92 protein-coding genes and 2 tRNA genes (1 of these 94 running past the window's edge) are annotated in these 115,343 nt (G+C 69.6%); 49 read left to right on the top strand and 45 right to left on the bottom strand.

Annotated elements, in window-relative coordinates; translation table 11 throughout:
• Positions 1-69: the beginning of an MxcI gene (locus tag D7X30_RS35125; protein ID WP_233591982.1), read on the bottom strand. It extends 1,140 nt beyond the left edge of the window; the window shows 69 of its 1,209 coding nt (coding positions 1-69); its start codon is at positions 67-69; its stop codon lies beyond the left edge, outside the window.
• Positions 70-570: 501 nt separating this feature from the next.
• Here D7X30_RS35125 and D7X30_RS35120 point away from each other — a divergent pair.
• From D7X30_RS35120 to D7X30_RS35105, 4 genes are all read left to right on the top strand, one after another.
• Complete coding sequence (locus D7X30_RS35120) at positions 571-1,125, top strand: peroxiredoxin (RefSeq protein WP_014394422.1); 555 nt, start codon at positions 571-573, stop codon at positions 1,123-1,125.
• Between the two features lie 6 nt (positions 1,126-1,131).
• The gene (locus D7X30_RS35115; RefSeq protein WP_120550488.1) at positions 1,132-1,659 is read left to right on the top strand and encodes a carboxymuconolactone decarboxylase family protein; all 528 of its coding nucleotides are present in this window, start codon (positions 1,132-1,134) and stop codon (positions 1,657-1,659) included.
• A 113-nt stretch (positions 1,660-1,772) separates the two neighbouring features.
• Positions 1,773-2,255: a DNA starvation/stationary phase protection protein Dps gene (gene dps / locus D7X30_RS35110; protein WP_120567329.1), complete on the top strand. Its 483-nt coding sequence runs from the start codon at positions 1,773-1,775 to the stop codon at positions 2,253-2,255.
• Between the two features lie 51 nt (positions 2,256-2,306).
• Positions 2,307-3,581: a pyridoxal phosphate-dependent aminotransferase gene (locus tag D7X30_RS35105; protein ID WP_120567367.1), complete on the top strand. Its 1,275-nt coding sequence runs from the start codon at positions 2,307-2,309 to the stop codon at positions 3,579-3,581.
• Positions 3,582-3,603: 22 nt separating this feature from the next.
• On the opposite strand, the gene D7X30_RS35100 is transcribed toward D7X30_RS35105, so the two are convergent.
• Positions 3,604-4,305 (bottom strand): SIMPL domain-containing protein, encoded by a 702-nt coding sequence (locus D7X30_RS35100; protein WP_120567328.1) that lies wholly within the window; start codon positions 4,303-4,305, stop codon positions 3,604-3,606.
• Positions 4,306-4,390: 85 nt separating this feature from the next.
• Here D7X30_RS35100 and D7X30_RS35095 point away from each other — a divergent pair, with 85 nt between their 5' ends.
• The 3 genes from D7X30_RS35095 (at position 4,391) to D7X30_RS35085 (ending at position 7,048) form a co-directional block, all read left to right on the top strand.
• Positions 4,391-5,641, top strand: a complete 1,251-nt coding sequence (locus D7X30_RS35095) for an MFS transporter (RefSeq protein WP_120567327.1) — start codon at positions 4,391-4,393, stop codon at positions 5,639-5,641.
• 146 nt (positions 5,642-5,787) lie between these two features.
• A complete protein-coding gene (locus tag D7X30_RS35090; RefSeq protein ID WP_120567326.1) occupies positions 5,788-6,540 on the top strand; it encodes a hypothetical protein in 753 nt (250 codons plus the stop codon).
• Positions 6,541-6,688: 148 nt separating this feature from the next.
• Entirely contained in the window at positions 6,689-7,048 is a 360-nt protein-coding gene (locus D7X30_RS35085) for a GFA family protein (RefSeq protein WP_120567325.1), read from the top strand.
• Between the two features lie 74 nt (positions 7,049-7,122).
• On the opposite strand, the gene D7X30_RS35080 is transcribed toward D7X30_RS35085, so the two are convergent.
• The 3 genes from D7X30_RS35080 to D7X30_RS35070 all read right to left on the bottom strand — a co-directional run bounded on the left by D7X30_RS35080 (position 7,123) and on the right by D7X30_RS35070 (position 9,956).
• Positions 7,123-7,809 carry a DNA-3-methyladenine glycosylase gene (locus D7X30_RS35080; protein ID WP_120567366.1) on the bottom strand — a complete coding sequence of 229 codons (687 nt, stop codon included), beginning with the start codon at positions 7,807-7,809 and terminating at the stop codon, positions 7,123-7,125.
• A 62-nt stretch (positions 7,810-7,871) separates the two neighbouring features.
• The gene (locus tag D7X30_RS35075; RefSeq protein ID WP_120567324.1) at positions 7,872-8,360 is read right to left on the bottom strand and encodes a hemerythrin domain-containing protein; all 489 of its coding nucleotides are present in this window, start codon (positions 8,358-8,360) and stop codon (positions 7,872-7,874) included.
• Between the two features lie 81 nt (positions 8,361-8,441).
• The gene (locus tag D7X30_RS35070) at positions 8,442-9,956 is read right to left on the bottom strand and encodes an FAD-dependent oxidoreductase (protein ID WP_120567323.1); all 1,515 of its coding nucleotides are present in this window, start codon (positions 9,954-9,956) and stop codon (positions 8,442-8,444) included.
• A 449-nt stretch (positions 9,957-10,405) separates the two neighbouring features.
• On the opposite strand from D7X30_RS35070, the gene D7X30_RS35060 reads away from it, so the two are divergent.
• Genes D7X30_RS35060 through D7X30_RS35050 form a run of 3 tightly spaced genes read left to right on the top strand, consistent with a single transcriptional unit; the run spans position 10,406 to position 13,729 of the window.
• Positions 10,406-12,535 (top strand): ATP-binding protein, encoded by a 2,130-nt coding sequence (locus D7X30_RS35060; RefSeq protein WP_120567321.1) that lies wholly within the window; start codon positions 10,406-10,408, stop codon positions 12,533-12,535.
• Positions 12,532-12,942: a response regulator gene (locus D7X30_RS35055; protein WP_120567320.1), complete on the top strand. Its 411-nt coding sequence runs from the start codon at positions 12,532-12,534 to the stop codon at positions 12,940-12,942. The genes D7X30_RS35060 and D7X30_RS35055 overlap by 4 nt, the downstream gene beginning before the upstream one ends.
• Before the next feature lie 28 nt (positions 12,943-12,970).
• A complete protein-coding gene (locus D7X30_RS35050) occupies positions 12,971-13,729 on the top strand; it encodes a GvpL/GvpF family gas vesicle protein (protein WP_120567319.1) in 759 nt (252 codons plus the stop codon).
• Positions 13,730-13,732: 3 nt separating this feature from the next.
• On the opposite strand, the gene D7X30_RS35045 is transcribed toward D7X30_RS35050, so the two are convergent.
• The 5 genes from D7X30_RS35045 to D7X30_RS35025 all read right to left on the bottom strand — a co-directional run bounded on the left by D7X30_RS35045 (position 13,733) and on the right by D7X30_RS35025 (position 19,985).
• Entirely contained in the window at positions 13,733-14,989 is a 1,257-nt protein-coding gene (locus tag D7X30_RS35045) for a hypothetical protein (protein WP_120567318.1), read from the bottom strand.
• On the bottom strand, positions 14,986-16,857 hold the full coding sequence (locus D7X30_RS35040) for a Gldg family protein (protein WP_120567365.1): 1,872 nt from the start codon (positions 16,855-16,857) through the stop codon (positions 14,986-14,988). Before D7X30_RS35040 ends, D7X30_RS35045 begins: the two co-directional genes overlap by 4 nt.
• Positions 16,854-17,576, bottom strand: a complete 723-nt coding sequence (locus tag D7X30_RS35035; protein ID WP_120567317.1) for an ABC transporter permease — start codon at positions 17,574-17,576, stop codon at positions 16,854-16,856. Before D7X30_RS35035 ends, D7X30_RS35040 begins: the two co-directional genes overlap by 4 nt.
• Positions 17,573-18,499, bottom strand: coding sequence for an ABC transporter ATP-binding protein (locus D7X30_RS35030; RefSeq protein WP_120567316.1), 927 nt, complete (start codon positions 18,497-18,499; stop codon positions 17,573-17,575). The genes D7X30_RS35035 and D7X30_RS35030 overlap by 4 nt, the downstream gene beginning before the upstream one ends.
• A gap of 70 nt (positions 18,500-18,569) precedes the next feature.
• On the bottom strand, positions 18,570-19,985 hold the full coding sequence (locus D7X30_RS35025; protein ID WP_120567315.1) for a TIGR01777 family oxidoreductase: 1,416 nt from the start codon (positions 19,983-19,985) through the stop codon (positions 18,570-18,572).
• Between the two features lie 32 nt (positions 19,986-20,017).
• Between D7X30_RS35025 and D7X30_RS35020 the strand changes: the two genes are divergently transcribed.
• The 3 genes from D7X30_RS35020 (at position 20,018) to D7X30_RS35010 (ending at position 23,087) form a co-directional block, all read left to right on the top strand.
• Complete coding sequence (locus tag D7X30_RS35020; RefSeq protein WP_120567314.1) at positions 20,018-20,983, top strand: L-threonylcarbamoyladenylate synthase; 966 nt, start codon at positions 20,018-20,020, stop codon at positions 20,981-20,983.
• A gap of 104 nt (positions 20,984-21,087) precedes the next feature.
• Positions 21,088-22,794: a DUF6119 family protein gene (locus D7X30_RS35015; protein ID WP_120567313.1), complete on the top strand. Its 1,707-nt coding sequence runs from the start codon at positions 21,088-21,090 to the stop codon at positions 22,792-22,794.
• A gap of 53 nt (positions 22,795-22,847) precedes the next feature.
• Positions 22,848-23,087 (top strand): Sua5 family C-terminal domain-containing protein, encoded by a 240-nt coding sequence (locus tag D7X30_RS35010; RefSeq protein WP_304984745.1) that lies wholly within the window; start codon positions 22,848-22,850, stop codon positions 23,085-23,087.
• Here the strand turns inward: D7X30_RS35010 and D7X30_RS35005 are convergent, their stop codons facing one another.
• Positions 23,088-23,795 (bottom strand): hypothetical protein, encoded by a 708-nt coding sequence (locus D7X30_RS35005; RefSeq protein WP_147443398.1) that lies wholly within the window; start codon positions 23,793-23,795, stop codon positions 23,088-23,090.
• Positions 23,796-23,986: 191 nt separating this feature from the next.
• Here D7X30_RS35005 and D7X30_RS35000 point away from each other — a divergent pair, with 191 nt between their 5' ends.
• Together D7X30_RS35000 and D7X30_RS34995 are read left to right on the top strand one after the other, a co-directional pair.
• Positions 23,987-26,068, top strand: coding sequence for a hypothetical protein (locus D7X30_RS35000; RefSeq protein WP_147443397.1), 2,082 nt, complete (start codon positions 23,987-23,989; stop codon positions 26,066-26,068).
• 94 nt (positions 26,069-26,162) lie between these two features.
• The gene (locus D7X30_RS34995) at positions 26,163-27,251 is read left to right on the top strand and encodes a hypothetical protein (RefSeq protein ID WP_120567310.1); all 1,089 of its coding nucleotides are present in this window, start codon (positions 26,163-26,165) and stop codon (positions 27,249-27,251) included.
• On the opposite strand, the gene hemH is transcribed toward D7X30_RS34995, so the two are convergent.
• The 6 genes from hemH to D7X30_RS34965 form a co-directional block, all read right to left on the bottom strand.
• The gene (hemH, locus tag D7X30_RS34990) at positions 27,226-28,293 is read right to left on the bottom strand and encodes a ferrochelatase (protein WP_120567309.1); all 1,068 of its coding nucleotides are present in this window, start codon (positions 28,291-28,293) and stop codon (positions 27,226-27,228) included. The genes D7X30_RS34995 and hemH overlap by 26 nt on opposite strands.
• Before the next feature lie 24 nt (positions 28,294-28,317).
• Entirely contained in the window at positions 28,318-28,701 is a 384-nt protein-coding gene (apaG, locus tag D7X30_RS34985; RefSeq protein ID WP_120567308.1) for a Co2+/Mg2+ efflux protein ApaG, read from the bottom strand.
• An 85-nt stretch (positions 28,702-28,786) separates the two neighbouring features.
• A complete protein-coding gene (locus D7X30_RS34980) occupies positions 28,787-29,779 on the bottom strand; it encodes a TerC family protein (RefSeq protein WP_120567307.1) in 993 nt (330 codons plus the stop codon).
• 36 nt (positions 29,780-29,815) lie between these two features.
• Complete coding sequence (gene glgX / locus D7X30_RS34975; RefSeq protein WP_120567306.1) at positions 29,816-31,960, bottom strand: glycogen debranching protein GlgX; 2,145 nt, start codon at positions 31,958-31,960, stop codon at positions 29,816-29,818.
• Positions 31,957-35,064 carry a malto-oligosyltrehalose synthase gene (gene treY / locus D7X30_RS34970; protein ID WP_199724631.1) on the bottom strand — a complete coding sequence of 1,036 codons (3,108 nt, stop codon included), beginning with the start codon at positions 35,062-35,064 and terminating at the stop codon, positions 31,957-31,959. The genes glgX and treY overlap by 4 nt, the downstream gene beginning before the upstream one ends.
• A gap of 187 nt (positions 35,065-35,251) precedes the next feature.
• The gene (locus tag D7X30_RS34965) at positions 35,252-35,584 is read right to left on the bottom strand and encodes an SWIB/MDM2 domain-containing protein (RefSeq protein WP_014394388.1); all 333 of its coding nucleotides are present in this window, start codon (positions 35,582-35,584) and stop codon (positions 35,252-35,254) included.
• 380 nt (positions 35,585-35,964) lie between these two features.
• On the opposite strand from D7X30_RS34965, the gene D7X30_RS34960 reads away from it, so the two are divergent.
• From D7X30_RS34960 to D7X30_RS34940, 5 genes are all read left to right on the top strand, one after another.
• Entirely contained in the window at positions 35,965-36,957 is a 993-nt protein-coding gene (locus D7X30_RS34960) for an NAD(P)-dependent oxidoreductase (protein WP_120567305.1), read from the top strand.
• Between the two features lie 102 nt (positions 36,958-37,059).
• Positions 37,060-37,725, top strand: a complete 666-nt coding sequence (locus D7X30_RS34955; protein ID WP_120567363.1) for an HAD family phosphatase — start codon at positions 37,060-37,062, stop codon at positions 37,723-37,725.
• A 32-nt stretch (positions 37,726-37,757) separates the two neighbouring features.
• Entirely contained in the window at positions 37,758-39,368 is a 1,611-nt protein-coding gene (locus D7X30_RS34950) for a lactate racemase domain-containing protein (protein ID WP_120567304.1), read from the top strand.
• Positions 39,369-39,385: 17 nt separating this feature from the next.
• The gene (locus tag D7X30_RS34945; RefSeq protein ID WP_120567303.1) at positions 39,386-43,795 is read left to right on the top strand and encodes an AMP-binding protein; all 4,410 of its coding nucleotides are present in this window, start codon (positions 39,386-39,388) and stop codon (positions 43,793-43,795) included.
• On the top strand, positions 43,792-44,820 hold the full coding sequence (locus D7X30_RS34940; protein WP_120567302.1) for an NAD-dependent epimerase/dehydratase family protein: 1,029 nt from the start codon (positions 43,792-43,794) through the stop codon (positions 44,818-44,820). The genes D7X30_RS34945 and D7X30_RS34940 overlap by 4 nt, the downstream gene beginning before the upstream one ends.
• A 28-nt stretch (positions 44,821-44,848) precedes the next feature.
• On the opposite strand, the gene D7X30_RS34935 is transcribed toward D7X30_RS34940, so the two are convergent.
• Together D7X30_RS34935 and D7X30_RS34930 are read right to left on the bottom strand one after the other, a co-directional pair.
• Entirely contained in the window at positions 44,849-45,025 is a 177-nt protein-coding gene (locus D7X30_RS34935) for a hypothetical protein (RefSeq protein ID WP_233591981.1), read from the bottom strand.
• Between the two features lie 5 nt (positions 45,026-45,030).
• Positions 45,031-45,912: a GGDEF domain-containing protein gene (locus D7X30_RS34930; protein ID WP_120567301.1), complete on the bottom strand. Its 882-nt coding sequence runs from the start codon at positions 45,910-45,912 to the stop codon at positions 45,031-45,033.
• Between the two features lie 207 nt (positions 45,913-46,119).
• Between D7X30_RS34930 and glgC the strand changes: the two genes are divergently transcribed.
• Positions 46,120-47,349, top strand: a complete 1,230-nt coding sequence (glgC, locus tag D7X30_RS34925; protein ID WP_120567300.1) for a glucose-1-phosphate adenylyltransferase — start codon at positions 46,120-46,122, stop codon at positions 47,347-47,349.
• A gap of 74 nt (positions 47,350-47,423) precedes the next feature.
• Here the strand turns inward: glgC and D7X30_RS34920 are convergent, their stop codons facing one another.
• Together D7X30_RS34920 and add are read right to left on the bottom strand one after the other, a co-directional pair.
• The gene (locus D7X30_RS34920) at positions 47,424-47,879 is read right to left on the bottom strand and encodes a hypothetical protein (protein ID WP_120567299.1); all 456 of its coding nucleotides are present in this window, start codon (positions 47,877-47,879) and stop codon (positions 47,424-47,426) included.
• 10 nt (positions 47,880-47,889) lie between these two features.
• Positions 47,890-49,053 (bottom strand): adenosine deaminase, encoded by a 1,164-nt coding sequence (gene add / locus D7X30_RS34915; protein ID WP_120567298.1) that lies wholly within the window; start codon positions 49,051-49,053, stop codon positions 47,890-47,892.
• Positions 49,054-49,136: 83 nt separating this feature from the next.
• Here add and D7X30_RS34910 point away from each other — a divergent pair, with 83 nt between their 5' ends.
• The gene (locus D7X30_RS34910; RefSeq protein ID WP_233591980.1) at positions 49,137-50,201 is read left to right on the top strand and encodes a PQQ-binding-like beta-propeller repeat protein; all 1,065 of its coding nucleotides are present in this window, start codon (positions 49,137-49,139) and stop codon (positions 50,199-50,201) included.
• Between the two features lie 4 nt (positions 50,202-50,205).
• On the opposite strand, the gene D7X30_RS34905 is transcribed toward D7X30_RS34910, so the two are convergent.
• Complete coding sequence (locus tag D7X30_RS34905) at positions 50,206-51,468, bottom strand: MFS transporter (RefSeq protein WP_120567361.1); 1,263 nt, start codon at positions 51,466-51,468, stop codon at positions 50,206-50,208.
• A gap of 231 nt (positions 51,469-51,699) precedes the next feature.
• Here D7X30_RS34905 and D7X30_RS43720 point away from each other — a divergent pair, with 231 nt between their 5' ends.
• The 4 genes from D7X30_RS43720 (at position 51,700) to D7X30_RS34885 (ending at position 55,763) form a co-directional block, all read left to right on the top strand.
• Positions 51,700-52,785, top strand: coding sequence for a hypothetical protein (locus D7X30_RS43720; protein ID WP_120567296.1), 1,086 nt, complete (start codon positions 51,700-51,702; stop codon positions 52,783-52,785).
• Positions 52,786-52,886: 101 nt separating this feature from the next.
• A complete protein-coding gene (locus D7X30_RS34895) occupies positions 52,887-53,420 on the top strand; it encodes an RNA polymerase sigma factor (RefSeq protein ID WP_120567360.1) in 534 nt (177 codons plus the stop codon).
• Positions 53,417-54,217, top strand: a complete 801-nt coding sequence (locus D7X30_RS34890; protein ID WP_120567295.1) for a tol-pal system YbgF family protein — start codon at positions 53,417-53,419, stop codon at positions 54,215-54,217. The genes D7X30_RS34895 and D7X30_RS34890 overlap by 4 nt, the downstream gene beginning before the upstream one ends.
• A gap of 358 nt (positions 54,218-54,575) precedes the next feature.
• Positions 54,576-55,763 carry a hypothetical protein gene (locus D7X30_RS34885; protein ID WP_120567359.1) on the top strand — a complete coding sequence of 396 codons (1,188 nt, stop codon included), beginning with the start codon at positions 54,576-54,578 and terminating at the stop codon, positions 55,761-55,763.
• A gap of 1 nt (position 55,764) precedes the next feature.
• Here D7X30_RS34885 and purU read toward each other — a convergent pair whose 3' ends face one another.
• Entirely contained in the window at positions 55,765-56,628 is an 864-nt protein-coding gene (gene purU, locus D7X30_RS34880; RefSeq protein ID WP_120567294.1) for a formyltetrahydrofolate deformylase, read from the bottom strand.
• Positions 56,629-56,746: 118 nt separating this feature from the next.
• Here purU and D7X30_RS34875 point away from each other — a divergent pair, with 118 nt between their 5' ends.
• From D7X30_RS34875 to D7X30_RS34850, 6 genes are all read left to right on the top strand, one after another.
• Complete coding sequence (locus tag D7X30_RS34875) at positions 56,747-57,619, top strand: TIGR02587 family membrane protein (RefSeq protein ID WP_120567293.1); 873 nt, start codon at positions 56,747-56,749, stop codon at positions 57,617-57,619.
• Positions 57,616-58,002: a CARDB domain-containing protein gene (locus D7X30_RS34870; RefSeq protein ID WP_120567292.1), complete on the top strand. Its 387-nt coding sequence runs from the start codon at positions 57,616-57,618 to the stop codon at positions 58,000-58,002. The genes D7X30_RS34875 and D7X30_RS34870 overlap by 4 nt, the downstream gene beginning before the upstream one ends.
• Positions 58,003-58,059: 57 nt before the next feature.
• Positions 58,060-60,729, top strand: coding sequence for a carboxypeptidase-like regulatory domain-containing protein (locus D7X30_RS34865; RefSeq protein ID WP_233591979.1), 2,670 nt, complete (start codon positions 58,060-58,062; stop codon positions 60,727-60,729).
• A 433-nt stretch (positions 60,730-61,162) separates the two neighbouring features.
• Positions 61,163-63,481 carry a carboxypeptidase-like regulatory domain-containing protein gene (locus D7X30_RS34860; RefSeq protein ID WP_233591978.1) on the top strand — a complete coding sequence of 773 codons (2,319 nt, stop codon included), beginning with the start codon at positions 61,163-61,165 and terminating at the stop codon, positions 63,479-63,481.
• Between the two features lie 80 nt (positions 63,482-63,561).
• Complete coding sequence (locus tag D7X30_RS34855; RefSeq protein ID WP_158619442.1) at positions 63,562-66,774, top strand: carboxypeptidase-like regulatory domain-containing protein; 3,213 nt, start codon at positions 63,562-63,564, stop codon at positions 66,772-66,774.
• A gap of 156 nt (positions 66,775-66,930) precedes the next feature.
• Positions 66,931-69,774 (top strand): carboxypeptidase-like regulatory domain-containing protein, encoded by a 2,844-nt coding sequence (locus tag D7X30_RS34850; protein WP_147443396.1) that lies wholly within the window; start codon positions 66,931-66,933, stop codon positions 69,772-69,774.
• Positions 69,775-69,837: 63 nt separating this feature from the next.
• Here the strand turns inward: D7X30_RS34850 and D7X30_RS34845 are convergent, their stop codons facing one another.
• The 6 genes from D7X30_RS34845 to D7X30_RS34820 form a co-directional block, all read right to left on the bottom strand.
• On the bottom strand, positions 69,838-71,655 hold the full coding sequence (locus D7X30_RS34845) for a hypothetical protein (RefSeq protein WP_120567287.1): 1,818 nt from the start codon (positions 71,653-71,655) through the stop codon (positions 69,838-69,840).
• An 18-nt stretch (positions 71,656-71,673) separates the two neighbouring features.
• Positions 71,674-75,759 carry a M4 family metallopeptidase gene (locus D7X30_RS34840; protein ID WP_158619441.1) on the bottom strand — a complete coding sequence of 1,362 codons (4,086 nt, stop codon included), beginning with the start codon at positions 75,757-75,759 and terminating at the stop codon, positions 71,674-71,676.
• A gap of 430 nt (positions 75,760-76,189) precedes the next feature.
• Complete coding sequence (locus tag D7X30_RS34835) at positions 76,190-77,344, bottom strand: lytic polysaccharide monooxygenase (protein ID WP_120567285.1); 1,155 nt, start codon at positions 77,342-77,344, stop codon at positions 76,190-76,192.
• A gap of 62 nt (positions 77,345-77,406) precedes the next feature.
• A complete protein-coding gene (locus D7X30_RS34830; RefSeq protein ID WP_120567284.1) occupies positions 77,407-78,834 on the bottom strand; it encodes a DUF1552 domain-containing protein in 1,428 nt (475 codons plus the stop codon).
• Positions 78,831-80,468, bottom strand: coding sequence for a DUF1592 domain-containing protein (locus D7X30_RS34825; protein ID WP_233591977.1), 1,638 nt, complete (start codon positions 80,466-80,468; stop codon positions 78,831-78,833). Before D7X30_RS34825 ends, D7X30_RS34830 begins: the two co-directional genes overlap by 4 nt.
• A 191-nt stretch (positions 80,469-80,659) precedes the next feature.
• A complete protein-coding gene (locus D7X30_RS34820) occupies positions 80,660-82,984 on the bottom strand; it encodes an ATP-dependent helicase (RefSeq protein ID WP_370039198.1) in 2,325 nt (774 codons plus the stop codon).
• Between the two features lie 142 nt (positions 82,985-83,126).
• On the opposite strand from D7X30_RS34820, the gene D7X30_RS34815 reads away from it, so the two are divergent.
• The 4 genes from D7X30_RS34815 to D7X30_RS34800 all read left to right on the top strand — a co-directional run bounded on the left by D7X30_RS34815 (position 83,127) and on the right by D7X30_RS34800 (position 86,172).
• Positions 83,127-83,597, top strand: coding sequence for a PaaI family thioesterase (locus D7X30_RS34815; protein ID WP_120567282.1), 471 nt, complete (start codon positions 83,127-83,129; stop codon positions 83,595-83,597).
• A 126-nt stretch (positions 83,598-83,723) separates the two neighbouring features.
• The gene (locus tag D7X30_RS34810; RefSeq protein ID WP_120567281.1) at positions 83,724-84,362 is read left to right on the top strand and encodes an RNA polymerase sigma factor; all 639 of its coding nucleotides are present in this window, start codon (positions 83,724-83,726) and stop codon (positions 84,360-84,362) included.
• Entirely contained in the window at positions 84,359-84,904 is a 546-nt protein-coding gene (locus D7X30_RS34805) for a zf-HC2 domain-containing protein (protein WP_120567280.1), read from the top strand. The genes D7X30_RS34810 and D7X30_RS34805 overlap by 4 nt, the downstream gene beginning before the upstream one ends.
• Before the next feature lie 11 nt (positions 84,905-84,915).
• On the top strand, positions 84,916-86,172 hold the full coding sequence (locus D7X30_RS34800) for an AraC family transcriptional regulator (protein ID WP_120567279.1): 1,257 nt from the start codon (positions 84,916-84,918) through the stop codon (positions 86,170-86,172).
• A 49-nt stretch (positions 86,173-86,221) separates the two neighbouring features.
• On the opposite strand, the gene D7X30_RS34795 is transcribed toward D7X30_RS34800, so the two are convergent.
• Both D7X30_RS34795 and D7X30_RS34790 read right to left on the bottom strand, forming a co-directional pair.
• A complete protein-coding gene (locus tag D7X30_RS34795) occupies positions 86,222-87,412 on the bottom strand; it encodes an anti-sigma factor (RefSeq protein ID WP_120567278.1) in 1,191 nt (396 codons plus the stop codon).
• A 46-nt stretch (positions 87,413-87,458) separates the two neighbouring features.
• Positions 87,459-88,130, bottom strand: coding sequence for an RNA polymerase sigma factor (locus D7X30_RS34790; RefSeq protein WP_120567277.1), 672 nt, complete (start codon positions 88,128-88,130; stop codon positions 87,459-87,461).
• 486 nt (positions 88,131-88,616) lie between these two features.
• On the opposite strand from D7X30_RS34790, the gene D7X30_RS34785 reads away from it, so the two are divergent.
• From D7X30_RS34785 to D7X30_RS34775, 3 genes are all read left to right on the top strand, one after another.
• Positions 88,617-90,383, top strand: coding sequence for a VWA domain-containing protein (locus tag D7X30_RS34785; protein WP_120567276.1), 1,767 nt, complete (start codon positions 88,617-88,619; stop codon positions 90,381-90,383).
• Between the two features lie 16 nt (positions 90,384-90,399).
• Positions 90,400-91,530: a hypothetical protein gene (locus tag D7X30_RS34780; protein ID WP_120567275.1), complete on the top strand. Its 1,131-nt coding sequence runs from the start codon at positions 90,400-90,402 to the stop codon at positions 91,528-91,530.
• A gap of 64 nt (positions 91,531-91,594) precedes the next feature.
• A complete protein-coding gene (locus D7X30_RS34775; RefSeq protein ID WP_120567274.1) occupies positions 91,595-92,023 on the top strand; it encodes a Mov34/MPN/PAD-1 family protein in 429 nt (142 codons plus the stop codon).
• An 8-nt stretch (positions 92,024-92,031) separates the two neighbouring features.
• Here D7X30_RS34775 and D7X30_RS34770 read toward each other — a convergent pair whose 3' ends face one another.
• The 6 genes from D7X30_RS34770 to nfi all read right to left on the bottom strand — a co-directional run bounded on the left by D7X30_RS34770 (position 92,032) and on the right by nfi (position 97,792).
• Entirely contained in the window at positions 92,032-93,201 is a 1,170-nt protein-coding gene (locus D7X30_RS34770; protein WP_120567273.1) for a metallophosphoesterase, read from the bottom strand.
• A 12-nt stretch (positions 93,202-93,213) separates the two neighbouring features.
• Positions 93,214-93,471, bottom strand: coding sequence for an acyl-CoA-binding protein (locus D7X30_RS34765; RefSeq protein WP_014394349.1), 258 nt, complete (start codon positions 93,469-93,471; stop codon positions 93,214-93,216).
• A gap of 45 nt (positions 93,472-93,516) precedes the next feature.
• Positions 93,517-94,032 carry a DUF2267 domain-containing protein gene (locus D7X30_RS34760; RefSeq protein ID WP_120567272.1) on the bottom strand — a complete coding sequence of 172 codons (516 nt, stop codon included), beginning with the start codon at positions 94,030-94,032 and terminating at the stop codon, positions 93,517-93,519.
• Positions 94,033-94,134: 102 nt separating this feature from the next.
• Entirely contained in the window at positions 94,135-96,483 is a 2,349-nt protein-coding gene (locus D7X30_RS34755) for a GMC family oxidoreductase N-terminal domain-containing protein (RefSeq protein WP_120567271.1), read from the bottom strand.
• 383 nt (positions 96,484-96,866) lie between these two features.
• Positions 96,867-97,082: a DUF2905 domain-containing protein gene (locus D7X30_RS34750; RefSeq protein ID WP_120567270.1), complete on the bottom strand. Its 216-nt coding sequence runs from the start codon at positions 97,080-97,082 to the stop codon at positions 96,867-96,869.
• On the bottom strand, positions 97,079-97,792 hold the full coding sequence (nfi, locus tag D7X30_RS34745) for a deoxyribonuclease V (protein ID WP_120567269.1): 714 nt from the start codon (positions 97,790-97,792) through the stop codon (positions 97,079-97,081). The genes D7X30_RS34750 and nfi overlap by 4 nt, the downstream gene beginning before the upstream one ends.
• A 181-nt stretch (positions 97,793-97,973) precedes the next feature.
• Here nfi and D7X30_RS34740 point away from each other — a divergent pair, with 181 nt between their 5' ends.
• Entirely contained in the window at positions 97,974-98,222 is a 249-nt protein-coding gene (locus tag D7X30_RS34740) for a hypothetical protein (RefSeq protein ID WP_014394344.1), read from the top strand.
• Between the two features lie 11 nt (positions 98,223-98,233).
• Positions 98,234-98,818, top strand: coding sequence for a ThiF family adenylyltransferase (locus tag D7X30_RS34735; RefSeq protein ID WP_120567268.1), 585 nt, complete (start codon positions 98,234-98,236; stop codon positions 98,816-98,818).
• A gap of 10 nt (positions 98,819-98,828) precedes the next feature.
• On the opposite strand, the gene D7X30_RS34730 is transcribed toward D7X30_RS34735, so the two are convergent.
• Together D7X30_RS34730 and D7X30_RS34725 are read right to left on the bottom strand one after the other, a co-directional pair.
• Positions 98,829-99,980, bottom strand: coding sequence for an LOG family protein (locus D7X30_RS34730; RefSeq protein WP_120567267.1), 1,152 nt, complete (start codon positions 99,978-99,980; stop codon positions 98,829-98,831).
• A gap of 18 nt (positions 99,981-99,998) precedes the next feature.
• Positions 99,999-100,844 (bottom strand): hypothetical protein, encoded by an 846-nt coding sequence (locus D7X30_RS34725; RefSeq protein ID WP_120567266.1) that lies wholly within the window; start codon positions 100,842-100,844, stop codon positions 99,999-100,001.
• Between the two features lie 361 nt (positions 100,845-101,205).
• Here D7X30_RS34725 and D7X30_RS34720 point away from each other — a divergent pair.
• The 4 genes from D7X30_RS34720 (at position 101,206) to D7X30_RS34705 (ending at position 105,957) form a co-directional block, all read left to right on the top strand.
• Positions 101,206-101,281: transfer RNA gene (locus tag D7X30_RS34720), tRNA-Pro, on the top strand.
• Positions 101,282-101,308: 27 nt separating this feature from the next.
• A tRNA-Leu gene (locus tag D7X30_RS34715) sits at positions 101,309-101,383 on the top strand.
• 425 nt (positions 101,384-101,808) lie between these two features.
• Complete coding sequence (locus D7X30_RS34710; protein ID WP_147443395.1) at positions 101,809-103,554, top strand: PKD domain-containing protein; 1,746 nt, start codon at positions 101,809-101,811, stop codon at positions 103,552-103,554.
• A gap of 264 nt (positions 103,555-103,818) precedes the next feature.
• Positions 103,819-105,957 carry a kelch repeat-containing protein gene (locus D7X30_RS34705; RefSeq protein ID WP_233591976.1) on the top strand — a complete coding sequence of 713 codons (2,139 nt, stop codon included), beginning with the start codon at positions 103,819-103,821 and terminating at the stop codon, positions 105,955-105,957.
• A gap of 100 nt (positions 105,958-106,057) precedes the next feature.
• Here D7X30_RS34705 and D7X30_RS34700 read toward each other — a convergent pair whose 3' ends face one another.
• The 3 genes from D7X30_RS34700 to D7X30_RS34690 all read right to left on the bottom strand — a co-directional run bounded on the left by D7X30_RS34700 (position 106,058) and on the right by D7X30_RS34690 (position 109,029).
• Positions 106,058-106,741 (bottom strand): SdpI family protein, encoded by a 684-nt coding sequence (locus D7X30_RS34700; RefSeq protein WP_120567264.1) that lies wholly within the window; start codon positions 106,739-106,741, stop codon positions 106,058-106,060.
• Complete coding sequence (locus D7X30_RS34695) at positions 106,738-107,025, bottom strand: autorepressor SdpR family transcription factor (protein WP_120567263.1); 288 nt, start codon at positions 107,023-107,025, stop codon at positions 106,738-106,740. Before D7X30_RS34695 ends, D7X30_RS34700 begins: the two co-directional genes overlap by 4 nt.
• 258 nt (positions 107,026-107,283) lie before the next feature.
• Positions 107,284-109,029: a DUF4215 domain-containing protein gene (locus tag D7X30_RS34690; protein WP_120567262.1), complete on the bottom strand. Its 1,746-nt coding sequence runs from the start codon at positions 109,027-109,029 to the stop codon at positions 107,284-107,286.
• A gap of 166 nt (positions 109,030-109,195) precedes the next feature.
• Between D7X30_RS34690 and D7X30_RS34685 the strand changes: the two genes are divergently transcribed.
• Positions 109,196-109,462 (top strand): hypothetical protein, encoded by a 267-nt coding sequence (locus tag D7X30_RS34685; RefSeq protein ID WP_120567261.1) that lies wholly within the window; start codon positions 109,196-109,198, stop codon positions 109,460-109,462.
• A gap of 281 nt (positions 109,463-109,743) precedes the next feature.
• Positions 109,744-110,370 carry a hypothetical protein gene (locus D7X30_RS34680; RefSeq protein ID WP_120567260.1) on the top strand — a complete coding sequence of 209 codons (627 nt, stop codon included), beginning with the start codon at positions 109,744-109,746 and terminating at the stop codon, positions 110,368-110,370.
• 97 nt (positions 110,371-110,467) lie between these two features.
• On the opposite strand, the gene D7X30_RS34675 is transcribed toward D7X30_RS34680, so the two are convergent.
• The 3 genes from D7X30_RS34675 to D7X30_RS34665 all read right to left on the bottom strand — a co-directional run bounded on the left by D7X30_RS34675 (position 110,468) and on the right by D7X30_RS34665 (position 113,379).
• A complete protein-coding gene (locus D7X30_RS34675; protein ID WP_120567259.1) occupies positions 110,468-111,502 on the bottom strand; it encodes an outer membrane protein assembly factor BamE in 1,035 nt (344 codons plus the stop codon).
• Between the two features lie 87 nt (positions 111,503-111,589).
• Positions 111,590-112,198 carry an isochorismatase family cysteine hydrolase gene (locus tag D7X30_RS34670; RefSeq protein WP_120567258.1) on the bottom strand — a complete coding sequence of 203 codons (609 nt, stop codon included), beginning with the start codon at positions 112,196-112,198 and terminating at the stop codon, positions 111,590-111,592.
• Between the two features lie 89 nt (positions 112,199-112,287).
• Entirely contained in the window at positions 112,288-113,379 is a 1,092-nt protein-coding gene (locus tag D7X30_RS34665; RefSeq protein ID WP_120567257.1) for a vWA domain-containing protein, read from the bottom strand.
• A gap of 187 nt (positions 113,380-113,566) precedes the next feature.
• Here D7X30_RS34665 and D7X30_RS34660 point away from each other — a divergent pair, with 187 nt between their 5' ends.
• Together D7X30_RS34660 and D7X30_RS34655 are read left to right on the top strand one after the other, a co-directional pair.
• Positions 113,567-114,805, top strand: coding sequence for a styrene monooxygenase/indole monooxygenase family protein (locus tag D7X30_RS34660; RefSeq protein WP_120567256.1), 1,239 nt, complete (start codon positions 113,567-113,569; stop codon positions 114,803-114,805).
• 90 nt (positions 114,806-114,895) lie between these two features.
• A partial coding sequence (locus D7X30_RS34655) for a hypothetical protein (protein ID WP_120567255.1) occupies positions 114,896-115,343 on the top strand: 448 nt, incomplete at its 3' end.

Genomic DNA, 115,343 nt, shown 5'->3' with positions numbered 1-115,343 from the left:
CGGATCGTCCCCACACGCGCCCAGCACCAGGGCGGCACACGCCAGGAGTCCCCGCGCGACACTGCCCATGCCAGCCCTCGGCGCTCCCAGCATCACGTGCTCCTCGGACGAACGGGGTTCGTCGACTCCTGAAATTGACACTCAGTTTCAAAATTATCGGCGAGGCCCGGGGAGTAGCTCGCCCGGCCGTCCCCTGTCAATTCTTCGCGCCGACATGCGCGGGCGTGGGGCGTTGGCGAACCATCATTCGTCCGGCCAGCTGCTTGCCCTTGAGGCAACCCCTCGTGGCTTCGAGTATTTTCCGTGGCGCTCGTGCCCGAGACGTCGAACAGTCTCCACGCGCCCCGGTGAGATGGTTCACCGAAATTGCAGTGGCTAAAGACACCGGGATTTCGTTATGCACCGACCCAGCGTCACCGCCCCGCCGGTGCGATTCTCAGGGGGAGCCGTAACCCTCTGGAATCAGGGCGGTTGATGTACTGGCACGGTGGCTGCAAATACCCGTAGCAACCCACAACCTCTGGGGTGGACCACGGTGGCCCGCCCCCCATCCCCAAGGAGTCGAATCCCATGCTGACCGTTGGCGACAAGCTTCCGAACTTCAAGCTGAAGGGCACCGTGAGCCTGGAGAAGAACAAGGAGTTCCAGGACATCTCCAACGACACGTACAAGGGCAAGTGGACGGTCCTGTTCGCGTGGCCGAAGGACTTCACGTTCATCTGCCCGACGGAGATCGCGGAGTTCGGCAAGCACAACAAGGACTTCCAGGACCGCGACGCGCAGGTGCTGGGCCTGTCCACCGACAGCGAGTTCGTGCACCACGCGTGGCGCACGCACCACCCGGACCTGAAGAACCTGCCCTTCCCCATGCTGGCGGACATCAAGCGCGAGCTGTCCAGCGCGCTGGGCATCCTGCACAAGGAGGAGGGCGTGGCCCTGCGCGCCACGTTCATCGCGGACCCCGAGGGCATCATCCGCCACGTGTCCGTGAACGACCTGTCCGTGGGCCGCAACGTCAAGGAGACCGTCCGCACGCTGGACGCGCTCCAGACCGACGAGCTGTGCCCGTGCAACTGGCAGAAGGGTGAGGAGACGCTCACCTCCAAGCTGCAGAAGGCGGGGTAAGCACCCATGGCTTCGCTCGAAGTCGTCCGCAGCGAACTCGCGGACGCCCACAAGGACACCCGCCTCAACCTCTCCGCGGTCCTGGAGAGCACGACCCTCACCCCCGAGCAGCGCTGGGGGACGGCCGTGGCATGCGCCTTCGCCGCCCGGAACGAGCGGCTGAAGGAGGCCATGCTCAACGAGGCGAAGCAGGCACTGGGCGACAAGGCCACGCCGGTCATCGAGGACGCACGCGCGGCGGCCTCGCTGATGGCGATGAACAACGTCTTCTACCGGTTCCGTCACATGATCGGGAAGGAGTCGTACGCGACCAAGCGGGCCGGGCTGCGGATGAACCGGCTGGCCCAGGTGCTGACCAACAAGGTGGACTTCGAGCTGGTCTGCCTCGCGGTCAGCGCCATCAACGGCTGCGAGATGTGCATCCAGTCGCATGAGAAGGTCGTGCTGGAAGGCGGCCTGAGCGAGGACCACGTGCACGATGCGGTCCGCATCGCGAGCGTCATCCACGCGGCGGCGGTTGGACTGGAGTCCTAGTCCCCTCGTCGTTATCTCCGAGCCGTGACTGGCGCCCTCCGGTGGAAGACACCGGGGGGCGCTGTCTTTTCTCTTCGACGTCCCACCCTTCACCCGAAAGGAACGTGTTCGTCATGGCCCTCTACAAGAGCCCGAGTCCCCTCTCCGAGCAGGCCCGCACCGCCATCGCCGCCACCCTCAACGAGCGGCTCGCGGACGGGTTGGACCTGCACTCGCAGATCAAGGTCGCCCACTGGAACATCAAGGGCCCGCAGTTCGCCGCGCTGCACCCGCTGTTCGAAACGTTCGCGGTGAGCCTGGCCAACCACAACGACTCCATCGCGGAGCGCGCGGTGACGCTGGGCGGCCGCGCGTACGGCACCAGCCGCCACGTGGGCAAGAGCAGCCGCCTGCCGGAGTATCCGCAGGAGACCTCGCGCGACCTGGAGCACGTGAAGCTGCTGGCCGAGCGCATCGAGGTGTACCTCAACGGCCTGCGTGAGAGCCGCGCGGCCGTGGAGGGCCTCAAGGACACGGACACGGTGGACCTCTTCACCGGCATCATCACCGAGTTCGAGAAGCACGCCTGGTTCCTCCGGGCGTCCCTGGAAGGCTGAGGCGAAGGCCAGGGGCTGCGCCGAAGCAGGGGGCGCGCTAGCGTGCTGTCCGTGAGCGACAGCGTCCCCCTGCATGCGTTTCGCACCGTGCCCCGCACGGGCGTCATCTTCGTCACCGCCGAGGCCACGCGCCGCGGCTACCGTCCCGGCGACCCGGACTGGTGCAACCTGGGCCAGGGTCAGCCGGAGACGGGCGACCTGCCCGGTGCCCCCTCGCGCGTGCACTCGGTGACGGTGGACATGGCGGACCAGGAGTACGCCCCCGTCGCGGGCCTCTGGGAGGTGCGGGAGGCCATCGCGGCGCTCTACAACCGGCTCTACCGCAAGGGGATGCCGTCCCAGTACAAGGCGGAGAACGTCTGCCTGTCCGGCGGCGGCCGCGCGGCCCTCACCCGCGCCGCGGCGAGCCTGGGCCAGGTGAACCTGGGCCACTTCCTGCCGGACTACACCGCGTACGAAGAGCTGCTGGACGTCTTCAAGGCGTTCACCGCCATCCCCATCCTGCTGGAGGGCGAGCGCGGCTACGCCTTCACGCACGACGACCTGCGCCGGGAGATTCAGGGGCGCGGGCTGTCCGCGCTGCTCTTCTCCAACCCGTGCAACCCCACCGGCAAGCTGGTGCAGGGCGAGGAGCTGGCGCGGTGGGTGGGCGTGGCGCGCGAGCTGGAGTGCTCGCTGCTCATCGACGAGTTCTATTCGCACTACATCTGGACGGGCCGCCCGGGCGTGCTGCCGGTGGAGAGCGCCGCCCGGTACGTGGAGGACGTGAACCGCGACCCGGTGGTTCTCTTCGACGGGCTCACCAAGAACTGGCGCTACCCGGGCTGGCGCATGACGTGGACGGTGGGGCCCAAGCAGGTCATCGACACGGTCTCCAGCGCGGGCAGCTTCCTGGACGGCGGCGGCAGCCGGCCCCTGCAGCGCGCGGCGATTCCGCTGCTCCAGGAGGACACGGTGGTGGCGGAGACACGCGCCATCCACCACACGTTCCGGGAGAAGCGGGACAGGTTCCACTCCCGGCTGGAGCGGCTGGGCATCCGCACGGACCGCGCGCCGGACGGGACGTTCTACGTCTGGGGCAACCTGTCCGGGCTGCCCGCGCCGCTCAACGACGGCATGGCCTTCTTCCGCGCCGCGCTGGAGCACCAGGTCATCACCGTGCCCGGTGAGTTCTTCGACGTGAACCCCGGCAAGCGCCGCGCGCGGGCCTCGCGCTTCCGCAACTACGTGCGCCTGTCCTTCGGCCCGTCGTGGGAGACGCTGGACAAGGCGCTCCAGCGGCTGGAGGCGCTCGTGCTCCAGCACACGCCCGGCGCCATGCCGTGAAGCGCGACGCCCGGCCCCGGGCTCAGGACTCGGGGGCCGGATGCGTGCGGAACTCCGCGGTGGCCATCACCTGCACCTTCTTGCGGTGGGACACGGTGAAGCCCATGGACGCGGAGGCGCGAGGCGCGCTGTAGGAACTGACCGTGGAGGCCAGGGGTCGCATGTCATCGTCTCCGCCGTAGCCCCCGGCCCGGAGCCCGAAGACCCGCGTCTGCGACTCCCAGGTGCGCTCGGAGAAGCGGTGCAGCCCGGCCAGCGTCACGCCCAGCCCGGCCGCCACGCGGCGCGCCTTCTTCACCGACTCGCGGGCCAGCGCCTCCAGCCAGTCCTGCCGGGCCTCCGGCTCGCGCGTGTAGCCCCACCGGAGCTCGCGCAGCGTCGCCTGCTTCAGACCGGAGAGCGCCGCGAGCACGTCCCCCACCCGCCCCATGTCCGCCAGGTGGATGCGCACCGTGTAGCGCGCGGACGAGGAGCGCGAGAGCAGCCCCTCCGATGTCTCCGCCTGCACCGCCTGGAGGGTGAAGGCCGAGGCCGGCACGCCCAGCTCCCCCATGCGGCCCACCAGCGAGGCCACCTCGCGCGCGTTGGTGAAGGCCGCGTTGCCGGTGAAGAACTCGGAAGCCTTCACGTCCACCACCGCGTCCACGTGATCCGCCTCCAGCTCGTGCTCGGCGGACAGCTCCACGACGATGAGTCCCGACTCGGTTGCGGCTTGCTCCGGCATGCGTCTCCCCGGGGTTGGTGACTGGAACGGCGAGTATAGGCCCACGACGGACACCGGAGGGCATGCCTATGCTCGCGCCACGACCATGCGACGCATCCCGTCCCGGCTGTGGCTGTTGTGCGCGCTGTACTTCGTGCAGGGGCTGCCCTTCGGCTTCCAGGTGACGGCGCTGCCCGTCTACCTGCGCACGCGCGGCGTGTCCCTGGCCGCGCTGGGCTTCGCGGGCGCGCTGTCCCTGCCGTGGATGCTCAAGGCGCTGTGGGCGCCGATGGTGGACCGCTACGGCTCCGCGCGCATCGGGCGCAGGCGTTCGTGGATTCTCCCCATGCAGGCGGGGCTCGCCATCGCGTGCGCGGGGGCGGCCTTCGCGGCGGGGCAGGACTCGCTGCCGCTGCTGTTGGGCCTCATCTTCGTGATGAACCTCTTCGCCGCGACGCAGGACATCGCGGTGGACGGCTTCGCGGTGGACCTGCTGCGTCCGGAGGAACTGGGCCTGGGCAACACCGCGCAGGTGGTGGGCTACAAGGTGGGCATGCTCACCGGCGGCGGGCTGCTGGTGTGGGCCAGCGCGAGCATCGGCTGGTCCGGGCTGTTCCTGGTCATGTCGGCGCTGTGCCTGACCGTCTTCACCGTCGTCCTCTTCGTGCGCGAGCCGCCTCCGCGCGAAGCCGAAGGCCACGAGTCACCGAAGCTGGACTGGCCCGCGCTCTGGGCCCGCATCAGGTCCGCGCTCACCGTGCCGGGCACCGGGTGGCTGCTGCTCTTCATCGGCACGTACAAGCTGGGCGAGACGATGTCCGACGTCCTCTACAAGCCCTTCCTCGTGGACGCGGGCTTCACGCCGGCGCGCATCGGCCTGTGGGTGGGCACGTGGGGCACGGCCGCGTCGCTCCTGGGGTCCATGTGCGGGGGGCTCCTCGCCGCGCGCCTGCCGCTCTTGCGCGCGGTGGCCCTCACCGGAACGCTGCGCCTGTTGCCGCTCGCGGGGCGGTGGCTGCTCACGCAGGCCGGCGTCAGTGACGCGGGCGTGCTCGGCGTGACGCTCGCCGAGGAGTTTTTCGGCGGCGCGCTCACCACCGTGATGTTCGCGTTCATGATGTCGCGCACGGACCGGAGAATCGGCGCCACGCACTACACGCTGCTGGCCAGCGTGGAGGTCGCGGGCAAGGCCCCGGCGGGGCCACTGGCGGGACTGCTCGCGGATCCGAGGTACGGCAACCTGGGCTACGGGAACATGTTCCTCCTGGGCGTCGCGCTGTCCGCCGCGTTCCTCGCGCTGCTCGCGCCCCTGCGCCGCAACGCGTCCACAAGCCCGGCACCGCAGCCCGCATCGTGAAAGTTTCCAGGCTCGCGACACGCTCTTTCACAGGCGTGTCACGGGCCGCACGTGTCACAGGAACCTCATACGGGCCGTGTCAGGGGGGCGTGGTACTCGCCAGCGCGCTGTTCGCGGTTCTCCCCCCTTGAATGAAGAGGTTCCCCATGAAGACCCTGTCGATGAAGTCGCTGCTGGGCGCCCTGATGCTGTTCTCCGCTCCGGCGTTCGCTGACTCCACCACCAGCATCCCCGCCTTCGAGGCGAGCATCACCGCCGCGAAGAGCCCCACCAGCCCCGGCGGCACGACCATCCTCCGCTCGGAGATCCGCAACGCGCTGGACGCGTTCCTCAACGACATTGGCCTCGGCGTGGACAGCACCGAGCGCGCCTATCTCACCACCCGCCTCAGCGACACGCCGTTCCAGCAGTCCATGACGGGCACCGCGGCGAAGTATTTCGCGGACTTCTACGAGCTGAACGATGCGACCTTCACGGGCTACCCGCTGAACCTGTATCCCGTCGCCCAGACGCCCGCGGTGCTGTTCGGCGCCACCGGCTCGTTCGCTTCCGCGCGCATCTACGAGGGCTACATCCCCAACGGCCAGGGCATCGCCAACCAGCAGACGCTGGGCGAGGCGTTCAGCAACGCCTTCGGTCCGCAGGCCAGCGATTTCGAGCCCATCGCCGTGCGGGAGCTCATCGCGCAGCTCAGCGCCTACAGCTACAACGTGGACGAGGTGGAAGGCGCGGTGGCCTACATCACGCAGATTTCGCGCAACAGCAACCGGCTCTACAGGACGGGCTGGAGCTGCCGCGGGTGCGGCGCGCCGGGCTACACGCAGGGCTTCGCCATCGCGGCGGTGAGCACGGACCGCCGCTTCGTGCGGATGATGTCCGTGACGACGTACGCGGACTGACGTGACGCACCGCCGCAAGCGCGCGGGGACGACACCTGCGCGCTTGCGGTCCCCTCCGCCTCCGTTCATTGATGCGCGTCACACGCACCGGGTGGGCGGAAGCGCACGCTTCCGGCCCGGGCATCACTCAGCAACCGGAGGAAGCACCATGGCGGAGATGAAGACGTATACGGGTGGCTGCCACTGTGGACAGGTCCGCTACGAGGCGACCACGGACCTGACGCAGGTGGTGAGCTGCAACTGTTCCATCTGCCACAAGATTGGCGCGGTGCTGACGTTCGTCCCGCCGGAGCAGTTCAAGTCCCTCTCCGGCGCGAACGTGGTGCAGACCTACCAGTTCAACAAGAAGGTCATCAACCACCTGCACTGCCCCACCTGCGGCGTGGAGTCCTACGCCACCGGCAAGGGCCCGGACGGCAAGGAGATGTTCGCCGTCAACCTGCGCTGCGTGGACGGCGTGGACCTGTCCACCCTCAACGCGTTCCCCTACAACGGCCGGGACGCGTAGGCCGCTTTTTCGCAGCAGGCCGCTCAGCCCTTTCGGAGACTGGGCGGTACGGTGCGCTCCCGGCCCCTGTCCGGCTAGCCGCCCTCCGGCGGTGCGAAGGTGCCCACGGGCTTGTCCGCCGCCCGCCACAGGTACCAGCTCACCACGCTGCGGTAGGGGCGCCAGCGCTCGCCGTACGCGAGCAGCGCCTTGGGCTTGGGCTGTTCCTTCAGGCCGTGCAGCACCATGAAGCCCTTGCGCACGCCGAAGTCGTCCACGGGGAGGATGTCCGGCCGGCCCAGGCGGAAGATGAGCAGCATCTCCACGGTCCACTGGCCAATGCCGCGCACCTGCGTGAGGTGCTCGATGAGGTCCGCGTCGGACATGCGGCGCACGCGCGCGAGCGGCGGCACCGTGCCGTCCACCGTCTTGCGCGCCAGGTCCTGGATGGCCAGCAGCTTGTTCGCGGACAGCCCGGCCTCGCGCAGCGTGGCGTCCGGGAGCGCGAGCAGTTTCTCCGGCGTGAAGCCCTTGCCCTGCCCCACCCGCTCGCAGACGCGGCCGAAGATGGTCGCCGCCGCGCGGCCGTGGAGCTGCTGGTAGACGATGGAGTGCGCCAGCGCCTCGAAGGGGCTGTGCAGCGGGGACCGCTCGAAGCGGAACGGGCCAATCGTCTTGAAGAGCGTGCCCAGGATGGGGTCCGCGCGCACGAGGGCGCGGCGCGCGGCGGGTGTGAAGGCATCCGGCAGCAAGACGGGGGTGGAAACAGGAGCGCGCGGCATGGGCCGCATGCTGCCCGGCCCCACGCCACGCGCAACCCCTGTCTTGCTTCGGACGCGGCGCGCTAGATGGGCGCGGCGTGCTCCGTCTCCTCGGGCACGTCGTTGCGCGGCTCGCCCTCCATCAGGGAGTCGTATTCCTCCTCCAGCTGGATGCCCAGGTCCTCCAGCTGATCCTTGCTGAGGATCTTCCGCGCCGCCTTGAAGAGGTCCTTCTCCTCCTCCTCGACGTGGTGCTCCACCTGCTCCTGGAGGACCTTCATCTTCGCGTCGAACTCCTCGTCGGAGGGCTCCATGTCCAGCAGGTCCGCGATGAGGCGCTTGACGGCGAGGTGCTCCTCCACGGCCTCGCGCAGCTCGTCCTCCGTGTCGTCCTTCTTGAGCGCCGGATACAGGTACAGCTCTTCAATCTTCGCGTGCGCGCCCAGCCGGTCGGCGATCTGCTCGAACAGCTCCTGTCGCTCGTCGTCCTCGTGGTCCGACAGCTTCTCGTACTTCTTGAAGAGCTTGGACACCTCTTCGTGCTGCTGCTTGATCAGCTCCAACGCGTTCATTCCCCTGCCCCCTGAATGAAGTGGATGTGCAGATAGATGGGGGTGGGACCGTCCGAAGGGAAGCCCACCCGCACGCACTTCTCACTTCACCGGCAGCTTGCGCGACGGCAGGTCCTTCACCGCGGGGCCGTTGAGCACGCGCCCGGTGGGGCTGAAGCGGCCTCCGTGGCAGGGGCAGTCCCAGGAGCGCTCCGCGTTGTTCCAGTGCACGTGGCAGCCCAGGTGCGTGCACACCGGGGACACCGCGTGCGGCGTGCCGTCCTCCTCGCGGTACACGGCCACCTTGCGGCCCTCCACCTCCAGGATCTTCCCCTCGCCCGGCGCCACGTCCGACAGGTGGCGTCCGTCCGGCTTGGACAGCCGGTCCGCGACGAAGCGGAAGGCCACCTCCGCGTTCTCCTGGATGAAGTCCTTGGCGCCGGCCTTGGGCTTCACGCGGCCCGCGTCGTACAGCGCGGCGTAGGGGTTCTCGTTGCCGAGGATGAGGTCCGACACCACCATGCCCGCGAGCGTGCCGAACGTCATGCCCGTGCCGGAGAAGCCCGTGGCCACGTACACGTGGCGGCTGCCCACGTTGCGGCCGATATAGGGCAGGCCATCCGCGGACTCGATGATCTGGCCGGACCAGCGGTGCGTGATGCGCTTCACGGGGAAGCGGTCGCGTGCGTACGCCTCCAGCGCGGCGAAGCACGACGTGGTGTCCTCCTCGCTGCCGACCTTGTGGTCCTCGCCGCCCACGATGACGTAGGGCACGCCGTCCACCCGCTGCGTGCGGATGTAGTGATACGGGTCGCGGCTGTCGTAGTACTGGCCCGGCTCCAGCGGCCCATCCAGCGGGGCCGCCACCGCGTAGGTGCGGTACGGGTAGAGCTTGGTGTGCATGGCCACGCGGTTGAGCGGCGTGGTGGTGGCCTCCACCACGGCCTGCGCCGTCACGGTGCCCTTCTCCGTGACGACGCGGCAGGGCGTGCCGTCATGGATGTCCACGACCTTGGTGTTCTCGAAGAGGTGGCAGCCGTCTCCCGGGATGCGGTCCGCGAGCGCGAGCAGGTACTCCCGCGGGTGGAACACCGCCTGGTCCTCCACACGCAGCGCGCCCTTCACGGGGAAGGGCAGCGGCACCTCCTTCGTGTAGGACGCCAGCAGTCCGGCCTGCCGCGCCGCGGAGACCTCGTGCAGCAGGTCGCGCAGCTCCGCTTCCGTCTCCGCATAGCGGAAGCCCGGCACGCGGGTGAAGCCGCAGTCGATGGCGAGCGTCTCCACCAGGGACGCAATCTGTTCGATGGCGGCGCGGCTGGACGACGCGGCCAGGTGCGCGCCCTTCTCACCGAAGTCCTTCAGGAGCGTGGTGTACGGCGTGTCCAAGAGCTCCGTGAGGTGCGCGGTCGTCTGTCCCGTCTGGCCGGAGAGGACGCGGTGCATCTCCAGCACGGCCACCTTCTTGCCAGCGCGCTTGAGCAGCCAGGCGGTCGTCAGGCCCGCGATGCCCCCACCAATGATGGCCACATCCACGTCCAGGTCGCCCGGCAGGGAGGGGAAGTCCCGGGGAAGCGTCGTCACCGTCCAGAGGGATTTGTGCTGGCGCTCGTCATTCATGAGGGAAGGCTAGGAATCCGCTTCCCAGGGCATAAGCCACGCCTGCCGAGCCCCGCCCGGCCGGTTGCCCAGCGTCGGGCGTTCGCGATCCAACAGAGCTTCGCCCCAGGTGTTGGTCAGTCAGGGGCCGAGCGTGAACAGGGCTGGGGTGCGATGTCGCCAGCGCGTTAAAACGCCCCTTGGACCCGAAGGTCCGCGCCGGGCGGACCCAAGGAGCATGCGCAGAATGCCCGTGGAACGCGTGGCTGGTGGGGCCAGCCTGGTGGATGTGCTGGACCGCCTGCTGGACAGGGGTTTGCGCTTCGACACGCCGGCCCTGGAGGTCCTGGGCCGAGCCTCTCCTTTGGAGGGGCAGACGCGCATCGTGGTGGCATTTTCGGAGGTCCGCACCGCAGACTCGCAGGAACGCGGTCGTTCCCCGCGTCCCCCTTCACCCGGAGCGTAAGGTCGTGGCGTCTCCAGCCCCGCTGCCCCCCGCCGAAGCCGATCCCGGGGCGCGCCTCGTGCTCGCCGAGCACCTGCTCGCCTGCGAGTCCGCCGTCACCTGTGCGCGAGCGGTCGTGGAGTGGCTCGCGCGCAGACATGGCTCACTCACCGCCTGTGTCGGGCCGGGGGATGGCGCGGGTGCGTCCGCGTGCCTGGCCAGTGAAGGACTGACGGGGGCGCAGCAGGCCGCGTTGGCCCGGGCGTGGGACGCACAGGGTTCGCCGCTCGCTGGCTTCCGGAATCGGGCTGGGGCGCGGTGGCTGGCGGCGGACGCGGTGGAGGGCGCGGCGATGCCGGGCGGGTTCCTGGCGGTGCCGCTGGGACGCTCCGGAGCGCCCGCGGCCGCGCTGCTGGTGGTGGGGCTGCCCGGCCCGGCCGTGCCGGAGGACGTGGCGTGGGTGGCGTCGTGCGCGGGGCCGCTCCTGGCCCGGCAGCTGGCCTCGGATGCGCGGGCCCCGCGCCGTCCGGAGCCGGACCGGCTGCTGCGCCGGGTCATCAACGCGGTGTCGGATCCGGTGCTGCTCACGGACACGGAGGGCACGCTGCTCTTCGCCAACGCCCGCGCGGAGGGACTGCTGGTGGCGGGCCCGGACGCAAGCCCCGGCCGCACGCGGGCGGTGGAGCTCAACCAGCGCCTGTTCCGGGAGACGCTCGCGCAGGGCGGCACGTCCGTGCACCGGCGCGAGGTGTCGCTGGTGGATCCGCTGGAGGGCTTGGACCTGCTCTTCGAGCTGGCCACCACGCCGGTGCTGGCGCCGGACGGGCCGTCCGTGGTGGTGAGCGTGCTGCGCAACCTGACGGACCTGGGCCGCGCCACGCAGGCGCTGGGGGAGAGCTACCGGCAGCTGCGCGCCACGGAGCGCGAGGCCCGGAGCGAGCGCCACCGCCTGGACCGGGTGCTGGACTCGGTGGCGGACCCCATCATCCTGACCGACCCGGCGGGCGGCATGGTGATGATGAACGACCCGGCCGAGCGCCTCTTCGCCTGGCCTCACGAGCGGGGCACGGCGGGCGAGGCCGCGGGCGGCGAGGCCACCTTGCGCCGGGTGCGAGCCAACGACGCCCTCTTCGCGTCCTTCCTGGCGAACCTGCTGGGGCCGGTGAACGCGGGCGTGTCGCGCTGGAAGAGCCAGCTGACGCTGGACGACCCGGACACCGGCGCGCCCGTGCCCATGGAGGCCATGGCCAACAAGGTGCTGGGGGACGGGGGCGAGCTGACGGGCATCGTCACCGTGTTCCACGACCGCACGGAGGTGCTGGAGCGGGCGCGGCTCCTGGAGCGCGTGAAGGAGGTCTCCAGCGAGCTGGAGGCGCGCGTGCAGTCCGCCACCGCGGAGCTGGCGGAGCAGAACGAGAAGCTGCGCCGGCAGGCCATCCAACTGGAGCAGGCGAGCGCGGCCAAGTCGCAGTTCCTGGCCAACATGTCGCATGAGTTCCGCACGCCGCTCAACGCCATCCTCGGCTACACGAACATGCTCTTGCAGGGCGTGTCCGGGGAGATGACGCCGCCGCAGCGAAGGAACCTCACGCGCATCGACTCCAACGGGCGGCACCTGTTGGAGGTCATCAACGAGATATTGGACATCACCCGCATCGAGGCGGGGCGGATGCCGCTGCACCTGTCGGACTTCGGCATCCCGGAGCTGCTCCAGGAGGTGATGGCGGAGATGGACCCCATCATCGCGCGCAGCAAGCTGACGGTGGACACGCGCCTGGATGAAGGGCTGCCGGGGGTGTGGAGCGACCGACAGAAGGTGAAGCAGATCGTCCTCAACCTGTTGTCCAACGCGCTGAAGTTCACGCACGAGGGCGGCGTGCACGTGGCGGCGGAGTATCAGAACGGCACCGGCACCGTGGCCATCTCGGTGAAGGACACAGGCATCGGAATCGACGTGTCGAACCAGGAGAAGATCTTCGAGGACTTCCAGCAGGTGGACAGCTCGCCCACGCGTGCCTATGGGGGAACGGGCCTGGGCCTGTCCATCTGCCGTCGCCTGGCGGCGATGCTGGGGGGACGCGTCTCCCTCCAAAGCGTCCCGGGCCAGGGTTCGACCTTCACCCTGCACTTTCCAAGACGTGCGAGACGGACATGACGAACACCCCGGAAAAGACAAAGCCGCTCGTGCTGGTGGTGGACGACTACCAGGATGCCCGGGAGATGTACGCGGAGTACCTGGAGTTCTCCGGCTTCCGCGTGGCGGAGGCGAAGAACGGCCAGGAGGCGTTGGACAAGGCCTTCGAGCTGGCGCCGGACGTCATCCTGATGGACCTGTCACTGCCGGTGATGGACGGCTGGGAGGCGACGCGCCGGCTGAAGGGCGACGCACGCACGAAGGGCATCCCGGTGGTGGCGCTCACGGGGCATGCGCTGAAGGGCCACTCGGAGGACGCGAACGAGGCCGGGTGTGATGCGTACGTCACCAAGCCGTGCCTGCCGGACGCGCTGGTGGACCAGGTGAAGAAGATGATCGCCCTGCGCGAGGCCGCATCCGCGCGCTGAAGCCGCATCTGTACGGAGGGGGCACGTCATGACGACGAAGACCCAGGAGGAGTCCTCGCGCGAGGGGCGGGCGCACTACCTCTACGGCATCGTGCACGAGGACGGCGGAGGGGCGCCGGAGCTCGCGGGGTTGGGTGATGCCCCGGTGCGGCTGGTGCGCGAGGGAGGCCTCGCGGCGCTGGTGTCCGACGTGGCGGGCCCGAGGGTGGTGCCCACGCGGGCGAACCTCTTGATGCACCAGCGCGTCACGGAGGCCGTGGTGCGCGAGCACACGCTGGTGCCGGTGGCCTTCGGGACGGTGCTGCCCTCCGAGGAGCGCGTGCGGGAGTTGTTGCGCGTGGCGCGCGCGCCGCTGAGCCATGCGCTGTCCGAGCTGGAGGGCCGGGTGGAGCTGGGGCTGAAGGTGTACTGCCACGGCGACGCGCTGACGCGCAGGTTGCTGGAGGCGCGGCCGGAGCTGGCGCGCGGCCCCGCGGAGCTGGAAGAGGACCACGAGGCGAGGCTGGAGGCGGCGCTGCACGACTGCACCCGGAAGGACCTGGACGGGCTGAGGGCGGGCCTGCGGCCACTGGCGGAGGCCACGCACGAAGCGCCGCCGCTGGGTGAGCGGATGATGTTCAACGCGGCCTGGCTGGTGGACCGCACGCGGGTGGCCGCGTTCGAGGCGCGGGTGCAGTCGCTGGTGGCGCGACTGGACGCGTACACGTTCCGGTTCACGGGGCCGTGGCCGGCCTACAGCTTCGTGGACGTGCGGCTGGACGTGGAGTCGGTGTCCGCCGAGCCGTGAGCCTCAGCGCGGCGCGGTGAGCTTCGCGGCGTCGTCGGCCAGGAGCTCCAGGCCGCCGCCCATGCGTGTCCAGCCGGGGGTGAACTCCGTGCGCGCGTACCACGAGCCGTCCGGCGTCTTCGCCATGGAGAGCTCGCCCACGGCCTTGCCGCCGCGCTGGTACTCCACGCGGAAGGCGGGCGTGGGAGCCGGGCCCGGAGGGGCTTCGCCCCGGCCCAGGAACTCCACGGGCGTGAGGCGCCACAGGCGGTCATGCCAGTTGCGGGCGAAGTCGTCCGGGGTGCCGGGGGCGTCCACGGGCGACAGCTGCACGGCACCCGGCGGTTTGCCGCTGGCGACGAAGGCGCGGGACGTGGTGCCGGTGGAGATGACGATGTGGTCGAAGCCGTCCACGTCGAAGGTGTGCAGCCGTCGGTCCACGAGCCGGCTGGACGCGGCCTCCAGGTCCGGCAGCAGTCCAGGGCCGAGGAGGAAGACGTGCCCATCGGACGTGCGCTGGAGGTAGGGAGCGCCCCAGCCCGAAGCGGGCGTCGCGAGGCGGAACGTCCTGGGCGTCCCGTCGAGCGTGAGCGTCAGCCCGCGCTCTGTCTTCGCGAGGCCGATCTCCTCCAGCTTCTTGTCGTCCAGGACGCCCAGGTCCCGCTGCGCGCGCAGCGGAGCGAAGCGGGAGAACAGCTTCAGCGCCACGTCGTTGCCGCGCAGCTCGCGGGGAGGAGGCACGGGGGCGGGGCTCGCGGGTGTCCCCGCATCGGAGGAAGCGTTCGCGAGTGCGCCCGTTTGGGTGCCTCCGTCACTGACTGCCGGGAGCGAGCCCGTGTTGGCACCGGCATTCGCGGGCGAGCCCGCATCGGACGTCGCGCGGGCCAGCGCTCCTGCATCGAGCGCGGCACGTCCCGCGTCGCTCGCACCAGCGAGTGCGCCGGCCTCCGAGGCGTGGGCCAATGCTCCTGCATCAGGCGCGGCACTGCCCGCATCACGGGTGGGTGCGCCGGCCTCCGTGGCGCCTCCTGCTTCGGCACGTGGCTTCGCGGGCTTGTTGCCCAGGCGGACCCAGACGGTGTCGCGGTCCTGGGGGTCGCGGAACAGCTCCACGAAGCGCGTCTCCTCGTCATACCGGATGCGGTCGAGCGCGCTCGCCCGCGCGTCCTCCACCGTCACCTCACCCGGCGCACGCGAAGGCTCGCGCTGCCACACGAAGAACGCGGCCACGAGCGCCACGCCCGCCAGCACGCCCTGCACCGCCACGTCGCGCGCCTTCATCGCGCACCTCCCGCCACCGCGGTGCTCCGGGGCGCGCGCCGTCCGCGCCGCCGCGTCACGAAGAAGCCCACCGCCAGCACCGCCACCGGCATCCCGAAGACCGTCGCGTAGAACCACACGACGTCCTGCGAGCGAGTGTGCTGCAACGGCACGTCCTCCTCGCTCGTCGTCACGCCGGAGAGCGCCTCCTCGCCGGAGAGCCAGCGCAGCGTGTCCACCGCGAGATACGCATTGCCCACGTTGCCCAGGATGCCGTCCCCCAGCGCGTCCGCGTCCGCCATCACCACCGCGCGCGGCGCGGGCTTGCCCTCCGCGGCGGGCCGCTCCACCGCCACCACCAGCGGCCACGCCTTCGTGACCTCGCCCGGCTCCGGTTCGAAGTCGCCATTGCGGTCCGCGAACGTCTCTCCGTGCGCGCGCACGCTCGTGTCCAGCAGCACGCCGGGCACGGGCGGCGTGACCTGCTCCAGCGCGGTCGCCCCCATGAACGCCACCGCGCCCTGCGAGCCCAGCGCGGACAGCGACGTCACCGACGGGTGCGAGGAGAAGCTCGCCGTGCCCAGGTTGCCCCGGTCGCTCTGCTGCCGCGTGGTGCGGAAGTACACCCGGTCATTCGCCAGCGGCACGCGCAGCGACTTGAGCCCCATCGGTTGCAGCAACGGCTCCAGCGCCGCGCCATCCGGCTCCAGCGCGATCCACAACCGCCCTCCCCGCTCCCAGTACTCACGCAGCGCGGTGGCCTCTTCCGGAAGCAGCTCCCGCGTGGGCCCCAGCACCGCCACCATCGCCGCGTCGCCCGGCACCGCCGAGCCCAGCCCCTCCGCCACCGTGAGCGTGCGCACGTCCACGTTCTGCGCGCGCAGCAGCTCCTTGAACTGCGCCACCGACGGCCGGGCCGCCTCTCCCGGCACGGGCCGCGTGTCGGCGCGCTCCCCGTGGCCGCCCGTGAGGTAGACGATGCGCCGGGGCTTCGCCACCGCCAGCAGCCGTCGCTGCACCTCCGCGTCCAGCCGCTGGAGCTGCCCGCGCGCACGCTCCGGATCCAATCCCAGGGTCAGGATCTCCTTGCGGTCCCCCCGCGCCAGCACCACGGAGCCGTTGTTGCTGACGCCCAGGGCCTTTCCGCGCGCGGGCTCCACCGCCTGGTCCAACGACTCCACGCCCAGCTGCGGACTCTCCGGCTCCAGGTCGCGGAAGTACTGCCGCGCCGCCTCGCCCACCTCGTTCGCGGGCGGGAAGAAGAGCGTCACCTGCAAGGGCTCGTTGAGGCCGCGCACCAGCTTGCGCGTCGCATCACCCGGCTTCGCGGTCCGGAAGTACGACAGGTCCCAGGTCGCGCCCGCTTGCGTGGCCACGTACGTCGCCGCGAACGCGAACACGATGACGAACGCCATGCCCAGACCGGAGAACAGCGCGCTCTTCACCCGGCCCGTCTCCGGCACGGGCGCCCGAGCCATGGCCACGAGCGCGGCCTCCACCATCGCCAGCGGCACGAGCGCGCACAACAACAGCGCCGGGAACAGCACCGCCAGCACCACCGACAGCCGGGGCGACGCACGCGACAGCGGCTCACCGAGGAGCGCCGTCCCCACGTCCCCCTTCACGAAGTAGAGCACCAGCGCGGCCAGCCCCACGACGTACAGCGTGAGCACCCACCGCTCCAGCGCGCGCCGGTCCGCGGGCGCGGCGATCATCCGCACCGCGCGCCACGCCGTCGCGGCCACCACCACGGCGGTGCCCAGCGCCGCCAGCGCCACGCGGCCGGAGCCCACGCCCAGCACGCGCTCCGCGAGGAACACGGCCACGAGCCCCGCGACGAACGCCCCCGTCGCGGCGAGCCCCGTCCCGAAAGAAGCCGGCGTGCTCATCGCCACCTCCGCGCTTCCAGCACCCGCGTGGCCGCGAACAGCGCCACGTAGGTGACCACCAGGTAGTAGACGACATCCCGCACGTGGATGATCCCCGCCTGGAACGGGGGGAAGTGCTGATTCCACAGCGACATCGCGCTGAAGACGTCGGACAGCGGTTGCTCGGTGATGCGCGCCAGCAGCCAGCACAGGATGAGCGCCACCAGCATCACCGCGGAGAAGATGGCCGCGAGCAACTGGTTCTTCGCGAGCGACGACCCGAACGTGCCCACCGCCAGCGACGTGCTGCCCAGCAACAGCAACCCCAGGTAGCCCGCCGCCACGTGCCCGAAGGACACCTTGCCGTTCACCAGCACCAGCAGCGGCATGTAGAGCGTGAGCAGCAGGTACAGCGCCAGGAACGCGAGCCCCGCCAGGAACTTGCCCAGCACGATGTCCCGGTCCCGCACCGGCGACGCGTACAACAGCGGCAGCGTGCCCGTCTGGCGCTCCTCCGCGACCAGCCGCATGGACACCAGGATGGCCGCCACGATGGTGAAGCCACTGGAGTAGTAGAAGAAGCCGGACAGCACCTCCGCGGAGCGCTTGCTCGCGCCGCCCAGGGCGTACGCGTTGAAGAACAGCCCGTTCACCGCGAGGATGATGGCCAGGATGACGTAGCCGCTGAGCGTGCGCAGGTAGCCGGCCAGCTCGCGGCGAGCAATCAGGAGCGCCTTCACGCCTTCACCTCCTGCCCGTGCGTCAGGCGCAGGAACAGCGCCTCCAGCTGTCCCTCGTTCGCGTCCAATCGCAGCAACTCCAGGCCCGCGCCCACCACCGCCCGCGCCACCTGGGGCCGCAAATCCGGCGCCGCCGCCACCTTCAGGGCCAGCACGCCACGGTCCCCTTCCCGCACCTCCACCGCGCCGAAGCCCTGCAACGCTTCGAGCGCCCGTGCCCGGTCACCCCGCACCTCCAGCACGATGGACGGACCGCCCAGGCTTCGCGACAGCTCCTCTTCACTGCCCTGCGCCAGCAGCGTGCCCTTGTGGATGATGAGCAGCCGGTCACACGTCTGCGAAATCTCCGGGAGGATGTGGCTGGACACGAGCACCGTGTGCGCGCCCTTGAGGCCGCGGATGACGTCGCGCATCTCCACGATTTGAAGCGGATCCAGACCGCTGGTCGGCTCATCGAGGATGAGCAGCGCGGGCTTGTGCACCAGCGCCTGCGCCAGTCCCACGCGCTGACGGTAGCCGTGGCTGAGCGTGGAGATGACCTCGCCGTGCACGTCGCGCAGGCCGGTCTTCTCCTCGGCTTCGCCGACGTGGGACGCGGTGGCCTTGGCGGGCACGTCGCGCAGCCGGGCGACGTAGGCCAGGTATTCGCCCACCGTCATCTCCTCGTAGACGGGGGGCACGTCGGGCAGGTAGCCGATGCGCTGGCGCACCTCGTGGGACTGGCTCACCACGTCGTGCCCGTCGATGACGACGCGGCCCGAGGTGGGCAGCAGCACGCACCCGAGAATCTTGAGCGTGGTCGACTTGCCGGCGCCATTGAGGCCCAGGAAGCCGATGACCTCGCCCTGGCCGATGGTGAAGGCCAGGTCCCGGATGGCCGCGTGCTCGCCGTAGAACTTCGTCAGCCCTTCGACCTGGATCATCAGGACTCCTCGACGCGAGAGGAAGCGGCGCACTTCTGTCGCCCCTCCCGAGGAGTGTCAAGCACGGGGCTCACCCGTGGTGGTATTCCGCGCCGTCGGTGGTCCGGCCCAGCGTGAAGCGCAGCGCCTCCTCCAGGCCGGGCAGGAGGAAGGAGAACCCGTGGGCCTGCGCCACGGTGGGCAGGACGTGGGTGCTGGACAGGAGGGTCTCCTCGCCCATCTGTCCGAACACGGTCTTCACCACGGCGGCGGGCAGCGGGAACACCGCCGGACGGTGGAGCACCTTCCCCAGCACCTTCGCCAGCTCGCCCTGTCGCACCGCGTTCGGGGACACGGCGTTGAGCGGCCCCCGGATGGACGGGGTGAAGAGGGAGAGCTGGATGAGGCCCAGCACGTCCTCCAGGGACACCCAGCTCAGCCACTGGCGTCCGGAGCCCACCGGACCGCCGCCGCCCGCCTGGGTCGCGAGCGCCAGCTTCGCGAGCGCCCCGCCGCGCGCGTCCAGCACCACGCCGATGCGCAGGTGCACCACGCGGATGCCCGCGTCCTCGGCGGGTTTGGTGGCGGCCTCCCACTGGCGCGTGACGTCCGCGAGGAAGCCGTCACCGGAGGCGGACGTTTCGGTGACCTCCTCTTCGCCCCGGCTGCCGTAGTAGCCGGCAGCGGAGGCACAGATGAGCACGCGCGGCTTGCGGGTGGCGCGGGCCAGCGTTTCACACAGCAGGCGGGTGCTCTCGGTGCGGCTCTTGAGGATCTCCTGCTTGCGCTCGTCGGTCCACCGGCCCTCGCCGACGTTGGCGCCGGACAGGTGGACCACGGCGTCCACGTCCTCCAGGCCCGCGGCGTCGACGGTGCCCTTGTCGGGAGCCCAGGAGATGTCCCCGCGCGCCGCGTTCGCACGGCCGCGCACCAGCCGCTTCACGCGGTGGCCGCCGGTGGTGAGGAACGACGCCAGCGCGGAGCCCAGCATGCCGGACGCGCCGCCGATGGCCACGGTGAGCGGGCCCTGATTCGCGAAGGCGGCATGGCGGCGCAGGTCCGCGCGGGTGAGCGTGTGGCGGTAAGCGAACATCCGCTCCAGGCGCTTGCGCGCGTAGCCCCCGCCGAAGGTGTCCCCGAGCGTGCCCACGGGCAGCTCGTACTGGATGGAGTCCTCCAGGACGGAGGTCTGGGGGCCCGAGGGATTCATGCGGTGGTCATGGATCCACTTCGCGAAGGGGCCTTCACGCTGGGTGTCCTGGAAGGAGGAGCCCTCCACGTAGGCGGTGTGCTCGGCGACCATGCGCTGGGGGATGGGGCCCAGGTGAAGCTTCACGACGACGCGGGCGCCGGGGCGGATGCCGTCGCCGGTGCGGTCCACGACTTCAGCGGTCTCCCAGGGGGGCGACAGGCGTTCGAAAGCCCCCTCGCGGGTGTGCCAGGAGAAGAGGTCGGCGGCGGGGACTGGCATCTGGCTGCGCGCATCGAAAACGTGCGACTTGCCCATGGTTTCTCCAGGGGAGACAGTGCGACCCGAGCATGCTTACTCCCGACCTCCTCGACCGTGCAGTCGAATTGCTGCGGCACGGCGGTGTCATCGCCCTGCCAACAGAGACGGTCTACGGCCTCGCGGCCAACGCCGAGGACGAGCTGGCCGTGCGCCGCGTCTTCGCCATCAAGGGCCGGCCGGCGAACCACCCGCTCATCGTCCACATCCCGGATGAGGAGTACCTGCCGGAGTGGGCCCGTGAGGTGCCGGACGAAGCGAAGGCGCTGGCGAGGGCGTTCTGGCCGGGTCCGCTGACGCTGGTGCTGCGGCGCACGTCAAAGGCCACGGACGCGGTGACAGGCGGCCAGGACACGGTGGCGTTGAGAGTGCCCGGCCACTCCGTGGCGATGGAGGTGCTCGAGCGGCTGGGAGGAGGCGTGGCCGCGCCGAGCGCCAACCGCTTCGGCAGGGTGAGCCCGACGACCGCGGAGCACGTGCAGCGAGACCTGGGCGACGACGTGGACCTGGTGCTGGACGGAGGTCCGTCCACGGTGGGCGTGGAGTCGACCATCGTGGACCTGTCGTCCGGAGCCCCCGTGATTCTCAGGCCCGGAGGCCTGGCGACGGAGGACATCGAGCGCGTGCTGAGGCGCGCGGTGCCCGTGCGCACGTCGACCACGGTGCGCGTGTCCGGTTCGCTGGAGTCGCACTACGCGCCCAGGGCGGGCGTGGTGCTCGCGGAGCCGCATGAAGCAGTGCAGCGGGTGGAAGCACTGCGCGCACAGGGATTGCGAGTCGGAGTGCTGGGCCCCGCGTCACTGTCACTGCCCACGGACGTGCAGCGCTTCGACGTGCCGGGAGAACCGGCGCAGGCCGCGCGGGTCCTCTATGCGCGCCTGCGTGAAGCCGACGAACAGGGCCACGACGTGCTCGTGGCCTGTCTGCCCGCCGCGAGCGGCCTGGGCATTGCCGTGCGAGACCGACTGTCCCGCGCTGCGGCGCCCCGCGAAGGCTGATCCTTGAGACATACCTCTCCTGGGTAATAGCAGCCCACGGAGAACGATTGGATCCTCATCTGACAACCCCAGACAGCGCAGCTGCGTCCTCGGAGCGTTCTCAGATGAAGCTGAACCTCACCCTCTTCCGGGAAGAAATCGACTCCTTCGAAGGATGCCTTCGCGGTACCGCCGGCAACCGCGCCTACCAACCCAGCAAGTCCACCAAGAAGCTGCTGGACGCAGACCACAAGATCTACTTCGTCAAGACCGAGCCTCGGCCTCCGAAGTGGCTGAAGTTTATTGAGAGCTACGTCTCCACCAAGGAGACCGAACACCTCAGCAATCACACGGCTTCCGCCCTCGTCCTGCTGAAGGTTACTACCCACGAAGGGCCGCGCTTTTTCGGCATGTCCGCAGGATTCGGTCACCTCTTCATCAACAAGGACAACATCGAACTCAACTTCGGACTCATCACTGCGTTGAACTCGGTTGACCCCACCAAGCTCAGAACAATCGATTCCAAGAAACTGGGCGTCCAGACCTTGCAGAAAAGAGAAGCCTCGAACCTCGAGACAAAACTTGGGGAATTCGGATTCGAATTCGACAGCGAAATCCTCCACATCGTTTCCGGCACCTGTATCGATGAAACGCTCGGTGCTCGGATCGGAGGGTCCGACAGTCTCAACCTACACACCAAGCTGGACTTCGAAGAACTGCCAGCCAAGTGCGCAACACTCTTCAAACGCTATCGAAGCGACTCGTACAAACAGGCCTTCTCCTTCATCGACCATGTCAAACTGGAGAAAAGTTCTCGCATCAAGCAACAGCTCGACGATCAGATGCTCGACGTCCTGAACAAACGCCGGAGCGCGCCGCATGTCTCTGTCGCCTACCCTGATCAGATCGACTACAATGAGTGCGTCAGCTATCTGATCTCAGGCAAGGGCGGAAGCTCCATCGTGGACGAGATCACGCTTCAGCGCATCTACGATTATATTGGCAAAGAGACGCTGACAATCGACGACCTCAAGAAGATCAAAATCTTCGGACTCAGCGATCTTGACAGAAACTCAAGGCGCACTGAGATCGAGCCGCTGTACGCATACCTCACCCACGAGGCGAAATTGGGTGACAGGCGGTACATTCTCAGCAACAGGCGTTGGTATGAAGTCGACAGGGACTACCTGGAAAAGCTGGACCGCGACTTGAAGGAGTATGTCCGGTTCAGCAGCACCCCGATCCTGCCTCCTTGGCGCCTGAGCCAAAACAAGAAGGGAGTCTGGGTTCATGACGAGGGCGATTACAACAAAGCCTGTGGCGCAGACAAAAACTTCCTCTTGCTCGACCGAAAGCTCTACTCTTTCGGAACTGGCCACGGGGGCAGCCGCGTAGAGGTCGCGGATCTATTCCACCGACCTTCGTCGAAGCTTCTCTGCGTCAAGAAGCTTTCCTCTTCAGCGACGCTCAATCACCTCTTGGCGCAAGCCACTGTCTCCGCAGAACTCTTTTCCGACATGGAGCAGTACAGGGAGCGGTTCTTGGCCAGCGTCGCAACGCACTGGGGGATCGCCAAGCCAGCTCAGGATTTCATCCGAACCCTGAAGTTTGTCTATGCCATCGGAACACAGGAGACAGTCCCGCTACTGGATCTTCTCCCGGTCTTCAGCAAGGTGATGCTCATGAAGCACATCCGACTGCTTCAGCGAGCACGGTTTGATGTCGAACTGGCTCAGGTTCTCATGACCAATGATCAGGCCCAGCCCGCCACAGCGCCCCCTGCCCCCAAGCAGGCAACCGCGAAGGTGCTCCGGCGTCGCGTCCGTTCCTGATGCAAGCAGAGTCAAACCAGCGTGGGGCTTGATTCGCGACTTTGGTCCGATAAATGGCCGCCAGGTCTGCCAAGCGCGCGGCGCCCAGCGTGTCACTGACACTGCGCACGGACGTGCAGCGCTTCGACGTGCCTGGGGAACCGGCGCAGGCCGCGCGAGTCCTCTACGCGCGACTCAGGGAAGCCGACGAACAGGGCCACGACGTGCTCGTGGCCTGTCTGCCCGCCGCGAGCGGTCTGGGCATCGCCGTGCGGGACCGGCTGTCCCGCGCGGCGGCGCCCCGCGACAGTTGATCAGAGGTCCTTCACCAGTTCCTGCCGCGCCTTCGCGGTGTAGCGGCCAATGAGGTCCGCGCGCCTGGGCGAGTACTTCGCGCTCTCATACTGGATGGCCATGATGCCCCGGGCCGGCAGCGTCCACTGCGTCAGGTTCACGTGGCTCTCGAGCGTGGTCCACCGGTTGAGCACCTTGAACTGTCCCTGCCCCGCGAGCGCGCTCTCCAGTGCCTCCGCGGAGGCAGTCGCGTCCGCCTCCTGCAGCGGCGCCAGGTCCGCGGCGAAGCGCACGGGAACGTCTCCCCACTTCACCTGCCGCTTCACCTCACGGGCCGTCTTCGGCTCCCCGAACTTCCGGGTGAGCAGATCGCGCATCAGCGTCTGGAAGGTGCGCGGATCTCCCACGTCCTGGAAGAAGACGTCCACCGCCGCCAGCCGGTTGTCCAGGAACCCCAGCGCCACCTCCGCCGGAAGCTCCGCGATGGTGGTCTTCAACCGCAGCGTTCCATCCGGGGACACGCTCGCCTCCGGCAGCGCGGCGCGGACCTCGTCCGGCGACATCCCCCAATGGGCCGACTGGAACCCCTCCGTACTCCGGTAGGTCTTGTCCGCCGCATCGCGAATCGCCTGCCGCCGCTCCAGCGCGGAAGGCTTGTCCGGATTCGACGACGCACAGCCCGCCGCCAGGCCCAGCACCCCCAACAACCCCAAAGCCCCAAGCTTCATCTCATCGCTCCAATTGCAATCACGGGCCTCTCCCCATGGAGGCCTCCGTCGCAGGCATCCCGCGCGCTTTACGAGACGCGGACATAGAGGAATACGGAGGGACTCCGGAAGCTGGGTCGCCGGACGCCCAGGGGCTTGCGGCCAGCAGCCCGGGTCGCCCAGGCTCTATCCCTGGAGAGGGGAACAAACACATGGGCATCGCCACGGGGTGGTTATGGGTCGTCCTGGCCATGGCATCTGGCGCGCAGCCAGGCCCTTCCGCCGAAGCTGTGTGCGAGCTCTCCGCGCTCCACACCGCCGAACGGGCCTTCTTCGGGGAGAAGGACCGCCACGACATCCCCGCGGTCGTCGGCTTCCTTCCCCTGCCCTGCACCGACGGCACCCGGCCTCCCGCGCCGGACGCCCACTCCGTCGGCGGCTGCCAGTTCGTCTTCACCGTCCTCGAAGCAGGCCGCGCTCCAGATACCACCCTGAAGCTCGAAGCCCGCGGCGTCACGCCCGCCACGCGGAACCTGCGCTTCCTGCTGGATGGCCGCGACGGCTTCGTCACCCGCGCGGACTCCAACGCCCGCGTGGCGCCCGTGGACTGTGATGCCTGGAGACGGGCGGCGGATCCGCTCCTGCGCTACCACGAGCTCGTCGGGGAGTACGACTGCGTCACCGGGCCCTACGCCCCGACGCATCCCTGCACCGAGGCGCTCACCCAGCTCATGAACCTCGCGCGCAAGGGCGTGGGCGTCGCCAGGAAGGAATACGACGCGCACCCCACCGCGCGTGAGCTGTATCCCTTGAGCCCGCCAACGCCCGCCATGCTCCTCTGCGGCGTCACCGCCTCACCCCAGCAGCGCGCCCAACACGCGGACCTTCTCTTGAGCCAGGGCAGCCTCCTGGACGTGGTGCTCCAGCCGGGCTGCCGTGATGCCGGTCTTCGCGCCGGCCTCCCCCTCCTGTTCAGGGACGGGGCCTGCCCGGGCCCACACTGTCTGGAGTTGGTGCGCCTGGCCCAACGCATCCGTCTGCCTGAACTGCTCGACGTCCTCGCAGGTCGCGCCGAGTCGCTGGTCACCTGGCTCTGGACTCAGCCCACCGGGCTCCAGCACGACTTCCTGCGAGCCGCCACGGACCGGGACTCCAACAGGGTCGACGCGCTCCTGCTGCTGCATCAAGGGACCTGGCCCAGCCTCCAGGCCCTGACCACGCCTCCGCTCACGCCCCTGGAGAATGCGTGGCTCGAACGCGCCCACCGTGAGCACCCCACCCTGGCCCCCCTCCTGCGTCTGCTGCGCGAGCAGCACCAGAGCCACCCCGCCACCGACGCGGACTTCGAGACCTGGGCCCAAACCGTCCCCTGCCCCCAGCTCCACGATGCCCGGGACGTGGCCCTGTCCGCGACGCGCCTGCGCGCCATCGCCCAGACCCAGTCGCGCTGCCCGGGAGACGTCGTGTCGGTCCTGTCCCGCCACGTCGCGAAGCTGTCTCCCAGGAAGCTCATCGACGTGCTCCAGCCGCTGACCGCGGCGCAGCTGCGCATGCTGCGCACGGAGCTGGGCCTCGACGACCCCGCACGCGCGGAGGCCCTGCTCGACTGGGTGATGGAGCGCGACACCGGCCTGCTCGACGGGCTGACCGCCACGCCCGCCGTCGTGACGAAGCTGCTCACCCCACCCCACGCGAACCGGCTGGGCGGACGCGAGGCGGTCCTCGACCTGCTGCTGGATTTCCAGCGGAGCCCGCGCATCACGCCGACCGACGAGGGCATGCTCCACCTGATGGCCGAGGCCCTGAAGGGCACGCCTTCCGCGGCCCGCGTCAGGAACATCGCGGAGCGGAACCTGTCCCCCGAAGTCCGGCAGCGACTGCTGTCCAGCATGCTGCGAGCCCGGGACCCACTACTCCAGGCCGCCGCCGCGGCGGGCGCCGCGGATTGGAAGGCCGCCGATGGCATCACCGCCCCCGCGGCACGGGCCTGCCTGGCGGAGGCCCGCGTCACCCTGGAATGCATGGCCACCCGGTCCAGGCCCCTGGGCCCGCCCCCTCCAGGGACCCGGCAGTTCCTCTTCGGGTGCGGCACGGGGCCCCAGCCGCCTCCGGCCCCACCCCCGCCCATCGAGGCCTGGTGCACACGCTTCGAAGAACACGTGGCGACCTGTCCCACCACCTGCGGAGGCACGCTGCCGGGTCCGAGCGAGCTCGCGCTCCTCGCGTCCATCGCCGGGGAGCCACCGCCCACCGCGCCGGACGGCCTGCGCGCCTGCTCGCCGGACCTTCCATGAACCCCCAACTTCGGCGGGCCGCGTCAAAGCCCGTTCTCCCTTTTACAACTGCCGTCCGCTCCGCTATCCCGCGACGGTCACCCAGGAGTGTCCCGTGAAGCGAAGTCTGTCCGGTCTGCTTGTCGCCCTCGCGTTCACCGCCTGCAAGCAGGAGGCGCCGGGCAAGATGGAGCCCATCCCGCGCCCGCCGGGCGCCACCGCGCCCGAGCCCGAGGAGGCCGCTCCCGTTCCCGCCGCGCCCGCCGTCCCCAAGGACGCCGTCGTGCTGCGCTGGAAGCTGGTCCAGGACGCGCCCGTCTCCTTCCGCCTCAACCTGGCGCTGGACCGCAACGCGGCCGTCCCCGAGTCCGCCCCGGCGAAGGCCGCCAAGGCCGACAAGAAGAAGGGCGCCAAGGCCGCCCCCGCCGCCGAGGCGCCCAAGGCCGCCACCAAGGCCGCCGTCCCCACCGAGTACATGTACGTGCTCGTGCTGGACAAATCCGGTGAGCGCCAGCTGCGCGTGACGCCCAACGCCGGCGTGGGCGAGGACGCCACCTTCAGCGACCGCGGCTTCATCATCGACGGGCTCCAGGGCCCCGCGCGCAACCTGGCCACGCTGGTGCTGGAGCTGCCGCGCGACCCCGTGCGCCCCGGCGAGACGTGGTCCCTGGGCACCGAGCTCACCACGCCGGACGCCCTGGGAACCCTGTTCCGCCGCGCCCCCGGCGGCGAGCGCCACAACCGCGTGAAGCTCGTCTCCGTCACCCCGGGCGACAACGGCGAGCAGGTGGCCACGATCGAGTACGACATCGTGGAGCAGTTCGGCGGCACCCTCAGCGCCCCGCGCCCCACCCTCCCCAAGAAGGACAAGGGCGCGGGACAGATGGGCCTCGAGAACACCGCCATCGAGGTCCCCAACGAGCTGGACGACACGCCCCCCGCCCCCGCCGCCCAACCGGAAGGCACCGAGCTGGGCGCCACCGTGAAGGTCACCGGCAAGGGCGAGTTCCTGGTGAAGGCCGGCCAGTGGCGCTCCTGGGAGGGCACCCTGTCCACCGCCCTCAACGGTCCCGCGCAGCCCGCCGTGAACCTGCCCGCGGGCACCTACCAGGCCCGCATCACGCCCGTCGGCGCGCCGCAGGCTCCGGCGGCGCCCCAGGCTCAGGAGACGCCCGCGCCTACCGCGACTCCGCCCGCGCCGTAGGGGCCGGGCCGTCCGAAGCGCGCACCATCCGCACCACGGCGTCCACCCACTCCGGGTGGGCGTTGAGGGACGGCACCAGCGTCAGCGACTCGCCGCCCGCCTCCACGAACTGCTCCTTCGCGCGGAGGCCAATCTCCTCCAGCGTCTCCAGGCAGTCCGCCACGAAGGCCGGGCACATCACCGCCAGCCGCTTCACGCCCTTCGCCGCCAGCTCCGGCAGCACCAGGTCCGTGTAGGGCTTCACCCACGGCGTGCGCCCCAGCCGCGACTGGAAGGACACCGTGTAGCCGCCCTCCGGCAGCGCCAGCCGCTGGGCCAGCATCCGCGCCGTCGCGAAGCACTGCGCGCGGTAGCAGTGCCGGTTCTCCGCCGTGATGGCGTCACAGCACCCCGCGGACGACAGGCAGTGCTGTCCCGTCGGGTCGCTCTTGCGCATGTGGCGCTCCGGCAGCCCGTGGAAGCTGAACAGCACGTGGTCCGCGCGCGTGTCGGAAATCACCGGCCGCGCCACCGCCGCGAACGCGTCCAGGAAGCCCGCGTCATCCCAGAACGCCGGCACCGCGCGCACGTTGGGGACGTCCCAGCCCTCCGCCAGCACCTCATAGGTGCGCGCCAGCGACGACGCGGAGGACGACGCCGCCTCGTGCGGGTACAGCGGCAGCACCGTGAACTCCGACACGCCCTTCGCCTTCAGCCGCGCGATGGCGTCCGGCAGCGACGGGTTGCCGTAACGCATGGCCAGCTCCACCTCGTAGTCGGCTCCCAGTTGCTCCCGCACCCGCGCCTCCAGCGCGCGGCTGTACACGAGCAGCGGCGAGCCCTCCTTCATCCACACCTTGCGGTACGCCTCCGCGCTCTTCGCGGGGCGGAACGGGAGGATGAAGAGGTTCAGGAGGAACCAGCGCCCCACCGGGTGGATGTCGATGACGCGCGGGTCGTTGAGGAACTCGCGCAGGTAGCGGCGCACCGGCCCGGATTCAGGCGCGTCCGGCGTCCCCAGGTTGACGAGCAGCAGTCCCCGCTTCGTGGTCGGCACGGCCATGCGCGAAGTCCCTCGGGAGTCTTTTCAGTGCAGCGAGTGCGGCAGCGTGAGCGCGAACTCGGCGATGCGCGCCTCGAAGCGCGTGCCGTCCGGACGCTCCATCTCGTAGCCGCCGCGCATGGTGCCGAAGGGCGTCTTCAGCATCGCCCAGCTCGTGTACTCGAACCGCTCGCCCGGCTTGAGGTGCGGCTGACGGCCGACCACGCCCTCGCCCTTCACCTCGTCCACGTGCCCCTGGGCGTCGGTGATGATCCAGTGCCGGGACCGCAGCTGCGCGGGGACGGTGCCTTCGTTGAAGAGCACCACCTTGTACATGAAGGCGAACTGCCCGGACTCAGGGGTGCTGCGCTCCGGCCAGAAGGTCGGCTCCACGGTGACGCGGATGCCGTCGGTGGTGGCGGTGGACATGGCGGAAGACTTGGCAGTGACTCCCGCCCGATGCAAGGGAAACGCAGGGGCCGGCCTCCCAAGGCCCGGAGCCCGGCGCCCCCTGTCAGCCGCGCTCCTGCTCCCGGGCTGGCGCGTCCTGGGCCTTGTCCGCGTCCGCCACCGGGGTGGACCCCGTCGCCTCCGGAGGCTTGGGGAACACCAGCGACGCCACGATGGCCACCAGGAGGCAGGCGGCAATCACCGCCAGCGAGATGCCGATGGGAATCTTGTACCAGTGCTCGATGAGCATCTTCACGCCCACGAAGGCCAGGATGACGCCCAGCGCGACCTTCAGCAGGTGGAACTTCTCCATCAGGCTGGAGACGACGAAGAACAGCGAGCGCAGGCCCAGGATGGCGCAGACGTTGGACGTGTAGATGATGAACGGGTCCTTGCTGATGCCCAGCACCGCCGGGATGGAGTCCATGGCGAAGAGCAGGTCCGTGGCCTCCACCACCATCAGCACGATGAACAGCGGCGTCACCTTGCGCCGGCCGTCCTCGTGGACGAAGAAGCGGCTGCCGTCGCCCTGACGCGCCACCGGCAGCATGCGCCGGGACATCCTCACGATGAAGCCCGCCTCCGGGTCCACGTCCTCGTCTTCCTTGGCCCAGAGCATCTTGGAGGCCGTGTAGACGAGGAACGCGCCGAACAGGAAGATGAGCCACTCGAAGCGGGCCACCAGCGCCGTGCCCGCGACGATGAGCAGCGCGCGCATCACGAACGCGCCCAGGATGCCCCAGAAGAGCACCCGGTGCTGGTGCTGCGGCGGCACCCGGAAGTAGCCGAACACCATCAGGAAGACGAAGAGGTTGTCGACCGACAGCGCGTACTCCACCACGTACGCCGTCAGCCACTCCAGCGCCGGCCCCTTGCCGCCGTAGTGAAAGACGCCTCCGCAGAACGCGAGGCTGATGCTCACCCACACCAGCGTCCACAGCGTCGCCTCCTTCGGCGACACCGCGTGCTCCTTGCGGTGGAACAGCCCCAGGTCCATGGCGAGCATCGCCAGGACAAAGACGTTGAAGGCCACCCAGGGCCAGAGCGTGTGGGTCATCACGCCCCGCTGCCTACTCCGGGACGGCCCCGGCGGCTACTCCCATTCCGTCGCGGGGCGCCGCAAGACAACCAGGGAACGCCCCACCGCCTGCACCTTGCCGCCCGCCGGGGTGTGCGTGCGAAGGGATTCCCCCGTGGCCGCGGTGTCCACCACCAGCTCCCAGTCCGCGCCCCACTCCAGGGCGGGCAGCATGAAGGTGATGGGCTCGTGGTGCGCGTTGAGCAGCACCAGCAAGGTGTCCCCCACGATGCGGTGGCCCTCGTCGTCCGGCGTGGCGATGGCGTCCCCCCCCAGCAGGAAGGCCAGGGAGCGCACGTAGGGCTTCTCCCAGTCGTCGCGCTTCATCTCCTTGCCGTCCGGCCGGAACCACGCCAGGTCCTTCAGCTCGCTGTCCCAGATGTGGGCCCCGCGGAAGAAGCGGCGCTTGGAGAGCACCGGCTGCTCGCGGCGCAGCTTGATGATGCGGGAGGTGAAGTCCAACAGCTGGCGCTGCTTCTCGTTGAGCTCCCAGTTCACCCACGACAGCTCGTTGTCCTGGCAGTAGGCGTTGTTGTTGCCCTTCTGCGTGCGGCCCATCTCGTCGCCCGCCACCAGCATGGGCACTCCCTGCGACAGGAAGAGGGACGCCAGGAAGTTGCGCTTCTGCTGCTCGCGCAGCGCGTTCACCTTGGGGTCGTTCGTCTCCCCCTCCACGCCGCAGTTCCAGGCGTGGTTGTCATTGGCGCCGTCGCGGTTCTCCTCGCCGTTGGCCTCGTTGTGCTTCTGGCCGTACGTCACCAGGTCGTGCAGCGTGAAGCCGTCATGCGCGGTGACGAAGTTCACGCTCGCCGTGGGCTTGCGGCCGGACAGCGCGAACAGGTCGGAGCTGCCGGTGAGCCGCGAGCCAATCTCCGCCGCCTGCCGGTCGTCGCCCTTCCAGTAGCGGCGCATGGTGTCGCGGTACTTGCCGTTCCACTCGCTCCACAGCACCGGGAAGTTGCCCACCTGGTAGCCGTAGTCCCCCACGTCCCACGGCTCCGCGATGAGCTTCACGCGGCTCAGGACGGGGTCCTGGTGGAGGATTTGAAAGAAGGCCGCGCGGGTGTCGTAGCCGTGCCGGTCCCGTCCCAGCGTCGTCGCCAGGTCGAAGCGGAAGCCGTCCACGTGCATCACTTCCACCCAGTAGCGCAGCGAGTCCGCGATGAGCTTCAGCGCATACGGGTGCGTGGCGTTCCACGAGTTGCCGCACCCCGTGAAGTCCATGAAGTAGCGCGGGTCCTTCTCACTGAGCCGGTAGTACGCGCCGGCGTCCAGCCCCTTGAAGGACAGCGTGGGCCCCAGGTGGTTGCCCTCGCAGGTGTGGTTGTAGACCACGTCGAGGATGACCTCGATGCCCGCGCGGTGCAGCAGCTTCACCATCCCCTTGAACTCCGCCACCTGCTCGCCCAGCGAGCCCGACGCGCAGTAGCGCGCGTCCGGTGCGAAGAAGCCCAGCGTGTTGTAGCCCCAGTAGTTGGAGCGCCCCTTCTGGGTGAGGAACGGCTCGTCCATGAAGGCGTGGATGGGCAAGAGCTCCACGGACGTCACGCCCACCTTCTTCAGGTGTTCGATGGAGGCCGGGTGCGCCAGGCCCGCGTACGTGCCGCGCAGGTTCTCCGGCACGCGCGGGTTCAGCTTCGTGAAGCCCTTGACGTGCAGCTCGTAGAGGACCGTCTTGTGCCAGGGGACCTCCGGCCGCCGGTCGCCCTCCCAGTCGAACCCATCCGCCAGGATGACCGCCTTGGGCACGCCCCAGGCGTCGTCCTGCGTGTCCATGACGAGGTCCTCCTCCTTGCCCCCGTGCACGTACCCGTGGATGGGCGCCTTGGGGTCCACCTGGCCGTGCAGCGCGCGGGCGTAGGGGTCCACCAGGAGCTTGTGCGGGTTGAAGCGCAGGCCCTTCTTGGGTTCATACGGGCCGTGAACCCGCAGGCCGTACAGACAGCCGGCGTGCACGCCCGGCATGTAGCCGTGAAAGACGTGGTTCGTGGTCTCCAGCAACGGGAAGCGGCGCGTCTCCTTCTTGGGGTCGGCGGGGTCGAAGAGACAGACCTCCACCTTCTTCGCGTGCTCGCTGAACACGGCGAAGTTCACGCCGTTCCCATCGTACGTGGCGCCCAGGGGAAACGGCTTCCCTGGAAGCACCTCGGCCCTTCTCATCCAGTGCTCCTCTCCAGCAGCACCACCGGGAACTCCGCGAGGAGCGGCCCCAGGGCCAGCCCCACGCCTCCCGGCCCCTGCTGGGGACGGACGGTGTTCCCGGTGAAGACATTGCGGAACATCATGCCCGCATATGCCTCCGGAAGGTTCAGGAACGTACCGTCATACGCCTGCGCCAGCCCGCCGGACTCCAGCGCCTCCAGCGTGTAACGCGGCGCGCAGGCAATCAGCACGCTGTCACCGTGCGTGCGCGCGAAGCCGACCGCCGCGGGCGAGCGCGGCCCGGACGGCTCCAGCGCCTCGTAGCCGCCCATGCGGAACAGGTCCGCGTACTTCTGGCGCAGCCGCAGCGCCTCCACCAGGACGAAGAGCTTCACCTGCCCGTCGTCCATGTCCCGGGTCAGCCGCGCGCACAGGGCGGGCCGGTCCTTCGCCGCCGCGTCATCCAGCGCCGTGAGCAGCCGCTCACGCAGGGCGTAGTCCACCGGCCGGCGGTTGTCTGGATCCACCAGTGACAGGTCCCACAGCTCGCAGCCCTGGTACGTGTCCACCACGCCGGGCGAGGCCAGCTTCAGGAGCAGCTGCCCCAGCGCGTTGTGCTGGCCCGCGCGCTCGATGCGGCGCTTGAAGGCCTTCACGTCGTCCAGGAAGGCCTGGCCCTTCGAGGGGTCGAAGCACGCGTCCACGAAGCGCGCCACCGCGTCGTCGTAGGCGCCGTCCGGGTTGGTCCACGACGTGCGGACCTTGGCCTCCTTGATGGCCTTGCCCATGTACTCGCGCACGCGGCGGTGGAACTCCTGGAGCTCCGCCTGGGGCACCTGTTCGCCCATGGGCCACGCGCCCACCACCGTCTGGAAGAAGAGGTAGACGTCGTTGGACGACGGCGCCGGGCCGGTGGACAGGTGGCTGACGAAGGGCCGGGTGAGGTCCGCCCAGGCGCGCACCTTCTCCCGCCAGTCTTCCGGCAGCTCCGTGAGCACGTTGACGCGCGCGCGCACGTCCTCGCTGCGCTTGGTGTCGTGGGTGCTGGAGGTGAGCATGCTCGCCGGCCAGCGCTCCGCGCGCTCCTGGTTGCGCAGGTGGAAGGTGGTGGCGCGCATGCCGAAGTGCTCCGGCTCGCCGCCCACCTCGTTGAGGCTCACCAGCCGGTTGTAGATGTAGAAGACGGTGTCCTCCAGGCCCTTGGCCATGACGGGGCCCGTCACCTGCTGAAGCTTCATCGCGAATCTCAGCATCACCGCCTTCTCGTCGTCCCCCACGTGCTCCGGGTAGCGGCCCAGGAGGATGTCGCGCAGGAAGTCGAAGATGGAGGCGTTGGTGGTGGTGTTGCGCTCCTTGGCGCGCTGGAGGGTCCACTCGATGTACTGCACGTCGCGCACGTCCAGCTCCGCGCGCCAGCCGTCCACGTAGGTGCGGTAGACGGGGAACAGCGCGATGAACTCCACCAGCGCGCGCCGCAGGCTGTTGAGCGTGAAGTCGCGCGTGCGGCGGTTCATCTCCGAGATGCGGTTGAGCTCGTGCGCCAGCACGTTGATTTCGCTGGCCATGCTCACGCGCATGATGAGCAGCTTCTTCTGGTACACGAGCTCCGCGAAGTCCTGCGTGCCGCCCGCGAAGCGCTCGTACGTCTCCGTCAGGTGCGCCTCCGCGGCCGGGTGCACGAACAGGCCGCTCACCGCGTTGGCGAAGCGGTAGCCGGTGGTGCCGTGCACCGCCCACGACTCCGGGATGCGCTCGCGCCCGCCTTGAATCTTCTCCACCGCCACGAAGAGCGCCTTGCGCAGCGGGCTGTCCGGCGTGTCCATCACCTGGCGCCGCCACTTCGCGCGCAGGAGCGCCTCCACCTCCGGCCACCGCGCTTCGTCCCCGTCCCTCCTCTCCGCGTCGAAGCGCGCCCGCGCCCGCTCCACGAAGAAGCGCTCCTGCAGGTCCAGGAAGTAGGCGGTGGGGTCGAAGAGGCCGTCCGGGTGGTCGATTCTCAGGCCCGTGACGCGCCCCTCGCGCAGCCACTCGAAGATGCGCTGGTGCGCCTCCAGGAAGACGTCCGGGTCCTCCACGCGGATGGCGGCCAGGCCGTTGATGTCGAAGAAGCGGCGGTAGTTGATCTCCTCACCCGCCACGCGCCAGTGCGCCAGCCGGTAGCTGCAGTTCTGCAAGAGCGTGTCCAGCAGGTCGAAGGAGCGCACGTTGCCGGGCGTGCCGTTGAACACCCGGAGGTTCTCCTCCACGTACGCCGCCAGCTCCGCGCTGTCCGCCACCACCGCGCCCAGCCGCCGCTTGATGACCTCCTTCTCGCGGTGCCGCTCCGTCACCTTCGCCGGGTCCACCTCCGTGCGCAGCGGCAGGTGGTCCAGGGCCGTCAGGATGGAGAGCAGCTCCACCAGGTGCGGCGACTCCGCGCCCAGCTGCTTCTCCAGCCGCTCCAGGCCGTGCTTGAGGATGGTGGCGTACTGGCGCGGCGCCACCGGCAGCCGGTGGTCGTAGTAGTGCAGGTGGAAGGCGCCGGAGTCGTAGGACAGCTTCAGCTCGCCGCGCTCCAGCACGATGCCGTACTGGTCGCCCAGGATGGGCAGCAGCACCTTGTCCGCCAGCTCGTCCTTCACCGGCCGCCAGTCCACGTCGAAGAACTTCGCGTAGACGGACGACGGGCCGTTCTCCAGCACGTCCAGCCACAGGCGGTTGTCCCGCTCGATGCCCATGTGGTTGGGCACCACGTCCAGCACCTGCCCCAGCCCGTGCTCGCGCAGGGCATCACAGAGCGCGGCGTGGTCCTCCGCCGTGCCCACCTCCGGGTTGAGCCGTTGGTGGTCCACGCAGTCGTAGCCGTGGGTGCTGCCGGGCGTGGCCTTGAGGTAGGGCGACGCGTAGAAGTCGCTCACGCCCAGCCGGGCCAGGTACGGCACCAGCGCCTTCGCCTGTTGGAAGGTGAAGCCCTGGTGCAGCTGCATCCGGTAGGTGGACAGCGGCGTGACGCGGCGCGATTGCAGCTCGCGTTGGACCTGTTCGAACAGGTCCTCCGCCTGCGTCTCCACCGTCGTGTGCGTGCCATCCTCGCCCGCCTGCCGCGCGGCGCGCGCCCCTGCCTCGGAACCGTCGTGGAACATGACCCCCAGAGGTAGGTCCGACGCGGCGCGTCCGCCAGCGGGCAGATGCGCCTTCGCCCCCTTTTCAACGCTCCGGACGAGCGGCTGACAGAGGGAGAAAAAGCGGAGGGCCCGTCCCGCGCGATGCGTGACGAGCCCCCAGGGTCCTTCGGGCGACCGGCGACGGCCCCGACGGGCCCTGCACCGTTCAGCTCAGGTGCTTGTTCACCAGCGCGGTCATCTCGAACATGGTGACGTTCTTCTTGCCGCCGAAGATGGGCTTGAGCTTGTCGTCGGCGTTGATCTGGCGCTTGTTCTTCGCGTCCTGGAGGTTGTTCTTCTTGATGTAGTCCCAGATCTTGCTGACCACCGCGGTGCGGGGCAGCGCCTTGGAACCGACGATCGCCGCCAGCTCAGCGGAGGGCGTCATCTCCTTCATGAACGCAGCGTTGGGCTTACGGCCCGCGGCCTTCTTCGCGGCAGGAGCCTTCTTCGCGGCAGCAGGGGCAGACTTCTTCGCAGCGGCTTTCTTGGCGGCCATTCGTCTTGTGTCTCCTCCCCTCCGAAGGGGACGTTGCACGGCGTGCTTGCATCTTCAAGCTAGAGCCGATGGCGCGTAGTAGCACGGCCTAGAGCGAAAAACAGCGTCCATCGCGCGCTTTTTCCCTCTGGGGCTCCTCGGAGCAATGGCTTCGGAGGCTAGAACTCGGCCCCGCAGCGCATTCTTCCCTCGGGAACGGAAGTCACGCGACGCGTCCGGAGCGCCAGAAACCGGCTCCGGAGGCCGTTTTCCCTCTGGGATAGTGCCTCGCGGCGCATCCGGAGGCGGAAAGTCGGCATCCAGAGCATCCTCCCCCTCGGGGAGGACCCTGTCCTTTTCGACGGTGGACGGGATGTGGCTTTTCGGATGAAACAGCACCCATGAATGCCCTCATCACTGGCGCCGGTGGCTTCCTGGGGACCTGGCTCGCTCGGGCGCTGGCTGCGCGCGGCGACCGGGTTTCATGCCTGTTGCGCCCCACCACGGACACCCGCGAGCTGGAAAAGGCCCTGGAAGGCCACCCCTGGACGCGGGTGGTCGGCGACGTGACGGACCCCGCCTCGCTGGACAGCGCGGTGAAGGGCGTGGACGTCGTCTTCCACCTGGCCGGCATCCGCCGCGCCGCGCTGCGCGACGAGTTCATGCGCGTCAACGCGCAAGGAACCCGCCTCATCTGTGAGGCCATGGCCGCCCTGCCACAGCCGCGTCCCCGGCTGGTGATGTGCGGCTCCCTGGCCTCCCACGGCCCCTCCACCCCGGAGCGCCCCCATGTGGAGGAGGACGCCTTCCATCCGCATGAGTGGTACGGCGAGAGCAAGGCGGAGGGTGAGCGCATCGCGTTCTCCTTCCAGGACCGGCTGCCGGTGACGGTGATCCGCCCGCCGCGCATCCTGGGGCCCGGAGACAAGGAAAACCTGACCTTCTTCAAGCTGGGCAAGAAGGGCATCCGGCTGGAGCTGGCCGGAGGCCCCCGGCCCCTGTCCCTGGTGGACGTGGAGGACGTGGTGGACCTGCTGCTGGTATTGGCGGAGAAGCCGGAGGCCCTGGGCGAGGCGTTCTTCTGCGCGGGCCCGGAGCGGCTGACCCTGGAGGAGATGCAGGACCTGGGGGCGAAGGCCCTGGGCTTCCAGACGCGCACCTGGCGGCTGTCCCCAGCGGTGCTGACCGCCCTGGCCACGGCGGCGGACGGGGTGACGCGGCTGACCGGCCGCAAGCTCCCCCTGAACCGGAAGCTGGCGCGGCAGCTGCTGGCCCCGGCCTGGACCTGCTCGGGGGCCAAGGCTGAACGCCTGCTGGGCTTCCGGCCGCGCCGTGGGCTGGCGGAGTCCATCACCCGCAGTGGCGAATGGTATCGCGCACAGGGCTGGTTATAGCCCCATGCGCCCAAAGGGCCTGCTGCCCACGCTGGCCTTCTGCTTTCGTTGACCGGACCCCCCCCAGGATGGGAGGAAGCCCGACCGCCCATGCCCCCCAAAGTGCCCGCCAAAGCAGCCTTCTTCGACGTCGACGGGACGCTGGTCCGGACGAACATCGTCCACGTCTATGCCTATTACGCGATGAACCGGGGCTCGCTCCGGGGCATCGCGGGCCGCACCCTGGGCACCGCCCTGGGGTTGCCGGTGTTCGGCATCCTGGATGCCGTCAACCGCAAGGCCTTCAACGAGTTCTTCTACCGGTACTACTCGGGCCTCAGCGAGGACCGGCTCGTCACCATCGCGGAGGACATGTTCGAGGACGTCCTCAAGCCCGCCTTGTACGAGCAGACGCAGGACCTCATCGACGAGGCGCGTCGTGCCGGCTGCCGCATCGTGCTCGTCACCGGAGCGCTGGACTTCACCATGCGCCCGCTGGCCCGGCATCTGGGCTGTGACGACGTCATCGCCAACAAGATGCAGTTCGTGGGCGGCAAGGCCACCGGCAAGGTGATTCCGCCCATCATCGAAGGCGCCAACAAGGCCAACGCCATCCGCGCCTATTGCGAGCGCGAGGGCCTGGCCCTCAACCAGTGCCATGGCTACTCGGACAGCGCCTCCGACTACGCCATGCTCGCCGTGGTGGGACGGCCCACCGCGGTGAACCCGGACCTGCGGCTGCGCTCGCTCGCGCGCGCGTACAACTGGCCCATCCTGGACCTGAAGTAGTCCCCCACCCCTTTCGCCGCCCCCCTTCATCCATGCGCCCGCTCAAGACGCTCCAGAAGCTGTACGACGAGGAAAGCCAGGTGGTCATCACGGAGAAGGGCAGCCCCCCTCGGGCGCTCTTCTACGGTGAGGGCTTCCTCCAGGAAGACCTGCCCGTGGGCACCCGGGTCATCTTCCCCCGCCCCCCGCTGGAGGGCGTGCCCAACGTGAAGGCCGCCATCCGCTGGGCCATCAACCACCCGGAGGGCATGGACCCGCTGCACGCGCTGCTCAAGCCCGGCATGCGGCTGACCTGCGTCATCGACGACATCAGCGTCCCGCTGCCGCCCATGGTCACGCCGGACGTGCGCCAGTCCATCCTGGAGGTGGTGCTGGAGCTGTGCGCGGACTCAGGCGTGGATGACGTGCACCTGGTCATCGCCAACGCGCTGCACCGCCGGATGACCGAAGGCGAGATGAAGCGCATGGTGGGCGAGAAGATCTTCGACGCCTACTACCCGGACCGCTACTACAACCACGACGCGGAAGACCCGGACGGCATCACGGAGCTGGAGCGCACCAGCCACAATGAAGTGGTGGCGGTGAACCGCCGCGTGGCGGAGAGCGACCTCATCGTCTACGTGAACATCAACTTCGTGCCCATGAACGGCGGGCACAAGTCCATGGGCACGGGCGTGACGAACTACGCGTCGCTGCGGCACCACCACAACCCGAAGACCATCCGCGAGTCGAACTCCTACATGGAGCCGAAGGCGAGCGCGCTCTACACGAAGAACTCGCGCATCGGCACGGTCATCGACCAGACGCTGAAGGTCTTCCACATCGAGACCACGCTGAACAACCGCATGTTCGGCGCGCCCACGGACTTCCTGGCGAAGAAGGAAGAGGACTACACGGAAGCCGACCGGCTGAAGTTCCAGGCCCTGCGCTTCACGCTGTCCAAGCTGCCCCGCGCGGCGGCGCGCAAGGTGCTCAACGCCATCCCCGCGCCCTATGACGTGACGGGCGTGTTCGCGGGGGCCACGGAGCCCACGCACCAGAAGACGCTGGAGCAGAGCTGGAAGCAGTACGTGGTGCCGGTGGAGGGGCAGAGCGACATCGTCATCTTCCCCATCCCGTTCGTCAGCCCCTACAGCGTCAACTCCATCCTCAACCCGCTGCTCGTGCAGGTGATGGGGCTGGGCTACTTCTACAACCTCAACCGGGGCGTGCCTCTGGTGAAGAAGGGGGGCGTGCTCATCCTCCTGCACCCGGCCTACGACGAGTTCGACCCCGTGCAGCACCCCAGCTACATCGAGTTCTTCCACCGGCTGCTGCCGGAGACGCGGGACTCCATGAAGCTGGAGCACAAGTACGAGAAGGAGTTCGCGGAGAACCCCAGCTACGTGCACCTGTACCGCAAGGGCAACGCCTACCACGGCGTGCACCCCTTCTACATGTGGTACTGGGGCGAGAATGGCCGCCAGCACGTAGGCAAGGTCATCGTCGCGGGCGCGGAGAACAACCACGTCCCGGCCCTGCTTGGCTGGGATCGCACCGACACCCTCTCCGAGGCGATTGAAGAGGCGCGCGGCTTCATGGGGCGCTCCGCGTCCATCAGCCTGCTGCGCATCGCGCCCACGGTGATGGTGGACGTGAAGTGAAAGGGTCGCACACGGACATGGCCACGCCCTCCGAGCTGAACGTCACCGAGGTCTTCACCGGCAAGCGCATCGTCTTCGTCGGCACCACCGGCTTCGTGGGCAAGGTGACGCTGTCGATGCTGCTGGCCCACTACGGCGACGTGCTGGACCGGGTCTACGTCATCGTGCGCAAGGGCAGCGCCGCGTCCGCGGAGCGCCGCTTCTTCGACAAGGTGGCGCCCAGCGAGCCCTTCCAGCCGCTGCGCGACCGCCTGGGCGACGAAGGCGCCATGGCGTTCATCCAGAAGAAGTGCACCATCCTGGATGGCGACATCACCGACCCCTTCGTGGGCCTGGAGGAGGAGCAGGTCGCCGCGCTCACCGGGCAGGTGCACGCCATCGTCAACTGCGCGGGCCTGGTCTCCTTCAACCCGTCGTTGGAGGTGGGCCTCAACGTCAACACCCACGGCGTGAAGAACGCGGTGGCGCTGGCGCTGCGCTGGAGCGTGCCGCTCATCCACATGTCCACCGCGTTCGTCGCGGGCAACCGCAGCGGGCTCGTCTTCGAGGACGAGCCGGTGCTGGGCTACTTCCCCAAGCAGGGGGAGATGGACGGGCGCGACTTCAGCCTGGAGCAGGAGCTGGCGGACGCGGAGAAGACCGTGGCCCGCCTGCGCGACCAGGCGGATGACAAGGCGCTCACCTCCATCTTCCGGCAGAAGGCGCTGGACCGCCTGGAGGAAGAGGGCCGCGACGCCACCGACGAGAAGACCCTGCGCCTGGCCGTGGGCCGCGAGCGCAAGCTGTGGCTGTCCGGCGAGCTGGTCCGCGCGGGCATGGAGCGCGCGCAGCACTGGGGCTGGCCCAACACGTACACGTATGCCAAGCACCTGGGCGAACAGGTGATGGCCGGTACGCCGGGGCTTCGCTACTCCATCGTGCGGCCCTCCATCGTGGAGAGCGCGGCGCACTTCCCCTTCCCCGGCTGGAACGAGGGCTTCACCACGTCCGCGCCGCTGGCGTACGCGGGCATCAAGGGCCAGCGCGGCATCCCCGCGGGGGACCACGCCATCCTGGACATCATCCCGGTGGACCAGGTGGCGGGCGCCACGCTGGGCATCACCGCGCACGCGATGCAGGTGGAGGAGCGCCGCGTCTACAACCTGGCGTCCGGTGACGTGAACCCGTTCCTCGCCAGCCGCTCCGTGGAGCTGGTGGGCCTGTACCGCCGCCGCTTCTACCGCAACCGCGAGACGGGCAACTCGCTGGTCAACTCGCTGCGCTCGCGCATCGAGCCGCAGCCCGTGAGCAAGCAGGAGTTCCAGCTGCTCAGCGCGCCCATGCTGGCGAAGGGCGCGAAGCTGCTGAAGAAGGCCATGGAAGACGTGCGGCCCGCGTGGGGCGCGCCGCGCGTGCAGGCGATGATGGACAAGGCCCGCCTCGCGCTGGACGAAGTGGAGTCCCAGGCGGGCAGCCTCACCGGCCTCATCGACCTGTTCCTCCCCTTCCTCTGGGAGAACCGCTACGTCTTCCGCTGCGACAACACGCGCTCCGTCTACGAGCGCATGGTGCCGGCGGACCGCGCGCGGATTGACTGGGCGCCCGACCGCATCGACTGGCGCGAGTACTTCCTGGGCACGCACCTGCCCGGCCTGGAGAAGTGGGTGTTCCCGGGCCTGGACGAGGAGCGCGAGAAGCGCACCGCCATCCCCGCGCACCGCGACCTGCTGGAGCTCTTCGAAGCCACCGTGCACGCGTACCGCCACCGGGTGGCGTTCCGCATGGCCGCGGGGGAGAAAGAGGAGCGCTTCACCTTCGGCGAGGTGCACCGCTACGCGGCCCGCGTGGGCAGCTACCTGATGGCCCAGGGCATCAAGCGCGGGGACCGGGTGCTGCTGGTGTCGGAGAACCGGCCGGAGTGGGCCATCAGCTACTTCGGCATCCTGCGCGCCGGCGGCACCGCCGTGCCGGTGGACCCCTCGCTCACCGAAGCGGAGGTGGTCAACATCGCGAAGCGCGCGGCGGCGAAGCAGTGCCTCGTGTCCGAGCAGACCGCGGAGGACTTCCCCGGCCTCCTCACCGCGCTGGGTGAGGGCGTGGGCGTGGCGAGCCTCGCGGAGGCCATGACCGGCGACCCGGCGTTCCCGGACCGCATTGGCCCGGTGAGGAAGTCCGCCGCCGCGGACGACGTGGCGAGCGTCATCTTCACCTCCGGCACCACCGGCACGCCCAAGGGCGTGATGCTCACGCACCGCAACTTCGCGGCGCTGGTGGCGAAGCTCGCGGGCGCGTTCGACGTGGGCGTGGGCGACGGCGTGCTGTCCGTGCTGCCCCTGCACCACACCTTTGAATTCTCCGCCGGCTTCCTCACGCCGTTCATGCGCGGCGCGGAGATCACGTACATCGACGAGCTCACGTCGGACCGGCTGGGCGACGTCTTCGAGACGGGCCGCGTGACGGCGATGATTGGCGTGCCCGCGCTCTGGCAGCTGTTGCACCGCAAGATTACGCAGGAGATGGCCGCGCGCCCGCCGCTGGTGGAGCAGGCGCTCAAGGCGCTGATGGCGGCCAACGGGGAGCTGCGCAACCGCAGCTCGCTCAACCTGGGCAAGCTGCTGTTCTGGCCGGTGCACCGCAAGTTTGGCGGTCGCGTGAAGGTCCTGGTGTCCGGCGGCTCCGCGCTTTCGGAAGAAGTGCACCAGGCCTTCCACGAGCTGGGCTTCACCATGCGCGAGGGCTACGGCCTCACGGAGGCCGCGCCGGTGCTGGCGGTGTCCGAAGCCACCAACAAGCGCATCAAGGGCACGGTGGGCAAGGCGCTGCCGGGCATCGAGTTCAAGATCCTCAACCCGGACAACGACGGCATTGGCGAGGTGCTGGCCAAGGGCCCGAACGTGATGGCGGGTTACTTCGGAGACCGCGAGGCCACCGAAGCCGTGGTGAAGGAAGGCTGGCTGCACACCGGCGACCTGGGCCGCATGGACGACGAGGGCCGCCTGTACCTCATGGGCCGCGCCAAGGACGTCATCGTCGACGCCAACGGCAAGAACGTCTACCCGGACGAGCTGGAGGAGCTGTACCAGGAGCACGAGCACATCAAGGAGCTGTCCATCGTCGGCCTGCCGGACGAAGCCGGCGGCGAGAAGGTGGCGTGCCTGTGCGTGCCGGACTTCAAGGACCGCCCGCGGGAAGAGGTCCGCCACGAGCTGGAGGAGCACTTCCGCAAGGTGAGCGCGGGCATGCCCTTCTACCGGCGCGTGAAGGTGCTTCGCTTCTGGGACGGCGAGCTGCCGCGCACGTCCACGCGCAAGGTGAAGCGCAAGCGCGTGGTGGAGGAGCTGCAGCGGCTGGACCGCGTGGCGGCCAGCGCGGGCCGCGTGAAGGAGAAGGCGCAGGCGGCGCCCACCACGGGCGGCGTGTCGGACTGGCTCTTCCCGCTCATCGCGGAGGTATGCCACCGCCCGGCGTCGGACGTGCGGGCGGACTCGCAGCTCATTGGCGACCTGGGCTTCGACTCGCTGATGCTCACGGAGATGTCCGTGGCGCTGGAGGGCGCGGGCGTGCCGCTGCCCGCCATTGAAGACCTGACGCAGGTGCAGACAGTGGAGGACCTGCGCAAGCTGGTGGTGGCCTCCGGACGCCGGCCTTCGCAGGAGACGCGCGCGCGCGACATCAAGAAGGAAGCCGAGCGCGAGGAGGAGGCGGAGATTCCGGTGCCGGAGTCGGTGTCCGCGCTGGGCCGGCAGCTCCTGTCCTTCGGGCAGAAGGTGCTCTACGGCGGCGTCTTCGACGTGAAGGTGACGGGCAAGACGTTCATCCCGCAGAACCGCAACTTCCTCGTCATCGCCAACCACGCCAGCCACCTGGACGCGGGCCTGGTGCGCGTGGTGCTGGGCGGCCAGGGCGAGCGGCTGGTGTCGCTGGCCGCGCGCGACTACTTCTTCGACACGCCGCTCAAGCGCGCGTGGTTCGAGAACTTCACCAACCTCATCCCCATCGACCGGCAGGGCTCCCTGCGTGAGTCGCTGCGCGTGGCGGGCGAGGCGCTCCGGCAGGGCTTCAACGTCCTCATCTTCCCGGAGGGCACGCGCTCCAAGACGGGCGAGCTGATGGAGTTCAAGCCGACGCTGGGCTACCTGTCGCTCACCTACGGAGTGGACGTGCTGCCGCTGTACATCCACGGCGCGTATGAAGCGCTGCCCAAGGGCTCCATGTTCCCGAAGACGAAGGAGCTGGAGGTGCACGTGGGCCCGGCGCTGGAGTACGCGTCGCTGAAGGCCCGGGCGCAGGGCATGGCGCGCTCGGAGGGCTACCGCTACGTGACGCACATCGCGGAGGAAGCGGTGCGCTCGCTGAGGGCGGGCAAGGTGCTGGACCTGGAGCAGGTGGGCGCGGACCGGGACTTCACCCCGCCCGCCCGGGCCCTGCCGGAAGGGAAGGACGCGTGAAGCTGCTCGTCACCGGAGGCACGGGATTCCTGGGCACGCACCTGGTGCCCAGGCTGGTGGAGGCGGGCCACGACGTGCGCCTCATCGCGCGCTCGAAGCCGTCAGGCCCCGCGTTCGCGAAGACCGAAGTGCAACAGGGCGACCTCAAGGACCGGGACGCCGTGCGCCGCGCGCTGGAGGGCGTGGACGCCGTCTACCACCTGGCGGGGCTCGTCTCCTTCCAGAGCAAGGACGCGCGGCGGATGTACGAGCTGCACGTGGACTGCACGCGCGAGCTCCTGCGTGACGTGCGTGAAGCGGGCATCAAGCGCGTCATCCTGGGCTCCACCTCCGGCACCATCGCGGTGTCGAAGGAGGACCACGTGGGCACGGAGGACGACGACTACCCCATCACCACCGTCGCCAACTGGCCCTACTACCTGTCGAAAATCTACGAAGAGAAGCTGGCGCTGGAGTACTGCCGCAAGCACTCCGTCCCGCTGGTGGTGCTCAACCCCAGCCTGCTGATGGGGCCCGGGGATGACCGCCTGTCCTCCACCTGGACGGTGGTGAAGTTCCTCAACCGGGAGATTCCGGCCATGCCCGGCGGCGGCATCTCCTTCGTGGACGCGCGCGACGCGGCGGACGCCTTCGTGCAGGCGCTCACCCGGGGCGAGGTGTACGGCCGCCACCTGATGGGCGTGAACATGGCCATGCCGGACTTCTTCGACCGGCTCCAGCGCCTCACCGGTGTGCCCGCGCCGCGCGTGAAGCTGCCGCGCGAGGTGAACATCTGGGGCGGCAAGCTGCTGGAGCAGTTCGCGAAGCTGCGCGGCACCGTGTCCAAGCTCGACCCGCAGGAGGTCGAGATTGGCGAGCACTTCTTCTACCTGGAGCCCGCCAAGGCCGAGCGCGAGCTGGGCTTCAAGGCGCGCGACGTCCACGAGACGCTGCTCGACACCGTCCAGTACATCTACGGGAAGATGCCGCCCGGAAGCCTGCCCGGCACCCGCGGCCGGCTGGCCGAGTCGCGCGAAGGCACCTGACGTTTCAGGGAGTCCGCGCGGCGGGCCCTTACGGGTTCGCCGCGCCGCCGTGCACCCGGCCGCCGCTCACGCGCTCCACGAGCCGGGCGGCGTTCGGGTCCTTGTCCTTCTGGTGCCACACCCACGCTGCGCCCAGGAAGGCCACGCCCAACAGGACGAGGACGAGCCGGGCCAGGAAGGACGGGCCGCTGGCTTCGTCCGCCATGGCCTTCAGCCCACCACGCGGTTGCGGCCGGTCTTCTTGGCCTTGTAGAGGTTCGCGTCCGCCACCTTGATGAACTGGGACGGCTCCGACATCTCCGAGGCCACTTCCGCCACGCCAATGGAGATGGTGACGGGGATGTCCTTGTCCTCGAAGACGAAGCGCTTGTCCTCCACCAGCTTGCGGATCTTCTCCGCGAACAGGCGCGCCTTGTCCGGCCCGTCCTCCGGCATGACGATGGCGAACTCCTCGCCGCCGTAGCGCGCGAAGCACTGCTCGCGGCGCACCAGCCGCTTGATGGACTGGGCCATTTCACGCAGCACGTAGTCACCGGCCAGGTGGCCGTGCACGTCGTTGATCTGCTTGAAGTGGTCGATGTCGAACATCATCAACGAGAGCGTGCGCTGGTACCGGTGCGAGCGGCCCATCTCCCGCTCCAGGTACTCCACGAAGTAGCGCTTGTTGTTGATGCCGGTGAGACCGTCCGCGATGGTCAGCGTGTAGATGGTCTCGTGGTACTGGGTCTCGATGTTGTCGCCGTCGAGGAACTTGAAGATGGAGCCTCCCACCTTCACCAGGTCCCCGCTGCGCAACGGCTGCGCCTGGAGCACTTCCCGGTCGTTGAGGTAGGTGCCGTTGGTGGACTGGAGGTCCTCCACGAACATCTTCCCCTGCCGCCCCCAGATGCGCGCGTGGCGGCGGGACACGTTGTCCAGGTCCACCACGATGTGGTTGTGCTGGTCGCGACCGATGGTGAACTCGGTCTCTTCCAGCACGTACTTCTTGCCCAGCTCAGGGCCGTGGATCTGCACGAGGCAGCACTCGGTGCCGCGCTCGGGTCCCGGGGTGAGGCTGGAGATCTTGGTGACTCGCGTTTGGTCGCCAGACATCGCCTGGCCACGCTAGCACGCAAGGTCCGGGGAAGCCACGCAAGCCAAGAGGACGTACGGGGTTGCGCCCCTCCTCCTACATGCCGCGAAACCGAGAGGTCGTTTTCCTCCCATCCTCCCCTCCCGGTTGGGCACTCAACGGAAAAGCTTGCACGGGCCGCACGGCCATTGTGGGCCAGCGGCCGGGGGCTAACGTGGCCGGTACCTATGTCAAAGCTGCTGGCCATGATTCTTGCGGGAGGCGCGGGCACGCGCCTGGAGCCCCTGACCCGAGAGCGCGCGAAGCCCGCGGTTCCGTTCGGTGGGCGCTACCGCATCATCGACTTCGTCCTGTCGAACTTCGCCAACTCCGGCGTGTACCGGATGAAGGTGCTGACCCAGTACAAGAGCGACTCGCTCAACAACCACCTGTCGCGCGCGTGGCGCATGACGGCGTTCCTGGGTCACTACGTGGAGGCGGTGCCCGCGCAGATGCGCACCGGCGTGGACTGGTACAAGGGCAGCGCGGACGCCATCTACCAGAACCTCAACATCATCACGGACGAGGAGCCGGACCACATCTTCGTCTTCGGCGCGGACCACGTGTACCGGATGGACGTCCGCAAGATGCTGGACTTCCACATCGAGCGGAAGGCGGCGTGCACGGTGGCGGCGATTCCCGTCCCCATCGAACAGGGTCGCGAGTTCGGCATCATCGACGTGGGGCCGGACGGGCGCATGCTCCAGTTCCTGGAGAAGCCCAAGGACCCGCCGCCCATGCCGGGCAACCCGAAGATGTGCCTGGCGTCCATGGGCAACTACCTCTTCACCACGGACACGCTGGTGAAGCAGGTGGTGCGCGACGCGGCGGACGAGAAGAGCGCGCACGACTTCGGCAAGTCCATCATCAGCGAGCTCTACAAGCACGAGCCCGTGTACGTGTACGACTTCGCGCAGAACACGGTGGCCGGCCAGGAGGACAAGGAGCGCGGCTACTGGCGGGACGTGGGCAACATCGACGTGTACTACCAGTCCAACATGGACCTGGTGGAGGTGGACCCGACCTTCAACCTGTACAACGACCGCTGGCCCATCCACACGCAGCCCAACAACTACCCGCCGGCGAAGTTCGTCTTCGCGGACAAGGAGAACCGGCGCGTGGGCTCCGCCACGGACTCGCTGGTGGCGGAGGGCTGCATCATCTCCGGCGGCCAGGTGCACCGCTCCGTGCTGTCGCCGAAGGTGCGGGTGAACTCGTATTCGGAGGTGGAGGACTCCATCCTCTTCGAGAACGTCACCATCGGCCGCAGGTGCCGCATCAAGCGGGCCATCATCGACAAGAACGTGGAGATTCCGCCCGGGATGACCATTGGCTACGACCCGGTGGAGGACAAGCGCCGCTTCCACGTCACGTCCGGCGGCGTCGTCGTCATCCCCAAGGGGATGAAGGTCACCTGACCGTCGCGCCAGGTGGCTTCAAGCAGCGGGCGCTCCCGGAATCACTCCCGGGGCGCCCGCTTTTGCTTTTCGCTTCAGCGGAACGCTGCCTTCACGTCCGCCCGGTTGAGCAGGATGAGCGACCAGATGCCCGGCACGAGCGACAGGCAGGAGCACGGGCCGCAGCACGGGATGCAGCAGAGGATGGCGGCCGTCATGGACCAGCCGTAGCTCTGCAGGTTCTTCATCTTCCAGCCGCCGAAGCCCACCAGCCCGTTGAGCACCAGCCCGGGAGCGGTGGTCACGATGCGTCCCATGGGCGACAGCATCCACGTGACGGCGTCCTTCCACTGCTGGGGCATGTCCGGGCTGTTGAAGAAGCTCTCCAGCTGATCCGAGCTCGTCGGCGTCACCATGCTCACCAGCGAGTACAGGAAGGTGAGGCCCGCCATCACCATCATCAGGATGGCGGGGACGGACAGGTCCTGGGCGGCCTTCGCGCGCGAGGGGTTGAAGTCCGGCGCGGGGGGAATGTCGTGGGTTTCGTCCATGGCGGGGGGCTCAGGCCGGCTGGCGCATGGCCGCGACGGGGCGCTTCTCGAAGGCGGCGAGCGTGGTGGCGATCTCCTGGTTCACCTGCCGCAGCATGTCCTGCTTCTCCCGGAACGGCAGGAAGGAGCTCTTGAAGCCGGACACGATGATGGTGGTGAGGTCCTCCAGCGACAGGCCCAGCTCGCGGTGGGCCAGCCACAGCTCCTTCGTCACGGTGGTGTCGGTGATGAGGCGGTTGTCCGTGTTGATGGTCACCCGCAGGCCGTAGTCGAAATAGAACTTGAGCGGGTGGGACTCCAGCGAGGACACCGCGCCCGTCTGGACGTTGGAGGACGGGCAGACCTCCATGGGGATGCGGTGGTCGTTGACGTAGTTGAGCAGGTCGCCGTCCTCGCGCAGCCGGGTGCCGTGGCCGATGCGGTGCGCACCCAGCGAGTGGATGGCCTGGGAGATGGACTCCGGGCCGAAGGCCTCACCGGCGTGGGCGGTGCAGTTGACGTTGTTCTTGAGGATGAGGCGGAAGGCGTCCAGGTGGTCCTTCGCGGGGAAGCTGGCCTCCGCGCCCGCCAGGTCGAAGCCCACGACGCCGCGGTTCTTGTACGCCACGGACAGCTCCGCCAGGCGCATGGACGTCTGCGGGTTGATGTGGCGGATGCCGCAGACGATGACGGCGCACTTGATGCCCGTCTCCTTCTTGGCGGCGCGCAGGCCCTCCAGCACGGAGTCGATGACGGTGGTCATCTTCAGGCCCTTCTGCAGGTGCAGCGCGGGCGAGTAGCGCACCTCCAGCCAGCGCACGTTCTCCGCGGCGGCGTCCACGGCCAGTTCGTAGGCGGCGCGGTAGAGGGACTCGGCCGTCTGCAGGACGGAGAGCGTCACGTCGAACGCGACGAGGTACTCCTCCAGGCTCTTGCACACCTGGCCCATGTGGATGGCCTTGGCCAGGCCGTCCTCGGTGTCGGCCATGAGCTTGATCTTCTGCTGCTCGGCCAGCTCCAGGATGGTCTTCAGCCGCATGGACCCGTCCAGGTGGCAGTGCAGGTCCGTCTTGGGGAGCGCGTGGAGCAGCTCCTCCGTCACCGCCAGCATGGGGGGCGGGGTGATGTCCGTACGCCGGGCGGATGAAGGGATGCCGGTGGCGTTGGGGGTTTCGTCGTCACGAATCGTGGGCATGGTCGAAGTTCCTCGCTTGCGTCATCCTCCCCCAAACCATGCCGTCCCGCGCCTGTCCACGCCTGCCCCTGCTGACCTGCCTGATGTTGACGCTGGCCGTCATGGCGTGCCAGCGGGCGCCGGTGGAGCCGGCCTTCCAGTACTCCAGCGATGCGTCCTCGCGGACGGGGCTCACGGCCCTTCCGGACGGGGTGCTCCTGGGCAACGAAGCGGGCGCGGTGGTGCGCCTGGACCGCGAGGGCCGGCCGGTGTGGACCACCCGACTGGGCCGCGAGGTGGCGGTGCCCCCCGCCCTGGCCGGCGAGAGCGTCGTCGTGGGGACCGTGGTGGGCGAGGTGGCCTGCCTGTCGCTCGAGGACGGCAAGGAGCGCTGGCGCCTGGGAGGCGAGCCGCCCGTGCTGACACCGCCCGTGGTGGACGACGCGGGACACACCGTCTACCTGGTGGCACCCGACGGTGCGGTGCGCGCCCTGGCGGTGGACTCCGGGCAGGAGCGCTGGAAGCGGCCGGCGCCCAAGGCCCCCGCGCCGGTCGAATCCTTGGAGCCACGGGTATCCGTGGCCCCGGGGCTCCGGGCGGCGCCGGTGCGGGTGGCGGACGTGCTGGTGGTGCCGCTCGGCTCCGGGCTGTGGGCGCTGGACGCGCGAAGTGGTGAGCCGCGCTGGTCGCGGCCGGTGACGGACGTGGTGGGGCTGGATTCGGAGCGCGACACGGTGTTCGTGGCCACGCGGCCGGGCCGGGTGCTGGCGCTGTCGGTGAATGACGGGAGCACGCGCTGGGAGCAGCGCTTCGCGGACGGGGTGACGGGGCCGCCCGCGCGGGCGCTGGGCGCGCTGTGGGTGGGCGCGGGCCCGTCGTCGCTGGTGGGGCTGTCCACCTCGGAGGGCCGGGAGGTGGCGCGGGTGGCGCTGCCCTCGCCGCTGGTGGGCCGGGTGCAGGTGGGGCTGGAGGACCTGCTGCTGGTGCCCACGTCCGGCCACGAGGGGCGCCTGGTGGCGCTCAAGGCGCCGGGCTGGACGCCCGCGTTCACGGTGCGGGCGGACACGCCGTTGCGCACGCGGCCGGTGGTGCGCGGCCCGCTGGTGTTCGTGCTGGGGCTGGACGGCCGCGTGCTGGCGTGGCGGCTGCGGGTGCCGCCGCCCGCCTGAGGGCTCAGGCGCCGGAGCCGGTGGGGGCGTCCGCGTTCGCGCCGCTCGTGGACTCCACGTAGTCCAGGTCGCGGTGGAAGGTCTCCGCCAGCCGGGCCAGTGCGACGAGCGCCAGGACGAAGCACACCGCGCCCACGGCGAGCGCCGCGTGCGCCACGCCCAGGGAGCCCTTGAGCTGGCCGAAGGCAGTGGCGGCAATCACCGCGGAGCCACGCACGAAGTTGGGCACGGACGTGGCCACGGTGGCGCGGATGTTGGTGCCGAACTGCTCGGCAGCCATGGTGATGAGCACCGCCCAGTAGCCCACGCTCAGGCCAATGAGGAAGGTCAGCGCGTAGATGAGCGTCGGGGTGAGGCCCGGCATGAGCCCGTACACGAGCACCAGCGCGAACCAGGCGCACAGGCTGAAGCCCACGGCGCGCTTGCGGCTCTGGAGCCACTGGCTCAGCAAGCCGGACGACAGGTCCCCCAGCGTCAGGCCCACGCTGCCGAAGAGGATGGCGTTGCCGGCCGTCACCGTGCCCTGCACGTGGAGGCCCGCCGTCAGCTCCGGGGCGAAGACGAAGAGGATGCCGGTGGTGAAGTAGATGGGCACGCCCACGAGGATGCAGCCCAGGTACTTCGTGAAGCGGCCGCCCGTGAGGAGCAGGAGCGGGTTGCCCCTCTCGGGGCCCGCCTTCTGGGTGAAGAGGGCGGACTCGGACACCTTGAAGCGCGCGAAGAGGAGCAGCAGGCCCAGCACGCCGCCCGTCACATAGGCAGCCTTCCAGTGCAGGTACTGCGCGACGAGCGCCGCGACGACGATGCCCAGCATGCCCAGCGTGGCGACGACGGTGGTGCCCAGGCCGCGCTTCTCCTTGGGCAGGGACTCCGCGACCAGCGTGATGGCCGCGCCCAGCTCGCCCGCCAGGCCCAGGCCTCCGAGGAAGCGGCAGGCGGCGTAGCTGTTCACGTCCCAGACGAAGGGGTTGAGCAGGTTCGCCACCGAGTACAGGAGGATGGAGCCGAACATCACGGACAGCCGTCCCCGCTTGTCCCCGAGCAGGCCCCAGAAGAGGCCGCCCACCATCATCCCGGCCATCTGCGCGTTGTAGATGAAGAGCCCCTTCTGGAAGATGTCGGAAGGGTCCGTGATGCCCAGGTCCTTCAGCGACGCGACGCGCACCACGCCGAAGAGCGTGATGTCGAAGAGGTCCACGAAGTAGCCGAGCCCCGCCACGAGGACGGTGAGGTTCAGGACCGAGCGCAGTTCCCGGAGGCGGTTCATGGAGCGCGACACTACCGCTTCTGGCCCGGGCGGGAAGGAGGACTCCACGCCTCCAGCGCCCGCCACTTCGCCAATCACAGACATCCACCGACGCGCGCCTGCCCATCCGGCGGGTCCGGGAGGACGGGCGCGCATGGCCTCCGCCCTCCCGCCGTCCCCACCGGAGCGTGACAGGCAATCCACACAGGGCGGGACTTCCAGAAGAATTCCCTGGAAGGTAGGTTTTACTGCATGTCCGTGTTGGAGGCCGTGGCGAGGCAGCGCGTGGTGGTGCTGGCCCTGGTGCTGGGCCTGTGGAGCCCCGCGTCGGCGGCCGAGCCCTGGCGGGCGGTGGTGCGCGTGACCACCGCCGAGGACCGCGCACTGCTGGAGCGGGTGCGCGGGCAGAGCAGCGACCTGCCGGTGGTCCTGGAAGCGGAAGCAGGTCCGTCCATGGATGCGAGCCCTGGCGGCACGTGGCGTGAGGCGGAGCGGCTGGCTTCACGGAAGGACGCTCGCGCGGTGTTGTGGTTCACGCGAGCTGGGGCGGAGCTGCGGGTGTCGGTAGCGGCTCCGCGCACGGGCCACCTGTTCGTGCGGAGCGCGCGGGTGGAGGGTGCGCCGGAGACGCTGACGTGGTCCGTGGGCGCGGAGGCCCTGGCGTTGGCGGTGCGCTCGGCACTGCGCGCTGTGGACGCGGGTGAACCGCTGGGTGAAGTGGTCGCGCCCCCTCCGCCGCCTCCGGTGGTGGCGGCGCCTCCTCCCCTCCCCGCCGCGCCGGATCCGGTGGTCGAGGCTCCGGTGGCTCCAGTGGACGGGGCCTTCGTCCAGGTGGGCGTGCACGCGGCGCTGGACGGGTATCACTCCTGGGGACAGCAGGGTCTGTCCGTGGGCGCGGGGTGGGCGGGCCGGGTGCTGCGCCTTCGCGCGCAGGTGCTGGCGGCGCTGCCGGTGCACCTTCGGGACGCATACGCGGACATCCGCCTCACGCAGGGCTCCGCGCTGGCGTGGGCGGACGTGCCCTTCGTGAAGGCGGGCGCGTGGGAGGGCACGGTGGGCCTGGGGGCGGGGGTCGCGGGCTTCTGGCGGCGCACGGAGGCCCGGGCCGCGGAGGTGGAGCCGGCGCCCTCGCGCAGGGTGGCGGCCTTTGTCGTGGGGCCGGCGGTGCGCGTGGCGTGGCGGTTGGGGCCGGCGCTCGCGCTGGAGGCGGCGCTGTCGGGAGAGGTGCTCCTGGGACGGCCGCGGCTGGGCTACTCGGTGGACGGCGACTTCGTGCTCCGGGAGGACGGTGCGTCCGTGCGTCCCCGACTGGGAGTGGGGATGGTGATTTTTCCGTGAGCACCGATGACCCGAACTGGCGGCGTCCCTTCTCCTTGTCGGGCATGAGGAGCTCGGGCTCACATGCGACCGTCGCGCCCCGTGGCCAGGACGCCCGGCTGATGGCGGCCATGCGGGGACAGCGCGACGCGACCGAGTCCCTGCTCCTGGAGCTGCTGCCGCGCGTGCGCAACCTGGTGCGCTACCTGGTGCGGGGAGACTCGGACGTGGAGGACATCGCCCAGGAGTCGCTCATCGCGCTGGTGCGGGGCCTGCCCACCTATCGCGGCGACGGGCGTTTCCACGGCTGGGTGGACCGGGTGGTGGTGCGCACCACGTTCGCGTGGCTCAAGCGTTCACGCGGACGCGAGGCCCGCTACAGTGGGGACCCGGTGGAGTTGTTGGCGGTGCCGTCCGACGAAGCGCCGGCGGACGAATATCTGCACCGCCGTCACCTGGTGACGTTACTGGACAGGTTATCGACGGAGCAGCGGCACGCGCTGGTGCTGCACCACGTCCTGGAATTGAGCGTGCAGGAGATTTCGACAGAGCTGGGCGTCCCCTTCGAGACCGTGCGCAGCCGGCTGCGCCTGGGACGCACCGCCCTGCGCGCGCTGGCCTCGGATGGCGAGGCACCCGAGGGGGAGTCGTCATGAGCCCCCGCCCCCCCGACGACGGTGACGGTGAGCCGCTGGACGACCTGCTGCGCCCCCTGGACAACGGCAGTGGGCCCGCGCGGCGGCTGTCCCGGCAGCGTTCGAGCGCGCTGGTCCAGGCGGCATTGGACGCGGCGCTCCAGCAGGCGCCGGAGCCTCCGCGAAGACGCAGGCGGCCTCCCGTGTGGTTGATGGCGGGCGCGGCGCTCGTCTTCACCGGGGCCGCGGCCGCCGCAGTGTGGCGCTACGCGCGGCCCGCGCAGCCGCACGTGCAGGTGCTGACGCCGGCCGTGCCGGAGCCGACGCAGGTGGCCACGCTGGAGCCGGTGCCCCTGCCCCCGCCCGCGCCGCCCGAGCCCTTCGTCATCGAGCATCCCCGGCCGCTGCGTCCGAGCATCACCGTGAAGGAGTCGTCGAAGCCGGAGGACCTGCTGCGGCAGGCCAACGCGCTCCGTTCGGCGGGGAAGTGGAAGGACGCGGAGGGGCTGTACCTGCGCGTCATCCGCGCGGAGCCGTCGTCGCTGGCCGCGTACGTCGCGCGTGTGGCCTCGGGGTCGCTGCGGCTGGAGCACCTGGGTGACTCGCGAGGCGCCCTGCGCCAGTACCAGGACGCGGTGCGGCTGCAACCCGGTGGCATGTTGGATCCAGAGGCGCGCCACGGCGTGGCGGAGGCCCACCGCGCCCTGGGCGACACGGCGGCGGAGGCCCGGGCGCTGGGTGAGTTCCTCTCGCTGCATCCGGACTCGCCACTGAGCGCGGCGTCGCGTGCTCGGCTCCGGGAGTTGTCACCGCGATGAGGTTGGCGTGGCCTGTCGTGGAGCACCGCACGTCGAGGCACGGCCTTTCTCCCAATCCCTCGGACACGAAATCCGTCCCCATGGATGAGAAGGTGAGAACACCGCAGGACCTCCCTGTCGGCGGCGCTGAGCACGAACCTGTCCGACTGTCGGACAGGTTTTGCCAGTCCCAACGGGCCCCCTGCGCCGACGCGCGCCCCTTGAGGTTTTCCAGCGGACCTGCCTCGTCACCCGCTGGGGTCGAGGGGCTACCGCTCCGCCCGAGCAGCAGAAACCTGTCCGACAGTCGGACAGGTTTGGAGAGCCGCGCCGGTCGGGGAGCAGGCGCCTTCCTCGCATGGCGCAAGGTGACAGTCCCATGAGGCTCCGCGTCGCGTCGTTCATGGCCTGGACCGCTCTGCTGGGTGCCGGGTGCACGGTGGATGATCCGGTGGCCACGCTGCGCTCGCCCGACGCGGGGACCGACGTTCCGGATGAATGGGCGGAGCACTGCGTGGACAGCGGACCTCCGCTCCTGTTGGGGAGTCCGGCCTCGGGGCCGCGGGTGTGCAGCGGCCAGTTGGCGCGGACGCTGTTCCGCCGCGCGGCGTGTTCCTGCGAGGGACTGTCCCTCAGCGCCCCCTTCACCGTGGATGCGTTCCGAAGCTCCGCGGGGCCCTACGCTCCCGGAGGCACGGGCGGTGACGTGGGCGTGAATGGAGTCCTGTCCGCGAACGACCGCGTCACGGTGGGCGGCTCGCTCCAGGTGGGCGGCGTCCAGCTCAGCAGCCCGCTCACGGTGGGCGGCGGCCTGGACAGCAACGGCCCCCTCTCCGGCCCTGGCACCTCCGCCACCGTGGCCGGTGACGCGCGGGTGAACGGGGACGTGGGACTCGCCGCGCTCACCGTGGGCGGCGTGCTCACCGTGCCTCCGGAGTTCTCCCCGGGCCCTGCCCAGGCCTCGGAGCTGCGCCGTGAGCCCGTGCCCGTGGTCATCCCCTGTGACTGCGACGAGGGTTCCCGCTTCGACCCGGCCGCGCTCATCGCCCACCACACCGTGGACAACGACAACGCGGCCATCGGCCTGGACCCGGCGACGCTGACGGACGTCACCGGCGAGCGCGTGCTGGAGCTGCCCTGTGGCCGCTTCCTGCTGACGCGCATCGCGGGGCCGGGCCACGCCACGCTGCGCATCCGGGGCCGCACCGCGCTGTTCATCCCCGGCGGCGTGGACCTGATGGAAGCGCTCACCGTGGACGTGCAGCCTCCCGGTGAACTGGACCTCTTCCTCGCGGGGGGCTTCATCGTGTCCGGCAACCTCACGCTGGGTTCCGCCGCCCTGCCCTCGCGGGTGCGCGTCTACGTGGCGGGCTCGCAGGCGCTGGACATCTCCGCGGGCAGCACGCTCGCGGGCAACCTCTACGCGCCCCAGGCCCAGCTCAACCTGAGCGGCAACGCGGAGGTCTTCGGCTCGCTGTTCGTGCGCCACCTGGAATCGTCCGGCGCGGTGCAGGTGCACCACGACGCGGACGTGCTCGGCGCGGGCGCCGCGTGCCCCGCCGGCTAGCTCAGCGGAACACGACGGTCTTGTGGCCGTTGAGCAGGATGCGGTGCTGCACGAACCACGTCACCGCGCGGCCCAGCACCACGCTCTCCACGTCGCGCCCCATCGCTGTCAGCGCCTCGGGCGACAGCGTGTGGTCCACGCGCTCCACGTCCTGTTCGATGATGGGTCCCTCGTCCAGGTCGCCCGTGACGAAGTGGGCCGTCGCGCCAATCAGCTTCACGCCCCGGTCGTAGGCCTGCTGGTACGGCCGAGCCCCCTTGAAGCTGGGCAGGAACGAGTGGTGGATGTTGATGAGCCGCCCGCGCAGCGCATCGCACGTCTCCGAGGAGAGGATCTGCATGTACCGGGCGAGCACCACCAGGTCCACGCGCTGCTCGCGCACCAACTCCAGCAGGCGCGCCTCCTGCCGTTCCTTGTTCTCCGGCGTCACCGGCAGGTGGTGGAACGGAATGTCGTGGGACGCGGCCAGTTGGTAGAAGTCCCGGTGGTTGGACACGATGGCCGGGATCTCCACCGGCAGGATGCCGCTGCGGTAGCGATACAGCAGGTCGTTCAGGCAGTGGCCGATCTTCGAGACCATCAGCAGCACGCGGGGCTTCTCCGCCGCGTCGTGCAGGTGCCACTCCATGGAGAAGCGCCCCGCGAGCGCACCGAAGGCCTCGCGCAGCGCCGCGGGCTGCGCCTTCCCCTCTTCATCCGCGAAGTGCACGCGCATGAAGAACAGCCGCGTCTGCGGGTCGCCGTACTGGGCGCTGTCGAGGATGTTGCAGCCGTGCTCGGCGAGCCAGCCGGAGACGGCGTGGACGATGCCGCGCTGATCCGGGCACGACAGCGTGAGGATGTATTGGGCTGGACGCTCGGTCATGGGCAGCGGCGACTATAGCCGTGGCGGGAGAAGGCTCGTCCCCGGGCGGCGGGGATTGTCCGGTGCCATGCGCGGGACACTTCCCTCTCCAGGAAGCGAACCTAGACTCTGGTCTGAGATGGCCGACAGTCCTTCAGCCAACGCGCCCCAGCGCCGCCGACCGGTGTCGGACTCCCTGCGCGAATACGGCCGGGGCATCGCGGGCGGCCTGCTCTTCAGCCTGCCGCTGCTCTACACGATGGAGGTGTGGTGGGCGGGCTTCACGTCCCATCCGGGCAGCGTGCTGGGCTACCTCGTGGCCACCTACGTGCTGCTGCTCGGATACAACCGCTACGGCGGCTTCCGCCGGGACGTGTACTGGGCCGACGTCTTCACCGACTCGCTGGAGGAACTGGGGCTGGGGCTGCTCGTGTCCACGGCCGTGCTCGTGCTCATCGGCCGCATCGGCCAGGGAACATCCCTTCAAGAAGCGGTGGGCATGGTGGTGGTGGAGGCCGGCACGGTGGCCATCGGCGTGTCGGTGGGCACCGCGCAACTGGGCGGCCAGCACCGCGAGGAGAACGAAGAAGAGGACAAGAAGCGGCTGGAGTCCTCGGACCACGTCCCCGGCCAGCTGGTCATCGCGTTCTGCGGCGCGGTGCTGTTCGCGGCCAACGTGGCGCCCACGGAGGAGATCGTGATGATCGCCGTGGAGGCGCGGCCCTGGTGCCTGCTGGGGCTCGCCGCGCTGTCGCTGCTGCTGGGCGGGCTCATCCTCTTCCAGAGCGACTTCACCCGCGCGCACCGCTTCACGCGCCGCCGTCTGCGCCGGGACGTGCTCGCGGGCACGTTCGTCACCTACGCCATCGCGCTGCTGTCGAGCGCGCTGGTGCTGTGGTTCTTCGGCCGCTTCACCGGCAACGGCCTGAGCGTCTGCGTGGCACAGGTGGTGGTGCTGGCGCTGGCGTCGACGCTGGGAGCTTCCGCGGGGAGATTGCTCATCCAATCATGAAGACGAACTGGAACTGGCTGGAGGGCGTCGTCTTCATCGCGAGCTGCGTGCTCGTGGCGCTGGTCATGGGCTACCTGGCGGTGGACGCGTGGACGACGGGCAGCGGCCCGCCGGACCTGACCGTGCAGGTGGGCGCGCCGGTGGCCGCCGCGAACGAGAAGGAGTGGCGGGTGCCCGTCACGGTGACGAACCACGGCGACTCGGCGGCGGAGGAAGTCCACGTGCGAGTATCGCTGCGAGGCGACCGCGAACCGAAGGAGGAGGCGGAGTTCGTGCTGGCGTACGTGCCGCGCCACTCCCAGCGCGAGGCCTGGGTCGCCTTCCGGCAGGAGCCGTCCCCCGAGGGCCTGGAGGCGCACGCGGTGGGCTTCGCCACGCCCTGACGCCCGCTGCTATCCTGGCCGTGCATGCGCGCTGGGAAGACGTGGTGGTGGGCCGCCGTGCTCGTCCTCGGACTGGGCGTGGCCGTGGTGTCCTTCCGGGAGCCGACAGGTCCCGCCCCTTCCTCGAACGGACGCCTCCGCGATGCACGTCCTGGCCATTCGGGAACGCGCTTCACGCAGCCGCTGGCCATGCCCGCGGAAGGCTCGCTGCGCATCACCGGCGTCGTGCGCGATGCGCGCGGTCCCGTCGCGGGCGTGCAGGTGTCCGCGTCCCGCGTGGATGCGGACACGCTGTCGGAGCGCCCCTGTCCGCCGACGCCCCCGCGCCATGAACACTCCCCACAGCGGATGCGGCAGGGGGACTGCTGCTTCCAGGACATGGAGTTGGAATACGCGCGCCTGGTGGAGGCTCGCGAGGGTGAAGCGCCCGTGCTCGCCCAGACGGTGACGGCGGAAGACGGGACGTTCGTGCTCGAGGGCCTGTCCTCCGGCGCATTCACCCTCTGGGCGCTGGGCGACACGGGCGCGGCCGTGCAGCCGGACATCCCGGCCGGCAGGGACAGCGTGACGCTGACGCTGGAGGACGGCGTCTTCCTCTCCGGCGGAGTGGTCGAGGAGCTCACGCGGGCTCCCATTCCCGGCGCGCGGGTGACGCTGATCCACGAAGCCGGGTCCCGCTTCTTCGATGCGCTCGCGGACGCCCGGGGACGCTTCCGCGTCGGGCCCCTGCCCCCGGGCCGCTACCTGCGGGTCGCGAGCGCGCAGGGGTGCCAGACCCAGGCCTTCCGCGAGGACGTCTGGCTCGATGCCGACGTGGACGTGACGCTCGTGCTCCAACGGAAGCACCGGCTCGAGGGCGTGGTGCTGACGCCCGAGGGCCTTCCCGCGAGCGGCCTGGACGTCCATCTGACGCTCTCCGAGGGAGCGGGCGAAACCGCGACCACCCGGAGCGATGGCCAGGGCCGGTTCGCCTTCGAGGACGTCCCCGCCCTTCAGCACGAGCTCTGGACCCGGACCGGGGATGAGACCGCCTATGGACAGGCCTTGGGGACGCCTCCCGAGAAGGTGGTCCTCCGGATGGAGCCCACCGGGTTCATGGAGGGGACCGTGAGGGATGAGCAGCGAAGGCCGCTCGCGGGCGTGCGCCTGCGCGTGAAGGGCCACCAACTGGGGGGGCAACCTGTTCCAGAGGTGCTGACGGATGCGGCAGGCCACTACCGTCTGGGTCCATTGCTGGATCGCAGGGTCGACCTCCGATTGCTGCTAGCGCATTACGCCGACCGGCTGGAGAGGATCACCCTGGGAGCTCCCCATGCGGGACCCTGGGACTTCACGCTCACGCGGGTTCCGTCCGTTGAAGGCCAGGTGGTCGACACGGAAGGCGTGCCGCTCGCGGGCGCCCAGGTGCGGATCACCATGACGCGCGAACTTCCGGAGCGCATCTGGGACCTGGCCGCCGTCGACGACCAGACCGACACGTCGGACGAGTCAGGCCACTTCACCGTGGACAGCACGCATGAAGGCCCAGGAAATCTGTCCGTCACGGCCCCGGGGTTCCTCGCCGTGAAGCTCCCCGTGGAGGTCCCGTCGACAGGCACCCGGGTGGTGATGAACCGGGGCGCTTCCGTGTCCGGCACGGTGATGGATGCGACAGGACATCCCCTGAGCAACGTGGACGTCCGGCTCTGGAACACCGAACCGCTGAGCGGAGATCCCCATCGCACTACCGTGGACCCACGAGGCGCCTTCTCGCTGGGAGGACTGGAGGCAGGGCACTACGTCCTGGAGGCCCGGCTGCGGACGCCCGGCATCGAGCACACCGCGTCACAGGCCGTGGACCTGGAGGCGGGAATGCAGGCCACCGTGTCCGTGCGTTTCGAGGAGGGACGCACGCTGCAGGGGATGACGGTCAGCGGCGATGGACAGCCGATGTCCGGCGTGCGCGTCCAGGCCTGCCTCCTTCTGGAGGACGTGCCCGCGTGGCAGGCCCACGCCCCCGACTGCTCCGTCACGGGAGAGCGCGGCGTCCTCTCCGGACCGGATGGCCGCTTCGTCTTCAAGCACCTGACCGCCCCGGCCTACCAGCTCATCGCCTGGAAGGAAGGCCATGCCTTCGCGCCCTCGCGCTCTCAGGGAGGAACGCCTGACAACACCGCCCTGCTCGTCACGATGGGACAGGGAGACGTCCGGTTGGCCCTGGAGCGAAGGCCCCGCCTGCGAGGACAGGTCGTGAGCGATGACGGGACACCGCTGCCCTGCAAGGTCTTCGAACGCAGCGCCTGGGTGCAGGCTCCAGACGGGACGTTCGATCTCCCACTGCCAGACGATGGCCCCGGGACGCTCCTGGTGAGCGCGAAGGGCTTCTTCGAGCTTCAGCGGAAGTTCGCCGTGAGCCCTGGAACGGACATCGACCTGGGCACGCTGTGGATGACCCGAAGCCGCACGGTGCGTTTCATCGTCTTGAGTGAAGTGACACGCGCGCCGCTGGCAGGCCTCAGGGTCGCCATCAACACGAACGCAGACGCGCCTCGGCCTGGCGTCCGCGGAAGTTCATTCTATTTCGGGATCCTCGACGCGGAAGGAAGCGCGGAGGTGGAGGGGGTGCCCTTCGAGTCCGCCACCTTCACCGTCACCATGTACGGAGGGCCGGAGCAGGGAGAAACGGACGGGGTCCTGGATGCGACCCAGGAGACCGTCACGGTGCTGATGCCCATCTCGAACCGCTGAGCCAGTCAGGCGGCTATCCTGCGCCTACGCACTTCAGGAGATGCAGCGCATGCGCAGGGGGCATCGGGTCGCCGGATTCACGGTCGTGGTCGTTGCCGGCCTGCTGCTCCTGGCCTTCTTCCTGCGTGGGCATGGGGGTGCTCCAGCTCGCGAGTCTCGTGGCGCCACCCATCCCTCCGGCGGATTCTTCGCCGGCTTCCGCGCGGGACCCTCCTCCACCCCATCCACTGGAAGCGCGCGCATCACGGGCGTGGTGCGCGATGCACGGGGCCCTGTCGCGGGCGCGCGCGTGTCCGCTTCTCGCGTGGACGCGGATTCCCTTTCGCAACGCGCCTGCCCGTCGGAACCTCCGTCCCGCGAGCGTTCCTGTGCCGGGAAGACGTGGCTGACGAAGTGCTGCTTTCATGAACGGGGATTCGAGCTCGCGCGGCTCGTGGAAGCTCGCGAGGGTGAAGCCCCCGTGTTCGCGCAGACGGTGACGGCGGACGATGGCACCTTCATCCTGGATGGACTGCCCGCCGGAGTCTTCACCCTCTGGGCCCTGGGAGACCTGGGCACGGCGATGAAGCCGGAGGTCTCAGCGGGAAGCACGGACGTGGCGCTGACGCTGGAGGCGGGCATCTTCCTCTCCGGCACGGTGATGGATGAAGACACGCGGGCTCCCATTCCCGGTGCGCGGGTGACGGCGGTCCAGGATGCGCAGTCCCGCTTCTTCGACACGCTCACGAATGCCCAGGGACGCTTCCGCATCGGGCCCATACCTCCAGGCCGATACCTTCAGGTCGGAAGCGCGCAGGGGTGGCGGACGACCGCCTTCCGTGAGGGCGTCTGGTTCGATACCGACGTAGACGTCACCCTGGCGTTGCAGAAGCAGGCCCGGATCGAGGGACTGGTGCTCACTCCGGAGGGACGGCCCGCGAGCGGCATCACCGTCCAGGCATACTTCACGGGCGTCTCGGACGACGCCTGGTCCACCCGAAGCGATGCGCAGGGACGCTTCGTTTTCGAGGACGTCGTCGGGGCTCCGTACACCGTCTGGGTCTGGGCCTGGAATGAGACCGCCATCGGCGACGCCCCGGCGAAGGCTCCCGCGCAGGTCGTGATCCGGATGGAGCCCGTGACCTTCATGGAGGGCACGGTCAGGGATGAGCGGGGCAGGCCCCTGGAGGGTGTGCTCCTGCAGGGAAGAAACCTTCCGCTGGAAGCCGCCCCCTCTCCCGATGCGATGTCCGATGCAGCGGGCCATTACAAACTGGGGCCGCTGCGCCAGACCACCATGAACCTCCAGTTGCGGCATGCTCGATACAGCGACCGGACAGAGGAGATCGACCTCCGCACGCCTCATGCGGGACCGTGGGACTTCACGCTCCAGCAAACGGTTTCGGTCGAAGGATGGGTCGTCGACACCGAAGGCACTCCGCTCCCAGGCATCCGGTTGAGACTCGCCAATGGCCCTGTGGGCACCCGGGAACGTGCCTTCATCGAAGAAACAGCGGCCCTGTCGGATGACGCCGGCCACTTCATCCTGGACACCCCGAAAGAAGGCGCGGGCCACCTCTTCATCGACTCCGAGGGCTTCTCTTCCATGGAGCAACCCGTGGAGGTCCCATCGACGGGAGTCCGCGTGGTCCTCAGCCGAGGCGCATCCGTGTCCGGGAAGGTCGTGGATGCGAAGGGAGCGCCCCTGCCCCACGCGGAGGTCTTGCTCTGGGACCCCACGGCCCTGGGTGGAGACAAAGACCCCCGCTCCCTCCAGGTGGACAGCGAAGGCACCTTCTCCGCCGCGGGCCTGAAGGCAGGACACCACGTCCTGGAGGCCCGGCTCCCGACCCCTGGCATCGAGCGCTCCGTGACCGAGGCCATCGATCTGGATGCGCACTCACAGGTGACCGTGTCGCTTCGCTTCGAGGAAGGTCGCACGGTGAAGGGGCTGACGGTCGACACCGACGGACAGCCCTTGGCCGGCGTCCGGGTCCAGGCCTGTCTCTCCCTGGAAGATGCTCCCGAGTGGCGGACCCGTTCCCTGCGCTGTGACGCCGATGACGAGCCGGGTGTTCTCTCCGGGCCGGGTGGCCACTTCGTCCTCGAGCACCTGGTGGACCCGGCCCATCAAATCGTCGCCTGGAAGGAGGGCCATGCCTTCGTTCCCTCTCGCTCCCGGGGCGGAACACCCGGGCCGGCCGCGCTGGTGGTCAGGACGGGAGCGGAAGACGTCCAACTGGTCCTGCAGGAGCGTCCCCGGTTGCGCGGGCAGGTCGTGAACGAAGACGGCATGCCCGTGTCCAGCCAGGTCTGGGTAGGGGGCCGCCGGGAGCCTGCGCCTGACGGTGCCCTCGCGTTGCCCCTGCTGAGGGATGGCCCCGGGCAGCTCACCGTGAGGGCGAAGGGCTTCTTCGCGCTGGAGCGGGACTTCGTCGTGAGCCCTGGCAAGGACATCGACCTGGGAACCCTGGTGCTGCGTCGAAGCCGGAAAATACGCTTCATCCTCTTGGACGCAGCGACCCTTGCCCCCTTGGTGGGTGCCCGCGCCTTCATTGGCCGGCGCGAGTGCGATGACCGCTCGTGCACAGGGCCGTATCCCTCTTCGTTCTACGGAAACCTCGACGCGGAGGGTGGCGCCGACGTGGAGGGGCTGCCCTTCACGCCCATCGCCATGTCCGTCAGGCTGAGGCCGGACGAGCCCACCACGGACGTGCTCCTGGATGCGCGGCAGGAGACCATCACGGTGCTGGTGCCCGCCCCGAACCGCTGAGTCAGCAAGCGGCTATCCTGCGCCCACGCACTTCGGGAGACGGGCGCATGCGCAGGGGGAATCGGGGAGCCTGGCTCGCCTTGGCGGGCATCGTCGGCCTGCTGCTGCTGGCCTTCTTCAGCCTGCACGAACGCGGGCGTGCTCCAGGGTCCTCGGCCCGCGGGGCGACCACCGCGTCCGGGTTCCCTACCCGCTTCAGCGCGGGCCCCTCCTCCACCCCATCCACTGGAAGCGCGCGCATCACGGGCGTGGTGCGCGATGCGCAAGGTCCTGTCGTGGGCGTGCGCGTGTCCGCTTCGCGAGTGGAACCCGAGGTCACGCTGTCGGAGCGCTCCTGTCCTCCTTCCGAGGACGCACCCGCTGAGACAACGCGCCGACTGATGCAGTGCTGGGACGAAGCCTTCGACGAGCTGGTGGATCAGGTCGACAAGCGCGAAGGAGATGCCCCCACTGTCGCGGAGACCACCAGCGCGGAGGATGGCACCTTCGTCCTGGACGGACTTCCCGAAGGAACCGTCACGCCCCATGCCTCCAGCGGCCAGAACGTGGCGATGCGCCCGGACGTGACGACGGGCCAGCAAGGTGTGCTCCTCGTGCTCGATGAAGGCTCCTTCTTCGAGGGCGTCGTCCTGGACGGGCCGGCGGGAACCGAGCCCATCGCGGGCGCGCGCGTCACCGTCTTCTCCCACGAACACACGCGTTTCTTCCCCGCGACCAGCGGCGCGGATGGACGCTACCGCATCGGGCCCGTGCCTCCGGCCGACTACGGCATCCTCGTCACGGCCTCCGGCCGCGGCCCCAACCTGCGCATGCGGGCGGATCCGCTGGAGGAGGACACCTTCATCCTGGACCGCCCCGCGAAGTACGCGGGCACGGTGGTGACGGCGAAGGGAGCTCCCGCGCCCGGCGTCTCCGTCCGGCTATACACGCCCAGCGCCGCGCCCGAGTCGCGCACCGCACTCACGGATGCGCAGGGGCGCTTCTCCTTTCCCTCCTTCGAAGACGTGCCCGGTCAGCTCTTCGCGGAGACGGCGGCGCATGACGGGCTGGCCCATCTCAGGACAGCGCCACGCGAGGACATCGTCCTCACGCTCGGGCCCGGCATGGTCCTCCAGGGCACCGTCAGTGATGAGAACGGACGCCCGATTCCCGGCGCACGGGTCATGGCGGATCTCCACGACGCGAACGCGCCGTCCCCGCGCGGGCAGACCGTCACGGATGCGCAGGGGCATTACCGGCTGGGCCCGCTCTTCCGGCTGCCGCACTTCGTGGCGGTCCGCGCGGAGCACTACGTCGACGATGAGCCGGAACACTACGAACTCGGTGAGGCGGAGGAGACGCTCGACTTCACCCTGCCGCGCGCCCTCTCCGTGGAGGGCATCCTCGTCGACGAGGCGGGCCAGCCGCTCGCGGGGCGCGGGGTCAGCCTCCATCCTGGTTCGGTGACCTCCGTCATCGTCGACGTCTCACGGGAGTCCACCGTGACGGACGAAGCGGGGCGCTTCATCCTGGACTCGGACGAGGCGGGGCCCGCGTGGCTGAGCGTCTCCGACGAGGCCTTCGTCCCCCAACACTTCACGGTGGAGCGTCCATCGCGGGACGTGCGGCTGGTGCTGCGCCGAGGGGCCCGCGTAACCATCACCGTCCTGAGCGCGGCGGGAGCCCCAGTGCGCGGCGCCAGGGTGGAACTGTGGAAGCAGGATGCGCGCGGCGAGTCCCACCACGCGGGCGTCACGGATGCCCGGGGACAGGCCACGCTCCGGGGCGTTCCTCCCGGGAGCTATGTGGCCGAGGCGACCCTCGCGAGACAGGCCGTGGACGTCCATGCCTCCCAACCGCTGGAGGTCCAGACAGGCGAAGCGCCGCCCGTCACGCTGCGGCTGGAGGAAGGCCGGACCTTGCGAGGCACCGTCGTGAATCCCCAGGGCCTGCCCCTGCCCGGCGTCAGCGTCCGCGCGGAGCTGCTGTCCGCGGACCGGCCCCGCTATCGCGGTGCCCAATCGATAGGAAGGGCTCCGGAGGGCGTTCGCACGGATGCCGAAGGCCACTTCACCCTGCGCTCGTTGAGCGCGGCCCGCTACACGCTCAGCGCGACGCTGGCGGAGCACCGCATCGACGGCGCCCTGTCCCAGGGCGTCCACGCGGGCGAGGACGAGACCGTCATCGTGGACAAGGACACGGCGGAGGTCCGGCTGGTGCTGCGGCGCATCCCGCATGTGCGCGGCCGGGTGGTGGCGGAGGACGGCGCGAAGCTGGAGTTCTTCGAGGTGAACGGTCGCCGGTACAAGGATCCGGAGGGGCGCTTCGACCTGCCCCTGCCCGAGGCCACCGGCGCCCAGCGGTTCGTGGTGCGCGCCAGGGGCTACGCGCCGGTGGATCGCTCCGTTACCCCAGGCGGAGATGGCGACGTGGACGTGGGCACGCTCACGCTGACGCGGGGGCGGACGGTGCAGGTGTTCCTGCGTGACGCCGCGACGGGCGAGCCGTTCACCGGACGCGTGCGCGATGACTCCGGACAGTGGGCGACCGTCGCCATCGGCTATCGGATCCATGGCGATGGCGTCGCGGACGGCCCGCCCTACCTGCCCGCCACCGGAGCGGTGCCGCGAAAAGATGGCTCGCTGCGGCTGGAGCACCTGCCCTCCGCCGCGTTCACGCTCGAGGTGGACACCCAGCTCCACCTGCCGGCGCGGGTGACGGTGGGCGAAGCGGAAGACAACATCACGCTCTCGCTCGACTCCGGCGCCCGCGTGACGGGCTACGTCCGCGACGCGCGGGGCCAGCCGCTGGGTGCCGAGCTCGTCTTCACACGCTCCGACGGCCTGACACTTCAACGCAGTCCCGCCTCCGGAGAATTCACCCTCCGGGCCATTCCCCCAGGGCTCTACACGGTGAATGCCTGGCTGATGGAGGTCACCAGTGAAACCCTCTTCCCGCCCCGCACCGTGCAGGTCCCGCCCTCGGGTGAAGTCCGCGTCACCTTCGACGAGCTTGGCACCGGCACCACCGTCACGCTGCGGCTGCCGCCGGACGTCGACCTCGCGTTGCTGTTTCCCGGTCAGGCGCCCTTCCCCGACAGCCCCAGGGCCTTCGAACACCTGCGTCTCCAGCAGCATCCCGTGGCGGAATGGACCGGCACGTCCGTCACGTTCCGCCGCGTCCCCAAGGGCCACTACACCGTCATCGCGAGCACGCGAGACAAGGACCGCGTCCATCGCGAAGAGCTGGAAGTGCCCGCCGAAGGCACGCTGTCCCGCGACGTGAAGCCGGTGTGGATGCCCCTCGCGCGCTGACTCACGACGCAGGGGCCCGCTATCCTGCCGCGCATGGGGAATGGCGGACCTGGGGGACTGAAGCCTTGGCTGGGAGGAGCCGCGCTGGCCGTCGTCGCGCTCCTCGCCTTCCTCCTGTGGAACACCGAGGCGCCTTCGTCCGCGAAGGACTCGCCCGTGACCACGGTGTCGTCCGCGACGAAGCCGGCGGCTCGGGCGACACGAGTGACCACGCCACCAAGCCCCGCGGGCACCGCGCGCATCACGGGTCGCGTGCTGGGAACCCATGGTCCGGCCGCGGGTGTGCGCGTCTCCGCCTCCCGCGTGGAGCCTGGAGTCACGCTGTCGGAGCGGTCCTGTCCCAATCCTTCCGGCCAGGACGACGCGCGGGCTCCGGCCCTCAAGAGCGGCGCGTGCAGCTTCGACTCCGAACGCATGCAGTGGGAGTCCGTGGAGGCCCGTGATGGCGAAGCCCCCGTGTTCGCGGAGGCGGCCACGGACGCGGAGGGCCGCTTCGTGCTGGAGGGGCTGCCCGAGGGCCTCGTCACGCTCTGGGCCCTGGGCGACACGGGCGCGGTGTCACAGGGGGGCGTGGCGGTGGGCTCGAACGACGTGGTGCTGACGCTGGAGCAGGGCATCCTCTTCGAGGGGACCGTCACGGACACGGACCGGAAGACCCCCATCCCCGAAGCGCGGGTGACGCTCGTCTCCCGCTGGCACACGCGCTTCTTCGACGCGGCCACCGACGCCGAGGGCCGCTTCGTCGTGGGTCCCCTCCCCCAGGGCGACTACGCCGCCATCGTCACCGCGGAGGGCCGGTCTCCGTGGTTCAAGCCGGAAGTCGAATCGCTCACCGCCATGCAGCCCGTGGTGCTCGCGCGTGCGCTCTCGCTCTCAGGACAGGTTCTCTCCGTGGACGGCGCGCCGGTGCCGGGCATCCTGGTGCACCTCGATGGTGACACCGCGACGGCGTCCACCCAGCGCACCACGACCGATGGGGAGGGCCGCTTCCGCTTCACCGCGCCCGCCGTCCTCCACCAGCTCACCGCGGAGTCCGGGGGCGCGTTCGCCACGTTGGACGTGACGCCGCCCCTGGAGCACGTGGAGCTGCGGCTCCAGCCCGGCGTGTTCGTCACGGGCACGGTGCGCGATGACGCCGGCAGCCCCATTCCCAACGCACGCGTGGAGACCTACCGGGAAGACGGCGGTCCCGTCACCGCCGAGGCGACCACCGTGACGGACGCGGGGGGCCGATACCAGTTGGGCCCCACGCGTCCCGGGCCGCATACGTTCCGGATCCTCGCGCCCCACCACCTGGACGTGGAGCTGCATGCCCAGAAGCTCCAGCAGGGCATGGCGCCCCTGGATTTCACGCTCCGGCGCGCACAGAGCGTGGAGGGCCGCGTCGTCGACACGTCAGGCGCTCCAGTCGAGGGCATCCTCCTGACGCTGTCAGGGAATCGCCTGGGCGATAGGGACGACATCGACGCAGGTGGCGCCCGTCGCTCGGATGCCACCGGGCACTTCGTCCTGGACGTGAAGCGCGCGGGGACGGGTGAGCTGTCCGTGGAGGATCCATCCTTCCAGCGTCAAACCCTCGCGGTGCGAGTCCCCTCGCGGGATGTCGTCGTGGTGCTGGACCGGGGCGCCTCCGTGTCCGGCACCGTTTCCGATTCGCGAGGGCTGCCGCTGCGGGCAGCCACCGTGACGTTGGGGACGGAGGCGCAGGAGGACGCGCCATACGAAGAGCCGCGCCAGACCCTGACGGACGAACAGGGGCGCTTCCATCTGCAAGGGATTGCCCCGGGCACGTACCTCCTGGAGGCCGTTGTCCAGGGAGACCTGATGGACGCATCCGTGTCCCAGCCCATCACGTTCCAGGCGCGCGAACACCGGGACGTGTCCCTGCGCATGGAAGCAGGCCGTGAGCGCTCCGGCATCGCGGTGGATGGGGCGGGACAGCCGCTCGCGGACGTCGCCATCACGGCGGAGCTCCCGGAGAGCGCCTCATCGGAGTGGCGCGACGTCGATGACGACGGACCTTCCGGACTCCGCACAGGTCCGGACGGACGCTTCACCTTGCGAGGGCTCGTGGCCCCCCGTTACGCGCTGTGGGCCCACCTGCCGGGCTACACCTTCCGCCCCGGGCGCTCACAGGGAGGCGAACCCAACGCGGAGCAAGGCAGCCTCTGGGTGGACTCCGGTGCGGATCCCCTCCAACTCGTGCTGGAGCGCGACGGACGCATCCGGGGCCGCGTCGTGGATCCGGGAGGACAGGCCGTCACCTCGTTCAAGGTGACTGGCCGCCACGACTTCGGACAGTCCACCGAGTCGCCGGACGGCGACTTCGAGGTTCCGTTCTCCGCCGCGGGCCCGGCCATGCTGACCGTGACGGCCCCCGGCTTCATGCCACTGGAGCGCGCCGTGACACTGTCGGAAGGCGTGGACCTGGACCTGGGCGTGCTGACGCTCGACCCTGGTTGGACGCTGCGGCTCGCGGTCCACGACGCGGAGACCGGCGAAGCCCTGTCCCAACTGGAATCCTTCCGCGCGACCCTCACCGAGCCAGGAGACTCCGACATCACCCGCGCGATGTCGCGTCCCCGGAGCGTCTCCCTTCGCGACGGTGTCTACACCCTGTCGCAGCTGCCGCCCCCGCCCTTCACCCTGTCGCTCCAGAGCCGGAACACGCGCCCCTTCGAGCAGGAGGTGACGGCCCGCGTGGACACGCTCACCGTGGCCCTGGACCGCGCCGCGACGGTGCGGCTCCTGGCGCAGGACACGAACGGAACGCCCCTGCCCGCGCTCGTCTCGCTGAAGGAGGTGGGGAGATTTCCCATGACCCGCTACCAGGACTTCGCCCCAGGGGGCACGCTCGTCATCCGGGGTGTCGAACCGGGCGAGTACCTGCTGGATGCCCGCGCGGCCGACCCGGAAGAAGGGCCCCGCTTCACGCCCCGGAAGGTGCGGATTCCCCCCCGGGGCGAGGTGACCTTCACCGTGGAGGCCGCCCCTCCGTAGCATCAATGAAAACGGCGGCCTTCCCTGGGGAAGGCCGCCGCTCTCACTGCTTCAGGCTCCGGACTACTGAGCGGTGGTGATGGTGCCCACCGCCACGTTGATGACCTGCAGCGAGCCGGAAGCCGGCAGCGCGTGCGCCTTGAGGACGGTCAGCGGCACCACGGTACCGGCCGGCGTCTCGGCACTGGCCTTCACGGTCAGCGCCACGGACAGCAGCGCGCCGTTGTACGCGTGCGCCGGAGCGCCCTTCTGGTACACGCCCACGCTCAGCATGCCGCCCTTCACGGCCGACTTGAGCAACTGGGGCGCGGTGCCAAGGTCGTAGCCAGCGTTGGCCACGTACTCGGAGCCGTCCACGGTGGACCAGGACGCGGTGTCCGCATCCAGCCCCAGCTTCAGGTCCGCGCCACGGCCGGACTGACCCGTGGGGCCCACCAGGTCCAGCACCAGCGTGTTGCCCGAGGACAGGCTGGCGTTGCGAACCAGGCGCCAGCCCGTACCCGTGGGGTCCACGTACTTCACCGTGCCGGCGACGGGCACGGTGATGACGGCGGAGTCCTTCTGCGACGGATTCGCCACGCTGGTGGCCGTCACGGTGTACGTGCCCGGCTTGTTCGGCGCGGTGTACACGCCGGCGCTGGTGACGCTGCCGTTGGCCGAACCGCCCTCCACGGCCCAGGTCACCGCGACGACGGAGCTGCCCGTGACTTCGGCCGCGAGGTTGACGGCACCCCCCTGGTCCACGGTGGCCGTCTTCGGAGAGACCGTCACCGTCACCGTCGGAAGGACGACGCCGCTCACGGTGAGGGTGGCCGAGTCGGACTTCGTCGGATCCGCCACGCTGATGGCCGTCACGGTGAACGTGCCATCGCGGCGCGGCGCCCGGTACACGCCCGTGCTGCTCACGGTGCCGTTGTCGTCACCGCCCTCCACGGACCACTGCACCGCGAGGTTGTTGGTCCCGGTGACCTGCGCGGACAGGGAGAAGGCGGCATCCTGCGCCACCGTGCCCGTCTTCGGAGAGACCGTCACCACCACCGTCTCGACGACGACGGGGTCCACCCGGATGGTGGCCGTGGCCTTCTTCGTCGGGTCCGCCACGCTGGTGGCCGTCACGGTGAACGAGCCCGTCTTCTTCGGCGCGCGGTACACGCCCGTGCTGCTGACGTAGCCGTTCGCGTCACCACCCTCCACGGACCACTGCACCGCGAGGTTGTTGGTGCCGGAGACCTGGGCCGTCAGCTGGACCGTGCCATCCCACGTCGTGCTGCCCGACGTGGGGCTCACGGTCAGCTTCACCTCCTCGACGACGACCGGCTCCACCGTGATGGAGGCGGAGCCCTTCTTCGTCGGGTCCGCCACGCTGGTGGCCGTCACGGTGAACGTGCCGGACTTGCTCGGCGCCGTGTACCGGCCCGTGCTGCTGACGGTGCCGTTCTCGTCGCCACCTTCCACGGACCACTGCACCGCGGTGATGGAGGAACCGGAGACCTCCGCCGTGAGGTCCGTGACGGTCCCCTGCCCGATGGTCACCACCTCCGGCGTCACCTTCACGATGACCGTCGGAGTCTGGACTGCCTCCACCTTGACGGTGGCCGTGTCCTTCTTCGAGGTGTCCACCGCGTTGGTGGCCACCACGGTGTACGTGCCGGCCTCGGCCGGCGCGGTGTAGATGCCCGAGCTGCTGATGGTGCCGCGGGAGTCGCCTCCCTCCACCGACCAGAGCACGCGCGTTTCCTTCGCGTCCTTCACCGAAGCGCTGAAGGTCGTCTTCTCACCGGCCTTCACCGTGACGGTCTTCGGAGTCACCGTCACCGGCCCCGAGTCGGGGTCGGAGCAGGCCGCCAGCGCCCCAATCAGGAGCGGAACAATGAGCTTCATCCACGTTTTCATGGGGAATTACCGTCCGAACTGGCTGACGAAGAGGGTGATGTCGTTGTCGTTCACAGAGCCGGCGCCGTCGAGGTTGGTCTCCTCGGAGCCGTTGGTGCCGTAGTCCTGCGCGAGCAGGCCCATGTCCTCTCCGTCCACGACGTTGTCGCCATTGATGTCGCCCGTGTAGACCTGGATGGCCGCCACGGCCTTCGCCGTCGGTACCACGACGCTCGCCGCGGACACGTGGCACAGGCCACGGGCCACGGGCGCCGCGTAGACGCCGGCCGCGTTGACGGTGCCGCACACGCGGCCCTCCGCCACGGACCAGGTCACCTCCGTGTTCACCACGTTCGCCACGTTCGCCTGCAAGGCGACGGAGCCACCCACCGGCACCACGTGCTGCGCCTCCAGGAACTCCACCGTGACGGGCAGGAGCGTGAAGGGCGTGGTCGCCTTGGCCGAGTTGCCGTAGGCGTCGTACGCCACCGCCTCGAGGATGTGCTCCCCCGGCGCCAGCGGAATCGGGAACAGCGGCAGCGTGTACGGCGCGGACGAGACCCGGCCCTTCAGGGCGCCGTCCACGTAGAACTCCACGTACACAACGCCCGTGTCGTCGGTGGCCTCGGCCCGCATCGCGTAGGTCTCGAACAGGCCCTCCACGCTGGCGGTGATGTGCGGCGCGCCCTGGTCCTGGAGGGTGGAGTTGCGCACCTCGAAGGTCACCGTGCGCTCCGTCACGTTGCCTGCCTTGTCCGTGGCCACCGCCTTGAACTGGTGCGGGCCGTTGGACAGGCTCCTCGTGTCGAACGCCTTCGCGTAGACGCCCTGGACGTCCGTGAACGAGGCCGCCGGGGCGTCGTCCACCAGGAACGCGAGGCTGGACGTCCAGACTTTGTCGCTCACGGAGGCCGTGAGCTGCACCGTCCCGTAGCTGCCCTCGACCGCCACGGAGAGCGTGGGGCTCTCTATGTCCGCCTGGGTGGACGTGACCAGGTTGACGTCATCCAGGAAGAACTGGGTGACTCCGCCCGTCACCTGCGCGACCGCCGTCTGGTCCGCGTCGAAGAACAACTGCACCGTCTGGCCCTTGTACGAGGTCAGGTCGAAGCGGTGCAGGCGGTACTCCCCGCCGGTGTCATCCAGGTTGGAGAGCGTCTTCAGCGTCGCCAGCTCGGTGCCGGCGGAGTCCCGCAGCTTCGCGCTGATGGTGTGGCGGGCCACGGCGTCGGTGAACGCACCGTTGTAGAGGCGCAGCCAGAAGCTGTAGATGGCCGAGGTCGCGGTCGCCGGAATGGCCACGGATTGACGGACGGAGTGCCGCGCCGGACCCGCGTTGGTATAGAAGACGTACATGCGGCTGCCGGTGTGCGCGAAGGACGCGCTGGTGAGGATGCCCGTCGAGCCCGACTGCGTCGTCGCGCTCGTCCAGTTCGTGGAGGCCTCGAAGCTGGGGTTGAGCACGAGCTGGGTGGACGTGGTGTCCACGTAGAACGTCACCGCGGGAGAATCCCCCACGTTGCCATCCGCGTCCGTGGCCCGGGCGACGAGCGTGTGCGCGCCGGCCGTCAGCGTGGAGAGGTTGACGACCCGGGTGAACGACTTGACCGAGTTGCCCAGGGACACGCCGTCGACGAGGAACTCCACCGCGTTGACGAAGCCGTTGTCGGACACGTCCGCGAAGTAGCCCACGCGCGTGCCGGAGAAGACCACGTTGGCCGCCACCCGGGGCGCCTCGGCGTCCGCCGCGCGGGTGACGCGCAGCGAGAAGTCATCCACATGGAAGTTGGTGGCGAGCGAGGCGTTCTCGCTGCCTTCCAGGAAGATTCGCACCGTCTGGCCCGCGTAGGCCGTCAGGTCCACGCTCTGCTGCGTATAGCCCAGCGTCGAATCCAGGTTGGACCACGTCGCCACCGTCCCCAGCACCGTGCCCGAGGTGTCGCGCACCTGCAGCGTCAGCGTGTCGCGCACGGCGGTGGTCGTCGTCTCGGAGGTGGTGATGTTGAGGAAGAAGGTCAGCGCGGCCTTGGTGACGCCGGCGGGAAGGGTGACGTCCTGCCACAGCCGGTCGACGTGCGTCGTGCCATAGCCGTTGAGCCATGCGAAGCCCTGGCCGTTGCGCGGGCCGGAGGAGACCGGGAAGTTGATGTTCGACGGGTCATCCGTCCAACCCAGGGTGTCCTGTTCGAAGCCCGGGTTGATCAGGAGCTGATCGAAGCTGTTGGAGACGGTGAAGCTCGCCGGAGCGGACGCGGTGGAGTTGCCGGCCGCGTCGAATGCCACCGCCACCAGCGCGTGCGCGCCGTTGGTCAGCGAGGTGGCGTCCAGCGGGAGCTGGTACGGCTGGGCGGAGACGATCCCCGCCGGGGCGCCGTCGACGAAGAACTCCACGCGGGCCACGCCGACGTTGTCGTCGGCCTGCGCCTTCAACTGGAGGACAGGCGCGCTGCCAGCGACGCTCGCGACGACGGTGGGGGCCGTGCGGTCATCATACGTCCCGGCGGTGTAGCCCACGTTGATGGCCGCGAAGGCGTTCTGCACCGCGCGGTACTCGTTGGACTGGGAGCCGAAGAGGTCCGCCGCGGCCTGGAGGCTGCTGGTGCGGGCCGACAGGTAGTTGGACGACGGGAACAGGTAGACGGTGAGCGCGCGGTACCAGATGGCCGCCGCCTTGTCGTTGCCGATGCCCCTCATGCCCGCGGGCAGGTAGGTGCTGGAGAAGTCGGTGCTGAGCGCCAGCGGCTGCACGCCCTGGGACAGGAAGTAGAAGGCGCGGTTCATCGGGCCGCTGCTGTAGTGCACGTCGATGTTGCCAAGGCCCGGGTACCAGGCGTCCACGCTCGCGCCGTCCAGCGACGGGCGGAACATGATGCGCAGCGGGAACGCGCTGAGCTGCTCGCCCATGAGCCAGTTGCCGCCGGTGTCACCAATGGTGCTGCCGCGGCCGTTGGCCACCCAGAACTCCGTCAGGGCGCCGAAGATGTCCGAGTTGGCCTCGTTGAGGCCGCCGGACTCGCCGTCGTAGATGAGTTTGGCCGTCTGCGAGGTGACGCCGTGGGACATCTCGTGGCCCGTCACGTCGAGCACGCCCAGGGACCTGAAGCCGCCGGCGGCCGGGAACGAGCCGTCGCCGTAGCTCATGCAGAAGCAGCCGTCGCTCCAGAAGGCGTTGTTGTAGAGGTTGCTGGCGTGCACCCGGTTGTAGGTGGGCGAGCCGACGCCGTCGATACCGTCGCGGCCGAGGATCTTCTTGTAGAAGTCCCAGGTCGCCAGCAGGCCGAAGTGCGCGTCGACGGCGGCCGTCTGGCCGTTGGTGCTCAGGGTGTTGTTGGCACCCACGATGTAGTTCTGCCCGTCGCCCCAGACGTTGTCGGCGTCCGTGTAGAGGGTCAGCGTGGGGATGACGCCGTTCTGCACGGCGGCGTGGTTGACGTCGTAGGTCCGGATGCCCTCGCCGCCGGCGCGCGTGACATCGCGCAGCTCGAAGAGGCCCTGGGCGTTCTGGAAGACGTCCAACGGGACGTCACCGCTGTACTGCGAGTGGCCGAGGCCCTTGGCGGCGGCCGTCTGGAGTGAGTTCCACTGCTTCAGCACCTCGCCCGACTGCGCGTCGACGATGAAGTCCGTGTGCTTGACGCCGTCCTTCGCGTTCTCCAGCTCGGTGTGCACGTGGTACGCGAGCCGGTAGCTGACGACCTGCGTGTCGAAGTCCGCCGCGTTCTGCTCAGCGACCGGCTTGCCGGGGTAGCGGTTCACGAGCCGCGTCAGGGGGTAGACGATGAGCTCGCTCTTCGGCGTGACGGCGAACTCGCCCTTGGGCGCCAATTCCTGGGTGGCCTTCGTCACCGCGGACTTCGCGTCCAGCCTGGGCGTCACACCCAGGCGGATGCCCTTGCGCAGGCCGTCGGTGGTGATGCGGATGTCCTCCGCGGACAGTCCCTGGTGGGTGATGGCCATGGCGCCCCACACGGGTACGCCCTGGTATGTCTGCTCGAAGCGCGCGTGCGTCTGGCCAAAGGAGTCCGTGCTGGAGCTGGACAGCTGGAAATCGTCCCGCGAGCTCAGCCCGAGCTTGAGGCTTTGCGCCTTGAGGTTTGCCAGGGATTGCGCCACACGCGCTGGCTCCCGGACCTGGAGCTGCATCAGCGTGGATGGGGCAACAGGGGTGAGTTTCTCAGCCGCGAGGGATGAGCTCGCCGAGAAGAAACCGGCGAGGAGCAGAGGCCACCGGGGCCACGGCTTGGGCATGGAATTGACTCCACAGCATGCAGGGGAACTCCCGCCGTCAGCACCCGTGGGGGCGTGCTGCCGGCGAAAGGATCACGCTCATGGCGGAGGGTCTGGACAGACTCAGACCTTTCCCCCCGTGTGTTCCATGATCAGCGTAATTGTCCACCAGTATACAGTGTCGAAATCCCAAGAAAATGGGGGGAAGCCCTGAGCCACGAAACGGCCACGGAAATCACTCGGAGTCACGACGTATCCACTCCAAGTCACGTGAGTCTGAAGGGGCGCCGCACCCACATCGCGGACTTCGCCTGGGCTAGTTGGCGCGCTCCCACGCGTCCTGCCAGGCCATGCCCGTGCCCGGCGCGTAGTGCGACGCCGCGCCCTTGCACCAGCCGGAGTACGGGAAGGGCTTGCAGCGGTAGATGAGCCCGTCGGTGCCCTCCACCAACGTGCCCGCCGTGTAGCTGTCGATGCCCGCCGGGTACTTGTACTGCGCGGATCCGCCGGTGGACGGCTTCTCGATGTCCACCTGGAACGAGTAGCCCGTCTCCTTCGCGTACACGCGGTTGCCCAGCGCGTCCTGCACCGGCGTCACGCTGCCAGTCGTCTGGAGCACGCCCACCTGCACGCGGCTGGAGCCCGCGTTCACCTGCTGCGCCAGCCGATACATCCACGTGGCCGCGGGCGTGGCCACATCGAGCGTCAGCGGATACGACTCGGCGTCGCGGCCCGCGCTGTCGAAGAGGCGGAACGTCACCTTGCTCGACTTGGGCAGGTCCTCGCGCGCCTGCACCTGGCCCAATTCCTTCCACGACACCGGCGGGGGCGGCGTGTTGCTGAACTTCACGTCCGTGCAGGCGTAGAAGGCCTCCGGGCTGTCCGCGCGCTGCCAGATGGCGTAGATGACGTGCGAGCCCGTCCGGGTCGCAGGGAACGGGCAGTTGAGCCGGTAGCGGTTGTTCACCGCGGACACGTTGGTGACGTTGCAGAACGGCGTCGACTCCAGGTCCGACCACTTCAGGGGCAGCGCCGGGTTGTAGCCCTCCTTCGTCACGAAGAGCTGGAAGTAGCCCGTGGCGTGCACCGCGGTGGCGTGGAAGACGAACTCGAAGCGGCCGCTGCTGTCCGGGGTGATGAGCGTGGACGGCCAGTCCGTGCGCGCCAGGTCCAATCCCTTGTGACTCTCATTGGCGGCGCTGCACAGCTTGCCGTCGGGGATGATTTCGCGGTGACGCCCGTTGGCGGCGCCCTGCCGGACGCCGTTCCAGTCATACAGCGCCTGCGTCCCACCGGCCTGCACCATGGCCTTGCACGCGGCGGACCTGGGACTCTCCGGCCCTTCCTTGAAACATCCATAGACGCGGCTCAGCGGTACTTCCATGGAGCCGTGCGCCGCCGCCGGACCGGCGGACAGCAGGGAGACAAAAGCGAGCGACGCGGTGAAGGCCTTGCGGATTGCTGGGAACATCCCTTCCTCCTCTGTTCGAAAACAAAGGAGGAAAGGCGGAGGCGAATCGGGTCAACGGCCGCTCAAGCCAGCAGCTCCGTCAGCAGGCCCTTGGGCAGCGTGGGGTCGCCGAAGTCGTCCAGCGGCCCGCCGGCCGCGTTCTTCAGGCCCACCGCGGCGCCAAGGGTGTTGAGCATCTTGTTGAGGTTGGGGCTGCTGTTGCCGCCCGCCGCCGTCACCGCCACGCCCTGCTTGAGATAGCCGTTGCAGCTGCCCGCCAGGATGAACGGGATGTGGCGCGCCGAGTGAGCCGGCCCGTTGCCCAGGTCGTTGAACCAGACGGACACCCCCTGGTCGACCAGCTTCTTGCCGTTCGGCAGGGCGTACGCCGCCAGCTGGTCCAGCAGGTAGTTGAAGGTCTGCGCGAACTGCGCGTCCACGCGCGAGTGCAGCACGTCCGACCCGGCGATGATGCCGCCCGACGCGTCGTGCGACGCGCGGCGATGGGAGATGTAGTGGAAGTTCTCCATCAGCTGCCCCGTCGTGGGGTCGCGGTAGCGCGTGGCGCTGTCGTTGCCGTTGCCCACCTGGATGGCCACCGAGCGCGTGGTGCCGCACGCCACCGCCAGCACCGCGATGTCCATGTGCAGCCGCACCGTGGCCAGCACCTCGTCGCCGTCCGTGCTGCTGTAGCCGGGCGCCTGCTGCTGGAGCCGCAGCTCCTCGTCCGCGCGAGCGCGGCAGCTGAGCGCCACCTCCAGGTCGCGCACGTTGGACAGGTGCAGGTCCAGGCGCTGCCGGTCCGTGCTGCTCAACTCCGGCCGCGACTGGAGCGCCTTCAGCTGGCCCGACACCAGGTCGTTGAGGCTCTTCTGGCGCACCAGCATCTGCTCGCGCGCCTCCGGCGAGAGGCCCCCGGGGCCCCCCACCATGGTCTGGTAGGCCACCCACGGGTCGTGCAGCGCGGCCCGGCGCGAAGCGCTGCCCCGGTGGGAGATGCAGGGGCCGCCCAGCCACCCGCCGGCCTGCCCCGCGTAGAGGTAGAGCGAGTCGCGCTTCTGCGGGTTCAGCTCGCGGCCGATGCGGTGGTCCAGCGACTCACCGGACGCCTCGGAGTCGCCGCCCACGCCCTCCACGGCGGGGCCCCGCGCGGTGAGGCACTGCAGCGCCCCGCGGGCGTGGCCGTCCCCGTAGTTGTAGTCCTTCATGTTGACGTTGCGCACCACCAGCAGGCGCGCGCGGTGGTCCGCCAGCTCTACCAGCGACTTGCCCGCGAGCGTCGTGGTGGAGAGGTTGCCCAGCGGCTCCGGCCAGAAGCGCTCCGGCTCATTGCCCAGCTCGGAGGTGCTCTGCGCGGCGGCCACGCCATCCGCCTGGCGAAGGAAGATGGCGAAGGGCAGCGCGTCCGGCTCCGCCGCCTGGGCCTTGCGGGGCAACAGCCCCTCCAGCACCGGCAGCCCCAGCATGACCCCACCCAGGCCCTGCAACACGCGTCGACGGCTCAGTTTCACGGCAGCTCCTCCGGGTGGCGAGTCACGAAGCCCACGCCCGTCACGACCTCGACGACCAGGTCCACGATGGGCAGCTGACCGGACTGCGACAGCTTGCCCAGCCGCGCCACCAGCGCGTCGTCCTCCGCCACGGCGGGGCGTCCGCTCAGGAACTCCACCCAGTGGCGCGCGTAGCACTCGTGCACCGCCTGCGTGGTCGCGAGCGCGTCCGCCAGGTCCAGCGCGTCCTTCACCGACACCTTCTGTCCGCCGATGCCCGGCGCCGACGAGGCGTCCACCGGATGCCCGTTGTCCGTCGTGCGGTAGCCGCCCACGGCGTCGAAGTTCTCGAACGGGAAGCCCAGCGGGTTGATGAGCGTCGAGTGGCAGGACGCGCACACCGTGCCGGGCGCCTCCGTGTGTGACGTCACCACCTCGCGGTTGGTGCGGCCATTGGGCGAGGGCAGCGCGGGGATGTTGGCCGGCGGCGCGCCAATCTTCTGGCACAGCAGGTGCTCAGACAGGAACACGCCGCGGTGGATGGGGTCCGGGTCGAGGGACGTCGCGTGCGACGCGAGGAAGCCCACCTGCGTGAGCACGCCCCGGCGCTGCGTCCCGTCCAGCGTCACCGGCACGAAGTCCGCGGTGAACGTCCCGGTGAGGCCGTAGATGCGCGCCAGCTCGTCATTGACGAAGGTGTCGCGCGACGTGAGCAGGTCCGCGAAGCGCCCCTTGCGCCCGAAGACGACGTCCTGGACGAAGAGCGCGTTCTCCTTCGCCGCGGCCTCCGCCAGCTTCGTGGTGACGTTGGGGAAGCGCGTCGTGTTGGGCCGGATGCTCGCGTAGCGGGGCACGTCGAAGACGGCCTGGTGGTAGGCGTCCACCACGCCGCGCGCCCGGGGGTCCGCCATCATCCGGCGCGCTTCGGAGGCCACGCCCTCGCGCTTCGCCAGCATGCCCTCGCGAGCGGCGGCGAACAGAGCGTCGTCCGGCATGGAGTTCCAGAGCGCGTAGCTCAAGCGGGACGCCACCTCGAACGCGTCCAGCGGCACCTTGCCGTCCGCCGCCTGCGTGCTGCGCTCCACGCGGTAGAGGAACAGGGGCGACTGGAGGAAGCCCTCCAGCACCAGCCGCAGGCCGCCCTGGAACGCGGCCATCGTCGGGTACGCCTGCGGGCCCTGGCGGTACAGCTTCAGGTACGTCTCCACCTCGTCCGCGGTCAGCGGGCGGCGCAGGGCACGCAGGCCGAAGGACTCCACGAACGCCTTCGCGCGGGCCTCGTCCGTGGTGCTGCCCGCCGGCAGCAGCTTGCCCAGCTTCGTCGCGTCCGTGGCCACCTGCCCGGCCAGGTCCGCCGCGGCGCGCTGGTAGGCACCCCACAGCGCCTCGTCCACCGACAGCGCGCGGGCGTCGTTGTCGAAGAGGAAGCCGCTCTGGGACGGATCCGCGCGGAACGACTGCGCCAGCGCCGTGGGCGCCGCGTCCAGCTTGAGCAGGTCCTTCACGCTGCTCACCCACTGCGCATGCGTCAGCCGCGCGACGCGTGCCGAGCGCGCCGCCTGCTCCACGCCAGCAGGGGGAGGCTTGTTCGTCCCGCCAGGGCCAGGATTGCGCGGATTCGCCGCGTCAGAAATCTGGCCTTCGCAGGCACTCAAGAAACTCAAGGAACCCGCGAGCAGCGCGGAAGTCCACCATCGTTGACGTAGCGCCATGGGGGGAAGCGCCTCCGTTCGTTGGAGGTCATCCCACTGGGGAAGCGTCAGGAAGTCAATCCGTACACCGGCCGGCCGGGCCCCGTATCACATGAATACTGGAAACCGCTGCCGGCACCGGATCCGCCGGGTGCTCAGCCCGGGATGAGGAAGCGCGCGATGACGCGCTTGAGGCCCACGGTGCCGCCGAACTCCACGGTGACCTTGGCGTTGGGGCCACTGCCCTCCGCGGCGACGATTCGGCCGGAGCCGAACTGTTCGTGGCGCACGCGCATGCCGCGCACGTCGCCCCCCACGCCGTCCATGTCGGACGAGGCTTGCGAATAGCTGCGGTCCACGCGCGGGCCCGTCTCGTCGTCGTCCCAGCTGCGGCGGCGCTGCGGCATGGCGGCGGCGCGCGGCGGAGGCGGCAGGTCGTTCTCCTTGAAGCCGAACAAGGCCTGCGGCACGTCCGCGAGGAAGCGGCTGGGCGGGTTGTACTTGAGCTCGCCAAAGAGGGAGCGGCACTGCGCCAGGCTCACGAAGAGCCGCTTGCGCGCGCGGGTGAAGCCCACGTAGCAGAGCCTCCGCTCCTCGGCCATCTCCTCGCCGCCGTCCGGGTCGTCGCTCTTGAGCGCGCGCGAGTGAGGGAAGACGCCCTCCTCCAGGCCGGTGAGGAACACGGCGTCGAACTCCAGGCCCTTGGCAGCGTGCAGCGTCATCAGCGCCACGCGGCCCTCGCTCACCTCCGCGTCGGCCTCACCCACCAGGCTGATCTGCTCCAGGAAGGCCTGCAGCGGCGGCACGTCCGCGGTGAGCGGCGCGGAGTCCACGCCCTCCGGCGCCTCCTCCTCGCGCGCCTCCAGCGCGGCGGCGGAGGCCACCATGTCGGACGCGCGCTTCAGGTCGAACTCCTGCGCCGCGCCCAGGAGTTCCTTCAGGTTCTCCGCGCGGGTGAGCGCCTCGTCGCTGCCTTCGGCGACGAGCGTCTCCACCAGCTTCGACTCCTTCAGCATCTGGTCCACCGCGCCCGCCGCGTCCTTCGCCGTGAGGGAGAAGGCGTGCAGCGACTGGAGCAGCTGGTGGAAGCCGCCCAGCCGCTTCTGCGCGGTGGCGTTGAGAGAGGGGATGCGGTGGCGCTCGCCCAGGGCCTCGTAGAGGCTCAGGCCCTGCTCGTTCGCGAAGTCCGTCAGCCGCTCCTCGGTGGTGTCACCGATGCCGCGCGCCGGCACGTTGAGCACGCGCAACAGGTCCGCGTCCGAGCGCGGATTCACCATCAGCCGCAGGTACGCGGATGCGTCACGCACCTCCGCGCGGTCGTAGAAGCTGCGTCCGCTCACCAGCTGGTACGGCACGCGCCCGAGCCGCAGCGCCTCTTCCAGCACGCGGCTCTGCGCGTTGGTCCGGTAGAACACCGCCATGCTGGAGAACTTGATGAAGCCCTCGCGCTGGACGGCCAGGATGCGCCGGGCCACCTCCTGCGCCTCCGCGCGCTCGTCGCGGTGAAGCAGCAGCTCCAGGTTCTCCCCCTTGGGCCGCTCGCTCCAGAGCTTCTTCGCCATGCGGCGCGGGTTCTTGGAGATGACCTCGTGCGCGGCGGTGAGGATGTTCTGGTCGGAGCGGTAGTTCTGCTCCAGCTTCACCACCTTCGCGCCCGGGTACTGCATGGGGAACTGGAGGATGTTGTCCACGTCCGCGCCACGCCAGCGGTAGATGGACTGGTCGTCGTCGCCCACCACCACCAGGTTCGCGGACGGCGGCGGGGCCAGCTGGCGCAGGAACGCGTACTGCACGGGGTTGGTGTCCTGGAACTCGTCCACCAGCACGTGCATGAAGCGCGTGCGGTACCGGTCCAGCACGTCCGGCCGGTCGCGGAAGAGCTTCACGAGCAGCAGCAGCAGGTCCCCGAAGTCCACCGCGTTCGCCGCGCGCAGCAGCTTCTGGTAGCCCGCGTACACGCGCTTGACGATCTGCCCGCGCACGTCCTCCTGCTCCACGCGCATGTCCTCCGGCAGCCGCGCGGCGTTCTTCTCCTGGTCGATGCGGTGCAGGATTTCACGCGGCTGCATCACCGGCTCCACGCCCGCGTCGCGCATGGCGCGCTTCACCAGGTTGAGCTGGTCTCCGTCGTCGTAGATGAGGAAGGACCGCGTGAGGCCCGCGGCCTCCGCCTCGCGGCGCAGGATCATCGCCGCGGCCGAGTGGAACGTGCTCACCACCAGGTCGTTGGCCTGCGCGCCCAGCAGCTGGGTGAGGCGCTCGCGCATCTCGCGCGCGGCCTTGTTGGTGAAGGTGACGGCCAGGATGCGCCACGGGAAGACGCGGCGGACCTTCACCAGGTGGGCCACACGGCGGGTGATGACGCGCGTCTTGCCGCTGCCGGCGCCCGACAGCACGAGCAGGGGGCCGTCGCCATGGAGGACGGCTTCCGCCTGGGGCGGGTTGAGGTCTTCGAGGAGGGCGGTTTCGTGGGCGTTCACGGAGGGTTCCACCAAGGGGAAGAACCCCGTCTTCTAACGTCTTTCGCGCGCCGGTGCCGGGTCTTCCGCCAGGCCTGCCGCCCGCCGGGCCGTCCGCCCTCGGGACGGGCAGGAGCGTGGGATATAAAAGGGTCCACCGCCCATGTCCGACACCCCGTCCCGCCCGTCCCAGGCCCAGCTCGACCGCTTCGCGGAGCTCTTCAACCAGAGCCTCACCCTGCGCCACTTCGGCGCCCGGATGTCCTTCCCCGAAGGACGCATGGTGGTGGTGGAGCTTCCAGAGGTGCAGCCGCAGCACCGGGGCGGCCTGGGGGCCTCCGCCGTCAACGGCGGCGTGCTCTCCGCCCTCTTCGACTTCGCCATCGGCTGCACCCCGGCGCTCCGGGACCCCACCCGCCGCTGCGCCACCGTCCAGCTGTCCATGAGCTTCGAGCGCCCCGCCACCGGCAACCACCTCCGGGTGGAGGCCGTCATCGACAACGGCGGCCCGTCCACCCTCTTCGCCTCCGCGAAGCTGATGGACGCGGAAGGCCGGGTGTGCGCCCGCTGCCAGGGCGTCGTGCGTGTCTCCAACCAGCAGTGGGCCTCTGGCGAGAGCCCCGCCACCAACTGACATTCCCCCACCCCGCCCCCCTTGCCCATTCCCGTCGATATGTCCGGCATGGAGCTGCGTTTCCATGGAACCCCGGGCCAGGAACGGCCTCCGGGGGACGAGCGCGGCTCGCAACGGGAAGACGGCATGGATGCAGCCGTACAGGGCTTGGGGATGACGACCCTCCAGTCGCGGCAGGACACAGGCAGGGCCGCGCGGCCGGCGGCGCCGGACGAGGAGTCCCTGTCCCGGCGCGCGTTGGCGGGAGAGCGGGCCGCGTGGGACGCGCTCATCGTGCGGCACCAGCGCCGGGTGGTGGTGTCGCTGCTCGCGCGGGGCATCCGGGTGGACCGGGCCCAGGAGCTGGCGCAGGAGACGTGGGCGCGCCTCATCCAGCAGCAGCAGCGGGGCCTGCTCACGGAGCTGCGGCTGCCGGCGCTCGCGCTCGCGCAGGCGGCGTTCCTCGCGGCGGATGACGCCCGGCGCGCGCGGCGCGAGTCGGTGGACGGCACGGTGGAGGACCTGCCGGAGCGGCAGCAGCCGGTGGACCCCGCGCAGTCCGCGGAGAAGCGCCTGGTGTCGGAGGAGCAGCTCGCCCGGGCCCGGGACGCGCTGGAGCAGGTCTCACCGGGCGCGCGCAACGTCTTCCTCCTGGCCTGTGACGGCCAGGGGCTTCCCCATGCCGAGGTCGCCTCCCGCGTCGGGCTGTCCGTCCAGCGCGTGCGACAGATTTTGTGCGAGGTCCGCAAGAAGCTGCGCACCGCGCTCGAAGAGGAACAACCATGATCAGGCCCACGCCCCACCTCACCCGCGACCGCACGGAGCAGTACCTGCTGGGCGCGCTGCCGCCCGAAGCCGAGGCGGAGCTGGAGGCCCACACGCTCACGTGCGAGCCGTGCGCCCGGCTGCTCCAGGAGGAGGCCCTGCTGGAGGAGCAGCTGTACGAAGTCGCCGCCGCCACGCCGGGCGCCCCCGTCGTGGTGCGCCCCGCGCGCTGGCACCGCCCTGCCGCCGTCGCCGCGGCGCTGGTCGCGGTGGCGGCCTCCGTGTTCCTGATGCTGCGGCCCGGCGGGGAAGCGGTCTCCCCGTCCGTGACGCCCGTGGAGGCGCCGGTCGTCGCGGCGCAGGACACGCAGATTGGGGACGAGGCGCCCCGGGGCATCGTGGTCGCGTGCCCGGACCTGTCCACGCAGGAGCACTGCCTCAGGTCCGCGAGCGCGCGCGGGCTGCTCGTGTATCACCCCGGTGGGCAGGGCGAGGTCCCCCGCTACGACGCGTCCAGCGGACTGAACGCGGTGGCGCTGAGCTCGCGGCCGGCCGCCCTGTGAGGACTTTCGTGATGGCGTTTCGAACCCGCATCCCCGGCCTGCTGCTCGCGCTCTGGGCGCCCCTCGCGGCGGCCCAGACCCCGCCCGCCGACACGGCACCGAAGTCCGCTCCGGAGCAGGCCTCCGTCACGGCGCCTCCCGCCATGTCGGGCGGCATGCCCGCCGCGCCGGACGCCACGCGAACGAAGTTGCCGCAGGGCTGGTACGTGACGGAGAGCGCGCCCCAGCACTACGAGGCGGGCGTGGATGAATCCTCCCCGTGCGAGGGCACGCGCAGCGCCTTCCTGCGCTCGCGCACCCAGGCCACGGACAGCTTCGGCACCTTCATGCAGGCCTTCAGCGCGCAGGACTTCCGGGGCAAGCGCCTGCGCTTCTCCGCGGCCGTGCGCCACCAGGACGTGAAGGGCTGGGCGGGGCTGTGGATGCGCGTGGAGGGCCCAGACCCCAAGCAGCCGCTCGCCTTCGACAACATGCAGTCGCGCGCGCTGGTGGGCACCCACGGCTGCAAGCGCCACGAGGTGGTGCTGGACGTGCCGAAGGAGGCCACCACCATCATGGCGGGCCTCATCATGAGCGGCGCCGGTCAGGCGTGGCTCGGTGGCGTGCGCTTCGAAACGGTGGACGCGTCGGTGAAGACCACGGACCTGCTCGCCGCTCCCCATCCCCTGCCCTCCGGTCCCCAGGGCCTGGAGGACGGCCCCCTGCCCAAGGCGAACACGCCCCTGGGCAGGGTCGGCACCGCCTGGTTCGACACGCAGCGCGTGCGGACGGCGACGCCGCTCGTGCTCGGCAAGGGCCCCTCGTGGAAGGGCGAGTTCGGCGACGAGCTCTTCGAGCACGGCATCGAGGTGAACGGCACCTACGAGCGGCGGGACCTTTCGGTGAAGGTGCGCGCCGGCGGCTCCGCCACCCTCATCGAGGGCACCTGGGGTGGAGAGCCGCTGTTCATCCGGCTCGCGTCGGACTCGCTCCGCATCCGCTGGGGCACCGATGAGCAGCGCTTCGAACGGGACCTGAGCGCTTCCACGCAGCAGGGATGCAACGCGTACCGGCAGACCACGGGGCGCTTCGAACGGCAGTGGCTGGAGGTGTGCGGCGTGGCGCTCGCCACCCGGCCGCCGCTCACGCAGCTCGTGGCGGCGTTCCTGTCCGGCGGCGTGCGGGCCGGCGCCTCGCGGGGCCCCCTCCCAATGCCCAGCCGGCCAGTGCGCTCGGCCCAGCCGTACGACTCGTCCGGCCGGAACCTGCCCGCCTCCCAGCTCCAGTGAGGCAGAGCGAAGGCGGAAGGTTCCCACCTTCCGCCGCTCCGCGCTTCACTCAGAACGCGAAGTCGCGCTCCAACGTCTCCTGCCCGGCCTGCACCGTCAGGTGGGCCGCGTGCGCGCCGGTGGCCGCCGCCGTGGACAGGTCGAAGGACAATCCTTCCGGCCCCTGCGTCGGCTTGAGCGACGGACGTCCGGGCGACAGGAACACGGCGGCCGTCACGGCGCGCGTGCCCAGGGGCTGCACCAACAGCCGCACCCGCTGACGCTCGCGCACCAGCACCACGCGGAAGTCGCGCCGCTCCTCCAGAACCTCGCGGTGCTCCGGCAGGCGGGCCGCGCTGGGGCGCCGGGCCACGTCCGCGCGGGAGTCACGCGCCACGCGCGGGAGCTGCGCGCCTTCCTCATCCATCTCCAGCGCCTCGTCGATGGCGGCGTCGCCCTCTTCCAGCGCCAGCACGGCCTGGGCGCACTCGCCGCAGCCGGCCGTGTGGGCCTCCACGCGCTCGCGCTCCTCGCGGCTCATCTCCCCTGAGTCCAGCCGCCACAGCTCGTCATCCGTGAGGTGGCGACGCGGGGGCGTGTCCACCACCGCCGTGTCCGCGCGGTCCGCGCGACAACTGGCACAGTCCTTCAGGTGCTCCGGGTCCTTCATCGGGCGGCCCGTCCAGGACGCCACCAGGTCATCGCAGCCGGCCCTCGCGGAGAACCACCAGGCGCCGGGGCGCTCCACGGGGTCCAGCAGGTCGCGCTCGGCGCGGCGCTCGGTATTGAGCGGGATGAACCAGCGCGCCCGGGAACGCAGCGAGGAGTCCAGGTGGCCCAGCGCCCCGAGGAAGCGCTCGCGAGCGGCGGCCGCGTCCCCGTCCAGCGGGCCCTTCAACATCTCCCAGGTGACGAGCGCGCGGGCGGCGGAGGCGGCCCGGTCCCGGGCGGCCAGTCCTTCCAGCGCGGACGCGCGCCACAGCTCCGCTTCCTCACCCTCCTCGCCCAGCGCCACCTCCATCGACTCCTCGGCGGCACGCAGGAGCAACGGCTGGAGCGCCTGCGGTTTCTGCTGCGCAAGCCAGGCTTCCACTTCGGGGCGGCCCAGGCCCTTCAAGGTTTCTTCCACCCCGTCGGTGCCGAGCCGGTCCGAGCGGCGCAGCACATCCCCTACCATCTCCAACAGCTCACCCACCGCGAGGGGGCCCGCGCCCAGGCGCGCGTACCGGGCCTGGTAGCGGGACAGCGCGTCGCCCTTCATCGCGACATCCCGGGCGAGGCGGAGGACTTCAGGCCTCCGCGAGACGTCACGACGGCTCCTCCGGCAGTCCGTCCCGCTGCAACTCCAGCAGGTACAAACGCAGGTATGCCTGGGCGCGGCTGACGCGCTTGTACGAGTTCACCACGCTGATGTTCAAACGACGTGCACATTCCTCGTGATCCTCCACGTCCTCGTGGTGATACAGCTCCCATGCGGAAGCCTCCTTTGGATGCTCCTGCTGGAGCCTGGCGTAGGCGGCCCAATACAGTTCCTGCGCCTCGGCGCGCTCCTCGCGACGCCGTGCGCCCTCCACCGCCCGGGCCACCTCGGACGGGGTCTCTTCCATGACGTCGTCGGGCGACGCCGGCGCGGGCGCCAGCTCCTCCCGGTGCCGCCGGTAGAAGTCGATGGCGACGTGCTTGACGATGCGCAGGAAGAACGTCTTGGGAGACGCGCTCCTGCCCGGCATCTGCTCGGACACACCCCGGAACTGATCCAGGCCCCGGTCGAGGAACTTCCCCACCGCGTCCTGGAAGAGCTCGTCGGCGTCCGCCGGCGAACCGCGTCCGTAGCTGCCCTGAATCCTGCCGATGACGTAACGGGCCGGGCGCGCCCACCGAGCGCACAAGGCCCCCAACGGAGTCCCGACGGCCTCGCCTGTGGCGCGCCGCCGGGTCACCTCCGCGAACAATTCCTCATCCGTGAGCTGCTCGTACACCGGAAGACCCTGGAGGCTGTCCCGGGAGGTCCTCGTCCCGAGAGGTTGGGTTACGGGGATGTGGCGCGGCAAATTAACACGTTGCATCCGCGAACAGCCTCCGACTGGTTACCAGAACCCCTGACTCCGGCCCCCTGCGTTTCCTGACACGTTTTTTCACGGGCCCGCGGATGACGCGGTGGGTCGCTTCCATAGAGGCCCGACACGGCCCGTAAGGCCCCGGAAAAAGGCCCGGAAATGGCGTCGTCAGGATTCCGGCCAGGGGGCGTCCAGGGGCGCATCGCTTTCGAGCGCCCGGCCGAAGAGGCCCTACACGCCCTGGTTCGACTCCACCCCTCCGCTCGCAAGGCGGGGGGGCCGCCGGCGGTCCGGCACTGAACTGTTAATTCAGCCTTCCGGCTTCCTCACTCGGGCGCTCACTTTTTCCCTCCCACTTCCAGGCGGCCCTTCCGGGCATGCCTATGTCCCGAAAGGGGGACGACCGCCATGACCGCTCGAACCCAGACGACCCTTCCGGAGACGCAGCGAGGACCCGCCGAGCGCCTGCTCGACGTCGTACTCGGTGGCTCCGCCCACCTGTGGCACCACCGCCCCGGCCTGGACGTGAACGGCACCTGGGTGGCCGTCGCCAGCGAGGAAGCGAAGAGCGTGACGCGCGGCCGCAAGGTGGCGCCGGGCCTGTTCGTGCCCGCCGCGGTGAAGCTGTACGGCCAGCTCCTGGAGCTCTACCGCCTCAACCCGACGCTGATGGCGCACTTCGCGTCGTACGCGCTGACGCAGACGGACTGGCGCGACCTGAAGGTGGCCACCTGCGCGCTGATGCTGGTGCAGGAGCACGCGGGCCAGCCCGTGCGCGACGGCCAGGGCACCATCGCCTTCCACGACGACGACTACCGCGCCATCGGCGAGGCCATGGTGCTGCACTACGTGCGCCGCTCCACGCGGATGCTCACGCCCAAGGCCGTGCTGCGCGTGGCGGAGCTGTTGGAGACGCCGGAGATCGCGCGCCTCAACCGCGCCGCGGGCTTCGGGGACCCGGCGTCGCGCAAGCCGCCCCTGGGCCGCTGGAAGCGTGTGGCCCAGAAGTGGCTGGCCGCGCGTGAGGCGAACCTGCCCATGCTCCAGGGCCTGGTGAAGGCGGGCTACAAGGAGACGCTGAAGCGGCTTGCGCGCAAGGCCGGCTACAAGCCCCAGTCGCAGGGCTTCTTCGAGGTGCTCGGCTGGAAGCAGAAGCAGGCGGACGGCGGCCACCGGCAGGTGGGGCTCCAGGGGCTCACGCTGGTGAAGCGCGAGCGCTTCGACGGCCTCTCCGAGGCGGAGATCTGCGAGTGGATTGAACTGGAGCGGCTCTCCTACAAGGAGGTCGTGGGCCGGCTGCCTAAGGACGTGGGCCTCACGCCCGCCATCCTGGCCACGCTGCTGCCGTCGTTGTCGGACCGCGACCTGCGGCTGATGACGCCCACGCTGGAGGAGCTGGGCCTGTTGCAGGAGCCGTCCGTGAAGGCGCGCTGGGAGCGGGCGGTGGCGAACGCCACGGATCAGCGATCGCTGAACATCGCGAAGAACGTCCGGAGTGAGCACGTGCGTCGCAAGCTGGAGGAGGCGAGCGACAACGCGGTGAAGAAGGCGGTGGCGGAGGCGACGGCGGAGACGGACGTGCGGGTGATGTTCCTCATCGACAAGTCGGGGTCCATGGAGGGCGCCATCGAGCAGTCCAAGGAGGCGCTGTCGCGCATCCTCGCGGGCTTCCCGATGGACAAGCTGCACGTGGCGGCGTTCGACACCATGGGCACGGTGCTGCAGCCCAAGGCGGCGAACCGCACGGCGGTGCAGCACATGCTGTCCGGGCTGAAGGCGTCCGGCGGCACGGTGCACGCGGCCGGTGTCCACGCGCTGCACCGCTCCGGGGTGCGCATCCCGGCGGAGGCGAAGCTGGTGGTGATGGTGGTGGGTGACGAGGCGGGCGAGGCAGGCGACCAGTTCGCCCGCGCCTTCCACGCGTGTGGCTACAGCGTGGCGGCCGTGGCGCTGCTGGTGAGCGTGTCGGGGATGGGGGCGCGCGGCAACACGGTGCGCTCGGGGGCGAAGCAGCTGGGCGTGCCCTTCAGTGAGGTGAGCGTGGGGCAGTTCGCGGACCCCTACCAGGTGCCGCGCGTGCTCCAGGCGCTGATGGACGCCCCGCGCACGGCGGGGGCCAGCCAGTCCGGCTGGGTGGACCGGGTGATGAGCACGCCGCTGTTGAAGGTGGCGTGAAGAAGGAGGCAGGGGCGTGGACTACCGGAAGCTGCTCGGGAAGGTGGAGTCGGCGGTGCTGCCGTATTTCGGCGGCGGGACCGTGGACGCGCCTTCACGCCGCCTGCGCGTCACCCAGCCCGTCGCCCCGGGCTGGTGGCGTTTCGAGGTGAAGGGCCGCGAGGCCACCGCGCGCGAGCAGGCGTCTCCTGAAGGGATGGAGGCGCTGCCGCGCGTGCGGGGCCACGTCTGGGGGACGCGGCTGGTGCGCGAGGGCGCGGTGGCGGAGCCGCTGGCGTTGATGCCGGAGGAGGAGCCGCCGCGCCTGTCACCGGTGACGGCGCGCCGCTGGCATGAAGGCACGCTGCTCTTCGAGGGCGTGGAGTTCGAGGGCGAGGCGGAGGAGACGGCCCGTCGAGCGCTGGAGGAAGGCCGTGCGCTGGGGGACGCGCGAGGCGTGAGTGCGTCGCTGCGCGCGGCGTTCGGCTTCGCGGTGCTGGAGGCGGTGTCGCGAGGCACGGGCATCCCGTTCGCGCCCGTGGAGGCCCGTGCGCGGGTGCTCGACGTGGCGCGCGAGGGACGCGCGGAGGCGGAGCGTTGCCTGCGCCGGCTGGCGGAGGAGCGCGCGCGCTTCATCCGGATGCAGGCGGAGCTGGAGGCCCGGCGCGAGCGGATGCTTCAGGAGTCCGGAGCGGAGGCGCGTGCGTGGGCTGACCCTGAATACGGGACACGAGAGGCCTGGCGGGACGCGGACGGACGCGAGGTCGCGCGGACGCTGTCGACCCGTGAGCGTGAGACGTGGGAAACCCGCCGGGGCACCTCCGCGAGCACCTCAGGCCGGACGCCAGGCGCGAGGGACGGACGGAGCCTCACGCGCCAGGAGCGCTGGCGCGCGGAGCCGGAGGCCGGCGCGTGGGTGGAGCGCGCTTTGGACAAGGCCGGCGCGCGGCTGCTGGACCACCGCCGGCTGGGGGACGGCCTCCTCGAGGTCGTCTACACGTTCATGGGCGAGCGCTTCGTCACGGTGGTGGAGGCCGCGACGTTGCGCGTGCGCGACGCGGGCGTGTGCCTGGCGGGCGCGGACAACCGGGTCACGCTGGAGAGCCTGCCGTCAGTGCTCAAGGAAGCCATCGACACGGACGCGTTGGTCATCACCCGGCACGTCTGAAACCCGCGTGTCCGACCGGGCCCGTCCCCCACGTCGGTACGGGCCATTCGGGAGGAAGGACTTCATGTCGACGACGCGCGAGGTGTGTCTGCTCATCGGACCGGAGGACCAGGTGTTGTGGGGCGACTCCTTCGACGACCCCATGGCGCTGCCGGACTCCCGCCCCCGGTGGGAAGCCATCTGGAGTCTGAGGGACACGCTGGTGGAGATCACCCACAGCCACCCGGAGGGCCCGCTGGCCTTCTCGCAGGAGGACGAAACGACCATGGCCGCGCTCCAGGCGGCGCTGGGCCGGCCGGTGCGCTTCTCCGTGGTGGCCCCCGACGGCATGGTGGTCCGCATCGGCGGCGAGGACGTGCTGGTGAGCGACGAGCCCGCCTGGGCCGCGCCGCTGCGCATCGCCTCGGGGCTCTTGTACGGGAGGCCCCGTCCCGGTCCCACCATCCTCCAGGAGGACGGCCTGCTCCTGGAGCGAGCCCACCGCAAACCGTGAGCCTTTGTTCAGCCCGGCAGCAGGATGATGCGGGCAATCTCCGGCGGCGCGGCGACGCGCATGGGCGGGCCCACGAAGCCGCACCCGCGGCTGACGTAGAGCTGAGAGCCGCCCTGCTGGCTCAGGCCCGCGTTCTGCTCACCCCAGATGAGCTGGCCCAGCACGTTGCCCGGGAACATCTGTCCGCCGTGCGTGTGCCCTGAAATCTGGAGCCCCACGCCGCGCTGGGCCACCACCTCGAAGTTGGAGGGCTGGTGCGCCAGCAGCACCGACGCGCGGTCCGGCCTGCGGCCCTTCAGCGCCGCGTCCAGGTCATACCCGGCCTCACCGAACCGGCTCGCGCTCCAGTCGTCCACGCCGATGAGGTCGAAGGACGCGCCCGCGTCCCCAATGGAAACGGCGCGGTTGCGCAGCACGGTGATGCCCAACCCCCGGACGAACTCCGTCCACGCCTCCACGCCGGAGTAGTAGTCGTGGTTGCCGGTGACGAAGTACGCGCCGTGCCGGGCCTTGAGCGCGCCGAAGCCGCCCACGTAGCGCCCCAGCTCCGGCACCGTGCCATCCACCAGGTCGCCCGTCACCGCGATGAGGTCCGGCTTGAGCGCGTTGGTGCGCGCCACCAGCTCGTCCACGAAGCGGCGCTGCAACACCCCGCCAATGTGGATGTCGGTGAGCTGCACCAGCGTGAAGCCCTCCAATGCCTTGGGCAGTCCGGGCAGCCGCACCGGGATGTCGCGCACGTCCGGAGGGTGGAACGCGCGCCAGGTGCCAAAGGTGCTCACCGTCGCGCCCGCCACGGTGGCCCCTGTCGCGAGCCCCCGGGCGAGGAAGGCCCGGCGCTCGGGCGACGGCGGCTCCGGAAGCTTGCGCGCCTTGGCGAGCACGCCCCGAACCACGTCCAGCCCCAGGGTGAACATGAACAGGTAGAGCACCAGCCCCATCCACATCAGCAGGGCGATGCCCGTCCACCACGCCACTTCGGAGGAGAACATCGCCCCCACCATCCGGGCGCCCAGCGAGCCCACCAGCCCCCCGGCGAAGAGCACCATCCCCGCGCGGCGCGGGGCCTTGCTCGCCGTCACGTCGCGCACCAGGCGGCGGTACAGGTAGACGTGCGCCAGCACGAGCAGCGTGGTGACCGGCACGAGGAACAGCGCCATCCGGAGCCATTGGGGCATGAGGGGCCGTGTCTACCCGCGCAGGAGCTTGTCCACGAGCGCCACGTACTGCTGCTTCGCGGCGTCCTTCGCCAGCCCCTTGCGGCCGGCCCACGCGTCGTACTTCGCGCGCCCCTTGATATCGAGCATGCCGGGGCGCTTGCCCTGCACGTCCCCTTCCGTGCCCTGCTTGTAGAGGGAGTACAGCTCCAGCAGCGTGTCGTTCGAAGGAGCCTTGGACAGCGTCTTCACCCGGCTCTGTGCGGCGCTGAAGTCATCATCGAGGGCCATGCGCGGTCTCCGGCAAGCGTGTGCCGGAGACCTTAACAGCCGGCTTCACATCGTCGGCAGCCAAAGGTGGCGGATGTCCTCGGGCAGTTGGGCGCTCACGTCCTCCGCTTCGCCTTCGCTGATTTGATGACGGACGGCGTCCATCACCGCGCGCACCACGGGCTCCACGGCGTCCGGATTCAAGGCCAGGTCCTCGCCCACCAGCTTCAGCAGCTCGTCGCGGCCGAACTTCGACGGGCGGGAGTCGGCGTCGTGGCGCTCACAGCGGTGCAGCAGCTCCGTGAGCTTGCGCGGCAGCTGTGCTTCCAGGTCGGAGGACTCCTCCGCCTGGATGCGTTGCTCCAGGCCGCAGAGCACGGAGACGGCCGCCTGCTGGGCGACGCTCGGGGACATGCCGCCCCGGTCGCAGAGGTGGTCGATGAAGCGGGCATACGTCTGACTGGCCCGCATCGCACTGCGCCGCGCACGCCGCTCCTCGATGGACAGCTCGCGCCGCTCCTCCGCATGCTCCTCATCCTGGGGTGCGCCGGAGCGGCGCTGCGGATCACGGTCTTCAGCCATGGGGGTCCTCCCTGTCAGTCCCGGTGGGTAACAGGGTGCCCATGCCCGCCCCGGAGGGCACGTCATCGCGGACTGTTGCACTGTCCGCCGGCTGCCTGACTGCTAGGCGGCCACGCGCCGGACGTACGTGTCCCAGAGGGCGCCGAAGAAGAAGCCGCCGAAGCGGGCCAGGGCCTCCGCCCGCTGCACGCCGTCCCGGGCGTTGAGCACGCGCAGGGTGGTGAGCTGGCGCGCGAACTCCTCCGCCGTCAGCCGCAGGAAGCCCCGGCCCATGCACGGCGCCTCCGGGCCGTCGCCCCGGTGCAGGGACACGAACAGCGTCGTGGTGTCCTTCCACAGGTCCAGGCCCGGGTCGTCGTAGAGGTCCTTGTAGCCCTCCAGGTAGTACGCCTCGCCGGCCTCGCTGAGCAGGTGCAGCAGGTACTCCATCCGCTGGCCGCCCGGCCGCGCGTGCTCGCGGGTCATCAGGCGCAGCTCGCCGCGAGTCACCACCAGCGGACGGGACGACAGCACCGGCGCCGTCACCGTGCCCATCAACTTCAAGGGGTGGCGCTCGTCGCGCAGCGTCGCGTCCAGGTCCTCGGCCGTCACGGTGAGCACGAAGCGAAGGGGCGTGGCGTCGTCGCGCTCCGGGTCGCCGGCCTCCAGGTGCGGGGCCTTCACGTCACCGGACAGGAAGCCGTGCATCGTCTCCGTGAAGCGCACGCCCACGGGCCCGGGGGCCTGGGGCGCCGAGGCCTCCGGCAGCGGCGCGTAGTCGATGGTCCACCCGTGGCGCCGGGCCATCAGGACGCAGGCGCGCTCGGCGACGGCGGAGATGGTGAGCAACGGGTTGATGCCCAGCGAGCGCGGCACCACGGAGCCGTCGGACACGTACAGCCCTTCATGCACCGCGTGGCCGGAGGCGCCGGAGAAGACGCGCCCCTCGTGGTCCACCACGCCGTCCTCCGCCCGCTCGGCCATGACACAGCCGCCCAGCGGGTGCGTGCACAGGAGCTCCTTGCCGAAGGCCTCGGACCAGAGCGGGTAGCGCACGAAGGTGCCGCCCAGCGCGGCGGTGGCCCGGCGCAGGCGCTCCTCGATGCGGGTGAGCTGCGGGTCGCGGCCGGCGGCCGGCCAGTGCAGGCGCACGCGGTCGTGCTCCAGCCGCAGCTCGCCCTTGCCCTCGTCGTGCGACATCACCATCAGCGTCTGCGTGTGCTCCACCGCGCCGTGGTCCGGCCCGCGCACGAAGCTGTCCGCCTGGCGCAGCCGCTCCTGGACCCAGTCCAGGATGCCCTCGTCGGTGTCCTCGCCCACCAGCGCCGCGGCCCCCGCGAGCGCCGCGGGCATCAGCGACGCGAGCGCGCCGGGGATGGCGCCCTCCTCGATGACCATCCCCTCGTCCAGGCGCGCGGTGTCGCGCTGGTCGATGACACCCGCGATGCAGGGGCCCACCGGGTCGCGCGTCTCGTGGTCCTGCTCGCCGTGGCCCACGCCGTGGACGGGCATGTCCAGGTTGTAGCCGAAGGCCAGCACGTCTCCGTTGCTGCTGAAGCGGTGGCCCAGCTTCGAGGACACAGGCAGGCCGAGCTCGCGCGAGCGCAGCAGAATCTCCGCCGTGCCCATGGTGCCGGCCGCCAGGACGACGTGGTCCGCGGTGAGCCAGGCGTCGGGCGCGTCGAAGCGCTCACGGCCGGTGTTGAGGGGGCGGTAGTAGACGCGCCACTTCGAGCCGTCCGGCACCACCGCGCGCACCGACACCTCGGTGAAGATGCGGGCCCCGTGCGCGTGCGCGTCCGGCAGGTAGTTCATCAGCACGGTGTTCTTCGCGCCGGTGTTGCAGCCCGTGGCGCAGTCACCGCACAGCGAGCATCCCGGCTGCCGCACGCCCGCGGCGTTGACGCCCGCCTCGAACGTCACCGCCACCGGAGGCCGCGTCATCCGTCCGCCCAGCTTCTCAGCGGAGATGCCGAACGTCTTGAGCTTCTGCAGCGGCGGGTGGTCCTCCGGGTACGGCAGGGGCCGCAGCATCAGCTCCGCGTGCGCGAAGCCGTCCTCCAGCAGGCCGTGCACGTCGGCGCGCAGGGCCTGGGGCCAGCGGAGGTCCTCGAACACGCGAGGGTCGGGCCGCATCGTCACGCCCGCGTTGATGAGCGACGTGCCGCCCAGGCCGCAGCCGTCGATGACGGACACGTCGCCGTTGCGGTGGACCTCGATGAGGCCGGTGGGGCTGCCCACGTCCAGGTCGCCCTGGCCCGGGGCGCAGTGGAGCTGGAACTCGGCCACCGCCTGCGCGGGCGTGCGAGGCATCTCCCCCGGATGCATCTCCCGGCCACGCTCCAGCACGCACACCTGCTGCCCTGCGCGCGACAGCCGGCTGGCGGTGATGCCTCCGCCATAGCCCGACCCCACGACGACCACGGGGTAGTGGGATGCCAGCTCACTCCACGGGGATGACAGCCTGCGCATGCTCACCTCGGGCGGCCTGACCGCCGCCGTTTTTCAGATGCTGCTTTTATTCCCCACCGGTGACATCCGGGACGGGGGCCGCATGCTGCGCGGTCCAACGGCGGGGATCCACTCCCCGTCCGGCCCCACGCTCCCCGCCTGTCCCCGGTGACGGGGCCTCCCCTGTCCGGCCGGACAGCAGGCGGCCCACCTGTCCGGTCGGGCCTTCGCCGGTCAGACGCAAAGGGCGCTCATCCTTGAGAGGAAATCCGCTCGCCCCGCCCGGCGCGGTGCCAGAACCTGTCCGACTGTCGGACAGGTTTCCGCAGTGCGCCCCCCGCAGGGGGCGGCCCGCGGGGTTCTCGCCTTCTCAATCCGTGGGCAGGGGCTTCACGCCCAGAGGCCTAGAAGAAGCGGCGCACCACCCAGGCGCCCAGGCTCAGCAGCACGGAGATGAGGAACATGGACGCCAGCGGCGCGTAGACGCGCGTGTTCCCGCGCTCCACGCGGATGTCCCCGGGCAGCCGGCCGAACCAGGAGAAGGCGCCGGCCCACACCAGCAGGCCCACGACGGCGAGCCCCAGGCCCGCCACCACCAGCATCAACCCCACGGATTTCATCCGGGACTCCCCTCCAACTCCGCGGCCTCACCGCCCGCGCGGCGGAAGGCGTTCACCAGCCGGTGCGCGTGGCGCGTCGTCTCCGGCTCACGGTAGCGGGGGCTGGCCTTCAAGACCCACTCCACGGCGGTGTCCAGGTCCATGCGGTGGCCGGGAGAGACGTACACGGGGCTGACGCCGGTGCGGGTGCGGACCGCCATGCCCACCACTTCTCCCTTATGGGTGATGGGGGACGTGGCGCCCCGCCGCTCCGCGAGCTTCCCGGGCGTGCCCACCAGCAGCGACTTGGCGCAGCCGATGGAGGGGATGTCGAACAGCAGCCCTCCATGGCAGGCAATGCCCACCCGTCGCGGGTGCGCGGTGCCCTGGCCGTCGAAGACGAGCACGTCCGGGCGGACGGTGAGCCGTTCCCAGACGGCGGCCAGCACCGGCAGCTCGCGGAAGGACAGCAGGCCGGGGACGTAGGGGAACGTCAGCGTCGCCGTGGCCACGGCGTGGGCCACCGGCTGAAGCGTCTCCGCGTCAAGCACCACCATGCCGCCATAGCCCGTGTCGTTGCCCTTCTCCGTGGAGATGTCCGCGCCCGCCAGGCGGGTGATGCGCAGGCCCGGAGGCGGTTCGAGGATGAGCTGCTCGCGCAGGCGCTTCTGCAGCGCCACGGCCTCCGTGGGCGTGACGTTCCAGGGGTGCGGTGCTCGCGGTGACTCCATGCGTCTCCTCCCGTGAGCCCAACACTGTGCATCCTCCGGCCGGAAGGTGACGGCCGCTCCCCTCCCCCACGTCCAGGAGGCGACGGAGGCCAGGGCGAGGCTGCTCACGCGGCCGGGTTGTCAGGATGCACCTGGGGGCACCGTCCCGGGCCAGGGTTCCCTTCCCTGGAGGCACGCGACCATGGCGACGCTCAACATCACCTATGACGGACACTCGGCGGACGTGCCGGTGGAATTGGAGCGGCACATCAGCGACGCGGACGTGCGCCGCATCGCGGTGGAGCTGGTGCGCTCTGGCGGAGTGCCGGGCCTGCACCGCTTCCAGCTGGGGGACGAAGCCTTCCAGCACTACGTCGTGGACCGCTTCCGGGGCGCGCACGGCGAGGAGCGCATCTATCTGCGTCCGAAGGTGCCCTTCGGGGCGTGCTGAGGGCGGCCACCATGCGCATCGTCTTCTGTGGCGTGGGGGCCATCGGGTCCGCGGCGGCGCTGCTGTGCCGCAACCTGGACGCGACGTTGGTGTTCATCGACTTCGACCGCGTGGAGTCGAAGAACCTGCTGTCGCAGGCCTACGTGAAGCCGTCCGTCGGAAAGAACAAGGCGGAGGCGCTGAAGCTCCAGCTGCACAACCTGCACGGCGTGAAGGCGGAGTCCTTCGGCGTGCGCCTCACACACGACAACGTGGAGGCGCTGTGCAAGGGCACGGACCTGCTGGTGGATGCCTTCGACAACCAGGACAGCCGCCAGCTGCTCAGCGACCACGCCCGGAAGACGGGCACACCGCTGGTGCACGGCGCGGTGTCCGCGGACGGCATGTTCGGACTGGTGCGCTGGGATGAACGCTTCACGCCCGACACCGAGGACGCGCAAGGACAGGCCACCTGCGAGGGCGGCGAACACCTGCCCCTCTTGGGCCTGCTGGCCGCGACGCTCGCGCGGGCGGTGCAGGACTTCCTCAAGCACGGGGTGAAGCGGGACGCGTTCGTGAACCTGAACGCCGTCACCCCGGTCGCGGATCAGGGCTGAGCCGTCGCGGTCAGCCCACCCGCGCCAGGGCCGCGCGCTCTTCATCGAAGCGCACGAGCGCCTGGACGATGTCCTCCTTCGAGTCCGTGAGGAGCAGGTGGCTCGCGTACTCCTGCCCCTGCGCCAGGTGCTCCAGCAGCGGGTACACGGGCCGCGTCTTCGTCCAGAACTCGCGGCCCAGGAAGAGCATGGGGCTGATGACGCCCACGGTGTTGTAGTGGTTCTGGCACGCGTCCTGGAAGATCTCCTGCACGGTGCCCGCGCTGCCGGGTGAATAGACGACGCCACCCCGGGCGATGGTGAGCAGGCCCTCCTCGCGCACGCTGTTGGCGAAGTACTTCGCGATGCGCGTGGCGAAGGGGTTGGGAGGCTCGTGGCCGTAGAGCCAGGTGGGGATGCCCAGGCTGTCGCCCATCGCCGCCGCGTCGAGCAGGGGCCACATCGCGCGCACCTCGAAGGCGCGCGCGAGCCAGTCCCGGTCCTTGTAGGACGGAGCCCGCGCCAGCACCGCGAGCGCCGCGTCCAGGTCTTCATCCGGCCGCGCGGCGAACCACGCGCCCAGGTGCGTGGCCTCCATGGCGCCCGGGCCGCCGCCGCTCACCAGGAAGAAACCCAGGCGCGCCAGCGACCGGGCCAGCTCCGCCACGGAGCGGTAGGCCTCCTGGCCTCGCAGCATGGAATGGCCACCCATGATGGCCACCACCCGGCGGGGCTTGCCCTGGTCCAGCAGCGCCTCCTCCAGCGCGTCGCTGACGGCGTGGTCGTGAAGCCGCTGCGCCAGGGTCTCCAGGATGGAGGGAGGGTGCGCCCCACCGCGCGAGTTCCAATGCGCGTAGATGCGCGCATCCAGCGTGTCCGCGTAGGTGTCCGGGCGGGTCGGGTCGAAGCCCGCGTACAGCTCCTCCGGCGTGTAGAGGCTGCCCCGGTACGGGCAATAGGGCAGCCCGGAGAACGGCGGGAACACCATGGCGCCCCGCGCGAGGACCTGTTGCAGGGTCGCGGGCTCCAGGAGACAGCCCAGGAAGACGGTGCCAGTGAGGTCCGCCTTCAGCAGCGCGTCGCCCCACGCGCGCAGGTCCAGCCCCTGGAGGATGACATTGGCGAGGCCGCGGCCGTCGCGAAGGTGCTGCTCGAAGGCAGCCAGGGTCTCGAGTTCCGTCATGGATGTCTCCGCGTGGGGCTACACGCCGGAGAGTAGCTCGCGGACCGTCTTCTTGCTGCCGAGCATCTCCTTCCAGGCAGGCTGGGTCGTGGCGACGGAGGCCGCGATGTTCCTGCGAATGTCGTCGACCGGCGCGGGGCTCGTATTGATGCGGTACTCCACGGTGGGCTTGTCGTGGAGCGGCGCCTGTTTCTTGAAGAGGGCCTTTCGCCCCTCGTACACATCCTTTTCGATGACCGAAAAGGGCTTGTTCCTGGCGATCGACCAGGAGGCCCGGTACTTGCGTTCCTTGCGCTGGGCCTCGTCCTCGGGCAGCGCATCCCAGTCCTCGTTCATCCCAAGCTTCGCGAACATGCCCTGCATGTCGTCATGGACGGCGGCTTCGAGCAGGGGGAGCAACTCCAGCCGGTTCCGTTCGACGAGGTCCTCCACGGACGCGCTGAGCGAGTAGTGCCCGAAGTAGCTCTGATAGATGCAGGCCTTGCGCTCGATGCATTCGATGAAGAAGGAATGCACCTTGAGCGTGCATCGGCAGTACCAGCGACCGTAGTTGCCGATCATCTCGGAGAGCACCTTGCTCAAGAACGCGCCCGAGCTGACCTCCGTCAGCGTGCCTGCCTTCGCATCGGTGGTCCGGGAGGTGACGTCATCCAGCCAGCCCGAGGTCGCGCCGCAGGAGCCCGAGAACTGCTCCGCCAGCATCCATTCGACGTAGTCCTTGAAGGGCCTGTCCAACAAGGCCAACACCGCCTCCTCGGAGGGGCCCTCCGGGTTGCGCGCGGTCGCCAGGATGGCGCTGGGCGGGAGCATGTAGATCTCCAGCTGACTGAGCGTGAGCTCCTTCTCCTTGGCAACCTCTTGCATGAGCTGCGCGATTCTCACGGACGTGCCTCCGGTACGGGGTTTCCCAGGCTACACCCGTGCGCGCCCGGTCCACGAGCCGGAGCCTGTCAGGAACGGATTTATCGCCCGTCATTCCTCTCCAGAAAGGAGGGATGCCCATTGCAGATCCGAAACACGCTGGACCCGAAGCGCCCCGCCACGAAGGTGACCTCTCTGGAGAACCTGGAGCTGGCCACCCCATCCTTCCGTGGCAGTGCGCCCGGGACCTGACGCTCGCACCCGCCCCCCGGTGACCCGGGACGGCGTGACGAGGGCCGGGTTCCCGAAGGGGGACCCGGCCCTTGTCGTGTCCGGGTCCTCCCTCGAAGGTTTCCCCAAGCATCGGGATGTAGCTCAGCCTGGTTGAGAGCGTGCGCCTCGGGCGCGCAAGGTCGCTGGTTCGAATCCAGTCATCCCGACTTCAAACCCAATCAAAGACACACCCCGCCGGGGTAGCCCAACTTGGTAGAGGCGCCGCGCTCAGAACGCGGAGGTTGCGGGTTCGAATCCCGCCTTCGGCACACCTTCAGGCCTGGCAATCCCAACGGGTTGCTGGGCTCACCCGACGCACCACGCCTGATTGAATGAAATCGTGGCCCCGGCACCTTCATCGCGGTGGCGAGTCTGACCCATGGCACCTGGAGCCGGGGAGAGGGAATGGGCAGTCAGCTTCTGCACGTTCGGGTGGTACCCAGGTCAGCCCCCCGCGAGTTTTAAAGCATTGATTCGTGCGCTCATCGTCTCCTCTCACGAGCTGGCACTTCATTCCGGCCCGCCAGCATTTCGAGGGGGACGAACTTTGAACCAAGCCATACACATCCGAACCGTTTTCCTCCTGGTGTCCCTGGGAGTGCTGTCCATTGCCTGTGGTGGCTCCACCACGCCTCCCCCGCCACCCGAAAATCTGCGCCCGGTGGCCCGTGCGGGTTCCTCCCAGGAGGGGGTGGTGGACCATGCCGTGGAGCTGGACGGCAGCGCGAGCACCGACCCGGAAGGCCAGGCACTCAGCTATGCGTGGACCGTCGTCTCCGCCCCGTCCGGCAGCAAGGCCGCGCTCTCCCAGCAGTCTTCCGCGAAGCCTTCCTTTACCCCTGACCTGGAGGGCGGCTACGTCCTCAGGCTGGTGGTCAGCGACGGTGCGCTCGAGTCCGAGCCGGCCTTCCTCACGCTCTCCGTGCGGAGCGCCGCCCCCACCGCGCGCCCGGGTGCGTCTCGCGCCGTGCTCAGCCGCAAGCCGGTGACGCTGGATGGCAGCGCGAGCACGTCCTCGACGGGTGAGCCCCTCACCTTCACCTGGTCCTTCGTGTCCGTGCCCGAGGGCAGCGCCGCCACGCTGCGGGATGACACCGCGATGAAGCCCACCTTCGTCCCCGACCAGGACGGCGACTACGTCATCAGGCTCGTCGTCAGCGACGGGAAGCACGCCTCCGCGCCGGCACTCCTCAAGGTGACGGCCGAGAACCGGGCGCCCGTGGCGGACGCCGGTGCCGACCGCGTGGCCATCGTTGGCACGTCCGCGACCGTGCCGGGCAAGGGACAGGACGAGAATGACGACCCCCTGACCTTCGCCTGGACGCTCAGCCGCAAGCCCATGGGCAGCACCGCCACCCTGCGGCAGGCCAATACCCAGACGCCCTCCCTCACGCTGGACGTCGAAGGCAGCTACGAACTGTCACTCGTGGTGGAGGATGGCCGGGCCGCGAGCCCCGCGGACACGGTGGTCATCACCGCCCAGCAGCCCTCCGTCCACAGGCTCAGCCATCGCGTCATTGACGCCGAGTACAGCAAGGCGCTCGACCGGGTGGTGATGGTCGCCACCAACCCCAACGCCCTCTACCTCTACGACCCGTCCACGCAGACGGAGACCTCGGTCGCCCTGCCCACGACCCCCACCGCTGTCAGCGTGGGACCGGACGGCCTGTTCGCGGCGGTGGGCCATGACGCGAACATCTCCTACGTCGACCTCTCCGCGCCGCGACTGGTGAAGACGGTGCCCGTCACAGCCGATGTCTTCGACGTCGTCCTTGCCGGGAATGGCTTCGCGTATGCCTTCCCGCGCACGGACCAGTGGGTGTCCATCCACTGCATCGACCTGGTCTCCGGCGTGGAGACGCTGAGCGGTTCCTGGTCCATCCGCGCCGGCACCCGGGCGCGCCTGCATCCCGGGGGGACGGCCCTCTACGGCGCGAACAACGGCCTGTCGCCAGACGACATCGAAAAGTATGACATCAGCGGCGGCACCGCGCAGATGATCTACGACTCGCCCTACCACGGAAGCTATTACATGTGCGGGGACCTGTGGTTCTCCGAGGACGGAGCCCGCATCTTCACCGCCTGCGGCAACACCTTCCGCGCCTCCAACGCCAGGAACGAGGACATGACGTACGCGGGCGCGCTCCCCGATGCGTCGTCCATCGGTCACCTGACCCACTCCACCGCGGCCGGCCGCATCGCGCTGGTCCTGGAGAGCTACTGGAGCACCACGGTGGGCAAGGACGTCCGGCTCTACCACCCGGACTTCCTCGGCTTCGACCAGAGCATTCCGTTGCCGCGCTTCAAGGTGAATGGCACCTCGCACGACAGCTTCGGCCGCTTCGTCTTCTACTCCGCTGCGGGCGACAGGCTCATCACGGTGGTGCAGGCCGCCTCGAGCTCCGGCCTGCTGAACGACTACGGCGTCGTCACCTTCTGACCGCCGCGCACGGCCCGGGATGCCGCTCCGGTCCCGGGCCGACAGGGCAAATTGCCTTGTCTCTCCAGACATGACGTCATTCAATCCATGACACGAAGAACAACGCAGTCATGGGCGTGCCTCGCGGTTGTCCTCCTCACTGTCGCGGCGGGGTGTGGTGGCCCCCAGGAGCAAGCGGCGGGTACGGGTGAGGTGCACCTGCTTGCGCAGGCTCTCTCCTCGTCCGATGTCGCCTCCGTGGTGGTGGAGGTCACCGCAGCGGACATGCCCACCCGCACCGCGAGCCTCGTGAAGACGAATGGCCAGTGGAGCGGAATCCTCGGCAACCTGCCCGCGGGCACCCTGCGCACCTTCATCGCCGAGGCCTTCAATAACAGTGGGACGAAGCTCTACGCGGGAACGGCCACCCACGTCACCATTCTCGCCCAGCAGACGACGGCGGTTTCCATCACCTTGCAGGAGGTCAATCCGGCGGCGCCTTTTGAGAATGCCGCGCCCCGGATTGTCTCACTGTCGGCCGCGCCCGGCACCGTCGGGCCCGGGGGCACGGTGAGCCTCCAGGCGGCCGCCTCGGACGCCAACCCGGGCGACACCCTGACGTACAGCTGGAGCGCGCCCTCGGGCAGCTTCGCCCAGGCGGGCAGCCTCTCCACCACCTGGACGGCGCCCGCGTCCGCGGCCACCGTGCCTCTGACCCTGACGGTCACCGACTCGAAGGGTGCCCAGGGCAAGGTGACCTTCAACGTCACCGTCACCACCGGCAAGGGGGACGCCATCGTCAACGCCTCCATCAACACCTGGCCGCAAGTGGACAACATCTCCGCCAGCGTCACCGCCCTTGAGGTGAACGAGTCCACCACCGTCTCCGCCACGGCCTCTGACATTGACGGGGACTCCCTGGCCTACCACTGGGCGGCCTCCTGCCCGGGCACGTGGACCGACGCCCACTCCGCCACCGCGCGGTTCACCGCCACCGCGCAACCCTCCAGCAGCGCGTGCAACAACTGCACGCTCACCGTCACCGTCACGGACTCCCGCGACGGCCAGCCCGTTGGCGGTCAGACCACGGGCACCTTCTCCCTCTGCGTGGGCCCCAAGAAGACGGCCACCTTCCCGCCCGACATCACCGAAACCTTTCAGTCCGCCACCTCCACGTCAGCCCATGGCACTGTCACCTTCCGCCTCAAGGCGGTGGACCCGCAGGGCAGCGCCATGGCGTTCTCCTGGACGGCGAACGCGGGGACTCCCGGCACCCCCACCTCCAGCGCCAATACCAGCGAGGTGGCGTGGACGGCGCCCGCGTGCGTGACGGCGGCCCTCCCCACGCTCACCGCCACGGTCACCAATGCCCTGGGCGGCGTCTCCACCCATTCCTTCACCGTGACGGGCCTTCCCGCATGTGTGAACTCGGGGTGGGTCTCGACGGCGACGATGGTCGGCGCTCGCTATGGCCACACGACGACGCTGCTGCCCGGGGGCAAGGTCCTGGTCGCGGGCGGCCAGAGCAATACAATCCTTCGGACGACGGAGGTGTATGACCTCACCTCGGGCACCTGGAATGCAGGCGCTAGCATGGCCTCAAATCGCACCCAGCACGCGGCGGCGCTGCTCAATGGCAGGGCCCTGGTCCTGGGAGGCATCTCCATCGGGGGCGCCGTCCTCGCGGCGACAGAGCTGTACGATCCAGCCTCGGGCTCCTGGAGCGCTGCCGCCGCCATGACCTCCGCGCGTGCTCGGCAGACGGTGACCCGGCTGCCTGATGGCAGGCTGCTCGTCACGGGTGGATACAACGCCAACGGGGCTCTCGCGACGGCGGAGCTGTATTCGTCGGCCACGGGCACGTGGACCGCCGCGCGCTCCATGGCTTCTCCTCGCGAGAACCACACGGCGACGCTGCTCGACAACGGCAAGGTGCTGGTGACGGGGGGAATCAACGGCAGCACGCATCTCGCAATGTCGGAGTTGTACGACCCTGTCTCGAACACCTGGAGCGCCGCGGGCTCCATGGCCTCTGCTCGCGGGGAGCACACGGCGACGCTGCTCAACAATGGCAAGGTGTTGGTGACGGGAGGGCTCAACAGCAGCACGCCTCTCGCATCGGCGGAGGTGTACGACCCGGCCTCGAACACCTGGAGCGCCGCGAGCTCCATGATTTCGTCTCGCTCCCAGCACACGGCGACGCAGCTCGACAATGGCAAGGTGCTTGTCGTGGGAGGCTTCAACGGCGTCAACATCGCGGCGGCGGAGTTGTACGACCCGGCCTCTGACGCCTGGAGCGCGACCCAGCCCATGGCTTCGTCTCGGCGCATCTACACGGCGACCTTGTTGCCCGATGGCAGGGTCTTCGTCGTGGGGGGATTCAACGGCAATCCCCTCACCGCGGCGGAGTTCTACACGCCCTGAGTCCCACGGCTCGTGGACACGCCTCGCGCCGGGCAACGAGGAGCAGCACGCCCGGCGCCGGCGGCAATAAGAACGGGACAAGACGGCTTGAACAGCGCATTCACGCAGAGCGATGCGAGCCCGCATCGTCGGTCGGTCCGTGCTTGTCCCCCTCGATGCGGCGATAGAGGAAGTACGAGTAGAGCACGGGAGTCGCCGCCGCGACGGCGACAGCCGCAAGCACGGGGACCGGACCACCGCCGAGAAGCCCCGCGACGAGGACGATGACTCCCGCGAGGACGAAGAGCCTTCCTCCCAGGCGATGGGTGCGCAGCCAGACCTCGTCGCTCGCGAGCGTCCAGGGCGTCCGGATTCCACAGAAGAAGTTCTTCGTGAACTTCCCCATGTAGTTGCCCAGGACCATCAGGACCAGGCCCGCGCCCGCGGGAACCACGCGCGCCATCGGCACGGACACGCCGATGCCCGCGAGCAGGACCAGGGCGTTGAGCAGAAACAGGAACGCGACCAGCACCGCCTGGATGCCCTCGAAGACGCCCTGGAATCGCTCCACGCGGTAGCCCCTGGGCGAAATCCGCGGCACGGCCACCAGGACCAGATACACGGCAGCCATCACCAGCGGCAGGACGAAGGGCCCCCAGGGCTTGGGCGTGTACCCATCCACCACCCCCTCGGCATTCCAATGCGTGGGGATCGACTCCGGCAACTGGCCGTAGAGCATGAAGGCCATCGCGAACGCCACGACGACGAATCCCAGACTCAGCACGTTGGCTCGGCTGATGCTCATGACGGTTCTCCATTCCCTTTTTCGACCTTGAAGAGGTCAAGAAGGACTGCCGCTACGTCCTCGAACACGGTCGTATTGAGGGAGTAGACGATCTGCTGCCCGCGGCGCTCACAGCGCACCAGGTCCGCGGCTTTGAGCACGTTGAAGTGATGCGACAGCGACCCCTTGGTGATGTCGAACGCCTCAGCGAGTTCTCCCGCTGACTTCGAGCCGCCCTGCAGGAGCTTGAGCACCTTGCGCCGGGTCGGGTCGGAAATTGCCTTGAAGACCTCCTGCGTTCGCATCACGACCTTTTGATATTTTGAATAACTTCAAAATAACGACTAAAAGAGCCATGTCAAGTGGAATGCAGGGGCCACCTCACGCCCAAACCAGGCCAGCGCCACCAGGGGCAAACGGGCGCGAACCCGTACTGGATGAACGGCAACCCGAACCGCGATCCCCGCCTCCCCCCCAGACCTGGAAGAAGGCAGACATCGAAGACCGAGGGCCAGGCACGGCCCCCAGCAGGTCAGCCCTTCCCGGAACGCCTCCGAGGCTGGCTACAACTCCAGCCTGCAGGTGGCGGCGCAGCCGTCGCGGCTGACGGTGTTTCCGTCGTCGCACTCCTCGCCCCGGTCGTATTGTACGACCCCGTCGCCACAGCGGATGCCGAGCAGGCAGCCCGGGGCGCATTGCCCGTAGCCCCCCTGGTTCGTGCCATCGTCGCACTCCTCGCCCTCGTCCAGCCTGCCATTGCCGCAGGCGGAGATGCACACCCTGGGCGGGCTGGCCGGCAGGAACGAGGAGAGTTGCAGCTTGTAGCCCGAGCCCGTGGTGAAGCGTTCCGCCTGGAACACGGCGACCTCATAGACACGGCCTTGCTGGAGGCCCAACACGGACGCCCGGTCTGCGAGGTTCACGGTCGCGGACAGGCTGCCGTGAACCCCTCCCATGTCGATGGCGAGCTTCCCGTTGATGAAGACCCAGACGTCGTCGTCTCCCGTGAAGACGAGCTGCTCGACGCCCCGGTACTCGAACCAGAAACGCGTCTCGCTGGTGAAGCTGTAGTTGTGCGGCGCTCCCGCGCTGTCCGGACGCGTCGTCTCCTGCCCCGCGGCCACCCAGCCCTTGCCGTCGAGCGGGAAGAAGGCTGTGTCCTCGAACAGATAGGCGAGGCTGCTGGGAGAAGAGGTCCGCGACAGGGGCAGCGTGGAAACGGCGGTCAGGTTGACGTCGGTCACGTCGCGAAACCACTGGTCGAAAGACACCACTCCATGCGTCGTGGCGGAGAACACACCTGTCTTGGCATAGACGGGCTTGCCGGTCGGGCCCAGGGCGGCCTGGACGATGCCTGTCTCCTGCCCGTTCGCGTTCTGGAAGTCGATGTGGCCGTTGGGCAGGTCATTCCCCCGGAAGTCGCGGTAGACGATGGGGAGCCTCAGCGTGGACAAGGGCTCTGCAAGGACGCAGGCGAAGCCCTCTTCGATTTGACAGGTCGCGGAGCAGCCATCGAAGTCGCGATGGTTGCCGTCGTCGCACGACTCTCCGGCCGCGAGGATGCCGTCGCCACAGAGGGTCTCGCAAACCCCATTCACGCAGCGGGGCTCCCGCTGGCACAGCGGCGAGCAGCCATCCCCCAGGTCGTGGTTGCCGTCGTCGCACTGCTCGGTGCCTTCCACCTTGGCGTCGCCGCAGATCGTCTCCGTGCACGGCTGGCCCACGCCGTTGCACACGGAGCCCTGCTCCAGCCGGCAGGTGGCGTTACAGCCATCGCCGCTGACCGTGTTGCCGTCCTCGCATTCCTCCGGGGCCGCGATGATGCCGTCGCCACAGCGCGCGGCGTGGCACCTCAGGCCGCTGGCGCCACAGTTCCACCCCGGCTCGACCTGGCAGCTCGCGTTGCAGCCGTCGCCGCTCGTGGTGTTCCCGTCGTCACATCCCTCGTTGCCCTCCTTCTTTCCGTCGCCACAGACGGGCAGGGAACCCGCGTCGACAGGGTCGGTGCCGGCATCAGTGGTGCCCGCGTCCTCGGTACCCGCGTCCACCGTCCCGGCGTCGATGCCCGCGTCCTCAGGGCCCGCGTCCACCGTCCCGGCGTCGAGGCCCGCGTCCATCGTCCCGGCGTCGATGCCCGCGTCGGTGCCTGCATCATCCTCGGGCTGCGTCCCGGCATCCGCCCCGGCGTCCACATCGGAACCGGCGTCCTGGGTCCCGGCTGAGGCATCGGGCCGGGTCCCCGCATCGGAATCCGTGGTGGAGTCACCTCCACAGGCCGCGAGTGAGAGCAGGAGGGTGGCGCAAAACATTCGCGCCCACAGGGATTTACGGGAGCCGGTCTGGGTCTTGTTTGTCATACGGAGCGCGCATGCTGTGAGCCCCGAGAGCAGGAGTCAAAGGGTTGCGAGCTTTTGTTTGTCTCCGAATCCAAGGGCATCCATGCCGGGAGTCACACCCACACACGAGACTCCGGGGATGCCCGACCTGAAGAGCGTCATTCTTTGCCTGGGCGAGCTCCTCCTCGTGGGGTGTGCCAGCGGTCGCGACACCTCGCCTTCGAATTCAGACCACCGGCTGTTGACGCTCGCGACGGACGGCGAGCCGACCGCGACGGTGGCACTCAACCTGCGGCTGCTGAAGACAGCGAGCACGGATCCAACCTGGAAGGACACGGTCGAGTCCGCGGAGCAGCACCTGCTGAAGCTGGGAAACATCCCGCCCAGGCTGTGGCCCCTCACGTAGAGCGTCTGGCTGTTGCTCGCCTTCAGCCACGCAAACACCTGCGCCTGCATCAGCTGCAGCACGACGCCCGACGCAACCCGCTCCTGATGACTGGAGACATCAACGCCTGACGGCAGTCACCAGGCGCAAGCCCGGGGCACGGGCGGTGCCTCACGTGCGCCCAAGGAAGATCAACGGTTTACGCATGACCTGGCGGGGCAGGGGCGTTGGCATGCCCGCTGCTATGGGTGTCCTCGTCGCTGAGAGCAGCACTCACTCCCCTTCCAGAAAAGAGACACGTCATGGCCATCCGCTCCGTTCGCAGCCCCTCCGCCCGCCCCAGCCCCTCCTCCACCAAGCCGGGCGCTGCGGACGCCGCCTCCAAGCCCACCAAGCCGGGCGCTGCGGACGCCGCCTCCAAGCCCACCAAGCCGGGCGCTGCGGACGCCACCTCCAAGCCCACCAAGCCGGGCGCTGCGGACGCCGCCTCCAAGCCCAACAAGCCGGGCCTTCCGGACGCCTCGGCGTCCTCCCCCTCCGGGAAGCTGGGCAACAAGCTGTCGGCCCTGAAGCAGGACGGTTTCGACGTGGGCGGCATCGGCGGCAAGGCCGCGGAGCTGGGCAAGCTGCTGGATAGCGCCGCCACCGTACTGAACAGCATCGCCCAGCTGGTGCAGGGCATCACGCAGGGCGTGCAGGGTGTTGCCCAGGGCGTGCAGGGCGCCGCGGATGCGGTGGGTGGCGTCGCGGGCGCGGTGGGTGGCGCCGCGAACGCGGTGGGCGGCGCGGTGGGCGCGGTGGGTGGTGCCGTGGGCGCGGTGGGTGGCGCGGTGGGCGCGGTGGGCGGTGCCGCGACCAGCGTGCTGTCCCTGGCCCAGCCCCCGATGCAGGACCCGACGGCCGGCATGAGCCAGGCCCCGACCCTGTAGTCGTCCGCCGCGAGGCCTGAGGCGGTGATGAAAAAAGGCGTGACGGCGATGAGCCGTCACGCCTTTTTCGTGTCGTCACGGACTTCCAGCCGCCGCGCTACTCGATGGCGGCGACCTTGTCGTCCTTGCCGAACTTCACCCGCACCTTGGACGTCTTCGACTTCCAGTAGGTCCAGGTGCTGGAGTGGAACGACGGCGTCTCATGCGCGGGCGGCGGGCCCCACGCCATGCGCACGGCCTCGCGGCTCATGCCGGGCTCCACTTCCGACGCGGAGACCTTCTTGCGGTCATCCACCGACAGCGCCTCCAGCTTCGCGGCCTGGTCCTCCGGCGCGAACGAGGCCTGGAACAGCTTCCAGGTCTCCGAACCCGAGCGCGCGTCGTTCGTGAACTCGAGCTCCGCGCCGGTCTCCACAACCTTGAACTTCACGGAGGACGAGCCCTTGTCCAGCACCTCCACCTTCGCGTTGAACGGGATGATGGGGCCCTTGAGGTAGTTCACCCAGGACACGGTGCCGTCCTCGAAGTGGAAGTTCGCGGTCGCGTAGTAGGCCTTCTCCACCACGGGGGCGGGGGCGGGCGCGGGCGCGGCCACGGGCTCGTTGCTCAGCCGCACGACCTTGTCATCCGGGCCGAACTCGACCTCGAACGTGGACAACTTCGAGTTCCAGTACGTCCAGCGGTTGCCCTGGAGCGACGGCGTGCGGTGCGGCGGCGGAGGACCGGCCGTCAGCAGCACGGCCTCGCGCGACATGCCCCGGGCCAGCTCTCCGGCGCGGACCTGCTTCTGGTCCTCGGGCGTCAGCGCGGCGATGCGCGGGGCCGGGTCCTGCTCGGCGAAGAAGCCGGCGAAGAGCACGTTGATGGGCTTGCCCAGGCTCCGGTGCGTCACGAACCGGAACTCGACGCCGGAGTCGACGACCTTGCAGCGAATCTCATCGTTGTCCCGCTCGAGGACCGCGACCTTCGCCCCAACGGGGATGGCCGCGCCCTTGCCGCGGTAGTTCACCGCGGAGAGCTGGTTCTTGTTCAGCAGGAAGTTGGCCTGGGCGTACAGCACCTCGGCCTGGGCACTCATCGCCGTCAGCAACCCCAGCGCGAGCACGGCGCTGAGGACATTCTTTCGATACACGCGAAAACCCCCTCGGGTAGGCAGCGGCGTGCTTGTAGTGGTGTCGCACGCACTGCCGCAAGGGGGTTCGCGCCGCCTCGCCCTGCCCTACGCCCCCAGCATGCCAATCACTTCCGACGACGGCATGGGGCGGGAGAACATGGGGAAGTCATACTTGAGCGCGTTGCGGTGCTCCTCCGCGGAGGTGGCGGCGGCGCAGTCCGTGAGGGTGATGACGTTGTAGCCGTGCTCGTACGCGGTGCGCATGGTCGACTCGACACAGCAGTTGGTGAGGAAGCCGCCCATCACCACCGTCTTGATGCCCTTGCTGCGCAGGATGAAGTCCAGATTGGTGCTGGCGAAGGTGTCCAGGCCGCGCTTGCCTTCCACCACGATGTCGCCCTTCTGCGGCGCCAGCGAATCAATGATCTGCGCGCCCCAACTGCCCTTCACGAACGCCTTCCCGTCCACCACGCCCTTCAGGATGCCGTAGGGGTGCCGGGTCAGCTCGCCGTAGCCTTCCGCGAAGGTGATGGGCGCGTGCATCACCGTCACGCCCTTCGCGCGCGCGGCCTTCACCACCGCGAGGGTGTTCTCCAGCATCTTCGTTTCCGCCATCACGCCCTTCACGGCCGGGTGCAGCACCCCGCCTTCGGTGGCGAACTCGTTCTGGTACTCAATCAACAACACAGCGGTGGTTGAAGGGTCGAGCGACATGGCGGACTCCGAGGCACAGGGACCGGACCATTCCGGACGTCCGCCATGTTTGTCAGTCATTCCAACAGGCCGTCAAGCCATCCCCCGGCTCAGGCCGCGGCGCGAGCGCCGTCCCAGTCCTCCACCTCGTAGAGGAACTTCGTGCCGCCCTTGAGCTTGCGATTGGCGGACGTGCTCTGGACGAAGACGACGTACTTCTCCAGGCTCGCGGGCCGGATGCGCACCGTCTCCCCGGGCGGCAGGCCGAGCATCTCCCGCGCGCGCTCGCCGCTGTAGAGGTCGCCGGACTTGCGGTCCATCAGCACGACCTCCTTGCGGCCCTGGATGGTCTCCGTCTTGGTGAACTCGTAGAAGCCGCGCCCCGTCTTGAAGCCCAGGCCGTTCTCCGTCACGAACTCCTTGATGGCGCTGTCCGCCTCCACCTCCAGCACCTGGAAGCGGCCCGGAGACACCGCGCGCAGGTCCGTCTCACCGAAGAGCGTGGACGCGGCCCGCTTGAGCATCGTGTTGAACATCGCGTTCAGGCCGCGGTTCATGCGGCCCTCGCGGGACACCTCCGCTTCGTACGCCTGGAGTTGCGCGTCCGAGGACTGCTTGTAGCAGACGGCCAGCAGCATGTCGGTGACGTGCGAGAACTGATCCAGGCTCAGGTGGAAGCCACCCGACTTCTCCGCCAGCTCCTTGTAGAACGACGTCGCGTGACGGCGGTTCAGCGCCTGGACGCCATACACAGGCACGCCCTGCTCCCCCAGCGCGGCCACCTCCTTGCGCCAGTCCAGCTTCTTGGGGTTGTGCTGGGGCGGGTGCGGCACGTCGTCGCCAATGAGCACGAACGCCTTCGTGTAGCCCTCCGTCCAGGACAGGCTCCGGGCCTCGTGCAGCACCAGCTCGTAGCACTCCGGCGCGTCGCCGCCGCCCGTCTGCTCCACCTTCTCCACGAAGCGGGTGATGGCCTTGGCGTCGTCCGTGAGGTCCAACGCCTTGGTCACGTAGGTGGACTTCGCGTCACAGTAGTCGCCGTGCGCGATGATGCCGATGCGGATGCCCGGAATCTCCTTCGTCAGCCGGGCCACGGCGGCCCCCAGCTTCTTCCGCACCTGCGCGAGACACGGATACATGCTGCCCGTGGTGTCAAAGCTGAAGACGACCTCGACGCGGTTATCAATCACAGACTTCGCCATGACGTGTTCCCCCTCGTGCGTTTCTCGCTGCGACAGGAGGAACAGTACTCGCGGGGTCTGACATGGAAGGGGGCTTCGAGGCGTCGGTTTCCGGGCGGCCTCGTACCGCCGTCCGTAGCCAGGACCGGGGGCTCGTTGCGTAGTGTCCTGGCAGGGCGTCACGCCCGCGCATCACCCAGGGGGGACCATGAGGGACATCGGCATCATCGGGGCGGGACAGGCGGGTCTGCAGCTCGGCTTTGGCCTGCTGGAGAAGGGCTACACGGTCACCGTCTACTCGGACCGCACGCCCGAGCAGATCTTCAACGCCCGGCTCGCCGCGACCACCTACCTCTTCGGCCGCGCGTGCCAATACGAGCAGGAGCTGGGGCTCGACTTCTGGAAGGGCCCGGGGGAGTACGCCCGGGGCGGAGACCTGGACGTCTGCCCGGCGCCGGGCCAGCGGGCGCTCCGAGTCCAGGGGCGCATCCTGAATCCAGGCAAGTCCCTGGACCTGCGGGCGAAGTACTCCCGCTGGCTCGCGGAGTTCGAGCGGCGCGGCGGCAGCGTGGTGGTGCGGGACGTGGACGTGGACGCGCTGGAGGTGCTCGCGACCGGGCATGACCTGGTGGTCGTGACGACGGGCCGCAACAGCTTCACCCGGCTGTTCGAACGGGACGCCGAGCGCAGTGTCCACACGCAGCCGCCGCGGAACCTGGCGGCAATGATTGTCACCGGCATGAAGCCGCTGCACGAGACGCCCTACCCCGCGCTCAAGTTCATCCTGACGGCGGGCCACGGCGAGTACTTCGCCATGCCGTACTTCGACCGCATCCGGGGCCCGCTGAACTGCCTCCTGCTGGAGGCCATCCCCGGCCAGGGGTTGGACCGCTTCGGCGGCGTGAGCACCGCGCGGGAGGCGATGGAGCGGATGAAGCAGGTGCTGCGGGACTTCTCACCGTGGGTGGCGGAGCGGCTGGAGGGCGCCAGCATCGTGGACGAGTCCTCCTGGCTCACCGGCGCGTTCACGCCCACGGTGCGCAAGCCGGTGGGGCGGCTGCCCTCGGGGCGCACGGTGATGGGGATGGGGGATGTCGTCATGCTCAACGACCCCATCGCGGGCCAGGGGCTCAACAGCGCGTCGAAGCAGGCGCATGCGATGACCCAGGCCATCCTCGCGCACGGTGACCAGCCCTTCACGCCCGACTGGATGGAGCAGACCTTCGAGCACTTCTGGCGAACGGAGGGCCAGTTCATCACCGCGTTCACCAACATGCTGCTCCAGCCGCCTCCGCCGCATGTGCTGCGTTACCTGGGGGCCGCGTCGGCGGTGTCTCCACTGGCCGACATGTTCTTCGACAACTTCGGAGAGCCGCAGCGCTTCTGGCCCTGGATTGCCAGCCCCGACGAGACCGAGGCGCGCATCCAGCACGCGGCCGCCGCGTAGCGGCTGTAAGTCTTTGTCATTCCCACCCGGCCGGTCCTTCATTCCCGGTCCGGGTGGCTGAATCCTCTCAGTCCCAAGACAGGGGGGAACATGACGATTCAGTTCGGATTCATCGACCAGGGTGATGGCGCCAACCTGCGGACGCTCCCCGCGGAGATGAAGGGTTCCACCTGCCTGACGCCAGCGCCCCTGCCTCCGGGCACGCGGGTGAGCGTCATCCGGGACCATGCCCAGGCGCCTGGCTGGTCCTATGTCTCCACCGTGGCGGGGGGATACCTGCTGCAAGGCTATGTGCAGACCCTGCGCATCACGACCCAGCTGCCGGAGCCCGCGGCGACGCTCTATCCGGTCCGTGCAGGGGACCGCCTGGAGCCCATCGCCGCGCGCATCTACCGGCAGGCCATCCAGCCCGGGCGGGACCTGCGCTTCTACGAGAATGTCATTCATCACGTGAACGTGAAGAGTGGCCGCAAGGGGGTCCAGCGCGTCGACGGTGACGTGCGGCTGGTCGCGGGCGAGCGCATCTGGCTGGTGAGCA

Source organism: Corallococcus sp. AB011P, assembly GCF_003611605.1.
Lineage (GTDB): Bacteria > Myxococcota > Myxococcia > Myxococcales > Myxococcaceae > Corallococcus > Corallococcus coralloides.
The sequence above is the reverse complement of the archived record's forward strand: the minus strand, read 5'-3'. Positions and strand labels throughout refer to the sequence as shown.

Bases quoted from the DNA above. Each gene is read 5' to 3' on its own strand.
- hemH (WP_120567309.1), bottom strand. From the start codon at position 28,293: ATGGCCGTGCCGACCACGAAGCGGGGACTGCTGCTCGTCAACCTGGGG.
- D7X30_RS34660 (WP_120567256.1), top strand. From the start codon at position 113,567: ATGAGGGACATCGGCATCATCGGGGCGGGACAGGCGGGTCTGCAGCTC.
- D7X30_RS34875 (WP_120567293.1), top strand. From the start codon at position 56,747: ATGGCCGACAGTCCTTCAGCCAACGCGCCCCAGCGCCGCCGACCGGTG.
- D7X30_RS35100 (WP_120567328.1), bottom strand. From the start codon at position 4,305: ATGCCGGAGCAAGCCGCAACCGAGTCGGGACTCATCGTCGTGGAGCTG.
- D7X30_RS34670 (WP_120567258.1), bottom strand. From the start codon at position 112,198: ATGTCGCTCGACCCTTCAACCACCGCTGTGTTGTTGATTGAGTACCAG.
- D7X30_RS35055 (WP_120567320.1), top strand. From the start codon at position 12,532: ATGACGAACACCCCGGAAAAGACAAAGCCGCTCGTGCTGGTGGTGGAC.
- glgC (WP_120567300.1), top strand. From the start codon at position 46,120: ATGTCAAAGCTGCTGGCCATGATTCTTGCGGGAGGCGCGGGCACGCGC.
- D7X30_RS35015 (WP_120567313.1), top strand. From the start codon at position 21,088: ATGAAGCTGAACCTCACCCTCTTCCGGGAAGAAATCGACTCCTTCGAA.
- D7X30_RS35050 (WP_120567319.1), top strand. From the start codon at position 12,971: ATGACGACGAAGACCCAGGAGGAGTCCTCGCGCGAGGGGCGGGCGCAC.
- D7X30_RS34700 (WP_120567264.1), bottom strand. From the start codon at position 106,741: ATGAGCATCAGCCGAGCCAACGTGCTGAGTCTGGGATTCGTCGTCGTG.
- D7X30_RS34665 (WP_120567257.1), bottom strand. From the start codon at position 113,379: ATGGCGAAGTCTGTGATTGATAACCGCGTCGAGGTCGTCTTCAGCTTT.
- D7X30_RS34960 (WP_120567305.1), top strand. From the start codon at position 35,965: ATGAATGCCCTCATCACTGGCGCCGGTGGCTTCCTGGGGACCTGGCTC.
- D7X30_RS34910 (WP_233591980.1), top strand. From the start codon at position 49,137: ATGTTGACGCTGGCCGTCATGGCGTGCCAGCGGGCGCCGGTGGAGCCG.
- D7X30_RS34920 (WP_120567299.1), bottom strand. From the start codon at position 47,879: ATGGACGAAACCCACGACATTCCCCCCGCGCCGGACTTCAACCCCTCG.
- D7X30_RS34750 (WP_120567270.1), bottom strand. From the start codon at position 97,082: ATGAAATCCGTGGGGTTGATGCTGGTGGTGGCGGGCCTGGGGCTCGCC.
- D7X30_RS35040 (WP_120567365.1), bottom strand. From the start codon at position 16,857: ATGAGCACGCCGGCTTCTTTCGGGACGGGGCTCGCCGCGACGGGGGCG.
- D7X30_RS35120 (WP_014394422.1), top strand. From the start codon at position 571: ATGCTGACCGTTGGCGACAAGCTTCCGAACTTCAAGCTGAAGGGCACC.
- D7X30_RS34965 (WP_014394388.1), bottom strand. From the start codon at position 35,584: ATGGCCGCCAAGAAAGCCGCTGCGAAGAAGTCTGCCCCTGCTGCCGCG.
- D7X30_RS35070 (WP_120567323.1), bottom strand. From the start codon at position 9,956: ATGAATGACGAGCGCCAGCACAAATCCCTCTGGACGGTGACGACGCTT.
- D7X30_RS34895 (WP_120567360.1), top strand. From the start codon at position 52,887: ATGGCGGCCATGCGGGGACAGCGCGACGCGACCGAGTCCCTGCTCCTG.
- D7X30_RS34695 (WP_120567263.1), bottom strand. From the start codon at position 107,025: ATGCGAACGCAGGAGGTCTTCAAGGCAATTTCCGACCCGACCCGGCGC.
- D7X30_RS34705 (WP_233591976.1), top strand. From the start codon at position 103,819: ATGCCCACCCGCACCGCGAGCCTCGTGAAGACGAATGGCCAGTGGAGC.
- D7X30_RS35005 (WP_147443398.1), bottom strand. From the start codon at position 23,795: ATGAAGCTTGGGGCTTTGGGGTTGTTGGGGGTGCTGGGCCTGGCGGCG.
- D7X30_RS34775 (WP_120567274.1), top strand. From the start codon at position 91,595: ATGTCGACGACGCGCGAGGTGTGTCTGCTCATCGGACCGGAGGACCAG.
- add (WP_120567298.1), bottom strand. From the start codon at position 49,053: ATGCCCACGATTCGTGACGACGAAACCCCCAACGCCACCGGCATCCCT.
- D7X30_RS34885 (WP_120567359.1), top strand. From the start codon at position 54,576: ATGAGGCTCCGCGTCGCGTCGTTCATGGCCTGGACCGCTCTGCTGGGT.
- D7X30_RS35090 (WP_120567326.1), top strand. From the start codon at position 5,788: ATGAAGACCCTGTCGATGAAGTCGCTGCTGGGCGCCCTGATGCTGTTC.
- D7X30_RS43720 (WP_120567296.1), top strand. From the start codon at position 51,700: ATGTCCGTGTTGGAGGCCGTGGCGAGGCAGCGCGTGGTGGTGCTGGCC.
- D7X30_RS34805 (WP_120567280.1), top strand. From the start codon at position 84,359: ATGATCAGGCCCACGCCCCACCTCACCCGCGACCGCACGGAGCAGTAC.
- D7X30_RS35075 (WP_120567324.1), bottom strand. From the start codon at position 8,360: ATGAACGCGTTGGAGCTGATCAAGCAGCAGCACGAAGAGGTGTCCAAG.
- purU (WP_120567294.1), bottom strand. From the start codon at position 56,628: ATGACCGAGCGTCCAGCCCAATACATCCTCACGCTGTCGTGCCCGGAT.
- D7X30_RS34755 (WP_120567271.1), bottom strand. From the start codon at position 96,483: ATGCGCAGGCTGTCATCCCCGTGGAGTGAGCTGGCATCCCACTACCCC.
- D7X30_RS35025 (WP_120567315.1), bottom strand. From the start codon at position 19,985: ATGGGCAAGTCGCACGTTTTCGATGCGCGCAGCCAGATGCCAGTCCCC.
- glgX (WP_120567306.1), bottom strand. From the start codon at position 31,960: ATGAGAAGGGCCGAGGTGCTTCCAGGGAAGCCGTTTCCCCTGGGCGCC.
- D7X30_RS35000 (WP_147443397.1), top strand. From the start codon at position 23,987: ATGGGCATCGCCACGGGGTGGTTATGGGTCGTCCTGGCCATGGCATCT.
- D7X30_RS34690 (WP_120567262.1), bottom strand. From the start codon at position 109,029: ATGTTTTGCGCCACCCTCCTGCTCTCACTCGCGGCCTGTGGAGGTGAC.
- D7X30_RS34870 (WP_120567292.1), top strand. From the start codon at position 57,616: ATGAAGACGAACTGGAACTGGCTGGAGGGCGTCGTCTTCATCGCGAGC.
- D7X30_RS34890 (WP_120567295.1), top strand. From the start codon at position 53,417: ATGAGCCCCCGCCCCCCCGACGACGGTGACGGTGAGCCGCTGGACGAC.
- D7X30_RS34795 (WP_120567278.1), bottom strand. From the start codon at position 87,412: ATGAAGGGCGACGCGCTGTCCCGCTACCAGGCCCGGTACGCGCGCCTG.
- D7X30_RS34765 (WP_014394349.1), bottom strand. From the start codon at position 93,471: ATGGCCCTCGATGATGACTTCAGCGCCGCACAGAGCCGGGTGAAGACG.
- dps (WP_120567329.1), top strand. From the start codon at position 1,773: ATGGCCCTCTACAAGAGCCCGAGTCCCCTCTCCGAGCAGGCCCGCACC.
- D7X30_RS35115 (WP_120550488.1), top strand. From the start codon at position 1,132: ATGGCTTCGCTCGAAGTCGTCCGCAGCGAACTCGCGGACGCCCACAAG.
- D7X30_RS35010 (WP_304984745.1), top strand. From the start codon at position 22,848: ATGGCCGCCAGGTCTGCCAAGCGCGCGGCGCCCAGCGTGTCACTGACA.
- D7X30_RS34730 (WP_120567267.1), bottom strand. From the start codon at position 99,980: ATGACGGAACTCGAGACCCTGGCTGCCTTCGAGCAGCACCTTCGCGAC.
- D7X30_RS34785 (WP_120567276.1), top strand. From the start codon at position 88,617: ATGACCGCTCGAACCCAGACGACCCTTCCGGAGACGCAGCGAGGACCC.
- nfi (WP_120567269.1), bottom strand. From the start codon at position 97,792: ATGGAGTCACCGCGAGCACCGCACCCCTGGAACGTCACGCCCACGGAG.
- D7X30_RS34770 (WP_120567273.1), bottom strand. From the start codon at position 93,201: ATGCCCCAATGGCTCCGGATGGCGCTGTTCCTCGTGCCGGTCACCACG.
- D7X30_RS34945 (WP_120567303.1), top strand. From the start codon at position 39,386: ATGGCCACGCCCTCCGAGCTGAACGTCACCGAGGTCTTCACCGGCAAG.
- D7X30_RS34760 (WP_120567272.1), bottom strand. From the start codon at position 94,032: ATGGCTGAAGACCGTGATCCGCAGCGCCGCTCCGGCGCACCCCAGGAT.
- D7X30_RS34810 (WP_120567281.1), top strand. From the start codon at position 83,724: ATGGATGCAGCCGTACAGGGCTTGGGGATGACGACCCTCCAGTCGCGG.
- D7X30_RS34815 (WP_120567282.1), top strand. From the start codon at position 83,127: ATGTCCGACACCCCGTCCCGCCCGTCCCAGGCCCAGCTCGACCGCTTC.
- D7X30_RS34685 (WP_120567261.1), top strand. From the start codon at position 109,196: ATGCCCGACCTGAAGAGCGTCATTCTTTGCCTGGGCGAGCTCCTCCTC.
- apaG (WP_120567308.1), bottom strand. From the start codon at position 28,701: ATGTCCACCGCCACCACCGACGGCATCCGCGTCACCGTGGAGCCGACC.
- D7X30_RS34800 (WP_120567279.1), top strand. From the start codon at position 84,916: ATGGCGTTTCGAACCCGCATCCCCGGCCTGCTGCTCGCGCTCTGGGCG.
- D7X30_RS35095 (WP_120567327.1), top strand. From the start codon at position 4,391: ATGCGACGCATCCCGTCCCGGCTGTGGCTGTTGTGCGCGCTGTACTTC.
- D7X30_RS34930 (WP_120567301.1), bottom strand. From the start codon at position 45,912: ATGTCTGGCGACCAAACGCGAGTCACCAAGATCTCCAGCCTCACCCCG.
- D7X30_RS34735 (WP_120567268.1), top strand. From the start codon at position 98,234: ATGCGCATCGTCTTCTGTGGCGTGGGGGCCATCGGGTCCGCGGCGGCG.
- D7X30_RS34950 (WP_120567304.1), top strand. From the start codon at position 37,758: ATGCGCCCGCTCAAGACGCTCCAGAAGCTGTACGACGAGGAAAGCCAG.
- D7X30_RS34935 (WP_233591981.1), bottom strand. From the start codon at position 45,025: ATGGCGGACGAAGCCAGCGGCCCGTCCTTCCTGGCCCGGCTCGTCCTC.
- D7X30_RS34980 (WP_120567307.1), bottom strand. From the start codon at position 29,779: ATGACCCACACGCTCTGGCCCTGGGTGGCCTTCAACGTCTTTGTCCTG.
- D7X30_RS35080 (WP_120567366.1), bottom strand. From the start codon at position 7,809: ATGCCGCGCGCTCCTGTTTCCACCCCCGTCTTGCTGCCGGATGCCTTC.
- D7X30_RS34905 (WP_120567361.1), bottom strand. From the start codon at position 51,468: ATGAACCGCCTCCGGGAACTGCGCTCGGTCCTGAACCTCACCGTCCTC.
- D7X30_RS35045 (WP_120567318.1), bottom strand. From the start codon at position 14,989: ATGAAGGCGCGCGACGTGGCGGTGCAGGGCGTGCTGGCGGGCGTGGCG.
- treY (WP_199724631.1), bottom strand. From the start codon at position 35,064: ATGTTCCACGACGGTTCCGAGGCAGGGGCGCGCGCCGCGCGGCAGGCG.
- D7X30_RS35085 (WP_120567325.1), top strand. From the start codon at position 6,689: ATGGCGGAGATGAAGACGTATACGGGTGGCTGCCACTGTGGACAGGTC.
- D7X30_RS35020 (WP_120567314.1), top strand. From the start codon at position 20,018: ATGCTTACTCCCGACCTCCTCGACCGTGCAGTCGAATTGCTGCGGCAC.
- D7X30_RS34740 (WP_014394344.1), top strand. From the start codon at position 97,974: ATGGCGACGCTCAACATCACCTATGACGGACACTCGGCGGACGTGCCG.
- D7X30_RS34725 (WP_120567266.1), bottom strand. From the start codon at position 100,844: ATGCAAGAGGTTGCCAAGGAGAAGGAGCTCACGCTCAGTCAGCTGGAG.
- D7X30_RS34680 (WP_120567260.1), top strand. From the start codon at position 109,744: ATGGCCATCCGCTCCGTTCGCAGCCCCTCCGCCCGCCCCAGCCCCTCC.
- D7X30_RS34835 (WP_120567285.1), bottom strand. From the start codon at position 77,344: ATGTTCCCAGCAATCCGCAAGGCCTTCACCGCGTCGCTCGCTTTTGTC.
- D7X30_RS34845 (WP_120567287.1), bottom strand. From the start codon at position 71,655: ATGAAGCTCATTGTTCCGCTCCTGATTGGGGCGCTGGCGGCCTGCTCC.
- D7X30_RS35030 (WP_120567316.1), bottom strand. From the start codon at position 18,499: ATGATCCAGGTCGAAGGGCTGACGAAGTTCTACGGCGAGCACGCGGCC.